Origin of the sequence: Streptomyces flavochromogenes (assembly GCF_000717595.1) — a bacterium.
Classification (GTDB): domain Bacteria; phylum Actinomycetota; class Actinomycetes; order Streptomycetales; family Streptomycetaceae; genus Streptomyces; species Streptomyces flavochromogenes.
This window is the reverse complement of sequence record NZ_JNZO01000012.1, coordinates 112,072-222,960: the sequence shown is the minus strand read 5'-3', so window position 1 is coordinate 222,960 and position 110,889 is coordinate 112,072. Positions and strand designations below refer to the sequence as shown.

Genomic DNA, 110,889 nt, shown 5'->3' with positions numbered 1-110,889 from the left:
CCTCGACGACTTCCTTCAGGGCCGTACGGTTGACCAGGTTGACGGCGCTGCTGATCTTCCCGACGGCCGTCGCCGCCTTCGTGGCCCTGCGCTCGCTCGGCAGCTTGGCGAACGACTCCAGGAAGGTGGGGGCCAGCTTGTCGAAGCGGTCCACCGCCTTGTTCAGCGGGACGAGCTGCTCGCGCAGTCGCCGGGCCCGCTCGGCGTTGGCCGGGTCGCCCACGAGATCTGCGACGCCGGTGCCGCCGTTGGCGACCCGGCGCTCGCGCGCCTCGACGTCGGTGCGGCGCTGCAGTGTGACGTCGCCGTTCGCGTTGTAGGCCCGGATGAGGCCGCTGGGTCTGAGGGCCGCCTGGATGGACCGCTGGATGTTGGTGAGCTTGCCCGCGAGGTAGAGGCCGATGCCGCCGATGACGATGGCCGCGAAGGCGCCTGCGCCGTTCGACAGCCAGTAATTGAGGGCCGTACCGAGGCCCTCGCCCTCGTACAGCTTCTCGATGCCGGCGGCGATTCCGTCGAAACCGGCGGCCTCCCAGTACTCCGTCACCGGGTTCTTGACGATCTCCTTGTGGATCTCCTCGATCTTCTCCTTGAGGTGGTTCAGGGTGCTGGTGATGGACGACAGGTCGCGCATGACGTGGCTGTGCTCGATGATCTGCCGTATGTGCCCCTGGACCACGGTGATCTTGAGGTCGGCGATCAGTGTGGGTATGTCTTCTGCCATGAGTTGCTCCGCTTCCGGCCGGTGACGGCCAAGCGCCGAAAAGCCCCCGCCGTATCCCGGCAGGGGCTCGTTCGTGGGGGCGGTGCGGGCGGCTAGGCGTCCTCGTCCCGGCGGGCGCCGCGTCGCGCCGTCGCGAGGGCGTCGTTCCAGCCCGCCGCGTACGCGAGGGTCTCGCAGCGGGAGACCTCGGCGCACAGGGTGCCGAGCAGCGCTCTCTTGTCGAGGGCGACGGGTCCGTCGAGGAGCTGGCGGAGGCGGTCCTGGAGCGGGATGTGCGGTCGCGATGCCTCGGCCTGCTGAGCCATGGACGCCTGCCTTCCGGTTGCTTGCCCGTGCGTGCGTGGCGGCGCCGCGGAGTGAGGGGCGGGGGCACCACGTTTTCGAACTACTGTGCGAACAGAGTGTGGAACACCTGTTCGGTGTTTGTCGAGCGGGAAACGTCTGACGGTGCGTCTTCTGGCTTGTTTCCCGAACAGGTTGGCGCCTGAAAGGCACTTCTGTTCGACCGGGTAACCTGGGCGGTGCGCTCCCTGGGCCGACCACTCCGGGGGCGAGGGGCGCGAGGGGCGCGCGGGGGACCCCAGGGGGCTGGAAGGCAGTACTGACGCATGGAAACGGAGCCGGGAGCGAACCGGCGGGAGCGAGTCGTCGACTGGCTCGCGTCCCATCCCGATCTGCCCCATCTCTTCGCACGCCTCTCCGAGCTCGTCCTGGTCCACGGGTACGCCACCGAGGACCTCGTCGTGATCCCCCGGGCCGAGGTCGACCGCCGGGAGACGGCCGCTTTCACCGCGGGCTGGGCCGAGGCGGTGTCGGACGAACTCCCGCGCATACGACGGGAGTACGAGAAGCGTGTCGCCGACGCCTACACCCAGGGCCAGGGCGACGCGCGGGGCATCCGCCGGCCCGAACGGCGGATCGACAGCGGACAGGACGGCGCCCGGGTCATCGCACTGCCCTTCGCCCGGCTCCTCGAACCGCCCGCCGCCGTGGTCGAGGCCGAGGAGCGTGTCCGCAGGGAACGCGAACTGTTCGAACAGCGGCCCGAGCCGGAACCCCAGCACGCCTCGGGCCCCGAACCGGGCTCGGACTCCGACGTCCTCCTGACCGCCCAGGAGAGCCGCACGCGCAGGAGCGCCCAGCCGGTACGGAAGGTCGTGCGCGGCAAGGGCGGGCGCCCGATCGTGCCGCCGCTCGCCGGGGTCCCCGTACAGAACGGCCCGAACGCCGACCGGCGCGATCACGACGCCGGCGAGGCCGAGACGCGTCCCGGCAAGGGTCGCCGGGGCTCGTTGTCCGAGCGGGCCAAGGCCCTGGAGAAGGAACTCTCCGCCGAGCGAGCACGGGAAGCGCCCCCGGAGTCCGCTCCCTGACGGGAACGGACTCCGGGGGCCGTGGGGGAGTGCGGTTTCCGCGGCATCAGCCGAAGAACCGGGCGAGCTGTCCGGGGGAGACCTCTTCGACGGTCTCCTCCTCGGAGCCCTCGCCCGGCTTCTCCCCGTCCTCGCCGGAGGCGCCGGGACGGGGTACGGGCTTCGGAGGATCCGGCTGGTCGTCGTCCTCCGAGGTGTTGACGCACTGGAACATCCAGTTGGCGACGGCCAGGTGGTCCACCGTCGCCGCGAGGAGGTGGTCGGTGATCGACCACTCCGCGGCCTCGCCGTGGAGCTCGCACTGGAGGGCGCTGTCCCGCGGCAGGTGCTTGATCAGCGTCAGGACGCGCCTGCTGGAGAGTTCCTCGCGGTGCCAGTCGAGGATGTCGACCCCGTAGTAGCGGAGGAAGTCCGCCTCAAGGGCCTCGGCGTGTTCTTCGACGAACTCGACGAGGCTCAGTCTTCCCCCAGGCCGAGCCCGGTCTCCTTGCCGTAGGCCTCCAGGATGGCGGCGATGTCCTGCATGGTGACGTCGTGCTGCTCGAAGCCGGCGAACTGCTTGTCACCCATCAGGAGTGCGAGCAGCCCGTCCACGTCGTTGTCGTCGAGCTTGCGCAGCGCCTTGGCCGTCGCACGGCTCAGTTCGGTCGGAAGGGTGTAGCTCTCGCCGTCCAGCTCGAAGGACCAGGCACGGCCGTGGGCCTCCTGTCGCTGGGCGCGGGCGGCGTTGACGTCGAAACGGGCCATGGTGATGCGTACTCCTTGTTCCGGGTGAAAGAAGGGGAGATCGGGAGAGGGGCGGGGCGGGACGGATCTCTCCGTCCCGCCCCTGGAGAAGGGATCAGACGGTCGTGGAGTACTGGCTGTCCTTCATGATGAAGCTGGCCAGCGGCTTGCCGTCGCCGTTCGACATGGCGGAGAAGGTGACGCCCAGCTGGGCCGCGGCCTTGCGCGCCAGCTTGATGTCGTCGGACGCGGTGACCTGGCCGCGCGGGATGATGAAGCGGTACTTGACCACGGTCGTGCCACCGGCCTTGACGTCGGTGAACTCCAGGCCGAGGGCGCGCGCGTCGGCGTACGGACGCTCGGCGATGTCGTAGCGGTAGGTGTCCCCGGGGGTCCCCTCCGCCGCGACGTCGCCGCCACCCATGAAGAAGGGCAGCGTCTCCTCGTTGAACTGGAGCATCGAGAACTTCAGCGAGAGGTCACGGCTCGAGTAGATGTAGTGGACCGGGGAGACCGACTGCCACGAGTCGATGGCCTCCAGCTTGTCCTTCTTCGAGAACGTGACGCCGTCGCCGGTGGTGAGGCCCAGGTCGGTCCAGCCGGCCCAGTCGGTGGCGGAGTCGGCACCGAAGGTGGTCGGGGCCGCGGTGCCCACGTCGGCGACGTAGAGCTTGCCGGTGCCGGCGACGCGGATCTCGGCCGAGTTGTTTCCTGCCATGGTGTGTTTCTCCTTGGTGAGAGGGCTGCCGCCCCGGACGCGGGTCCGGGTACGGCAAAGGCCCCGCCGGACGGCGAGGCCTGGTCTGTGGGGCGAGGGCCCGGGGGCTGCTCGGTGAGCGCCCGGGGCCGCTCGGCGAGCGGCTAGAACACGCTCAGGGAGAGGCGGATGACGCACAGGTAGCGGTTGGCGCCCCGGTAGAGGTAGTCGGGCAGCCAGCGCGGCCCGTCCTGCTCCTCGACGTCGTGGACGACGTTGGCGGCGCCGATCTGCTTGCCGATCGTCGCGAGCAGGGCCCGGCGGGCGCCGTTGGCGAGGACGTGGGCGGCGTTCTTGGTCGGCCCGTACACCTCGAATTCGATCAGCGGCATGTCGACGTGCAGGTCGCCGATCCAGGCGCCGCCTCGGCGGTTCACCAGGACGGCGGCCTGGGTGCCGTCGAAGCCGGCCGGCGCGTTGACCGCGATGGTCGCGCCGGCCAGGGCCGGATCGGCCTTGAGGACGTCGACGACCAGCTTCTCGACGTCCGGGAAAGCACTCGGGGGAGTGGTCATGACGGGTTCTCCTCGGGAGAGGGATGCGGGACGGGGTGCCGCCCGGGGCTCTCCGGCGGGAGGGGGCGGGGCGCGGCAGCGCGCCCGGACGGCGAACGGCGAAGCCGGCGCCCGTTGTTCGGGCGCAGCTCCGCCGCTGCACCAACTGTGACAGAGAGCGTGCGCGCACGCAACTAGTTTCACGGGTCCTTCCGTACGCCCCTGCCGCGGGACCCGCCGCGCGTCCACCCACGTGCTTTCCCGTGCGCAGTCCCGCACGGGCCCCGCACGTACGCCCGATAGGTTGGCGGCCACCGATCGAGGAGCCGCCCCGTGCCCGCCGCCCGCCCCCGCCTTCTGTACGTCACCGACCTCGCCTACCCGGCCCGCGGACGGCGCTACTGCGACGAGGACATCCACCTCACCGCCCGGCTGCGCGAGACCTTCGACCTGGCGCTCTGCCACCCGCTCGACGCCGCCGCCCTCATGGACGACTTCGACGCCGTCGTCGTGCGCAACAGCGGCCCGGTCATCGGCTACCAGAAGGAGTACGACGCCTTCCGCGAGCGCGCCCTGGCCGAGGGCACCCGCGTCTACAACCCGCTCCACGGCCGCGGCGACATGGCCGGAAAGCAGTACCTGCTCGACCTGACCGCCGCCGGGTACCCCGTCATCCCCACCGTCGACCGGCCCGAGGACCTCCACCGGCTGCCCGCCGCCGCCGAGTACGCGGTCAAGCCCAAGGCCGGAGCCGACTCGATAGGCCTGCGCTTCCTCGCGCACGAGGAGCTCGCCGGCCTCGCGTACGACGGCCTCCTCGTCCAGCCGCGCATCGACTTCCGGTACGAGGTCTCCTTCTACTTCGTCGACGACCTCTTCCAGTACGCCCTCCACGCCCCCGACCCCGCACGCCGCTGGGTCCTGGAGCCGTACGAGCCCGCCGAGGACGACCTCGCCTTCGCCCGCCGCTTCGTCGACTGGAACACCCTCGACCACGGCATCCAGCGCGTGGACGCCTGCCGCGCCCCCGGCGGCGAGCTGCTTCTCGTCGAACTGGAGGACCTCAACCCCTATCTCTCCCTGGACCGCGTCCCCGAGGAGACCCGCGACCGCTTCACCGCCGCCTTCACGGCCTCGCTCCACCGCTTCCTGGAGGCTTGAGGACCGGCACGAGGCGCGGCACGGAGAAGCGCCCCCCGTCCTTCACGGACGGGGGGCGCTTCTCGTACGACGGGGAGTCAGGCGGTACGGGGACGGCGGCGGGCCACCCGCTCGGCGGCGAACACGTCCTCCAGGCGGAAGAGCTGCGCCCGGCCCGCCTTCCCGGCGGCCCGCAGGTGACCGAGCTGGACCCACTTGCGGATGGTCGCGGGGGCGACGCCGGCCTCCTCGGCGGCGAGCGGTCCGGGGATCAGGGCCGGCAGGGCGGGCGAGCTCAGCACGAGGTCTCCTTCGGGTCGTCCATCGCCGCCTCGATCTCCTCGGTGCGGGAGCCGGAGGCGGCCGCGAGCTCCGCCCACTCCCGCTCCGGCCACAGGTGCCGGTAGGCGGGGTCGTCCTGGCAGCCGCACGCCCCGTCCGTGCACACGCAGGCCGGGTTCACACAGAGCACTGCGCGCCGGTCGGGGAAGGCCCGCAGTGACACCGAGTCGCACCAGGGGCAGCGGCCCGACACCCGTACGACCGTCTCCGCGTCGCCGAGCGTCCGGGCGCAGCGCCGGGCCATCCGGCGGATCTCGTCCCGTACGTGCCGGGCGAGGTCGGGGTCGGCGGCGATCGCGTCCAGGAGTCCCACGACCCGGCGGAGCCGGTCGATCACCCCGGCGCGGGGCGGCCGGGGCAGCGCGAGCCGGGCGCACACGGCCTCCTCCAGCTCCACCACCCCGTCGGTGATGTCGCGGATCGCGTCGGAGACGTGCAGCCGGATCGGGGCGGCGCCGTGGCCGGGGACGGAGAGACCGTGCCGCTGCTGGAGGAGCAGCGCCTCGCGGCGCTCCTCGCGGATCTGCTCGTCACGGCCCGCGGGGGAGGGGGCCGGGGCGCTCCCGGCGGGGCCGCGGCGACCGGGCGCGAGCTCTTCGGCGAGCTCGGGGAACTGGCGGACGAGGGAGGCGGTCCAGAGTGCGATGTCGCGCAGCGCGAGGTCGACGGACGGGGTGGGGGGCGTGCGGTCAGCCACGGCGGCCGCTCCGGGTGAGCGTCGGGGTGAGGGCGACCGCCTTCGCCACGCGGGCCGCGTCCGCCGGACGCCCGTTGCGCCAGAGGCGGCCCGCGCAGACGCCGTCGAAGTAGCTCTCGGCGGGGGCCACCGCCGTCTCGCACTCACGGCGGACGGGGCAGCCGGCGCAGGCGCGCAGCGCCGGGGCCGCCTCCTTGGCGCGGCGGGCGAAGACGACGGACGGGGAGAGGTCGGCGCAGGCGGCGTCGGCCTGCCAAGGGGTGGGGTCGGGCTGGAACAAGAGGTTCTCCACGGTCCGGGGCTCCCCGAACTCCATGGGACCGATGGGGCCGTTGGGGCTCAGGGGGCCGACGAGTGCGGCGGCGAGCCAGAGTTACATGTTGCGTGCGGGCGCGCAACAAGTTTGTGGTGCACCCCTGGAGTGACCTTCATCGATTCGACACGTTGCGTACCCGAAACCAAGTAATTCTGTGCGCGCAAGCACGCTAGAGTTGAGCGCCTGGAGGAGTGGAGTGAGGAGCTGTACATGACCACTCGTGGGCTGGATGAGTTCGCAGGCTGGGTCGAAGGGCTGATGCGACAGCGCGGCTACGACATCGACAGCCCGCGCGGCGGCGGCAAGTCCCGGATCGCGGACGAGGCCGGGGTGCACCGGGCCGCCGTGACGCGCCTGCTGCAGCGGCAGAGCATGCCCGACCTGGAGACCATGCGCAGGATCGCCCCGCTGCTCGGGGTCTCGGTCCGCGACATGCTGATCCGGTCCGGCCGTGTGAGCCCGGAGGAGCTCCCGATGGCGGCGGACCTGCTGCCTCCGAGCGACTGGCAGCCGTCGATGGAGGACTTCGCGCGCTGGCTGGGTGTCCCCGACGACCGCATGGGCGTCTTCGTCAAGGTCGTGAACCAGTTCCTGGAGCCCGACGCGGGGGCGGAGGGGTCCACAGAGACCCCCGAACCCCGCCGCACGGCCCGGGACTGACCCCGGCCCCCGCCCGGGATCGACCCCGGTCCCGCCCGGGACCGGCCCCTGCCCGGTGCGATCTTGCCTGGTCCCGGCCTTCCCCGGCCGGGACCACGTGCGCGTGGGCATTTGTTTTGACCGGAGTCCATGCGGTAGGTACGCTCAAGCCTTGTGCCTGGGGTGTGCCTGGGCTCGCGTGCGTGTCCTCAACCGCAAGGCGAGTCATATATCGGCCACCGTGATCCGCGCCTTTTCCACCTTGGTGGAGGGGTCCGCGAGATTCGACACACCCGACCGCGTGGGTCGGCGAATGTTCCAGGTTAGTTTCACCGACGGCACACAGAAACCGGAGAAGTAGTGCCTACGATCCAGCAGCTGGTCCGGAAGGGCCGGCAGGACAAGGTCGAGAAGAACAAGACGCCCGCACTCGAGGGTTCCCCTCAGCGTCGCGGCGTCTGCACGCGTGTGTTCACGACCACCCCGAAGAAGCCGAACTCGGCCCTCCGTAAGGTCGCGCGTGTGCGTCTGACCAGCGGCATCGAGGTCACGGCCTACATCCCGGGTGAGGGTCACAACCTGCAGGAGCACTCCATCGTGCTCGTGCGCGGTGGCCGTGTGAAGGACCTGCCGGGTGTTCGCTACAAGATCATCCGCGGTTCCCTCGACACGCAGGGCGTCAAGAACCGTAAGCAGGCTCGCAGCCGCTACGGCGCCAAGAAGGAGAAGTAAGAATGCCTCGTAAGGGCCCCGCCCCGAAGCGCCCGGTCATCATCGACCCGGTCTACAGCTCTCCTCTTGTCACCTCGCTGATCAACAAGATCCTGCTGGACGGCAAGCGTTCCACCGCCGAGCGCATCGTGTACGGCGCCATGGAGGGTCTTCGTGAGAAGACCGGCCAGGACCCCGTCATCACGCTGAAGCGCGCTCTCGAGAACGTGAAGCCGGCCCTCGAGGTCAAGTCCCGCCGTGTCGGTGGCGCCACCTACCAGGTGCCGATCGAGGTCAAGCCGGGCCGCGCGTCCACGCTGGCCCTCCGCTGGCTCGTCGGCTACTCCCGCGCCCGTCGCGAGAAGACCATGACCGAGCGCCTCATGAACGAGCTCCTCGACGCCTCGAACGGCCTCGGTGCGGCCGTCAAGAAGCGTGAGGACACGCACAAGATGGCCGAGTCCAACAAGGCCTTCGCGCACTACCGCTGGTAGTCGCAACCCACATCGAGACCGAGAGAAGACTGAGCCGATATGGCTACCACTTCGCTTGACCTTGCCAAGGTGCGCAACATCGGCATCATGGCTCACATCGACGCGGGCAAGACGACCACCACCGAGCGGATCCTGTTCTACACCGGCGTCTCGTACAAGATCGGTGAAGTCCACGACGGCGCTGCCACGATGGACTGGATGGAGCAGGAGCAGGAGCGCGGCATCACGATCACGTCTGCCGCGACGACCTGCCACTGGCCGCTCGAGAATGTCGATCACACGATCAACATCATCGACACGCCGGGTCACGTCGACTTCACCGTCGAGGTGGAGCGTTCGCTGCGCGTGCTCGACGGTGCTGTCACCGTGTTCGACGGTGTGGCCGGCGTCGAGCCCCAGTCCGAGACTGTCTGGCGTCAGGCGGACCGCTACGGCGTGCCGCGTATCTGCTTCGTCAACAAGCTCGACCGTACGGGCGCCGAGTTCCTTCGTTGCGTCGACATGATCGTGGACCGCCTCGGCGCCGTCCCGATCGTCATGCAGCTCCCCATCGGGTCCGAGATGGACTTCCAGGGTGTTGTCGACCTCGTCCGTATGAAGGCTCTCGTCTGGTCCGCCGAGGCCAGCAAGGGCGAGATGTACGACGTCGTCGACATCCCGGCCTCGCACACGGAGCTCGCCGAGGAATGGCGCGCCAAGCTGGTCGAGACCGTCGCGGAGAACGACGAGGAGCTCATGGAGCTCTTCCTCGAGGGCGTCGAGCCCACCGAGGAGCAGCTGTACGCGGCTGTCCGTCGTATCACCATCGCTTCCGGCAAGGGCAACGGCGAGAAGACGGTCACCCCCGTCTTCTGCGGCACCGCGTTCAAGAACAAGGGCGTTCAGCCCCTGCTCGACGCTGTCGTCCGTTACCTGCCGTCGCCCCTGGACGTCGAGGCCATCGAGGGCCACGACGTCAGGGACGCCGAGGTTGTCGTCAAGCGCAAGCCGTCCGACGACGAGCCGCTGTCGGCCCTCGCGTTCAAGATCGCGAGCGACCCGCACCTCGGCAAGCTCACCTTCGTCCGGATCTACTCCGGTCGCCTGGAGGCCGGCACCGCGGTGCTGAACTCCGTCAAGGGCAAGAAGGAGCGCATCGGCAAGATCTACCGCATGCACGCGAACAAGCGTGAGGAGATCGACTCGGTGGGCGCCGGCGACATCGTCGCCGTCATGGGCCTCAAGCAGACCACCACCGGTGAGACGCTGTGCGACGACAAGAACCCGGTTGTCCTGGAGTCCATGGACTTCCCGGCGCCGGTCATCCAGGTCGCCATCGAGCCCAAGTCCAAGGGTGACCAGGAGAAGCTGGGTGTCGCCATCCAGCGTCTCGCGGAGGAGGACCCCTCCTTCCAGGTGCACTCGGACGAGGAGACCGGCCAGACCATCATCGGTGGTATGGGCGAGCTTCACCTCGACATCCTCGTCGACCGTATGCGTCGCGAGTTCAAGGTCGAGGCGAACGTCGGCAAGCCGCAGGTCGCGTACCGCGAGACGATCCGCAAGACCGTCGAGCGCGTGGACTACACCCACAAGAAGCAGACCGGTGGTACCGGTCAGTTCGCCAAGGTGCAGATCGCGATCGAGCCCATCGAGGGTGGCGACGCCTCCTACGAGTTCGTGAACAAGGTCACCGGTGGCCGCATCCCGAAGGAGTACATCCCTTCGGTCGACGCGGGTGCGCAGGAGGCCATGCAGTTCGGCATCCTGGCCGGCTACGAGATGACTGGCGTCCGCGTCATCCTTCTCGACGGTGGCTACCACGAGGTCGACTCCTCCGAGCTCGCGTTCAAGATCGCCGGTTCGCAGGCCTTCAAGGAGGCCGCGCGGAAGGCTTCGCCGGTCATCCTCGAGCCCATGATGTCCGTCGAGGTCACCACGCCCGAGGACTACATGGGTGAGGTCATCGGCGACATCAACTCCCGCCGTGGTCAGATTCAGGCCATGGAGGAGCGCAGCGGCGCTCGCGTCGTGAAGGGCCTCGTGCCCCTTTCGGAGATGTTCGGCTACGTCGGCGACCTCCGCAGCAAGACCTCGGGTCGCGCAAGCTACTCGATGCAGTTCGACTCCTACGCCGAGGTTCCGCGGAACGTCGCCGAGGAGATCATCGCGAAGGCCAAGGGCGAGTAACTCTTCCGAGTTCACGCTTTAGGCTTGACACCAGTCGCCGGGGCTCAGCCCCCGAAACCCGAGGGATCGGGTCCCGGCGGATGGCATCCCAGCAAAGATCACCTGGCGCCGATGAGCAAGGCGTACAGAACCACTCCGCAGGAGGATTCAGTGGCGAAGGCAAAGTTCGAGCGGACTAAGCCGCACGTCAACATCGGCACCATCGGTCACATTGACCACGGTAAGACGACCCTCACGGCCGCCATTACCAAGGTGCTGCACGACGCGTACCCGGACCTGAACGAGGCCTCGGCCTTCGACCAGATCGACAAGGCTCCCGAGGAGCGCCAGCGCGGTATCACGATCTCGATCGCGCACGTCGAGTACCAGACGGAGTCGCGTCACTACGCGCACGTCGACTGCCCGGGTCACGCTGACTACATCAAGAACATGATCACGGGTGCCGCGCAGATGGACGGCGCCATCCTCGTGGTCGCCGCCACCGACGGCCCGATGCCGCAGACCAAGGAGCACGTGCTCCTGGCCCGCCAGGTCGGCGTTCCGTACATCGTCGTCGCCCTGAACAAGGCCGACATGGTGGACGACGAGGAGATCCTGGAGCTCGTCGAGCTCGAGGTCCGTGAGCTCCTCTCCGAGTACGAGTTCCCGGGCGACGACCTTCCGGTCGTCCGTGTCTCGGCGCTCAAGGCGCTTGAGGGCGACAAGGAGTGGGGCGAGAAGCTCCTCGGCCTCATGCACGCGGTGGACGAGTCCATCCCGCAGCCCGAGCGTGACGTCGACAAGCCGTTCCTGATGCCGATCGAGGACGTCTTCACGATCACCGGTCGTGGCACCGTCGTCACCGGTCGTATCGAGCGCGGTATCCTCAAGGTCAACGAGACCGTCGACATCATCGGCATCAAGACCGAGAAGACCACCACCACGGTCACCGGTATCGAGATGTTCCGCAAGCTGCTCGACGAGGGCCAGGCCGGTGAGAACGTCGGTCTGCTCCTCCGTGGCATCAAGCGTGAGGACGTCGAGCGCGGCCAGGTCATCATCAAGCCGGGTTCGGTCACGCCGCACACGAACTTCGAGGCCCAGGCCTACATCCTGTCGAAGGACGAGGGTGGCCGTCACACCCCGTTCTTCAACAACTACCGCCCGCAGTTCTACTTCCGTACCACGGACGTGACCGGCGTCGTGACCCTCCCCGAGGGCACCGAGATGGTCATGCCGGGCGACAACACCTCCATGAGCGTTGAGCTGATCCAGCCCATCGCCATGGAGGAGGGCCTCAAGTTCGCCATCCGTGAGGGTGGCCGGACCGTCGGCGCCGGCCAGGTCGTCAAGATCACTGCCTGATCCTGAAGTGACCTGGTAGCTCCACGAGCTGCAGCAGAAGGCCCCGCACCTTTCGGTGCGGGGCCTTCTCGCATGTCCGGAGGGCGCACGGGGCGCCCTTGTCGGTCAGGCCGGTCCGGCCTGGCCGACACGGCCTCCTACGGCCGCCAGCTCCACGGGTGCCCGTCCGCGCCGAGGCCCACCACGGTCGCCCCGTCCGCGCGCAGGTGCAGCGCCGCCGACAGCGCCTGCGCACCCGTCGTGCGGGTCCGCACCCGGTTCCCGGCCCGCACCCGCAACCGGCCGTCCGTATCCGTGCCCAGGAGCACGGTCCCCAGCGCCGCGGAGCGCGCGGCGACCACACCCCCGTACCCGTCCAGACCGGCGTCGCCGCCGGGCCCGAGGAGTTCCCCGGTCGCCGGGCGCCGGTAGTAGAGCTCGCCGCCTGCCGACGCCACCGTGGATCCGGAGAGCGGCAGCGGCTCCGTCTGCTCGACCCCGTCCACCCAGTGTCGTACGGACTCCCGACCCGCGGCGTGGAGGTGCACCCGGCCCGCCGCGTCGAGCGACACGGCGAGTCCGTCCTGGACCTCTGCCGCCCCGGGGAGCGTCCGCCACGGCCCCCAGGAGCCGTCCGCCGCCCGCACCCGGGTCGAGACGTTCTTGTCCGCGTTCCGTACGAAGAGATGGACCCGGCCATCGGGCGCCGCGACCGCCACCGGCGCACCGACCCGGCGCCCCCGGTCGTCCGAACGCTCCGGATTCCCGAGCCCGCGCCAGGCCAGGAACGAGCCGCCGGGGGAGCGCTGCTCCAGGAGCACCAGCTCGCGCCGGTTCCGCCCGCCGTGTCCGTCGATCGCGGAGAACCGCACCCCGAAGAGCAGCGCCCGGCCGTCGCCGAGCACCGCCGAGCCGAGCGCGGGGGCGAGCGGGCCGCCGCCGAGGTCCGTGGGCTCGCCCCAGACGCCGGGTGCCGTCTCCTGCCAGCGGACCGCGCGGAGGCCGAGCACCCCGTAGGCGGAGAGGCGGCCGTCCGGCTGCTCGGCGAGCGCCGGGCCCGCGGTGGGCCAGCGGTGGTGGGTGGAGCGGACCCAGCCCTTGCGGTTGGTGAGCGGCCGTTCGCCGCCGACGCCGTAGTCGCCGCAGCCCGAGGGGTTGCCGCACTCCCAGGAGGGGTCGCCGCCGTACGGGACGAGGCGGGCGGCCTTCGCCCGGAGCACCTGGGGCGGGAGGTTCTTCGGCCAGTGCCGGTTGTAGTAGCCGCGGAAGGCGGTCGTCGTGAACGCCGGTATGGGTTCGCCGTCCCGGACCGCGTCCGAGACCCAGCGGCTCAGCGCGGCCCAGGTGAAGGACGCGACCGCCGTGTGGTCGCCGTGGTCCGAGTAGCCGGGCTGCTCGGAGTCCCGGTTGCGGGTGGCCTCGTCGCTGAGCTGGATGTCCGGGTCCGGGTCCAGGGTGTGGACGACGGTGGGCCGGTAGCGGCCGAACAGTCCGACGAGGACGCCGACCAGCTGGTCGTAGTCGTAGGTGTCCGAGCGGGTGACGGGCGAACCGGTCGACAGATGGGTCCGCAGCTCCAGGGCGCGGTCGTGCCAGAGGGCCGGCAGGGCCATGTAGCGCCGGTTCGTGTGCATCGGCAGGTTGAGGAAGACCAGCTCGATCCGGTTCCGGCCGTGGACGAGGGTGTCGATCTCCGCCCGCCGGCCGCCCGGGAGCGTGAGCACCTCGCGCTGCCAGGGCGTGAACATCGGCAGGCCGAGCGTCGCCGCGTACGACTGGCGCAGGCCCTGGTGGCGCGCCGAGGAGTAGGCGGCGCGGTCCGGGGGAGTCTCGGGCATCCCCTTGATCCGGTTCCGGCCGGTGTGCTCGCCGGCGGTCACGTACACGGAGACGAGCGGGACCCCGGCGTCGAGCAGGCGCTGGGTGTCGGGGTTCATGAAGTACAGGTCGTCGTCGGGGTGCGCGGCGACCTGCAGGAGCAGCGCCCGCCGGGTCCGCGCGGAGGCGATCGGCTTGCCGGGCGCGGGGTCGACGGTCGGCGCGGTCCTGCGGGGTTCCGGCACGGAACACCCGGCGACGGCCGAGGTGACGGCGAGGGCGGCGGCGAGAACCGCCCGCCGGCGGGGTGCTGTGGTCACGTACGCGGTCCGTCCCCTGGGTAGTGCGGTCCCCGGTAAGACGGATGTTCGATGCTCGTGGTTGTGTGCGGAATCGATCCCCGCCTGGCAGGATGCGGCCACCGAAAAAAGATCTTCGAAGATCTCCGCCGATCATGTCGAGGACCGGCCGCCGACTCCGACCAAGGGGTGACAGCACGCCACAGGGGCGCGCGAAACGGGGAGGACACCCACCATGAAGTACGTCGCGATGATCTACGGCAACCAGGCCAAGTGGGACGCCTTCCCCACCGAGGCCTGGCCCGAGGCGATCGCCCGCCAGGAGGCCTTCAACAAGAAGTACCGCGAGAGCGGCGAGCTGATCGGCGCGTACGGACTCGCCGACGCGGCCGCCGCCCGGCTCGTACGGCGCGAGGGCGGCACCCCCGCGGTCACCGACGGCCCGTACCTGGAGACCAAGGAGTACCTCGCCAGCTTCTACCTGCTCGACTGCGACAGCCAGGAGCGGGCCCAGGAGATCGCCGCGGACATGCCCTTCGCGGACACCGACCCCGTCGAGCTGTGGCCGGTCCTGCACGAGTCCGCGGCGGACGTGTGAGCGGCTCCGCCGAGGTCGAGGGCCTGCTGCGGACGTACGCGCCGCAGGTCCTCGGCGCGCTCGTCCGCCGGTACGGCACCTTCGACCTCTGCGAGGACGCCGTCCAGGAGGCGCTGATCGCCGCCGCCCGGCAGTGGCCCGCGGACGGCGTCCCCGACAACCCGCGCGGCTGGCTTGTCACCGTCGCCACCCGCCGGTTCGTCGACCTGGTGCGCAGCGAGGCCGCCCGCAGGCGCCGCGAGGACGCCGTGGCGCTGGCCACCCCGGACTCCGAGCTCCTCGCCCGGGCCGCGGACGATGCTCCCGGCAGCGACCGCGACGACTCGCTCTCCCTGCTCTTCCTCTGCTGTCACCCGGAGCTGTCCCCGCCCAGCCGGATCGCGCTCACCCTGCGCGCCGTCGGGGGCCTCACCACCGCGCAGATCGCCGCCGCGTTCCTGGTTCCCGAGTCGACGATGGCGCAGCGCATCAGCCGGGCCAAGCAGACGATCAGGGCGGCGGGCGGCTCGCTCGCGCTCCCGCCGGGGGAGGAGCGTACGGCCCGGCTCGCCGAGGTCCGGCACGTGCTCTACCTGATCTTCAACGAGGGGTACACGGCGAGCGCCGGCGAGGAGCTGACCGCGCCCGAGCTGTCCACGGAGGCGATCCGGCTCGCGCGGCTGCTGCACCGGCTGCTGCCCGACGACACCGAGACCTCGGGGCTGCTCGCCCTGATGCTGCTCACGGACGCCCGCAGGCCGGCCCGCACGGGCCCGCACGGCGAGCTGGTGCCGCTCGCGGAGCAGGACCGGGGGAGGTGGGACGGCCGGCTCATCGCGGAGGGCGTCGAGCTGATCAGCCGCACCCTGCCCCGGGGGCAGGTCGGCCCGTACCAACTGCAGGCGGCGATCGCGGCCGTGCACGACGAGGCCAAGGCCGCCGGGGACACCGACTGGCCGCAGATCCTCGCGCTCTACGAGCTCCTGGAGCGGACCGGGCCGAATCCGATGGTCACCCTCAACCGCACGGTGGCCGTCGCCATGGTCGAGGGCCCCGCGGCCGGGCTCGCGCTCCTGGACGAACTCGCGCGGGACAAGCGGCTCGCCCGGCACCACCGGCTGCTCGCCACCCGGGCCCATCTGCTCGAAATCCTCGGTGAGAAGGAGACCGCGGCGGAGGCCTACCGGGAGGCGGCACGGCGTACGACCAGTGCCCCGGAACGCCGTCATCTCACCGAGCGCGCACGACGCTTGGGGTGAGGTGCTCGGGGCGAGGCGGAGGGGGGCGGCCGTCACCCGCGCACGCGCCCCGGCGCATGGCCGTACGTGACGTGGGGTACAGTCTTCGCTCCCGATTGGCGGCCGGATGGCCCCGTATGGCAGACTGTCGGGGTTGCTCGGTTGAGTGCCGATGCTGCGCGCCTCCCGTCGGGAGGACCGGAAGCGAGTCCCACAGTACTCGTCGCTCCTTCTCAGGAGCGGACGTACGGGAATCTTCTGGGAAGCGTCAGCGGGGTGCCGACCAGGCGCCCGGTGGGTGTTTTGCCCCCGGCCTGCGGTCATGGCGACCGTGCCCCCTTGGTTGGGAAATCCTCAGGGATTTCTGCGTAGAGGGAGTGCGACACGCCCGACCGCGTGGGTCGGAGACACGACAACGCTTCTCAGTAAGCGAAGCCGGTCGGGTTCCAGAGCGTTACGAGACAAAGGACTACTAGTAGCCATGGCGGGACAGAAGATCCGCATCCGGCTCAAGGCCTACGACCACGAGGTCATCGACTCCTCGGCGAAGAAGATCGTCGAGACGGTGACCCGCACTGGTGCGTCGGTCGCGGGCCCGGTGCCGCTGCCCACTGAGAAGAACGTGTACTGCGTCATCAAGTCGCCGCACAAGTACAAGGACTCGCGCGAGCACTTCGAGATGCGCACGCACAAGCGCCTCATCGACATCCTCGACCCCACGCCGAAGACGGTTGACTCGCTCATGCGTCTCGACCTCCCGGCGGGCGTTGACATCGAGATCAAGCTCTGAGGGCGCGCGAGATGGCTAAGAACATCAAGGGCATCCTGGGCGAGAAGCTCGGCATGACGCAGGTCTGGGACGAGAACAACCGGGTCGTCCCGGTGACCGTCGTCAAGGCCGGCCCCAATGTCGTGACCCAGGTGCGTACGAACGACGTCGACGGCTACGAGTCGGTCCAGATCGCCTTCGGCGAGATCGACCCTCGCAAGGTGAACAAGCCCCTCAAGGGTCACTTCGCCAAGGCCGATGTCACCCCGCGCCGCCACCTGGTGGAGCTCCGCACCGCTGACGCCTCCGAGTACACGCTCGGCCAGGAGATCACCGCCGAGCTCTTCGAGGCCGGCGTGAAGGTCGACGTCACCGGCAAGAGCAAGGGCAAGGGCTTCGCCGGTGTCATGAAGCGCCACAACTTCCGTGGTGGCAAGGCGTCGCACGGTGCCCACCGCGTGCACCGCAAGCCCGGTTCCATCGGTGGCTGCGCCACCCCGGGCCGTGTCTTCAAGGGCATGCGCATGGCGGGTCGCATGGGCAACGAGCGTGTGACCACCCAGAACCTGACCGTCCACGCCGTTGACGCCGAGAAGGGTCTGCTGCTCATCAAGGGCGCCGTCCCCGGCCCTAACGGTGGCCTCGTCCTGGTCCGCACTGCGGCCAAGGGGGTTTGAGGAACCGATGAGCACCATTGACATCCTTTCGCCGGCAGGCGACAAGACCGGGACCGTCGAGCTCCCCGAGGAGATCTTCGGCGCCAAGGTCAGCGTTCCGCTGATCCACCAGGTCGTCGTCGCGCAGCTGGCCGCGGCCCGTCAGGGCACGCACAAGACCAAGACCCGTGGCGAAGTCCGCGGTGGTGGCAAGAAGCCTTACCGCCAGAAGGGCACCGGCCGCGCCCGTCAGGGTTCGACCCGCGCCCCGCAGTTCGCCGGTGGTGGCGTCGTGCACGGTCCCGTGCCGCGTGACTACTCGCAGCGGACCCCGAAGAAGATGAAGGTCGCCGCTCTCCGTGGTGCCCTCTCGGACCGGGCCACCCACTCCCGCATCCACGTCGTCTCCGGCGTGGTCGAGGGTGAGATCTCCACCAAGGCCGCGAAGACGCTGTTCGGCAAGATCTCGGAGCGCAAGAACCTGCTCCTGGTCGCCGAGCGCTCCGACGAGGCCGCGTGGCTGTCCGCTCGTAACCTGCCCCAGGTGCACATCCTGGAGCCGGGCCAGCTCAACACGTACGACGTGATCGTCTCCGACGACGTGGTCTTCACCCAGGCCGCCCTCGAGTCCTTCGTGTCTGGCCCCCAGACCGCTGAGACCGAAGGGAGCGACGCCTGATGACTGAGGCCGTCGTCACCAGCAAGACCTTCTCGGACCCGCGCGACATTCTCGTCAAGCCGGTTGTCTCGGAGAAGAGCTACGCACTGCTGGACGAGAACAAGTACACGTTCATCGTCGCGCCTGGCTCCAACAAGACCCAGATCAAGCAGGCCGTCGAGGCGGTCTTCTCGGTCAAGGTCACCGGGGTCAACACGATCAACCGCCAGGGTAAGCGCAAGCGCACCAAGGCCGGTTTCGGCAAGCGCAAGGACACCAAGCGCGCCATCGTGACCCTTGCTGAGGGCAACCGTATCGACATCTTCGGCGGTCCGACCGCCTAACGGCGGTCTGGATCGTCCGGAATCGGACGAGGACTGAGAAATGGGAATCCGCAAGTACAAGCCGACTACGCCGGGCCGTCGTGGCTCCTCCGTAGCCGACTTCGTCGAGATCACGCGGTCCACGCCGGAGAAGTCGCTGGTTCGCCCCCTGCACAGCAAGGGCGGCCGTAACAACACCGGTCGGATCACCGTTCGCCACCAGGGTGGCGGACACAAGCGCGCCTACCGCGTGATCGACTTCCGTCGTCACGACAAGGACGGCGTGCCGGCCAAGGTCGCGCACATCGAGTACGACCCCAACCGCACCGCGCGCATCGCGCTGCTCCACTACGTGGACGGCGAGAAGCGCTACATCATCGCCCCCAAGGGTCTGACGCAGGGTGACCGCGTCGAGAACGGCCCCGGCGCGGACATCAAGCCCGGCAACAACCTGGCGCTCCGCAACATCCCGGTCGGTACCACGATCCACGCGATCGAGCTCCGTCCCGGTGGCGGCGCCAAGTTCGCGCGCTCCGCTGGTGCCTCCGTGCAGCTGCTGGCGAAGGAGGGCACGATGGCCCACCTTCGTATGCCGTCCGGTGAGATCCGTCTCGTCGACGCCCGCTGCCGCGCCACGATCGGCGAGGTCGGCAACGCCGAGCAGTCGAACATCAACTGGGGCAAGGCCGGCCGCAAGCGCTGGCTCGGCGTCCGCCCGACCGTCCGCGGTGTGGCGATGAACCCGGTTGACCACCCGCACGGTGGTGGTGAGGGCAAGACCTCCGGTGGTCGCCACCCGGTCTCCCCGTGGGGTCAGAAGGAGGGTCGTACTCGCTCGCCGAAGAAGGCTTCGAGCAAGTACATCGTCCGCCGCCGCAAGACGAACAAGAAGCGCTAGGAGCGGGTTTAGATGCCGCGCAGTCTCAAGAAGGGACCCTTCGTTGACGGCCACCTCGTAAAGAAGGTGGACGCTCAGAACGAAGCCGGTACCAAGAACGTCATCAAGACCTGGTCCCGTCGCTCGATGATCATCCCGGCCATGCTCGGCCACACGATCGCGGTGCACAACGGCAAGACCCACATTCCGGTGTTTGTCACCGAGTCGATGGTCGGCCACAAGCTCGGCGAGTTCTCGCCGACGCGCACCTTCCGGGGTCACGTGAAGGACGACCGGAAGTCGAAGCGCCGCTAGTAGCGGGGTGGAATGACCATGACAGACACTGGAAGGACAACCATGGAAGCCAGGGCCCAGGCGCGGTACATCCGCGTTACGCCCATGAAGGCCCGCCGAGTGGTGGACCTTATCCGTGGCATGGATGCCACGGAGGCTCAGGCGGTCCTGCGTTTCGCCCCGCAGGCCGCGAGCGTGCCGGTCGGCAAGGTGCTGGACAGCGCCATTGCCAACGCCGCGCACAACTACGACCACAGTGACGCCTCTTCGCTGGTCATCAGCGAGGCGTACGTGGATGAGGGCCCGACCCTGAAGCGGTTCCGTCCGCGTGCACAGGGCCGTGCCTACCGGATCCGTAAGCGGACCAGCCACATCACCGTGGTCGTCAGCAGCAAGGAAGGAACCCGGTAATGGGCCAGAAGGTTAACCCGCATGGGTTCCGGCTCGGCATCACCACGGACTTCAAGTCCCGTTGGTACGCCGACAAGCTGTACAAGGACTACGTCAAGGAAGACGTCGCCATCCGTCGGATGATGACGTCCGGCATGGAGCGCGCCGGCATCTCGAAGGTTGAGATCGAGCGCACCCGTGACCGCGTGCGGGTGGACATCCACACCGCGCGTCCCGGCATCGTCATCGGCCGCCGTGGCGCCGAGGCCGACCGCATCCGCGGCGACCTCGAGAAGCTCACGGGCAAGCAGGTCCAGCTGAACATCCTCGAGGTCAAGAACCCCGAGATGGACGCTCAGCTGGTTGCCCAGGCCGTTGCCGAGCAGCTCTCCTCCCGCGTCTCCTTCCGTCGCGCCATGCGTAAGAGCATGCAGGGCACGATGAAGGCCGGCGCCAAGGGCATCAAGATCCAGTGCGGTGGCCGTCTCGGCGGCGCCGAGATGTCCCGCTCGGAGTTCTACCGCGAGGGCCGCGTGCCCCTGCACACGCTCCGCGCGAACGTCGACTACGGCTTCTTCGAGGCCAAGACGACCTTCGGCCGTATCGGCGTGAAGGTCTGGATCTACAAGGGCGACGTCAAGAACATCGCCGAGGTCCGCGCCGAGAACGCTGCGGCCCGTGCGGGTAACCGCCCGGCCCGTGGCGCCGGCGCTGGCGACCGCCCGGCCGGCCGTGGTGGCCGCGGTGGCGAGCGTGGCGGCCGCGGCCGCAAGCCGCAGCAGCAGTCCGCGCCGGCTGCCGAGGCCCCCAAGGCCGACGCTCCCGCCGCCGCTGCCGCTCCGGCTGAGAGCACCGGAACGGAGGCCTGACCGAAATGCTGATCCCCCGTAGGGTCAAGCACCGCAAGCAGCACCACCCCAAGCGCTCGGGTATGAGCAAGGGTGGTACGCAGGTTGCGTTCGGCGAGTACGGCATTCAGGCCCTCACGCCGGCGTACGTGACCAACCGCCAGATCGAGGCGGCTCGTATCGCGATGACCCGCCACATCAAGCGTGGCGGCAAGGTCTGGATCAACATCTACCCGGACCGCCCCCTCACGAAGAAGCCCGCCGAGACCCGCATGGGTTCCGGTAAGGGTTCTCCCGAGTGGTGGATCGCGAACGTCAAGCCGGGTCGGGTGATGTTCGAACTGTCCTACCCGAACGAGAAGATCGCGCGCGAGGCTCTGACCCGTGCGGCCCACAAGCTGCCGATGAAGTGCAAGATCGTTAAGCGCGAAGCAGGTGAGCTGTGATGTCGGCCGGTACCAAGGCGTCCGAGCTGCGCGAGCTGGGCAACGAGGAGCTTCTCAACAAGCTCCGCGAGGCCAAGGAAGAGCTGTTCAACCTCCGCTTCCAGGCGGCGACGGGCCAGCTCGAGAACCACGGGCGGCTCAAGTCCGTCCGCAAGGACATCGCGCGGATCTACACCCTGATGCGTGAGCGCGAGCTGGGCATCGAGACGGTGGAGAGCGCCTGATGAGCGAGAGCAACGTGACTGAGAAGACCGAGCGCAACGCTCGCAAGGTCCGCGAGGGCCTGGTCGTCAGCGACAAGATGGACAAGACCGTCGTCGTCGCTGTCGAGGACCGCGTCAAGCACGCGCTGTACGGCAAGGTCATCCGCCGTACGAACAAGCTCAAGGCTCACGACGAGCAGAACGCTGCCGGCATCGGTGACCGCGTCCTCCTGATGGAGACCCGGAAGCTGTCGTCGACGAAGCACTGGCGCGTCATCGAGATCCTCGAGAAGGCCAAGTAAGGAATTTCCCGCGAGGGAAATCCGAAAGTTCAGCCTGAGGGGTTTCCCTCAGGTCGGTTCCGCCAGGCTCGGTGGGGTTGCGCTGATCACTTCGGCGCAACCCCGCCGGGAACCGGCAGACAAATCAGGAGATAGACGTGATCCAGCAGGAGTCGCGACTGCGTGTCGCCGACAACACTGGTGCCAAGGAGATCCTTTGCATCCGTGTTCTCGGTGGCTCGGGTCGCCGCTACGCGGGCATCGGTGACGTCATCGTCGCCACCGTCAAGGACGCGATCCCCGGTGGCAACGTGAAGAAGGGTGACGTCGTCAAGGCGGTCATCGTTCGCACCGTCAAGGAGCGCCGCCGCCAGGACGGCTCGTACATCCGCTTCGACGAGAACGCCGCTGTCATTCTCAAGAACGACGGCGACCCTCGTGGCACCCGTATCTTCGGCCCGGTGGGCCGTGAGCTGCGCGAGAAGAAGTTCATGAAGATCATCTCGCTCGCGCCGGAGGTGCTGTAAGCATGAAGATCAAGAAGGGCGACCTGGTCCAGGTCATCACCGGTAAGGACAAGGGCAAGCAGGGCAAGGTCATCACGGCCTTCCCCCGCGAGAACCGCGTCCTCGTCGAGGGTGTCAACCGGGTCAAGAAGCACACGAAGGCCGGCCCGTCGCAGGCCGGTGGCATCGTCACGACCGAGGCTCCGGTCCACGTCTCCAACGTCCAGCTGGTCGTGGAGAAGGACGGCAAGAAGGTCGTCACGCGTGTCGGTTTCCGCTTCGACGACGAGGGCAACAAGATCCGCGTTGCCAAGCGGACGGGTGAGGACATCTGATGGCTACCACCACTCCGCGTCTCAAGACGAAGTACCGCGAGGAGATCGCGGGCAAGCTGCGTGAGGAGTTCTCGTACGAGAACGTCATGCAGGTTCCCGGCCTCGTCAAGATCGTGGTCAACATGGGTGTCGGCGACGCCGCCCGTGACTCGAAGCTCATGGACGGTGCCGTCCGTGACCTGACCACGATCACCGGTCAGAAGCCGGCCGTCACCAAGGCTCGTAAGTCCATCGCGCAGTTCAAGCTGCGTGAGGGCCAGCCGATCGGTGCGCACGTCACCCTCCGTGGCGACCGCATGTGGGAGTTCCTGGACCGCACCCTGTCGCTCGCGCTTCCGCGCATCCGCGACTTCCGTGGTCTGTCCCCCAAGCAGTTCGACGGGCGTGGCAACTACACCTTCGGTCTCACGGAGCAGGTCATGTTCCACGAGATCGACCAGGACAAGATCGACCGTGTCCGGGGTATGGACATCACCGTGGTGACCACGGCGACCAACGACGACGAGGGCCGTGCCCTTCTGCGTCACCTCGGCTTCCCGTTCAAGGAGGCGTAAGCGAGATGGCGAAGAAGGCTCTCATCGCGAAGGCTGCTCGCAAGCCCAAGTTCGGCGTGCGTGGCTACACGCGCTGCCAGCGCTGTGGTCGTCCCCACTCCGTGTACCGCAAGTTCGGCCTGTGCCGCGTGTGCCTTCGTGAGATGGCTCACCGTGGCGAGCTGCCGGGCGTGACCAAGAGCTCCTGGTAATCCCTTACTTGGGATGACCGGAGTCTCTCGGTAAGCACTGGGTTGGCGGATGCCCATCCCTCCATGGCTTAGGCTAGGAGGGTTGGGCGTCCGCCGCCCGTACGACTTACTACGCCGTAGGTCCCCGCGCCGCACCCGTCCCGCCCCTGTGTGGGGAGAGGGATGGCGCACTGGAAACCCCGGCGAGAGAGGCCGAAGGCCAATTCATGACCATGACTGATCCGATCGCGGACATGCTGACTCGTCTGCGTAACGCGAACTCGGCATACCACGACTCCGTGACGATGCCGCACAGCAAGATCAAGTCTCACATCGCGGAAATCCTCCAGCAGGAGGGCTTCATCACGGGCTGGAAGGTCGAGGACGCCGAGGTCGGCAAGAACCTCGTCCTCGAGCTCAAGTTCGGTCCGAACCGTGAGCGCTCCATCGCGGGCATCAAGCGGATCTCGAAGCCCGGTCTCCGGGTTTACGCGAAGTCCACCAACCTGCCGAAGGTTCTCGGCGGCCTGGGCGTGGCGATCATCTCCACGTCCCACGGTCTCCTGACCGGCCAGCAGGCAGGCAAGAAGGGCGTAGGTGGGGAAGTCCTCGCCTACGTCTGGTAGTCGGGAACGGAGGAATAGCTAATGTCGCGTATTGGCAAGCTGCCTATCCAGGTTCCCGCCGGCGTGGACGTCACCATCGATGGCCGCACGGTCACGGTCAAGGGTTCCAAGGGCACCCTGAGCCACACCGTCGCCGCGCCGATCGAGATCGTTAAGGGCGAGGATGGCGTGCTCAACGTCAACCGTCCGAACGACGAGCGTCAGAACAAGGCCCTTCACGGCCTGTCCCGCACGCTGGTGGCCAACATGATCACCGGTGTGACCCAGGGTTACGTGAAGGCGCTCGAGATCAGCGGTGTCGGTTACCGCGTCGCCGCGAAGGGCTCCAACCTGGAGTTCCAGCTCGGCTACAGCCACCCGATCCTGGTCGAGGCGCCCGAGGGCATCTCGTTCAAGGTCGAGTCGCCGACCAAGTTCTCGGTCGAGGGCATCGACAAGCAGAAGGTCGGCGAGGTCGCGGCGAACATCCGCAAGCTGCGGAAGCCCGACCCGTACAAGGCCAAGGGCGTCAAGTACGCCGGCGAGGTCATCCGCCGCAAGGTCGGAAAGGCTGGTAAGTAAGCCATGGCATACGGTGTGAAGATCGCCAAGGGCGACGCTTACAAGCGTGCCGCCAAGGCGCGCCGCCACATCCGCATCCGCAAGAACGTGTCGGGTACGGCGGAGCGTCCGCGCCTCGTCGTGACGCGTTCGAACCGCGGTATCACCGCTCAGGTCATCGACGACCTCAAGGGTCACACCCTTGCGTCCGCGTCGAACCTGGACGCGTCGATCCGTGGTGGCGAGGGTGACAAGTCCGCGCAGGCCAAGCAGGTCGGTGCTCTTGTCGCCGAGCGCGCCAAGGCCGCTGGCGTCGAGGCTGTCGTGTTCGACCGTGGTGGCAACAGGTACGCCGGGCGCATTGCCGCTCTGGCTGACGCCGCCCGCGAAGCCGGGCTGAAGTTCTAAGCCCCGGTTCCGGGACTAACGGACGTAACAGAGAGAGGTAAATCCAATGGCTGGACCCCAGCGCCGCGGAAGCGGTGCCGGTGGCGGCGAGCGGCGGGACCGGAAGGGCCGCGACGGTGGCGCTGCCGCCGAGAAGACCGCGTACGTTGAGCGCGTTGTCGCGATCAACCGCGTCGCCAAGGTTGTCAAGGGTGGTCGCCGCTTCAGCTTCACCGCGCTGGTCGTGGTGGGCGACGGTGACGGCACCGTAGGTGTCGGTTACGGCAAGGCCAAGGAAGTTCCCGCGGCCATCGCCAAGGGTGTCGAGGAAGCCAAGAAGAACTTCTTCAAGGTTCCGCGCATCCAGGGCACCATCCCTCACCCGATCCAGGGCGAGAAGGCTGCGGGCGTCGTCCTGCTCAAGCCGGCTTCCCCCGGTACCGGTGTTATCGCCGGTGGCCCGGTGCGCGCCGTGCTCGAGTGCGCCGGCGTTCACGACATCCTGTCGAAGTCGCTCGGCTCCGACAACGCGATCAACATCGTGCACGCGACCGTGGCGGCCCTCAAGGGCCTGCAGCGTCCCGAGGAGATCGCGGCTCGCCGTGGTCTGCCCCTCGAGGACGTCGCCCCCGCGGCTCTGCTCCGTGCACGTGCTGGGGCGGGTGCGTAATGGCTCGCCTCAAGGTCACGCAGACGAAGTCGTACATCGGCAGCAAGCAGAACCACCGCGACACCCTGCGTTCGCTCGGCCTCAAGAAGGTCAACGACGTGGTTGTCAAGGAGGACCGCCCCGAGTTCCGCGGAATGGTTCACACCGTCCGCCACCTCGTGACGGTCGAGGAGGTTGACTGACATGGCGGAGACCAACCCGCTGAAGGCCCACAACCTCCGTCCCGCCCCCGGTGCCAAGACCGCGAAGACCCGTGTGGGCCGTGGTGAGGCGTCGAAGGGTAAGACGGCCGGTCGTGGTACCAAGGGCACCAAGGCCCGTTACCAGGTTCCGCAGCGCTTCGAGGGTGGGCAGATGCCCCTCCACATGCGTCTGCCGAAGCTCAAGGGCTTCAAGAACCCGTTCCGCACCGAGTACCAGGTCGTGAACCTGGACAAGCTCACCGCGCTCTACCCGCAGGGTGGCGAGGTCACGGTGGCCGATCTGGTCGCCAAGGGTGCGGTTCGCAAGAACCAGCTCGTCAAGGTGCTCGGCACCGGCGAGATCACCGTGGCGCTGCAGGTGACGGTCGACGCCGTCTCCGGCTCCGCCAAGGAGAAGATCGCCGCCGCCGGCGGCACCGTCACCGAGCTCGTCTAAGACGACTCGATGGCTTGAACATCCGATCGGGGATGCCTCCCAAAAGGGGCATCCCCGATTGGTCGTTCCTAGGGGGGCATGGTCGCCGGTAAGGTGGCGTGCACTGTCTAGGCTCCGTGCGGTATGCCCGCACGGGATTGATGACCGATACCTAATCGTCGAACCTCAAGACCGTCACCCTTGACGCATAGCGCGGGGGTCGCAGGAGGCACCGTGCTCACCGCGTTCGCCCGGGCGTTCAAGACGCCCGACCTGCGCAAGAAGCTGCTCTTCACGCTCGCCATCATCGTGCTGTACCGCCTCGGGGCCCACATCCCGGTCCCCGGCGTCAGCTACGAGGCCGTCCAGCAGTGTGTGAAGCAGGCCAGCGAAGGCAACAACAGCCTGTTCGGCCTGGTCAACATGTTCAGTGGCGGGGCGCTGCTCCAGATCACCATCTTCGCGCTCGGCATCATGCCGTACATCACGGCGAGCATCATCCTGCAGCTGCTGACCGTCGTGATCCCGCGCCTGGAAGCCCTCAAGAAGGAGGGCCAGTCGGGTACTGCCAAGATCACGCAGTACACCCGGTACCTGACGGTCGCCCTCGCCGTGCTGCAGGGAACCGGTCTCGTCGCCACCGCCAAGAGCGGTGCGCTGTTCAGTGGCTGCCGTGTCGCCGACCAGGTCGTGCCCGACCCGTCGATCTTCACCATCGCCACGATGGTCATCACGATGACCGCCGGCACCTGCATCGTCATGTGGCTCGGTGAGCTCATCACCGACCGCGGCATCGGCAACGGCATGTCGATCCTGATGTTCATCTCGATCGCCGCCGGCTTCCCGGGCGCCCTCTGGGCCATCAAGGAGAGCGGCAAGCTCGCCAAGGGCTGGATCGAGTTCGGTACCGTCATCCTCATCGGCTTCGTGATGGTGGCCCTCGTGGTCTTCGTCGAGCAGGCCCAGCGCCGGATCCCGGTGCAGTACGCGAAGCGCATGATCGGCCGGCGCTCCTACGGCGGTACGTCCACGTACATCCCGCTGAAGGTGAACCAGGCGGGTGTGATTCCTGTCATCTTCGCGTCGTCGCTGCTCTACATCCCGGCCTTGATCGCGCAGTTCTCGAACTCCACCGCAGGGTGGAAGACCTGGATCGAAGCCCACTTCGTCAAGGGTGACCACCCCTACTACATCGCCACGTACTTCCTCCTGATCGTGTTCTTCGCCTTCTTCTATGTGGCGATCTCGTTCAACCCCGAGGAAGTCGCGGACAACATGAAGAAGTATGGTGGCTTCATCCCGGGTATCCGGGCTGGTCGACCTACTGCCGAGTATCTGAGCTACGTGCTCAACCGGATCACTTGGCCGGGCTCGCTGTACTTGGGTCTGATCGCTCTTGTGCCGACGATGGCGTTGGCAGGCTTCGGTGGCGCCAATGCCAACTTCCCCTTCGGTGGGACGAGCATCCTCATCATCGTGGGTGTGGGGCTGGAGACCGTGAAGCAGATCGAGAGCCAGCTCCAGCAGCGCAATTACGAAGGGTTCCTCCGCTGATGCGAATCGTCCTCGTCGGACCGCCCGGTGCCGGCAAGGGAACGCAGGCTGCGTTCCTTGCCAAGAACCTGGACATCCCGCACATCTCCACGGGCGACCTGTTCCGAGCCAACATCTCTCAGGGCACGGAGCTGGGTCTCAAGGCCAAGGCGTTCATGGACGCCGGCGACCTGGTGCCCGACGAGGTGACGATCGGGATGGCCAAGGACCGGATGGAGCAGTCGGACGCCGTCAACGGCTTCCTGCTGGACGGGTTCCCCCGCAACGTGGCTCAGGCCGAGGCTCTGGACGTGGTCCTGAAGGCCGAGGACATGCAGCTCGACGCGGTGCTGGACCTGGAGGTCCCCGAGGACGAGGTCGTGAAGCGGATCGCGGGTCGCCGCATCTGCCGCAACGACAGCGCGCACGTCTTCCACGTGGAGTACAACGCGCCGAAGACCGAGGGTGTCTGCGACGCCTGCGGCGGCGAGCTGTACCAGCGTGCGGACGACTCCGAGGAGACGGTCCGTAAGCGCCTGGAGGTCTACCACACGCAGACCGAGCCGATCATCGACTACTACCGGGCGCAGAACCTGGTCGTGACGATCTCGGCGCTCGGCAAGGTGGACGAGGTCACGGCGAAGGCGATGGCCGCGCTCAAGAAGTAACCCTGGTCCGTCCGATACGGCCGCGGTGCCCCTCAGGGGCGCCGCGGCCGTATCGTTGTTCTGTTCCCCGTACTCGATGGAAAGGCCGCGGCCACGATGGTGCAGATCAAGACCCCCGAGCAGATCGCGAAGATGCGCGAGGCGGGGCTGGTCGTCGCCGCCATTCACGCGGCGACCCGTGAGGCCGCCGTGCCGGGCGCCACGACGAAGGACCTGGACGAGGTCGCGCGGAAGGTCATCGCCGACCACGGGGCGAAGTCGAACTTCCTCGGGTACGGCGGGTTCCCCGCGACGATCTGCACCTCGGTGAACGAGGTCGTCGTCCACGGCATCCCCGACGACAAGACCGTCCTCAAGGACGGCGACATCATCTCCATCGACGCGGGTGCGATCGTGGACGGCTGGCACGGTGACGCGGCCTACACGGCCTTCGTGGGCACCGGGCACGCTCCCGAGCTCGTGGAGCTCTCCCGTGTCACGGAGGAGTCGATGTGGGCCGGCATCGCGGCCATGAGGCTCGGCAACCGCCTGGTCGACATCTCGAAGGCGATCGAGACGTACATCAAGCGCCAGCCGCGTCCGGCCGTCGGCGACCACAGCCTGGGCCGGTACGGGATCATCGAGGACTACGGCGGCCACGGCATCGGCACCGAGATGCACATGGACCCGCACCTGCTGAACTACGTCTCCCGCAAGCGCGGCAAGGGCCCGAAGCTGGTCCCCGGCCTGTGCCTGGCGATCGAGCCGATGGTGTCCCTGGGTACCCCGCAGACGGAGGTCCTGAAGGACGACTGGACCGTCATCACCACCGACGGCACCTGGTCCTCGCACTGGGAGCACTCGATCGCCCTGACCGAGGAGGGCCCCCTGGTCCTGACCGCGGTCGACGGAGGCAAGGCGAAGCTGGCGGAGCTGGGCGTGACGGCGGCGCCGGACCCGCTGGCGTAGCCGTCGGCCGGTCGCGGGTTCGCCGGCCGGAGGGCGGCGCGTTTCCGTTCGCCCAGGAGTAGCTTTGAGTTTCTGCGGCGTGGTGCCTTGCGTAAGGATCAGCTCGGGTGGGCAGACTTCCCGATTCGTCTTTTCCTGGGGCCTGACGTAGACTGATGCGTCGGCTCTCGTGTACCCGTGTGTCCGCACACGGCGGCGAGAGTCGATCAAGGTAGCCGATTCGAAAGGCGAAGCGTGGCCAAGAAGCAAGGTGCCATCGAAATCGAGGGCACCGTGATCGAGTCCCTCCCGAACGCCATGTTCAAGGTGGAGCTCCAGAACGGTCACAAGGTCCTCGCGCACATCTCCGGCAAGATGCGGATGCACTACATCCGAATCCTTCCGGACGACCGGGTCGTGGTGGAGCTCTCTCCGTACGACCTGACGCGTGGCCGGATCGTCTACCGGTACAAGTAGATCTTGCCCGCACCCCGCCTCCGTGCGCGGGTGGTGGCACTGACCCGGAGAACCTCACACCCATGAAGGTCAAGCCGAGCGTCAAGAAGATCTGCGACAAGTGCAAGGTGATCCGCCGTCACGGCCGGGTCATGGTCATCTGCGACAACCTGCGCCACAAGCAGCGCCAGGGCTGACGCACGCCGACCGACCTGCAACTTCGCAGTTCTTCGCGCGACGCATAGCAATACGTACATACGCAGAGCCCGTCGGGCCGTGTTCTCACGGTTGACGGCACCTCCGGCGGGGGCCGGGGACCCGACCTGTACCTCATACGGCAGCCGGGAACGGTTCTGCAGCAGACCCCCGAGAACACAGGAGCCATTGAATGGCACGCGTTTCCGGTGTTGACATCCCGCGCGAAAAGCGTGTGGTGGTCGCACTCACCTACGTCTTCGGCATCGGGCGTACCCGGTCCGAGGAGATTCTCGCCGCGACCGGCGTGAACCCGTCCACCCGTGTCCGCGACCTTGCCGAGGAAGACCTCGTCAAGATCCGCGAGTACGTGGACGCCAACCTCCAGACCGAGGGTGACCTCCGCCGCGAGATCGCCGCCGACATCCGCCGCAAGGTCGAGATCGGCTGCTACCAGGGCCTGCGCCACCGTCGTGGCCTGCCCGTCCGCGGCCAGCGCACCAGCACGAACGCTCGTACCCGCAAGGGCCCGCGTCGCGCCATCGCCGGCAAGAAGAAGCCGGGCAAGAAGTAGTCCTCAGCGGACGCTTGACCAAGCGGTCTTCGCTGTAGGACCGACCACCTCCCGTAGGAGTTATAGATGCCCCCCAAGGGTCGTCAGGGCGCTGCCAAGAAGGTGCGCCGCAAGGAAAAGAAGAACGTCGCTCACGGCCACGCGCACATCAAGAGCACGTTCAACAACACGATCGTCTCGATCACGGACCCCGCGGGCAACGTGATCTCCTGGGCCTCCGCCGGCCACGTCGGCTTCAAGGGCTCGCGCAAGTCGACCCCGTTCGCCGCGCAGATGGCCGCCGAGTCGGCCGCTCGCCGCGCGCAGGAGCACGGCATGCGCAAGGTCGACGTCTTCGTCAAGGGTCCGGGCTCCGGCCGCGAGACCGCGATCCGTTCCCTCCAGGCCACGGGCCTCGAGGTCGGTTCGATCCAGGACGTCACCCCCACGCCGCACAACGGCTGCCGTCCCCCCAAGCGCCGCCGCGTCTGACGCACGGCTGCTTGATTCAGGACTTCGGGCGGTACGGCTCTTCGGACCGTGCCGCCCGTACCCTTGCAGTACGCAGTACTCCGTCGGGCGTCAAATAGTGGGCGTCCACGACTGAAGGATTGAACACATGCTTATCGCTCAGCGTCCTTCGCTGACCGAAGAGGTCGTCGACGAGTTCCGCTCCCGGTTCGTGATCGAGCCGCTGGAGCCGGGCTTCGGCTACACCCTCGGCAACTCCCTCCGCCGTACCCTCCTGTCCTCGATCCCGGGTGCCGCTGTCACCAGCATCCGCATCGACGGTGTCCTGCACGAGTTCACCACCGTGCCGGGCGTCAAGGAGGACGTGACCGACCTCATCCTCAACATCAAGCAGCTGGTCGTCTCCTCGGAGCACGACGAGCCGGTCGTGATGTACCTGCGCAAGCAGGGCCCGGGTCTGGTCACCGCCGCCGACATCGCGCCCCCGGCCGGTGTCGAGGTGCACAACCCCGACCTCGTCCTCGCCACGCTCAACGGCAAGGGCAAGCTGGAGATGGAGCTGACCGTCGAGCGCGGTCGCGGCTACGTCTCCGCCGTGCAGAACAAGCAGGTGGGCCAGGAGATCGGTCGTATCCCGGTCGACTCCATCTACTCCCCGGTGCTCAAGGTCACGTACAAGGTCGAGGCGACCCGTGTCGAGCAGCGCACCGACTTCGACAAGCTGATCGTCGACGTCGAGACCAAGCAGGCCATGCGCCCGCGTGACGCCATGGCGTCCGCCGGCAAGACCCTGGTCGAGCTGTTCGGTCTGGCGCGCGAGCTCAACATCGACGCCGAGGGCATCGACATGGGCCCGTCCCCCACGGACGCCGCCCTCGCCGCCGACCTGGCGCTGCCGATCGAGGAGCTCGAGCTCACCGTTCGTTCGTACAACTGCCTCAAGCGCGAGGGCATCCACTCCGTGGGTGAGCTCGTGGCGCGCTCCGAGGCCGACCTGCTCGACATCCGCAACTTCGGTGCGAAGTCGATCGACGAGGTCAAGGCGAAGCTGGCCGGTATGGGCCTCGCGCTGAAGGACTCGCCGCCCGGATTCGACCCGACCGCCGCCGCCGACGCCTTCGGCGCGGACGACGACGCGGATGCCGGTTTCGTCGAGACCGAGCAGTACTGAGAACTCGGGCCCCAGGGTCCGTACCCGGGTGCGGGAGCGCTGTGCTTGATCGCGCAGTTCCCCGCGCCCCTTCCGGGCGCCCCTTCGGGGGCTGCCCGGATCTCCGACGGGTGACCGCCCGCTCGGACACTGACATCGGTACCTCATACGGCCGGTGCAGATCACAAGGAGAAACACCATGCCGCGTCCCGCGAAGGGTGCCCGCCTCGGCGGTTCCGCCGCGCACGAGAAGCTGCTCCTCGCCAACCTGGCGAAGTCGCTCTTCGAGCACGGCCGCATCACCACCACCGAGGCCAAGGCCCGTCGCCTGCGTCCGGTCGCCGAGCGCCTGATCACCAAGGCGAAGAAGGGCGACATCCACAACCGTCGCCTGGTGCTGCAGACGATCACCGACAAGGGCATCGTCCACACCCTCTTCACCGAGATCGCCCCGCGCTACTCCGAGCGCCCGGGTGGCTACACCCGTATCACCAAGATCGGCAACCGTCGTGGCGACAACGCCCCGATGGCCGTGATCGAGCTGGTCGAGGGCGAGATCGCCAAGAAGGCGACCGTCGCCGAGGCCGAGGCCGCCACCGTGCGCGCCGTCAAGGAGGCCGACGCGGCCGCCGAGGCTCCGGCCGAGGAGTCGAAGGACGCGTAAGCGTTCCGGTCGACTGATCTCGTGTGCGGGCCCGTACCCCTTGGGGTGCGGGCCCGTCGCCGTGTTCGATGGTTTCGAGAGGATGTATCCGCGTGAGCGATGACGTGCAGGACGGGTTCGTACGGGTTCGGCTTGACCTGTCGTACGACGGCAAGGACTTCTCCGGCTGGGCCAAGCAGTCCCAGGGGCAGCGGACCGTGCAGGGGGACATCGAGGCCGCGCTGCGGACCGTGACCCGGTCGACGGAGACGTACGAGCTGACCGTGGCCGGCCGGACCGACTCCGGGGTGCACGCGCGCGGCCAGGTCGCGCACGTCGACCTGCCCGTCGAGCTGTGGACCGAGCACCGCGACAAGCTGCTCAGGCGGCTCGCGGGACGCCTCTCGCACGATGTGCGGGTCTGGTCCCTCACCGAGGCCCCCAGCGGCTTCAACGCGCGTTTCTCCGCCATCTGGCGCCGTTACGCGTACCGCGTCACCGACAACCCCGGCGGGGTCGACCCGCTGCAGCGCGGGCACGTCCTGTGGCACGACTGGGCCCTCGACATGGACGCCATGAACGAGGCCGCCGCCACGCTCGTCGGCGAACACGACTTCGCCGCGTACTGCAAGCGGCGCGAGGGAGCCACCACCATCCGCACGCTCCAGGAGCTGCGCTGGGAGCGCCGCCCCGACGGTGTGATGGAAGCCACCGTGAAGGCGGACGCCTTCTGCCACAACATGGTCCGCTCGCTGGTCGGCGCCCTGCTCTTCGTCGGCGACGGGCACCGGCCCGTGGACTGGCCCGGCAAGGTGCTGGCCGCCGGTGTCCGGGACTCGGCCGTGCACGTCGTACGGCCGCACGGCCTCACCCTCGAAGAGGTCGGCTACCCGGCCGACGAGCTCCTGGCCGCCCGCAATCTGGAGGCCAGGAACAAGCGGTCACTCCCCGGGAGCGCCGGCTGCTGCTGAGGCCTGGGCGCGGCCGCGGGCGTAGATCTGGTTGAAGGCGAAGGTGCCGAGGTCGTCGCTGGCCTGGAAGATCGGCTTGTCGGCCTTGGTGACCTTCTTGCCGTTGGAGAAGCCGGCCTGGGTGAAGTAGGCGTAGCGGCCGACCGAGTTCGAGCGGCGCAGGCAGACCGTGGCGTGGCAGAAGTCACGCACGCCCGCGCCGACCAGCGGGGCGATACCGCCGGTGGCCTGGCCCTTCGCCTTCAGGGCCGCGGCCTCGGAGGGGAAGACGGCGACGCCGACGGTGATCGCCACGCCGTCCTTCACGTAGGTGGCGCGGAGCACCCGCTGGCAGCCGTTCTTCTTCAGGACGGCGCCGAGGCCGCCCTGGGTGACGGCCGCGCAGTCGGTCGTCGACGAGGTCGCGCCCTTGGTGTACGGCCGCTTGTTCATCGTCAGCTTCTTGCCCGGGAAGAGGCCCTCCGCGGAGAGCGGGGCCTTGTCCTTCTTCGGGTCCGAGATGTAGTCCTTCGGGTTCGGCGGGGGCGGCGGCGCCACCGAGGAGAAGGTCGGCTCGGGGGCCGGGGCCGCGGTGGGGGAGACCGATCCGGTGGGCACCCCGCCGTTCTTGGCCTCGTCGTTCTTCTTGCCGGAGGCCACCACGGCGGTGGCGACGATCGCTCCGACGACCAGGGCGGCCACCGCGCCGCCGCCGATGACCAGCCAGCGCTTGCGGCGGTTACGGGAAGCCGAGGCGTCGGCCAGGGCGCCCCAGTCGGGGGTCGTCCCGCCGCCCTGGGCGCCCGGGAAGGGGTCGGGTGCCTGACCCTGGCCGGGCTGCTGCCCGTACCCCTGCTGCCCGTACCCCTGAGGCTGCCCGTAGCCCTGCTGCCCGCCCTGCTGCGGCTGCTGCCCGTGCCCCTGCTGCCCGCCCTGCTGCGGCTCTTGCGGCCACTGCGGTCCCCCAAAGCTCATGCCGCGCATCCTAAACCGGTTGGGCCCCGGCCACGCGGGCGGTGACAATGCACCCCATGGGACATGTCGAGGCCGCGCATCTTGAGTACTACCTGCCCGACGGGAGGATCCTCCTCGGGGACGCCTCCTTCCGGGTCGGGGAGGGCGCCGTCGTCGCCCTCGTCGGGGCCAACGGCGCCGGCAAGACCACACTGCTCCGGCTGATCTCCGGAGAGCTCCAGCCGCACGGCGGCACCGTGAAGGTCAGCGGCGGCCTCGGCGTGATGCCGCAGTTCGTCGGCTCCGTGCGCGACGCCTCCACCGTGCGTGACCTGCTGGTCTCGGTGGCGCAGCCCCGGATCCGGGAGGCCGCGAAGGCCGTCGACGAGGCCGAGCACCTGATCATGACCGTCGACGACGAGGCCGCGCAGATGAAGTACGCGCAGGCCCTCAGCGACTGGGCCGAGGTGCAGGGGTACGAGGCCGAGACCCTCTGGGACATGTGCACGATGGCCGCGCTCGGCGTCCCGTACGAGAAGGCGCAGTTCAGGGAGGTGCGGACGCTCTCCGGCGGTGAGCAGAAGCGGCTCGTGCTGGAGTCGCTGCTGCGCGGCACCGACGAGGTGCTGCTCCTCGACGAGCCGGACAACTATCTCGACGTCCCCGGCAAGAGGTGGCTGGAGGAGCGGCTGCGGGAGACCCGTAAGACCGTGTTGTTCATCTCTCACGACCGGGAGCTGCTGTCCCGGGGCGCGCAGAAGATCGTCGCGGTCGAGCCCGGCCCGGCCGGCTCGGACGTCTGGGTGCACGGCGGCGGGTTCGACACCTTCCACGAGGCGCGCCGGGAGCGGTTCGCGCGCTTCGAGGAGCTGAAGCGGCGCTGGGAGGAGAAGCACGCCCAGCTGAAGAAGCTCGTCGTCAACCTGCGGCAGGCGGCCGCGGTCAGCCACGACATGGCCTCGCGGTACGCGGCGGCGCAGACCCGGCTGCGGAAGTTCGAGGAGGCGGGGCCGCCGCCGGAGCCGCCGCGCGAGCAGGACATTAAGATGCGGCTGCGCGGTGGCCGTACCGGTGTACGCGCTGTGACCTGCGAGAACCTTGAGCTGACCGGGCTGATGAAGCCCTTCTCGCTGGAGATCTTCTACGGTGAACGGGTCGGCGTCCTCGGCTCGAACGGGTCGGGCAAGTCACACTTCCTGCGGCTGCTCGCGGGGGACCCGTCCGTCGCCCACACGGGTATGTGGAAGCTGGGCGCGCGGGTGGTGCCCGGGCACTTCGCCCAGACCCACGCGCACCCGGAGCTGACCGGGCGGCCGCTCGTCGACATCCTGTGGACGGAGCACGCCAAGGACCGGGGCGGCGCGATGTCGATGCTGCGGCGCTACGAGCTGGAGCGGCAGGGCGACCAGCCGTTCGACAAGCTTTCGGGCGGGCAGCAGGCGCGGTTCCAGATCCTGCTGATGGAGCTGGCGGGCACGACGGCGCTGCTCCTCGACGAGCCGACGGACAACCTGGACCTGGAGTCGGCGGAGGCGCTGCAGGACGGGCTCGAGTCGTACGACGGTACGGTGCTTGCCGTGACCCACGACCGGTGGTTCGCGAAGAGCTTCGACCGGTTCCTGGTGTTCGGGTCCGACGGCGTGGTGCGCGAGACGACGGAGCCGGTGTGGGACGAGCGGCGGGTCGAGCGGGCGCGGTGACCTGGGCGGTCGGCCGGCCGGGCGTTGTCCTGGAGACGGCGGACGGAGTCCGGCGCAGCCGGGCGAAGCCGGGGAGGCCCCTTGGGGCCGAGGCGTGCGAGTGCGGCGTCGGGGTGGGGTCGACGGAGCCGGTGTGGGACGAGCGGCGGGTCGAGCGGGCGCGGTGACCTGGGGGCTCGCGGCGTTTTGACCCGTCCGGGGTGGCGCGGGTAGTGTTGCGGTTTGTTATGCGTATTGGCCTCGTCGTTCTCACGCGAGCGGCCCTTGCGCAGGTTCCCTGGAGCAGTTACCAGTGGCTCGCATACGGGCGGTGTCCCGGCAGTGCAGGCCCCAGCTGCATGATCGCTTCAGGTGTGTCTGGACTCCATCCACTGAAGAAGCGAAGGCTACGAAGTGCGTACGTACAGCCCCAAGCCCGGCGATGTCACTCGCCAGTGGCACATCATCGACGCGCAGGACATCGTCCTGGGCCGTCTGGCGACCACGGCTGCGAACCTCCTGCGAGGCAAGCACAAGCCCGTCTACGCCCCCCACATGGACATGGGCGACTTCGTCATCATCATCAACGCTGACAAGGTCCACCTCTCCGGCAACAAGAAGACCCAGAAGCTGGCGTACCGCCACTCCGGCTTCCCGGGTGGTCTGCGCTCCGTCCGTTACGACGAGCTGCTGTCGAAGAACCCCGAGAAGGCCGTCGAGAAGGCCATCAAGGGCATGATCCCCAAGAACACCCTGGGCCGTCAGATGATCTCGAAGCTGAAGGTCTACGCGGGCGAGAACCACCCGCACGCTGCGCAGCAGCCGGTTCCGTTCGAGATCACCCAGGTCGCGCAGTAGTTCCGGCCACACCCCCTAAGAACGAAAGAAATCTGAGGAGCATCGTGGCCGAGACCACCCCCGAGACCCCCGTCGACGAGTTCGAGGGCGTTGAGGAGTACACCACCGAGACCGAGCTCGTCGAGGGTGAGTACACCTCCGAGTCGCTCGCGTCCCGCTTCGGCGACCCGCAGCCGGCCGCCGGCCTGGGCCGTCGCAAGAACGCCATCGCCCGCGTCCGGATCGTTCCGGGCACCGGCAAGTGGAAGATCAACGGTCGCACCCTTGAGGACTACTTCCCCAACAAGGTGCACCAGCAGGAAGTCAACGAGCCCTTCAAGGTGCTCGAGCTCGACAACCGCTACGACGTCATCGCCCGCATCGCGGGTGGCGGTGTCTCCGGTCAGGCCGGCGCCCTGCGCCTCGGTGTGGCCCGTGCGCTGAACGAGGCGGACGTCGAGAACAACCGCCCGGCGCTGAAGAAGGCCGGCTTCCTCTCCCGCGACGACCGTGCGGTCGAGCGCAAGAAGGCCGGTCTCAAGAAGGCCCGTAAGGCTCCGCAGTACAGCAAGCGTTAATCGCCTGCTCGGTCTGCTTTCGTACGCCCCGGCGGCACTGCCCGTGCCGTCGGGGCGTACGTTTTTTCATAACCCCTTTCTCTTTCATGCTTGGGCACGTATTTCTCGGAGGACAGCTGTGGGACGACTCTTCGGCACGGACGGCGTGCGCGGTGTGGCCAACGCGGATCTGACGGCGGAGCTCGCGCTCGGTCTGTCGGTCGCGGCGGCGCACGTGCTCGCCGAGGCGGGCACCTTCGAGGGCCATCGGCCGACCGCGGTGGTCGGACGTGACCCCCGTGCGTCCGGAGAGTTCCTCGAAGCCGCCGTCGTGGCAGGGCTCGCCAGCGCCGGCGTCGACGTGCTGCGCGTCGGCGTGCTGCCCACCCCGGCCGTGGCCCACCTCACCGGCGTCCTGGGCGCCGACCTCGGCGTGATGCTCTCCGCCAGCCACAACGCCATGCCCGACAACGGCATCAAGTTCTTCGCGCGCGGCGGCCACAAGCTCGCCGACGAGCTCGAGGACAAGATCGAGGCCGTGTACGAGGAGCACCGCACGGGCGCCCCCTGGGAGCGTCCGACCGGCTCCGGCGTCGGCCGCGTCCGTGACTACGACGAGGGCTTCGACACCTACGTCGCCCACCTCATCGCCGTCCTCCCCAACCGTCTCGACGGTCTCAAGGTCGTCCTCGACGAGGCCCACGGCGCCGCGGCCCGCGTGTCGCCCGAGGCCTTCGCCCGCGCCGGTGCCGAGGTCGTCACCATCGGCGCCGAGCCGGACGGCCTCAACATCAACGACGGCTGCGGCTCCACCCACCTCGGGCTGCTCAAGGCCGCCGTCGTCGAGTACGGCGCCGACCTGGGCATCGCGCACGACGGCGACGCCGACCGCTGCCTCGCGGTGGACGCCGCGGGCAACGAGGTCGACGGAGACCAGATCCTCGCCGTGCTCGCCCTCGCCATGCGCGAGGCCGGTGCGCTGCGCGGGGACACCGTCGTCGCGACCGTCATGTCCAACCTGGGCTTCAAGCTCGCCATGGAGCGCGAGGGCCTGAACTTCGTCCAGACCGCGGTCGGCGACCGTTACGTCCTGGAGTCCATGAAGGAGCACGGCTTCGCGCTCGGCGGCGAGCAGTCCGGGCACGTCATCGTGCTCGACCACGCCACCACCGGCGACGGCACCCTCACCGGTCTGATGCTGGCCGCCCGGGTGGCCGCCACCGGCAAGTCGCTCGCGGATCTGGCCGGCGTGATGGAGCGGCTTCCGCAGATCCTGATCAACGTCCCCGACGTCGACAAGTCCCGGGTGAAGACCTCCGGCGACCTCGCCGCCGCGGTCACCGCCGCCGAGCAGGAGCTCGGCTCCACCGGCCGCGTCCTCCTGCGCCCCTCCGGCACCGAGCCGCTGGTTCGCGTCATGGTCGAGGCCGCGGACATCGAGCAGGCGCGCGCGGTGGCGCAGCGGCTCGCGGACGTGGTGAAGTCGGCGCTGGGCTAGGCTTTCTGAGGCGCCGTCATGCGTTGAGGGCCCCGTCGCACCCGTCTCGGGTGCGGCGGGGCCCTTTCAGTTTTCCTTCCGGGCGCCGGGCGCGCGGCGCCAGTGGCCGCGCTGGGTGCGCCAGAGGAGTTTCTGCCCGTACAGGGTCAGCACCCCGGCCAGCATGATGCCGAACAGGTTCAGCAGCAGCTGCTCGATCGAGCCCCACATCTGGCCGAACTCGCCGTAGCTGAGCGCGACCGCCGCGTTCGCGCCCGCCGGGACCGTCGTCACCGAGATCGCCACGCCCACCAGGGCGCCCGACTTCGACGAGGTCAGCGAGAGCATGCCCGCGATGCCCGCGAGCAGCGCGACGACGAACGAGAACGGGTCCGGCTGCCAGATGAAACTGGTGTTGGGCCGGGGCGCGTCGAGCCGGTCGCGGCTGAACAGGTCGAGCGCGTCCATGCCAAGGCTGAACACCGTCGTCGCCACGATCGCCGCCGCGAAACCGACGAGCAGCGCGTACAGCGAGCGCGCCGCCAGCTTCGGGGCGCGCTGAACCACCGCCGTACAGACCCCGGCGAGCGGGCCGAACTCGGGGCCGACCGCCATCGCGCCCACGATCAGGATGGCGTTGTCCAGGACGACACCGCATGCCGCGATCATCGTCGCCAGGATCATGAACGCGCTGTACGTGATGGAGAGCGTCGACTCCTCGTGCGTCGCGCCCGTCAGCTGCTCCCAGATCACCGCGTCCGCCGGCTCGCCCGGGGCCTCCTCCTCGGCGTGGTCCGCGCGCGTGGAGAGGGAGAGCTCGATGTTCTCGACCGCGATGGAGCCGTCCTGATCGATCCTCAGACCGCGCAGCCCCTTGAGGAGTTCGTCGCCGGCCTCACGTGCGACATCGCACATGACCACGTCGCCGGAGGGGTCCCGGGCCGCGCCGGGCAGCACCACCAGGTGGGTGGTGCCGACCGTGGACTCGATCACCTCGACGGCGGCCTGGGTGCGGTCGGGCGGCACGATCATCCGGAGATGCAGCATCCTCAGAGCTTACGGAGGCTCAGCCTCTGCACCTTGTGGTCCGGGCCCTTGCGGACGACGAGAGTCGCCCGGCCGCGCGTCGGGGCCACGTTCTCCAGGAGGTTCACCTTGTTGATGGTCCGCCACATGGTGCGCGCGTAGTCGAGGGCCTCGTCCTCGGAGACCCGGGTGTAGCGCTGGAAGTACGAGTCGGGGTCCTGGAAGGCGGTGTCGCGCAGCTTGCGGAAGCGGTTGAGGTACCAGCGCTCGATGTCCTCCGGGCGCGCGTCCACGTACACCGAGAAGTCGAAGTAGTCGGCGAGGCCGACGCGCGTGCGGCCGTCCTTGCCGGGCAGGGCCGGCTGGAGGACGTTCAGGCCCTCGACGATGAGGATGTCCGGGCGGCGGACGACGAGGCGCTCGCCGGGGACGCGGTCGTAGATGAGGTGCGAGTAGACCGGGGCCGTGACCTCGTCCTTGCCCGCCTTGATGTCCGCGACGAACCGGGTCAGGGCCCGGCGGTCGTACGACTCGGGGAAGCCCTTGCGGGACATGAGGCCGCGGGCCTTCAGCTCCTCCATCGGATAGAGGAAGGCGTCCGTGGTGACCAGCTCCACGCGCGGGTGCTCCGGCCAGCGCGCGAGGAGGGCCTGGAGCAGACGGGAGACGGTCGACTTCCCGACGGCGACCGAACCGGCGACCCCTATGACGAAGGGCGTGCCGCGCTGCTCGGCGCTCTCGCCGAGGAAGGTGTTGAGGGCGCCCCGCAGTCCGCTGGTGGCCTGCACGTACAGGTTGAGCAGCCGGGACAGCGGGAGGTAGATGTCCCGTACCTCGTCGAGGTCGATGACGTCCCCGAAACCGCGGAGCCGCTCGACCTCGTCGGCGGTGAGGGGGAGCGGGGTCTTGTCGCGCAGGGCGCTCCACTCGGCGCGGGTGAGGTCGACGTACGGGGTCGCCTCGGAGGGCCGTCGCTGGCCGGTGCCGGTGCGGGGGCTCCCGTGGGATGTGATCACCCCGCCATTGTCGGGGGTCGCGCGGCTTCGTGGGTGGCGGGGGGCCGTGGGGTGGGTCACGCGGAAAAGGCGTTGTCCGACCCCTGGCTTAAGGTGATCCTTCTGATGCCGCGTGGGCTCCTGACTTCACCACTTCACGACTTCACGCGGGGGGGAGCCGTCCTTCGGGCGGCATGTTGTGAAACCACGAAGAGAAGCAGAGAGCCAGTTCAGATGCGTACGTCCATGAGAAGCGCCGCCGTCGCCGCCACCGCCGTCTCCCTCGCCCTGCTCGTCACCGCCTGCGGTGGCGGGGAGAAGAGCGACGGCAAGGGTGACAAGGCCGGTGGTACCGGGGCGCCCAGCGCCTCCGCCACGAGCGCGCCCGCCGCGAAGACGCTGTCGGACGCCGAGCTGGAGAAGGCGATCGTCGAGCGGGCCGACCTCAAGGGCTACCAGGTGCAGAAGGCCGAAGCCGGGGACGTCGTCTCGGCGGCCTCGGTCACCGCCGACAAGCCCGCCTGCGCGCCGATCGCCCACGCCATGTCCTTCATCTCGCCCGGTTCGCCCGCCGCGTCGGCGGAGCGCAAGGTCCTCGAGGAGCCGAAGAAGGACGCGTCGGCCTCGCCCGAGGAGGCGCTTCTCGGCGGGCTGGGCGCCCAGGTCACGGCGGTGACGCTCGGTTCGTACGACGGACAGGGCGCGCAGGAGGCCTTCGCCTCGGTGAAGAAGGCCGGTGCGGAGTGTGCCGGCGGCTTCCACGTCGTCCACCTCAAGGAGAAGACGAAGGTCGCCAAGGTCGCGCCGGAGACCGTCACCGCCGGCGAGGAGGCCGTCGCCTTCACCGTCACCTCCGACATGGAGGGCGAGCCGTTCGTCAGCAAGCTCGTCGTCTTCCGTCAGGGCAACACGCTCGCGTCGTTCTCGACGATCAGCCTCGTTCCCGGCGGGGTCAAGACGCTTCCGCAGGCCGTCATCGACGCGCAGGCCGCCAAGCTGTCCTGACTCCGGCCCTTACGGCGCCTTCCGCCGTAGGCTGCCGTCATGTGCGGAATCGTGGGATACGTCGGCGGGCAGTCGGCGCTTGATGTGGTGGTCGCGGGCCTCAAGAGGCTCGAATACCGGGGCTACGACTCGGCCGGTGTCGCGGTGCTCTCCGACGGAGGGCTCGCCGCGGCCAAGAAGGCGGGGAAGCTCGTCAACCTGGAGAAGGAGCTCGTGGACCGGCCGCTCGCCGGCGGGTCCGTGGGCATCGGACACACCCGCTGGGCCACCCACGGCGGCCCGACCGACGCCAACGCGCACCCGCATCTGGACAACGCGGGGCGCGTCGCGGTCGTCCACAACGGCATCATCGAGAACTTCGCCGCTCTCCGCGACGAGCTGGCCGAGCGCGGCCACGACCTGCTGTCCGAGACGGACACCGAGGTCGTGTCCCACCTCCTCGCCGAGGAGTTCTCCTCCGCCGGGGACCTCGCGGAGGCCATGCGGCTGGTGTGCCGGCGGCTCGACGGGGCCTTCACCCTGGTCGCGGTGCACGCCGACCAGCCGGACGTGGTCGTCGGCGCCCGCCGGAACTCGCCGCTCGTCGTCGGTGTCGGCGAGGGCGAGAACTTCCTCGCCTCCGACGTGTCCGCGTTCATCGCCCACACCCGGTCGGCCATCGAACTCGGCCAGGACCAGGTCGTCGAGCTGACCAGGGACGGCGTCACCGTCACCGACTTCGACGGGGCGCCCGCCGACGTCCGCGCCTTCCACGTGGACTGGGACGCGTCCGCCGCCGAGAAGGGCGGCTACGACTACTTCATGCTGAAGGAGATCGCGGAGCAGCCCAAGGCCGTCGCCGACACCCTCCTCGGCCGGATCGACGGCGCGGGCCGGCTCACCCTCGACGAGGTGCGCATCCCCGACGCCGTGCTGCGCGCGGCCGACAAGATCGTCATCATCGCGTGCGGCACCGCGTTCCACGCCGGTCTCATCGCCAAGTACGCCATCGAGCACTGGACCCGCATCCCCTGCGAGGTCGAGCTCGCCAGCGAGTTCCGCTACCGCGACCCGATCCTCGGCCAGCGCACCCTCGTCATCGCCATCTCCCAGTCGGGCGAGACGATGGACACGCTGATGGCGCTGCGGCACGCGCGGGAGCAGGGCGCGAAGGTGCTCGCCGTGTGCAACACGAACGGCTCGACGATCCCGCGCGAGTCCGACGCCGTGCTGTACACCCACGCCGGGCCCGAGGTCGCCGTCGCCTCCACCAAGGCCTTCCTCACCCAGCTCGTCGCCTGCTACCTCCTCGCGCTCTACCTCGGGCAGGTGCGCGGCACCAAGTGGGGCGACGAGATCCACGCCGTGGTCCGCGAGCTGGCCAGGATCGGCGACGAGGTCGAGCGGGTCCTGGAGACCATGGAGCCCGTCCGGGCCCTCGCCCGCTCCCTCGCCCACAAGGACACCGTTCTCTTCCTCGGCCGTCACGTCGGCTACCCCGTGGCCCTCGAAGGCGCCCTGAAGCTCAAGGAACTGGCGTACATGCACGCCGAGGGCTTCGCCGCCGGGGAGCTCAAGCACGGGCCGATCGCGCTCATCGAGGAGGACCTGCCGGTCGTCGTGGTGGTGCCCTCGCCCCGGGGCCGTTCCGTCCTCCACGACAAGATCGTCTCCAACATCCAGGAGATCCGGGCGCGCGGCGCCCGCACCATCGTGATCGCCGAGGAGGGCGACGAGGCCGTGGTCCCGTACGCCGACCACCTCGTCCGCATCCCGGCCACGCCTACGCTGCTGCAGCCGCTGGTCTCCACGGTGCCGCTCCAGGTCTTCGCCTGCGAGCTCGCCACCGCGCGGGGCAACGAGGTCGACCAGCCGCGCAATCTGGCCAAGTCCGTGACCGTGGAGTGAGTGCGTGCGTGTGAAGGTGAGCAGATGATCATCGGGGTGGGGATCGACGTGGCCGAGATCGACCGGTTCGCCGCGTCGATCGAACGGACACCGGGGCTGCTCCGGCGCCTCTTCGTCGAGAGTGAACTGCTGCTCCCCAGCGGCGAACGGCGCGGGCCCGCCTCCCTCGCGGTGCGGTTCGCCGCGAAGGAGGCCCTCGCGAAGGCGCTCGGCGCGCCGGGCGGGCTGCACTGGACGGACGCCGAGGTGTACGTCGAGGACACCGGGCAGCCACGGCTGAGGGTGAGCGGGACGGTGGCGGCGCGGGCGGCCGAGCTGGGTGTGAAGCACTGGCACGTGTCGCTGAGCCATGACGCGGGGGTGGCGTCCGCGGTGGTGATCGCGGAGGCGTAGGCGCGTGTTGTACGGACCAGGGGTCCGGCCGTCGGAGGACGGTCGGGCCCCTGGTCGTGTGCGCGCGGCTGCCAGGGCCGGCGTCGGGTGTGAGTGCCGCGCATGTTACTTAGGTAAGGCGAACCTAAGTCGAATGATGAGGGGGTGTCAACCCACCCCCGGACCGCGGCTCGAGAGCGGCGGCGCGGCGGCCGGTGCGGCGGGGTCGTGGCGGCGCCGGGCAGGCGCCCGGGGGCTGCGGCAGACTGCGACCATGCGTACCGCTTACCGCGTGGAGACCGTACGGGCCGCCGAAGCCGCCCTCAAGGCCCGACTCCCCGAAGGCGCGCTCATGCAACGCGCCGCCGCCGGACTCGCCGCCGCCTGCTGCTCGCTCCTCGGGAAGGGACGGGTGTACGGGGCGAGAGTCGCCCTCCTCGTCGGCAGCGGCGACAACGGCGGCGACGCCCTCTACGCCGGCGCCCGGCTCGCCCGGCGCGGCGCCGGAGTCACCGCCGTCCTCCTCGGCGACCGCGCGCACGAGGGCGGACTCGCGGCGCTGCGGGCGGCGGGGGGCCGGGTCGTGGACAGCGCCCACGACGACCCGTTCGAACCGCTCGCCGCCGCCGACCTCGTCCTCGACGGCATCACCGGCATCGGCGGACAGGGCGGGCTCCGGCCCGACGCAGTGCCCGTCGCCCGCGCCGCGCGCGGCTCGGACGCCGTCCTCGTCGCCGTCGACCTGCCGAGCGGCGTCGACGCGGACACGGGGGAGGTGGCCGGGGAGGCGCTGCGGGCGGACGTGACGGTGACCTTCGGGACGTACAAGCCGGGCCTGCTCGTCGACCCGGCGCGGTCCTACACGGGCGCGTTGCGACTCGTCGACATCGGGCTCGGCGGCGAACTTCCGGGCGTGGCCGACCTGGAGGCGCTCCAGCACCAGGACGTGGCGCGGCTGCTGCCCGTACCGGGTGCCGAGAGTGACAAGTACCGGCGCGGGGTGCTCGGCGTCGTCGCCGGCTCCGCGCGCTATCCGGGGGCGGCGGTGCTCGCCGTCGAGGGGGCCCTGCGGGGCGGTGCGGGGGCGGTGCGGTACGTCGGGCCGGCGGCGGACGCGGTGATCGCTGCGCACCCGGAGACCCTGGTCCACCCGGGGCCGCCGGACCGCGCCGGGCGGGTGCAGGCCTGGGTCGTCGGGCCGGGGCTCGGCGACGAGCCGGGCGTCGCGGAGGTCCTCGCCTCGGACGTGCCGGTGCTCGTGGACGCGGACGGGCTGCGGGGGCTCGACCCTTCGCTGGTACGGGCCCGCAGCGCGCCGACCGTGCTCACCCCGCACGCGGGGGAGGCGGCGGCGCTGCTCGGCGCGACCCGGGCGGAGGTGGAGGCGGGGCGGCTGGCGGCGGTGCGGGAACTGGCGGCGCGGTTCGGGGCGACGGTGCTGCTCAAGGGCTCGACGACGCTGGTGTGCGGGGCGGGGACGGAAGCGGCGTCGGGGGCGGCGGTCGCGGGTGGCGCGGTCCGGGTGAACCCGACGGGGACGGGATGGCTGGCGACGGCGGGAAGCGGGGACGTCCTGTCGGGCCTCGCGGGGTCGCTGCTCGCGGCGGGGCTGCGCCCGGTGGACGCGGCGTCGTGCGCGGCGTACCTGCACGGGCTGGCGGCGCGGCGGGCGTCGGCGGGCGGGCCGGTGACGGCGGGGGACGTGGCGGGGGCGTTGGGAGGCGCGTGGCGCGATGTGACGGCCGGGCTGTAGGGGGACGCTGAGTCCCCCGACCCACCCCCGGTCGGCTGAACACGCTCCGCCGGCCGCCTCTCCCGGCGCGCTCCCCCGGGTCGTCGGGGATTGGGTGGGTGGGTGATCAGATCGAGAAGTCGTGCCGTGTCGTTGTTCGTTCTTCTCGGGGTCCTGCTCGTGCCCCTGGCCGGGGGCGGGGCCGTTGCCGACGCCCCCGAGCCCGGGGACGTGCTCGTGCCCGGGGTGGCCGGGGGCGGGCGGGCCGAGTACCCGATGGATACGCCCGATCAGGTGCTGCCGCCCCTCCATCCCGAGGGCGACGTGCCCGTGCCCACGCCCGAGGAGGACGCCGACGAGTCGGTCGAGTACATGCCCAGGAGTGTCGTGGGAGCCTCCTGCACCGCCACCACGGGTACCCATCAGCGGCGGGTCGAGCGGCTGCTCGGGCTCAGGGCCGACGGGAGGCAGTCCGCCGCCGACTGCCGGGCCATCCGTGCCTTCCAGGTCAGGGAGAAGATCAAGCCGGCCAACGGCTACGCCGGGCCCGTCACCTGGTCCCGGGCCGAGCTGCTCGCCGCCCGGAAGAACCTGGATCCGGGACGGCGCTGTCCCGTGAAGAAGTACACGGTCGTCTGTGTCGATCTCGACCGGCAGCTCATGTGGGTGCGGAAGGACAAGAAGGTGACCTTCCCCGTCGTCACCATGCGGAGCGGGCGCAAGGGGTATGCCACCCGGACCGGGTGGCACTCCGTCTACTGGCGGCACAAGGACCACTGGTCGACCATCTACAACACCCCCATGCCCTACTCCCAGTTCTTCAGCGGCGGTCAGGCCTTCCACGCCGTCTACGGGCAGCTCGCCACGCCCACCGGCAGCCGCGGCTGCGTCAATCTCAGCTACGGCCACGCCCGGAAACTCTGGGACGTGCTGCGCAAGGGTGACCGGGTCTACATCTGGGGAAAGCGGCCCGGGAGCTGACACCTGAGAGACTGGGCGCGATGACTGAGACACCGCCGCCCCGCAGAGCCCGCGCCGAGATCGACCTCGGTGCGCTGCGTGCGAACGTCCGCACGCTGCGCGCCCGCGTCGCCCCCCACGTCCGGATCATGGCCGTGGTCAAGGCCGACGCGTACGGACACGGCGCGGTGCGCTGTGCCCGCGCCGCCCTGGACGCGGGCGCGGACTGGCTCGGCACGGCCACCCCGCACGAGGCGCTCGCGCTGCGCGCCGCCGGGATCACCGACGTGCCGGTCATGTGCTGGCTCTGGACCCCCGGCGACCCCTGGGACCAGGGCATCGAGGCCGGCCTCGACATGTCCGTGAGCGGGATGTGGGCCCTGGAGGAGGTCGTCGAGGCGGCGAGGAGGACCGGCGGCACCGCGCGTGTCCAGCTCAAGGCCGACACCGGGCTCGGGCGCAACGGCTGTCAGCCCGCCGACTGGCCCGAGCTGGTCGGGGCGGCCCTGAAGGCCGAGGCCGACGGGCTCGTCAAGGTCACCGGGCTCTGGTCGCACTTCGCCTGCGCCGACGAGCCGCACCACCCCTCCATCGCGGCCCAGCTCGATGTCTTCCGCTCGATGCTCGACCACGCCGAGAAGGCCGGCGTCGATCCCGAGGTCCGGCACATCGCCAACTCGCCGGCCACCCTCACCCTCCCCGAGGCCCATTTCGACCTGGTCCGCCCCGGTATCGCCATGTACGGCGTGTCGCCGAGTCCGGAGTTGGGAACCTCGGCCGAGCTGGGGCTGCGGCCGGTGATGTCGCTCAAGGCGAGCGTCGCCCTCGTGAAGCGGGTCCCGGCCGGGCACGGCGTCAGCTACGGCCACCACTACGTCACCGACGCCGAGACGACCCTCGGGCTCGTCCCGCTCGGCTACGCCGACGGCGTCCCCCGGCACGCCTCCGGCCGCGGCCCCGTCCTCGTCGACGGCACCGTCCGTACCGTCGCCGGACGCGTCGCCATGGACCAGTTCGTCGTCGACCTGGGCGGGGACGTCCCCGCGCCGGGTACCGAGGCCGTGCTGTTCGGGCCCGGTGACCGGGGCGAACCGACCGCCGAGGACTGGGCGGCGGCCGCCGACACCATCGCGTACGAGATCGTCACCCGGATCGGCGCGCGCGTCCCGCGCGTGTACCTGGGCGAATAGAGGGGGGCGCATGGGCGAGTCCAGCAGCACCGGCACGTGGCGCCGCGCCGGATTCGCCGGTGCCGCGATAGGCGTCCTCGCCGCGGGAGCCGCCGCCGGGGTGGCCGTCGAGCGCCTCACCGTCGGCCGGTCCGTACGGCAGAAGGCGCGGCTGGCCCTCGACTCCACCGGCCCGTACGGCGGGCTGCGCGGGACCCCGGGCCGGGCCCTCGCCGACGACTCGACCGTCCTGTACTACGAGGTCGACGAGGTGGCGGCGGACACTCCGCCCGCCCGTCGGCGGCGGCTCTTCGGGCGCAAGGAGCCCGCCCCCGTGACCGTCGTCTTCAGTCACGGCTACTGCCTCAACCAGGACTCCTGGCACTTCCAGCGGGCCGCGCTGCGCGGTCTCGTCCGTACCGTCCACTGGGACCAGCGCAGCCACGGCCGCTCGGGCCAGGGCGTCGCCCAGTCCGGTGCCGACGGCGTGCCTGTCACCATCGACCAGCTGGGCCGCGATCTCAAGGCCGTCCTCGACGTCGCCGCGCCCGAGGGCCCGCTCGTCCTCGTCGGGCACTCGATGGGCGGCATGACGATCATGGCGCTCGCGGACCGGTACCCGGAGTTCGTCCGCGACCGGGTCGTCGGCGTCGCCTTCGTCGGTACGTCCGCCGGGAAGCTCGGGGAGGTCTCGTACGGCCTTCCGATCGCCGGCGTCAACGCCGTCCGGCGGGTCCTGCCCGGCGTGCTGCGCGCGCTCGGCTCCCAGGCCGAGCTGGTCGAGCGGGGCCGGCGGGCGACCGCGGACCTGTTCGCCGGGCTCATCAAGAAGTACTCGTTCGCCTCCAGGGACGTGGACCCCGCCGTCGCCCGCTTCGCAGAGCGGATGATCGAGTCCACCCCCATCGACGTCGTCGCCGCCTTCTACCCGGCCTTCGCCGAGCACGACAAGGCCGCCGCGCTGCCCGTCCTCCGCGACCTCCCGGTGCTCGCGCTCGCCGGCGACCACGACCTGGTCACCCCCAGCTCCCACACCGAGGCCATCGCCGATCTCCTTCCGGAGGCGGAACTCGTCATCGTGCCGGACGGCGGCCATCTGGTGATGCTGGAGCACCCGGAGGCGGTCACGGACCGGCTCGCCGACCTGCTGGTCCGGGCGGGAGCCGTCCCGGAGACGGCGGCGGAGACCGTCACGGTGAGACCGGAGACCCGCAACAGTTAAGTTGGCGGGTATGGAAGCAGCGCACCCGCCCGTCTCCGGCGCCACCCTGGCCATCGACTCCCCCCAGCAGATGCAGGAGCTCGGCCGCCGTCTCGCGAAGATCCTCCGTCCCGGCGACCTCGTCATGCTCACCGGTGAACTCGGCGCCGGGAAGACCACCCTCACGCGGGGGCTCGGTGAGGGCCTCGGCGTGCGGGGCGCCGTCACCTCCCCGACCTTCGTCATCGCCCGTGTCCACCCGTCCCTGGTCGGCGGCCCGGCTCTGGTGCACGTGGACGCGTACCGCCTCGGCGGCGGACTCGACGAGATGGAGGACCTCGATCTGGACGTCTCGCTGCCCGAGTCGGTCGTGGTCGTCGAGTGGGGTGACGGGAAGGTCGAGGAGCTGACGGACGACCGTCTGCACCTGCTGATCCACCGGGTGACCGGCGACACCGACGACGACCGGCGCACGGTCGTGCTGCGCGGGATCGGCCCGCGCTGGGCGGACGAGGACCTGGGTGTGCTCTGACCGGCCGTACCGACGGCCCCACGGTCGTACGTAGTTTCCGACAACGTGTCGGGAAGGTGTTGCGTCGTTCCTACGTGCCGTGGTGACATGGATGCACAAGCTGGTTAGGTGAACCTAACCTACGGGAGGCATGCATGGCGACGCCGAAGCGCGCGGAACCCGTCCGGGACCACGTCTCGATGAGTGAGCTGCTGGCATCCTGCGCGGCCGCCCGCGCCGTGTCGACCCCGCCGGGCGGGCGCCCCGACCGGGCGGACGAGGAGCACGGGGCGAGGGCCGGGCAGGTCGAGCGGATCGTGCGGGTCGTACGCGGCAGAGCAGCGTAGAGCCCCGGGGGCGGGGCGGGAACGTCCCGCCCTACGCGACGACGACGACCTTCGCGCCGATCACCGCGAACGTCCACAGCGCGTCCCCGTCGGCCCGCTTCATACGGATGCCGCCGGTCTTCTTCGTCGGGTCCGGCTTCGGCGTCGAGCCGTCGACGGCCGCGCTGAAGCCGATCGCCACGTCCTGGGCCGTCGCGAACCGCACCACGTGCTCGATCTGCACGCCGTCCGAGCCGCGGACCGAGCCCGAGCGGGAGGTCACGCTGTACGCGCCCGGCGCCGGGTGCACCGTGCTCGGCATCACCGTGAACGACCGGCGGGCCTTGCCCTTCGCGTCGACCAGCCACACCCGGCGGTCGGCGAGGGAGTACACGACGCGCTCACCGCTGCCGGAGGCCGCCGGAACGGCGAGGGGGTCCTTCGGCGGCTGCTTCGGCCCGCCGCTCGGCGAGATCGACGGGACGGAGGTGCCGGGGGTCCGGGGCTCGGCCGCCAGATCGGCGGGAGCGTTCGCCGAGGCCTGGTACGCCAGGAAGCAGACCGCGGCGACGGCCGCCGCCGTGAGCCCGGCCACGAATCCCGAGCTGCTCCGTGCCACCGTGCCCACCTCTCGTACGAACGTATCGAAGGGTGACGGTAGCAGCAGGGGGAGCGAGGGGCGGGGCACCGTGCCCGGGAGCCGTAGGCTGTTCGCGTGCTGTTGCTCGCCATGGATACCGCCACCCCCGCCGTCACCGTCGCCCTCCACGACGGCGAGGCCGTCGTCGCCTCGTCGAGTCAGGTCGACGCCCGCCGCCACGGGGAGCTGCTGCTGCCCGCCGTCGACCGGGTCCTCAAGGAGGCCGGTCTGAAGCTCGACGCGGTCACCGGGATCGTCGTCGGCGTCGGCCCCGGCCCGTACACCGGCCTCCGGGTCGGTCTCGTCACGGCCGCGGCCTTCTCCTCCGCGCTCGGCGTGCCGGTGCACGGCCTGTGCACCCTCGACGGCCTCGCGTACGCCTCCGGGATCGACGAGCCGTTCGCCGTCGCCACGGACGCGCGCCGCAAGGAGGTCTACTGGGCGCGGTACGACGACTCCCGTACGCGCGTGACCGACGCGGCCGTCGACCGGCCCGCCGAGATCGCCGAGCGGCTCGCCGGACTCCCCGTCGTCGGCGCGGGCGCCCGTCTCTACCCCGAGGCCTTCCCCGACGCCCGCGACCCCGAGCACCAGTCGGCGGCCGCGCTCGCCGCGCTCGCGGCGGAGCGGCTCGCGGCCGGCGAAGGCGGATTCCTCGACCCGCTGCCGATGTATCTGCGCCGGCCCGACGCGCAGGTGCCGAAGAACTACAAGGTGGTCACCCCCAAGTGACCGGCGCCGTGGAACTGCGCGAGATGCGCTGGTGGGACATCGCACCGGTGCTGGCCCTTGAGGACGAGCTGTTCCCCGAGGACGCCTGGTCGGCGGGGATGTTCTGGTCGGAGCTCGCGCACGCGCGCGGGCCGCGGGCCACCCGCCGCTACATCGTGGCGCAGACCCCCGAGGGCAGGCTCGTCGGGTACGCCGGTCTCGCCGCGGCCGGCGGACTCGGCGACGTGCAGACGATCGCCGTCGCCCGCGACCAGTGGGGTACGGGGCTCGGCGCCCGGCTCCTCACCGACCTGCTCCACCACGCCACCGCCTTCGAGTGCGAAGAGGTGCTTCTCGAAGTGCGCGTGGACAACACCCGGGCCCAGAAGCTCTACGAGCGCTTCGGCTTCGAGCCCATCGGTTTCCGGCGCGGCTACTACCAGCCCGGAAACGTGGACGCGCTCGTGATGCGACTGACCGTTCAAGGAACTGAGACTGATTCTGATGGCTGCTGACGAACCGCTCGTACTCGGCATCGAGACCTCCTGCGACGAGACCGGCGTCGGCATCGTCCACGGGACCACGCTCCTCGCGGACGCCGTCGCGTCCAGCGTCGACACCCACGCCCGCTTCGGCGGCGTCGTGCCCGAGATCGCCTCCCGCGCCCACCTGGAGGCGATGGTCCCGACGATCGAGCGCGCCCTCAAGACGGCCGGGATCTCCGCGAAGGACCTCGACGGCATCGCCGTCACGGCCGGCCCCGGCCTGGCGGGCGCGCTGCTCGTCGGCGTCTCGGCGGCCAAGGCCTACGCCTACGCCCTCGGCAAGCCGCTCTACGGCGTCAACCACCTCGCCTCGCACATCTGCGTCGACCAGCTGGAACACGGCAAGCTGCCCGAACCGACGATGGCGCTGCTCGTCTCCGGCGGCCACTCCTCGCTGCTGCTCTCCTCCGACATCACCTCCGATGTGCGGCCGATGGGCGCCACCATCGACGACGCGGCGGGCGAGGCCTTCGACAAGATCGCCCGCGTGCTCGACCTCGGTTTCCCCGGCGGACCGGTCATCGACCGGCTCGCCAAGGAGGGCGACCCGGCCGCCATCGCGTTCCCGCGCGGTCTGAGCGGCTCCCGGGACCCCGCGTACGACTTCTCCTTCTCCGGCCTCAAGACCGCCGTGGCCCGCTGGATCGAGGCCAAGCGGGCGGCCGGCGAGGACGTGCCGGTCCGGGACGTCGCCGCGTCCTTCCAGGAGGCGGTCGTGGACGTCCTCACCCGCAAGGCCGTCCGGGCCTGCAAGGACGAGGGCGTCGACCACCTGATGATCGGCGGCGGCGTCGCCGCCAACTCGCGGCTCCGGGCCCTCGCCCAGGAGCGCTGCGAGCGGGCCGGCATCCGGCTGCGGGTGCCCCGGCCCGGCCTGTGCACGGACAACGGCGCGATGGTCGCGGCCCTCGGCTCCGAGATGGTGGCCCGCAACCGGCCCGCCTCCGACCTGGAGCTGTCGGCGGACTCGTCGCTGCCGGTGACGGACCCGCACGTGCCGGGCGCGCACGCGCACGGCCACTCCCACGACCACGATCATGTGCACGAGGTCAGCAAGGAGAACCTGTACTCATGAGGCTCGCCCTCATGTGGGAGGCGCGGGCCGCGCAGGGCCGGGGCGCCGAGCTCCTGGAATGGGCGCGGGCGCGGGTCCTCGCCCGTGAGCCGGTCCGCCGGGAGGTCTTCCGGGCCCCGCAGGACCGGGTTCTCGTCCTCACCTGGTGGGACGCGGAGACCTTCGACGCCGAGCTGCCCGAGCTGCCGGAGCCGGACGCGGAGCTGATCACCCGTCCGGTCCACCGCTGGCGCTTCGAGTCGGTCGAATAGCCGAGCGGGCGACACCAGGTCGAAAGTAGAGCAACCTTTCGATCGGATCGCGCATCCCACAGCGCGTGAAGAAGACGATCGCGCTGTGGGCGGCGCTGACCGCCGCCGCTCTCCTGGTGACCGGATGCGCGGCGGAGCAGCCCGGGCCCGCCGGCGCCACGGCGAAGACGAACGCACCCACGGCCGACCCGTCCGCCGGGCACAAGGCGCCCGATGCCCCCGAGGCCGCGGCCGCCGCCGCGTACCGCCGCTGGGGCCTCAAGCCCTTCCCGGCCCCGCCCGCCCCGCCCGCGGTCAAGCCGGTGACGCGCGGGCCGGGCGACCCGGTCCCCGTCATCAGTGACATCCCGACCACCGAGAAGATCGTCTTCATCACGATCGACGACGGGGCGGAGAAGGACCCCGCGTTCGTGCGGATGATGAAGGACCTCGGGATCCCGGTCACGATGTTCCTCACGGACTCGGCCGTCCGCGCCGACTACGGGTACTTCACCCCGCTCGTCGCCCAGGGCCACGGGCTCGCCAACCACACCCTCACCCACCCCGACCTGCGCACCCTCTCCCAGGACGCCCAGCGCCGGGAGATATGCGGCCAGCAGACGAGGCTCGCCCAGCGGTACGGCACGACTCCGCGGCTCTTCCGTCCGCCCTACGGCAACTGGAACGAGGCCACGCGCGCGGCGGCGGGCACGTGCGGCGTCGACGCGATCGTGCTGTGGCGCGAGTCCATGCAGATCAAGAACATGCAGTACCAGCGGGGCGACAAGAAGCTGCACCCCGGCGACATCATCCTGGCCCACTTCCGCGGCCCCTCCGAGCTCAAGGGCCGGACGATGACCGAGATGACGGCGACGATGCTCCGCCGCATACAGGAGCAGGGATTCACGGTGGCGCGCCTGGAGGACTACGTCTGAGCCGGTCGCTTCGGAAGAACTTCTCGCGAGTCGTCGATGCGGGCTCCTCCCGTTCGACGTATGTGTGGACGGCGGGGAACGGCCCCGCCACCGCATCACCGAGGAGTCGTCATGCCCCGCTTCCTGTCCCTCGTCCGCATCGAGGAGAACACCATCGACATGGAGAGCGCCGACCCCGGCTTCGAGCAGCGGATGGGTGCGCTCTTCGAGGAGATCACCAAGGCCGGGGCCATGGTGGACACCGCCGGGCTCAGGCCGACCTCCGAGTCCACCCGGATCACCTGGTCGGACGGGAAGCTGTCGTTCACCGACGGACCGTTCACCGAGACCAAGGAGGTCGTCGGCGGCTACGCGATGCTTCAGTGCAAGGACATGGCCGAGGCCGTCGAGTGGGGGAAGCGGTTCCTCGCCGTGCACCCGCCGCACTGGAAGGTCGGGCTGGAGGTCCGCGAGGTCGAGGAGATGCCGGAGGGCTGACCGGTTCCGGAGCCGTTCCTGTGCTGTCATGTGAGACGTGACGGCACAGACGGTCGAGGAGACGCTGGAGACGGTCTTCCGGATGGAGTCGGCGCGGATCATCGCCACGGTGGCGCGGATCGTCCGCGACGTCGGCATCGCCGAGGAGATCGCCCAGGACGCGCTCGTCTCCGCCCTTGAGCAGTGGCCGCGGGCAGGGGTCCCGGAGCGCCCGGGAGCCTGGCTGACGGCCGCCGCCAAGCACCGGGCCGTCGACCTGGTGCGGCGCCGCGAGACGTACGCGCGGAAGCTCGCGGAGGTGGGCCGCACGCTCTCCGAGGAGTCGTACGATCCCGAGCCCTCGGGCCCCGGGGACATCGACGACGACGTTCTGCGGCTGATCTTCACCGCCTGCCATCCGGTGCTCTCGGCCGAGGCCCGGGCCGCCCTCACCCTGCGGCTCGTCGGCGGGCTGCGGACGGACGAGATCGCCCGCGCCTTCCTCGTGCCGGAGGCGACCGTCGCGGCCCGGATCACCCGCGCCAAGCGGGCGCTCGCGAAGGCGGGCGTGGAGTTCGAGGTGCCGTACGGGGAGGACCGGGCGGCCCGGCTCGGCTCCGTCCTGGAGGTCGTCTACCTGATCTTCAACGAGGGGTACGCGGCGACCGCGGGCGACGACCTGCTGCGGCCGGCCCTCTGCGAGGACGCGCTGCGGCTCGCCCGCGTCCTCGCCGCGCTCGTCCCGCAGGAGGGCGAAGCGCAGGGGCTCGTCGCCCTCCTGGAGCTCCAGGCCTCCCGGACGGCGGCCAGGACCGGGCCCGACGGGCGGCCGGTGCTGCTCGCCGCGCAGGACCGGCGGCGCTGGAACCGGCTGCTCATCCGGCGCGGATACGCCGCGCTCGAACGCGCGGGGGACGGGCGCTCGTACGGGCCGTACGCCCTCCAGGCCGCGATCGCCGCCCTCCACGCGCGGGCGGCCTCGTACGAGGAGACGGACTGGGCCACGATCGCCGCGCTGTACGGGAAGCTGGGCGCCCTCGCCCCCTCGCCGGTCGTCGAACTGAACCGCGCGGTCGCCGTGTCGATGGCCGAGGGCCCCGCGGCGGCCCTGCCGATCGTCGACGCCCTCGCCGCCGAACCGGACCTGGCCCGCTACCACTTGCTGCCGAGCGTCCGCGGCGACCTGCTGGCCCGCCTCGGACGGGCGGAGGAGGCGCGGGCGGAGTTCGAGAGGGCGGCGGAACTCACCCGCAACGAGAGCGAACGGGCGCTGCTGCGGGGGAAGGCGCGGGAGTTGGACGTGTCGTGACGCGCCCTTAGGGTGCTTGGCATGTCCCCGCGTAACCCGTTGCCCCCGCCGCCCCCGCCCGCCGAGATCCGGAGCTGGCCCGACCGGGACGCGCGGCTCGCCGACCGGGCGCGGGCCCTGGACGAGCTCGGCAGGCGGCTGCTCGGGGGCGTGCGGCTCGCGATGTTCCTGACCTGGTTCCTCCTGCTCCAGCTGGGCTGGGGGCTGATCGGCGTCCTGCTCACCTCGATGGGACAGTCCGTCCCCGACCCGCTGATGCTGATGACCGGGCTCGTCACGTCGGTCCTCGGCATCGGAGTCCTCGTCCCGGCCGTATGGCTGACGATCCGCAGCCTGCGGCACGACCGGACGGTCCGCGAGCGGCTCGCCCAGTGGGCGGTCCTGGACCGGCACGGCCCGACGGACGCCCGGCTGCGCGCCCCCGTCCTCAGCGCCTGCTGGCTGCTGCTGTCCTTCGCGATGTGCGGCCTCGGACTCTGGATGGGCTTCGCGGTCCCGGCGGGGGTCAGCCGCCACGACGGGTACGGCCTGGTCGCCTACGGCATGGGCGTCGCCATGATCCTCTGGGTCACCGGCCTGACGGGCCTGGTGAAGGCCGTAGGGCACTACCGCTTCGCGGTGCGGCTGACGGGCCGTGGGTCGTCGGCGGCGTCCTGAGAGGGGCCACGACCGGCCCGCCGTCCTCGTCCCGGGCAGGGGCGGGCGGCGGGGTCAGCGCCCGCCGCCGGCCGGGCGGCCGATCAGCATCGTCGGGGCTCCCGCGACGCGGGTGAGCAGGACCGTCGCCGCGTTCGGGCCCTTCGGCTTCACCTTGCGGCGGATCTCCTCCGGTTCGACCGCGGAGCCGCGCTTCTTCACTGTCAGGGTCCCGACCTCGCGTTCCCTCAGCAGGGCCTTCAACTTCTTGAGGTTGAAGGGGAGTTCGTCGGTGATCTCGTACGCGGCGGCGTACGGCGTCGGGACCGGCTCGTCCGCCGTGATGTACGCGATCGTCTCGTCGATCAGACCGCCGGCCAGGTCCTCCGCCACCTCGGCGACGAGGTGCGCGCGGATGACCGCGCCGTCCGGCTCGTAGAGGTAGCGGCCGACCGGGCGGACCGCCGGGTCGGGGAGGCCGCGGCCGGTGAGGCCGGCCCCCGAGGGGAGCAGGGTGGCGCGGCGGGCACCCGGTTCCGTGCCGAACCAGAGGACGGCCTCCTTGACGTCCCCGCCGTCCGAGATCCACTCGGCCTCGGCCTCCGCGGGGACCGCCTCGTGCGGGATGCCCGGGGCCACCTTGAGCGCCGCGTGCGGGGCCCTGCGGGCGGCCTCGACCGCCCAGGAGAGCGGCGGGGAGTACGCCTCGGGGTCGAAGATCCTGCCCCGGCCGCCGCGCCGCGCCGGGTCGACGAAGACCGCGTCGTACGGGGCGGTGTCGATCTCGGTGACGTCCGCGCACCGCACCTCGATGAGCTCCGCGAGGCCGAGCGCCTCGGCGTTGGCGCGGGCGACCTCCGCCGTCAGCGGGTCGCGGTCCACGGCGAGGACCGAGATCCCGGCGCGCGCCAGCGCGATCGCGTCGCCGCCGATGCCGGAGCAGAGGTCCGCGACGCTCCGGACTCCGAGCGCCTTCATCCGGCCGGCCCGGTACGTGCCGACCGAGGCGCGCGTCGACTGCTCGACGCCGTTCGGCGTGAAGTACATCCGGTACGCGTCCTCCGCGCCGAACTTCGCCACCGCCCGCTGTCGCAGCCGCGCCTGCGCGATGGCCGCGGTGACCAGCTCGGCGGGGTGGTCGCGGCGCAGCCGGGAGGCGACCGCCAGCTCCTGGGCGGGGTCGTAGTCGCGGAGGGCCGTGAGGAGTGTCTGCCCCTCGGGGGTGAGCAGCGGGGCGAAGGAGGCGAGGTCGGTCACCCGTCCCATTGTGGGCCCTGCGACGCTGTGGGCCGGCCGGGGGACCGAGAGCACGTACGGCGGTGTCGTACCCCGGAAGGGGCTTCCGCGCTGACAGGATGCGGCGCCATACGACTCGTACGACAAAAGGAATAAACGATGGCAAAAGGTGTGCACGGTTCCTCCCGGGCGCTCGGGGCGGTGCTCGTCGCCGCCGCCCTCGCCTCCGCCGCCACCGGCTGCTCCGAGAGCGCCGAGCCGGACCGCGGCGCGCCCGCCCCCGCCGCCGGGCAGCAGGCACGTGCCCGGGAGCAGGGTGCGGCCGGCGCGCTCAACGCGTACGTCGAGAAGGTCCGCAAGCAGCGCGCCGCCCGCGTGCTCGCCGCCAAGAAGTGGGGCCTGGCCAAGCCCCCGCTCGAAGCCCCGGCCCCGCCCGCCGTCAAGCCGAAGATCACCACCCGCAAGGGCTTCGAGACCGACGGCGAAGGCCTGCCGCCCGTCTTCACCACCGTCCCGACCAAGCAGAAGATCGTCTTCCTGACGATCGACGACGGCTCGGAGAAGGACCCCGAGCTGCTGCGGATGATGAAGGAGCTGCGGATCCCCTACAGCGCCTTCCTCAGCGACTACGTCGTCAAGGACGACTACGGCTACTTCGCCCGGATGCAGAAGTCGCAGGACGGGGGGGTGTCCCTGCACAACCACACCCTCAACCACCGCTACCTGCCCGGACTCTCGTACAAGCAGCAGAAGCGCGAGATCTGCGGCATGCAGGACATCATCGAGAAACGATTCGGCAAGCGGCCCCCGCTGTTCCGCCCGCCGTACGGCAACTACAACGAGGACACCCTGCGCGCCGCCAAGACCTGCGGCGTCGAGGCCGTCCCGCTCTGGGCGGCGGAGGCCTTCCCCGACCACATGGAATGGCGCGAGTGGGACCGGGACCTGCACCCCGGCGACATCGTCCTCACCCACTTCCGGGGCAAGGAGGACTGGAAGGGCAGCATGGCCGACATGGTCCGCCGGGTGATGAACGTGATCACGGCCAAGGGGTACGCCGTCGCCAAGCTCGAGGACTACGTGTGAGCGGACGGCGGGCGCTGCCTCTCCTGGCCGCCGTACTCGTGCTGGGGCTGACCGGCTGCGCCTCGACCGTGGACTCGATCGAGCGGCTCGGCCGGAAGGCGGTGGAACGCGTCGGCACCGGCGAGGCGAAGCCGCCCGCCGCCGCCGGCGGGGCCCTCCCGGGGCCGGAAGCACACCGCCACGAGTGAGGAATTGGCACTCCGCTTGACCGAGTGCTAATCGCGGTCATAGTCTCGGCTCTGGCACTCACCACTGGAGAGTGCCAACAGAGCGACGGGCAGGTCCGGCACCCGCGACGACGGATCCACCTGGTCGCCACCTCAGACAGTTGACCCCGAGATCTCCGAAGGGGGAGGTCGGATCGTGACGACCACCAGCTCCAAGGTTGCCATCAAGCCGCTCGAGGACCGCATTGTGGTCCAGCCGCTCGACGCCGAGCAGACCACCGCCTCTGGCCTGGTCATCCCGGACACTGCCAAGGAGAAGCCCCAGGAGGGCGTCGTCCTGGCCGTGGGCCCGGGCCGCTTCGAGAACGGCGAGCGTCTGCCGCTCGACGTCAAGACCGGCGACATCGTGCTGTACAGCAAGTACGGCGGCACCGAGGTGAAGTACAACGGCGAGGAGTACCTCGTCCTCTCGGCTCGCGACGTGCTCGCGATCGTCGAGAAGTAATTCACCGAAGTATCTGAAGCAGATGCTTTGAGCTGCGCCCCTTGACCCCGCACCGGGCGTCCGGGGGCGCGGTTCGTTCCACCCCATTCCGAGAGGGCTGAACCGCTCCCATGGCGAAGATCCTGAAGTTCGACGAGGACGCCCGTCGCGCCCTTGAGCGCGGCGTCAACAAGCTTGCCGACACGGTGAAGGTGACGATCGGCCCCAAGGGCCGCAACGTCGTCATCGACAAGAAGTTCGGCGCCCCCACCATCACCAACGACGGTGTCACGATCGCCCGCGAGGTCGAGATCGAGGACCCGTACGAGAACCTCGGCGCCCAGCTGGTGAAGGAGGTGGCGACCAAGACCAACGACATCGCGGGTGACGGCACCACCACCGCCACCGTGCTCGCCCAGGCCCTGGTCCGCGAGGGTCTGCGCAACGTCGCCGCGGGTGCCTCCCCGGCCGCCCTGAAGAAGGGCATCGACGCCGCCGTCAAGGCCGTCTCCGACGAGCTGCTCGCCACCGCGCGCCCGATCGAGGACAAGTCCGACATCGCCGCCGTGGCCGCGCTCTCCGCGCAGGACCAGCAGGTCGGCGAGCTCATCGCCGAGGCGATGGACAAGGTCGGCAAGGACGGTGTCATCACCGTCGAGGAGTCCAACACCTTCGGCCTGGAGCTCGACTTCACCGAGGGCATGGCCTTCGACAAGGGCTACCTGTCCCCGTACATGGTGACCGACCAGGAGCGTATGGAGGCCGTCCTCGACGACCCGTACATCCTGATCAACCAGGGCAAGATCTCCTCGATCCAGGACCTGCTCCCCATCCTGGAGAAGGTCATCCAGGCCGGCGCCGGCAAGCCGCTCCTGATCATCGCCGAGGACGTCGAGGGCGAGGCCCTGTCGACCCTGGTCGTGAACAAGATCCGTGGCACCTTCAACGCCGTGGCCGTCAAGGCCCCCGGCTTCGGTGACCGCCGCAAGGCCATGCTCGGCGACATCGCCACCCTCACCGGTGCGACCGTCATCGCCGAAGAGGTCGGCCTCAAGCTCGACCAGGCCGGTCTCGACGTGCTCGGCACCGCCCGCCGCGTCACCATCACCAAGGACGACACCACGATCGTCGACGGTGGCGGCGACTCGTCCGAGGTGGCCGGCCGCGTCAACCAGATCAAGGCCGAGATCGAGTCCACGGACTCCGACTGGGACCGCGAGAAGCTCCAGGAGCGCCTCGCGAAGCTGGCCGGCGGCGTGTGCGTGATCAAGGTCGGCGCCGCCACCGAGGTGGAGCTGAAGGAGAAGAAGCACCGTCTCGAGGACGCCATCTCGGCGACCCGCGCCGCGGTCGAGGAGGGCATCGTCTCCGGCGGTGGCTCCGCGCTCGTCCACGCCGTCAAGGTCCTCGAGGGCAACCTCGACAAGACCGGCGACGAGGCCACGGGTGTCGCGGTCGTCCGCCGCGCCGCCGTCGAGCCGCTGCGCTGGATCGCCGAGAACGCCGGCCTCGAGGGCTACGTCATCACCTCGAAGGTGGCGGAGCTCGACAAGGGCCAGGGCTTCAACGCCGCGACCGGCGAGTACGGCGACCTGGTCAAGGCCGGCGTCATCGACCCGGTGAAGGTGACGCGCTCCGCGCTGGAGAACGCCGCCTCGATCGCCTCCCTCCTCCTCACCACCGAGACCCTCGTGGTGGAGAAGAAGGAAGAGGAGCCGGCGGACCACGGTCACGGCCACGGTCACGGCCACTCGCACTGACGCGTGCCGTAACTGATCACCGAGGCCCGGTGCCCCCGTCGCGGGGGCACCGGGCCTCGGTGCTTCTCCCCGCTACCCCTCCACGGCGCCGAGCTGTGCCATCAGTCCGAGGAGGTCGTACTGCCACCACCCCTCGACGATCTTCCCGTCGTCCCGGAAGCGGTGGATGACCGTCCCGGTCATCGTCACCTCCATGCCGGACGGCTGGAGCCCCATGAAGTCCCCGGTATGGGTGCCGTTCCAGGTCCAGCGGGTGCAGACCCGGTCGCCCTCGGCGATCTGGTCGTCGACGGTGAAGGCGAAGTCGAAGCCGCCCCGCCACATCTCCACCTCGCGCCGGACGGCGTCCATGCCGATGACGTCCTGCTCATTGGTCGGATCATGGTCGTGGTACCCCTCGGCCAGCACCTCGTCGAGCAGGGCGAGCTCCTGCTCGGCGGCGAGCATCTCCATCAGCCGCCGGGCGTTGGCCTTGTACATCGCCTCGTCCCGGACCACGTCCAGATCGGTGAACGTCGGCATCTCGTCACAGAGCGCCACCATCTCCCGGAAGATCCGGTCGGTCTCGGGAAGCTGCGAGTTCCGCATGGCCACGTCGTAGGACGGGAACTCCACGATCTCCACGAGGTGCGAGGAATCGGCCCGGTCCTTGCCGAGAATGCTGTGCGTGGCGGTCCGCTTGCCCTTGGTCTGCTCGATCCACCGGTCCATGAGCCGGCTCATGTCGTCGATCCGGCTGGTCTTGAAGTCGATGATCTGCGTGAACGTCATGACGCCTCCCGACCCAGGTGCGATCTCTCCAGTCTAGGTTGGGCGCATGGAGCAGGCAGGGGGAGAGCGGTCGGTCACGGTCGACAACGAGACGGGCGTCGTCGTGATCGGCGACGGCAACCGGGTCGGCCTGAATGCGGGGGCGACGGTCCGCTCGGCGTACCGGGAACAGGTCCGGCGCATCGCCCCGCCGGAACTCGTCGGCCGAGAGGCCGAGTTGGCCGAACTCGCCGCCTTCTGCCTCACGGGGGACGGGTACCGGTGGTGGCGGGCGGACGCCTGGGCCGGGAAGACGGCGCTCATGGCCTGGTTCGCGCTCGACCCGCCGGCCGGCGTGCGGATCGTCCCCTTCTTCATCACCGCCCGCCTCGGCTCGCAGAACGATGTCGCCGCCTATGTCGACGTGGTCCTGGAACAGCTCGCGGAGCTGGCCGGCGAAGGGATCCCGGCCCACCTGACCGCCGCCACCAAGGAGGCCCATCTGTTCCGCCTGTACGGCGCGGCCGCCCGGGTCTGCGCCGCGCGCGGCGAACGGATGGTCCTGCTGGTCGACGGCCTGGACGAGGACCGGGGCGTGACGACGGGCCCGGAAGCCCGCTCGATCGCGAGCCTGCTGCCCGTCTCCGGGCCGGTCGTCGTCTCCGGCCGGCTGAACCCGCCGCTCCCCGCGGACGTGCGGCCGGACCATCCGCTCAGGAACCCGGAGGTCGTACGCGTCCTCCCGCCGTCCCCACGGGCCCGCGCGATCAGGGCGGAGGCGGAGCGCGAGCTCAAGCACCTCCTGGCGGCGGGCGGACTCCCGTACGAGCTCCTCGGGCTGGTCACCGCCTCGGGCGGCGGCCTGACGGCGGACGACCTCGCGGAGCTGACCGGAGACGTGCCCTACCGGGTGCGGGACCTGCTCCGTACCGGCCCCGGACGCACGTTCGCGCTCCGCGGCGGGGGATACCTCCTCGCCCACGAGGAACTGGTCGTCCAGGCACGGGAGATGCTGGGCCCGCGCGAGCAGGAGCGGTGGCGAGGGGTCCTGCGCGGATGGGCGGAGGACCGGCGGGCCCGGGGCTGGCCGGCGGACACACCGGCGTACCTGCTGCACGGCTGGTTCACCATGCTGCGAGCGGCCGGAGACCAGGACGGGATGGTGGAGTGCGCACTCGACGCGGTACGGCACGACCGGCTGCTCGCCGCCACGGGCGGCGACGGGGCGGCGCTTGCCGAGATCGAGGCGGCAGGGGAGGCGGCGCTCGCGCGGGGTGACCGTCCTGCCCTCCTCACCGCGCTGCTGCGGCTGGCCCTGCGGCGGGCCGCGCTGCGGGACCGCAACGGCCAGGTCCCCGCCGACCTGCCCGTGGCCTGGGCCGAGCTCGGCGAGCGGGACCGCGCGCTGGCGCTCGCGCGCGGACTCGCACCGCCGAACCGGATCCGGGCCCTGTGCGCCCTCGCCGAACTGCTGTACGCCGACGGCCGGCAGGAACGGGCCCATGCCCTCCTGGACGAGGCGGACTCCCTGGCCCGCGCCGAACACCAGAGCCAGGAACGCCCCTTCGCGCTCTGGGCCGTCGGCGACTCCTGGCTCGCCGTCGGCGCGGCGGACCGGGCGGAGGGGGTCATGAACGCGCTGTCGGGGGCGATCCTGCGCCGTCGTCCGCTGCTGGCCCTGGTGGCTTTCCGGTGCGGCGCGGGCGAGTTCCGGCGTGCCCTGGAGGCGGTGCGCGAGGTGAGGGAGCCCCGGACCCGTGCCCTCGGCCACGCGATCGTCTGCGGCGCCCTCGCGGCATCGTCCCGTGAACCCGAGGCCCTGGCCCTCGCCCGGTCGGAGCAGGGATTCGGGAGGGTGCTGGGGCTGCTGCGCATCGCGGCGGCCCCGGGTACCGCCGACCCTTCCACGGCCCCCGGCGCCCCGGGTCCCCAGGCGTCGCCCCGGCCCGGCCGCCTCGTTCACGAAGCGCTCGCACTCGTCGAGGAAGAGGCTCCCGCCGGCGGGAGCGAGCTCGCCGCCGAGTTGATCACCGCTCTCGTGGCCGCCGGAGCCGCCGCGCGGGCCGAGACGCTCGCCGTCGAGCCCGGGACCTCGCGTCACGGTGAGGCGATGCGCCTCGCCCTGGTCAAGGCGCTGGCACAGCAGGGGGACCCGGAACGGGCCGAGGAGCTCCTCGCCCTGCTCACCTCGGAGAGCAGCCGGAGCCACGCCCGCGCCGTACTCGTCGAGGCATGGGCCGAGCAGGACGCCGTCGACAGGATCCGACCCGTTCTCGCCGAGCTGACCGACCGGTTCAGCCGTCCCCGCGCCGTACGGGCGGCCCTCGGAGCCCTCGTCCGGACGGGGTACGTCGAGGAGGCCGAGGCTCTCGCGGCGAACGAACCCGATGTGGCCGATCCGCAGGGATCGGGCCTGAAGGTGTGCCTCGTCCGTGCCCTCACCGCGGCGGGTCACCGCGAGCGGGCCGCCGCGCTCCTGAGCCGGGTGGAGGAGGTGAGCCGGGCGCCCCGGCACGAGGACGTCGCCCCTGTCCTGGCCGCCGTGGCGGAGTCACTGGCCCTGGCCGGACACCTCGCGCCCGCACGGATCCTGACGGACGGCCTGGAGGCGGGTACGGACCGGGAACCGCACCTGCTCCGGGTCGTCCGGGCCCTCCTCGCGACGGGCCGCTTCGAGGAGGCCGAGCGGCAGTCCCGGGGAGCCCGCGTCGATCAGCGGGAGTACCTGGCCGGGCTGATCGCCCGCGCCCGGGAGGCCGAGGGTCCCGACGAGCTGCTCCGGGAGTTCGGCCGGCCGACCGAGCGACGCGGCTGTGTGCGGCTGAGCGGCGACGGCGTACCGCGCCCCCGGCTGCCCGCGCCCGAGACCGGGGTCCCGGCCGCGGAGGTGGAGGCCCGGGCGGCGCGCGCCCGGGCCCTGCACGGGGAGGGCCGGGACGACGAGGCGGCCCTGGAGCTGGACCGCGCGGTGGCCGCCGCGCGCGGGACCCTGCGGTACACGGCGGTGCCGCTGGCCGCCGTGGTGCGGGCGCAGACGGTCCTGGGCCGGCCGGAGGAGGCCGCAGACCTGCTGGCCGAGGCGTCGTCGTACCTGCGTCCCGCCGACGGGCGCCGCGAGGTGTCGTTCGTGGCGCAGGCGTGCGTCGCGGCCGGTCGGCACGACGACGCGGAGTCGCTGGTGACGGAGGCGACCGCGGAGCTGACCGAGGAGACCGCCGCGCTCCGGCTCGACCTCGCGGAGGTGTGGGCCCGCGCCGGTGAGCACGGGCGGGCCGAGGCCCTTCTCGACGGGCTCGCGCGCGTCGGCCTGGCCAGGGCCCGGGCCTACGCGGTCCTGGCCCTGGCGCACCCCGACCCCGTCCGCGCCCGCGAGATCGCCGCGCTCGCCCTGCACGTGGGGCCCTGGTACGAGGCGCTGCCGGCCGTCCTGCGCCACGAGCCCGAGGCCGTTCCCCTGGTCCTCGCCGAGGCCGACCGGCTACGCCGAACGCTGGAGGTCTGACGCCCTGACCTCCTCCGCGAACGGTTCGCCCCGGACGTACCGTCCCACCTCGTCGAGGGCCTGGTCCGTCATCCGGTGGAGTTCGTTGCCCAGGGAGCCCGCCACGTGCGGGGTGAGCAGGACGTTCGGGAGGGTGTAGAGGGGGGAGTCGGGGGGTGGGAGTTCCGGGTCCGTGACGTCCAGGGTCGCGTGGAGGCGGCCCGAGGTCAGGTGGGGGAGGAGGGCCCGCTCGTCGATCAGGGAGCCCCGGGAGGTGTTGATCAGGGTCGTTCCGTCGCGCATCGCCGCCAGTTGGGGGGCGCCGATCATGTGGGTCGTGGACGGGAGCTGGGGGGCGTGGACCGAGACGACCGTGCTGCGGGCGCACAGGTCGTCGAGGTCGGTCACCAGTTCCACGCCGGGCGGCGGGACGTCGACGTACGGGTCGTACAGGAGGATCTCGATGTCGAAGGGGCGCAGCAGGTCGATCACCCTGCGGCCGATCCGGGACGCGCCGACGATGCCGACCGTGCGGCGGTAGTTGCCCCAGGTGGCGGACTCGGTGAGCCAGGCGTGGTCGGCGCGGAGTTCGGCGTACCGCTGGGCCGAGCCGAGGACCCGTTTTCCCGCGAAGAGGATCGCGGCGAGCGTGTACTCCGCCACCGGCAGCGCGTTGGCCGCGGCGGCCGAGGTGACGCGCAGGCCGCGGTCCCAGCAGTCCTCGGTGATGTGGTGCTTGACCGAGCCGGCCGCGTGGACCACTGCCCGCAGGCGCGGTGCGCGGTCCAGGATGTCGGCGGTCAGCGGGGTCGCTCCCCAGCAGGTGAGGAGGATCTCGGCCTCGGCGAGCGCGGTGGTGATCCGCGGGTCCCGGGACGTCAGGTCGTGGGCGACCAGGTGCGGGTCCGTGCGGGTGAGCGTGCCGAGGCGGGTGCGGTGGGTGTCCGTGAGGAGGCGTTCGGCTACGCCCTCGCCCATCGCGAGCAGCAGCGCGGGGCGGTTGTCGGTGGTCGGGTGCATCGTTGTACCTGAGCTCCTCACTTGACGCTGCCGGCCGTCAGACCGGCCTTCCAGTGGCGCTGGAGGGAGACGAAGGCGACGACGAGGGGGACGACGGCGAGCAGGGATCCGGTGACGACGAGGGGGTAGAAGTCGGGTTCGGCGTGGGCGTTGCTGTTCCAGGCGTACAGGCCGAGGCTCAGCGGGTAGAGCTTCTGGTCCGACAGCATCACCAGGGGGAGGAAGAAGTTGTTCCAGACGGCGGTGAACTGGAAGAGGAAGACGGTCACGAAGCCGGGCATCACCATGCGCAGACCGATGGACCAGAAGACGCGCAGCTCGCCCGCCCCGTCGATACGGGCTGCCTCCAGGGCCTCGTCGGGGATGTAGCCGGCGCAGAAGACCCGGGACAGGTAGACGCCGAAGGGGTTGACGAGGACGGGGATGAGGACGGCCCAGTAGGTGTTGACGACCCCGACCTCGCTGGCCAGGAGGTACATCGGCAGGGCGAGCGCGGTGGTGGGCACGAGCACGCCCAGGAGGACGAGGCCGAAGAGCTTCTCCTTGCCCCGGAAGTCGTAGACGTGGAAGGCGTAGCCGGCGGCGACGCTGACGAACGAGCAGGCGAGGGCGCCGAGTCCGGCGTACAGCAGGCTGTTGGCGTACCAGTGGAAGTAGATGCCGTCGTTGTACTCGGCGAGCCGGGTGAGGTTGCCGCCCAGGTCGAAGCCCTCGAAGGAGAAGGCGTTTCCGGCGAGGAGGCCGCCGGCGTCCTTGGTGGCGGCGGTCAGCAGCCAGACCAGCGGGAAGAGCATGTAGACGACGGCGAGGACGAGGGCGCCGTTGACGGCGGCCTTGGAGAGCCAGACGGAGCCGGTGCGGGGTCGGCCGCTCATGCCGTGCGCTCCTTCCGTGCGGGCGCGGGCTTCCGGGCCGGCGCGGGCGTACGGGCCGTTCCCGCCTTGCGACGGCCCGTCATCCGCGTCACCGCGAACGACAGCAGCGCCGCCGTCAGGGCGAGGAGTACGGACGCGGCCGCGGCGAGTCCGTAGTCGTTGCGGTCGAAGGCCGCGGTGTAGGCGTACATGTTCGGCGTCCAGGTGGAGGTGACGGCGGAGCCCGTGCCCTTGTTGAGGATCAGCGGCTCGGTGAAGAGCTGGAGGGAGCCGATGATCGTGAAGAGGGCGACCATGGCGAGCGAGGCCTTGACGAGCGGGACCTTGACGGAGAAGGCGATGCGCCAGGCGCCGGCCCCGTCGACGGTGGCCGCTTCGAGGACGGAGCGGTCGATGGCCTGGAGGGCCGCGTAGAAGATCACCATGTTGTAGCCGAGCCACTCCCACAGCGCGATGTTGACGACGGAGGGCAGCGCGCCCTCGGGGGAGAAGAAGTCGAAGCCGATGCCTCCGGCCTCCATGGCCTGGACGACCGGGCTGAGCTGGGGTGTGTAGAGGTAGACCCAGATCAGCGCGGCGATGATGCCCGGGACGGCGTGCGGCAGGAAGAGCGCGAGCTGGAAGAAGCGGCGGGCGCGGGCGAGTGCCGAGTCGAGCAGGAGGGCGAGGCCGAGGGCCCCGGCGAGCAGCAGCGGGATGTAGAGCAGGCAGTATCCGAGCAGGACGCCGAAGCCCTCGCGGAAGGCCCGGTCACCCAGCGCCGCGGTGTAGTTGTCGAGGCCGGTGAAGACGGTCTCGGTGCCCCCGAAGCCCAGTCCGGACTGCTTCTCGGTGAAGAGGCTGAGCCAGACCGCGTATCCGATCGGCACCACCATCACCGCGGTGAACAGCAGGAAGAAGGGGGTCAGCAGGATCGTGGCGGCGCGGGTGCGGGCCTTCATCCGGTCAGCCCTCGACCTTCAGGCCGCGCTTGGTGAGTTCGGCGACGGTGGCGTCGTGACCGGCCTTGACGGCGTCGGCGATGCCGGGGCCGCCCTGGGTGATCTTGCCGAAGTGGTCCTTGATGGTGGTGTTGGTGGTGCCGGTGGTCGGGCCCCAGGCCCAGTTCGGGCTGATGGAGGCACCCGCGGCCTCGAAGAGGGCGTAGATGTCCTGGCCTCCGTAGTAGCTCGCGTCGAAGGCCTTCTTGGCGACGGGGCGCAGCGCGGTGGCGGCGGGGAAGGCGGAGGAGGTGCCGGAGGCGATCCGGGCCTTCACGCCGGCCTCGGTGGTGGACATCCACTCGGCGAAGGTGACGGCCGCGGCCTGCTGCTTGCTGTCCTTGGTCACGGCGAAGGAGGTGCCGCCGAGCATGCCGCTGGCGGGCTTGCCGTCCCAGGTGGGCATGGGGGCGACGCCCCACTTGCCGTCCTGCTCGGGCAGGGTGCCCTTGAGGACGCCGGCGCCCCAGGAGGCGCCGAGGTAGCCGATGGTGGTGCCGTTCTTGAGGGAGCCGGTCCACTCGGGGCTGAAGGAGGCGTTCTTGTGGACGAGCCCGGCGTCGAGGAGACCCTGCCAGTAGCCGGCGACCTTGGTGGTGGCCGCGTCGGTGGTGTCGATCTTCCAGGTGTCGTTCTCGGCCTTGAACCACTGGGCGCCGGCCTGCCAGGCCATCGCCTCGAAGGTGGTCGGGTCGTCGGGGAAGAAGGTGGCGATACGGGCCTTGGCGTCGGCCTTCTTGACCTGCTCGGCGGCCTGCTTGAACGCGTCCCAGGTGGTGGGGACCTGGACCTTGTACTTCGCGAAGAGGTCCTTGCGGTAGAAGAAGGCCTGCGGGGCGGCGTCGAAGGGGACGGCCCAGGACTTGCCGCCGAGGGTGGTGAGTTCGACGGTCTGCGGGAGGAGCTTGGCGCGGTCGGCCTCGGTGAACTGGCCGCCGATGTCCTGGAGGGCGCCGGAGCTCACGAACTCGGGGAGCGAGGAGTACTCGATGGAGACGAGGTCGGGGGCGTTGCCGGCCTTCACGGCGTTGGAGATCTTGGCGTAGCCGCCGGCGGTGCCGGAGGGGATCTCCTCGAACTTCACCTGGATGTCGGTGTGGGAGGCGTTGAAGGCGTCGACGACGTCCTTGGAGCCCTTGGCCCAGCCCCAGAAGGTAATGGTCACGGGCCCGTTCGGCTTGTTCGCCGTGCTGTTCGCTGTGTCGTCACCGCTGCCGCCGCAGGCCGTGAGAACGGCGAGGGCGGTGGCGGTGCCGGCTATGACACGGGACGTTCTGCTCCAACTACGGGTCACGGCACGACTCCTGAAGGGCGGCGGCGGGGAGGTTGTGGCCGTGATCCTGTGACCGTTCATGACCGAAGTCAAGAGCGAAAGATTGATTGATCGAAAAAAGATCAGACGCAAGTCGGCCGGAACTCAGGCGGACGACGTCGTGCGCGCCCCGCACGAGTCCCGGACCCGCAGCCTCGGCAACAGCCCCAGATGGCGCCGCGCCGCGTCCTCGTCCGCCCCCTCCGTCAGCCGCTCCACCAGGAGTTCCGTGGCGTGCCGCCCCACCTGCCGCTTCGGCGGCGCGACCGCCGTCAGCGGGGTGTCGGCCAGCGCGGCGACCTCGTCGTCGTACGCGATCAGGGCCAGGTCCTGCGGCACCCGCACGCCCAGCTCGGCGAGGCGCTGCACGATCTCGATCGCGTCCACGTCGTTGTGCACCAGGGCCGCGCTCGCGAGGCCGGACCCGACCGCCTCGTGGAGCGCCCGTACCGCCCGCTCGAAGCCCTCCGGATCCGCCTCCGCCGGTACGGAGTCGATGACCGGCCGGGGCTCCGCGAGGCCCAGGGTGCCCAGCGCCTCGGCGTACCCGGCGCGCACCGCGAGCGCGGTCGGCGAGTCCCGGCGCGCCACGAGCAGCGGGGTCGCGTGGCCGAGGGCGAGCAGGTGGCGCAGGGCGAGCAGGACGCCGTGGGCGTGGTCGGAGGCGACCCGGTCGAGGCCGTCCAGGGGGCTGCCGGGCTCGGCCCGGCGCTCCAGGAGCACGGCCGGTACGGGGAGTTCGGCCAGCCAGTCCCCGTACGCGCGCTGATCCTCGGGCCCCCGCCAGCCCGGTGCGACGAGGACGCCCTCGGCGCCGGCCGCGAGCAGCCCCTCGGTGCGGGCCCGGTCCTCCTCCGGCCGGTAGTCCGAGACGCGCAGGACGAGCCGGGCGCCGGCGCGGGCGGCCGCCTCGTGCGCACCGCGGATGACCTCGGCGAAGTAGTACGTGGCGGAGGGGGCGAGCAGGCCGAGGACCAGGCCCTCGCCGGTCCGTCCGCCGCCCGGGGCGCCCCGCCGCTCGGGCCAGGACACCTGGCCGTGCACCCGGTCGAGCAGGCCCCGGCCCGCCAGGAGTTCGACGTCCCGGCGGGCGGTCACGGGGGAGACCCCGAGCCGCTCGGCCAGTTCGGCGACGCGGGCGGTGCCGCGCTCGCGCACCAGGGCCAGCAGTCGGTCGTGTCGTTCGGCAGCACTCTCGCGCACGGCGCAGTTCCCCCTCGCGGTGGTGGTGGTTCCCCGACCTTAGATCACACGTGGCCCCTGAATGATCGAACGGAAGAAATTTCGATCATTCGCTCCGAATCTCTTGACGTTCGATCGGAGCCTGTTCAGGATTCCCGGCGACGGAGTCGTCACCGCGGGGAGCCCGGGGAAGTTCCCGGGGAAGCCCCAGGGAGCCACAGGGAGCATCATGCCCACGCCGCCCGAGAACCGTGAGCTCAGCCCGTACACCGGCTGGACCCGCGGTCACTGGGAGACCGCGGCCGACCGACTCCTCCTGGCGGTACGCCCGTTCGCCTCCCCCCGGCAGGGACTGATCGACCTGCCGGGCCCCCGGCCCAGCTGGTCCGGAGCCCGCTCCGACGGCCTGGAGGGCTGGGCCCGCACCTTCCTCCTCGCGGCGCTCCGGGTCGCGGGCGCGCGGGGCGAGGACCCGCACGGGCATCTCGACCGGTACGCGGAAGGGCTCGCCGCCGGGACCGCGAAGCCGGGACGCGCGGACGAGGACTCCTGGCCCCTCACCACCGACACCCGCCAGGCGATCGTCGAAGCGGCCTCCGTCGCCCTCGGCCTCCGCCTCACCCGTCCCTGGCTCTGGGACCGGCTCGACGACCGCACCCGCGAACAGGTCGCCGACTGGCTCCGCCCCGCCCTCGGCCCGTCGCCCGTCGACAACAACTGGTGGCTCTTCGGCCTCACCGTCGCCGGCTTCCTCCAGGACGCCGGAGTCGACACCGACCGGGCCGCCGTCACCGTCGACCGCTCCCTCGCCCGGATCGAGGACTGGTACCTCGGCGACGGCTGGTACAGCGACGGCGACAACCGCGCCTTCGACCACTACAACGCCTGGGCCCTGCACTTCTACCCGGTCCTCCACGCCCACCTCGCGGGAGACCGGGAGCTCCTCGACCGGTACGGTCCGCGCCTGCGCGCCCATCTCGACGACTACGTGCACCTCTTCGACGCGAACGGCGCCCCCCTCCCGTACGGGCGCTCCCTGATCTACCGCTTCGCCGCGGCCGCCGCCCCCTGGCTCGGCACCCTCACCGGGCACACCCCGCTCACCCCCGGCGCCACCCGCCGCCTGGCCTCCGGCAACCTGCGGTACTTCCTCGACCGCGGCGCCACCGACCGGGACGGGCTCCTCACGCTCGGCTGGCACGGCCCGTACGCGCCCCTGGTCCAGGAGTACTCCGGCCCCGGCTCCCCGTACTGGGCGTCCAAGGGCTTCCTCGGCCTCCTCCTGCCCGCCGACCACTCCGCCTGGACCGACCGCGAGGAACCCCTGCCGGCCGAACGCGCCGACACCGTCCGGCCCTTCGCCCCGGCCGGGCTGCTCGTCCAGAGCACCGCAGCCGACGGACTCGTACGCCTCCACAACCACGGCAGCAACCATGTGCACAGCGCCGAGGCCGCCGAGGACGACCCCGGCTACGCCCGCCAGGCGTACGCGACCCGTACGGGACCCACCACCGGGCCGGCCCCCGCCGACAACCACTTCGCGCTGCTCGTCGAGGGGAAGCCGACCACCCGGGGCCCCGCCGCACCCGCCGGCACCGGCCCCGGCTGGGCCGCCTCCCGGCACATCCCGTACCCCGGCGTCCGGGTCGTCTCGGCGACCCTCGCCCACGGCCGCGCGGAGGTCCGCGCCCACCTCGTCCTCGACGCCCCGGAGGGGACGCCGGTCCGGCAGACCGGCTGGGCCACCACCCCCGAAGGGCCGCACGCGCAGCTGCACCCGGTCCACGGCTACCCCGCGGACCACGGAGCCGCCGGCCCCACCGAACTCCCCACCGGGGAGACGCTCCAGGGGCCCGGCAGCCGCACCCTCGCCCTGCACGGCGCCACGAGCGGCCCGGCCGCCCTCTTCGTCGCGCTCGCCTCGCTCACCGCCGAGCCCGCCCCGGCCCCCGTCGAGGACCTCGCGGCCGTCCGGGTCACCGGTCACACCCTCCACGTGACCTGGCAGGACGGCACCGTCACGAGACTGGACCTCGACGCACGGGCCGGGTGACGGGGTCTACTTCGGCCCCAGGGTCGGGTGACGGGGTCTACTTCGGCCCCAGGGTCGGGTGACGGGGTCTACTTCGGCCCCAGGGCCGGGTGACGGGGTCTACTTCGGCCCGTACTTCCTGCCCGCCTTCGAGGAGACCCCGCCGAGGAGCCCGCGCGGCGCCAGCTTCACCACACCCATGAGGGCCTTGTAGCGGGGGTCGGGGATCGACAGCGACTTCCCCCGGTCCAGGTCCGCGAGCGCCGCCGTCACCAGCTTGTCCGCGTCGAGCCACATCCAGCCCGGGATGTTGTCCGTCCCCATCCCGGCCCGCTCGTGGAACTCGGTCCGTACGAAGCCGGGGCAGAGCGCCATCAGCCGTACGCCGGTGCCCGCCAGGTCCCGCGCCGCGCCCTGGGTGAACTGCACGACCCAGGCCTTCGACGCCCCGTAGGTGCCCCGGGGCACGAAGGCCGCCACCGAGGCGACATTGACCACGGAGCCCCGCCGGCGCTCCTTCATCGAGGCGGCGGCCGCCGAGGTCAGCCGCAGCACCGCCTCGCAGTGCACCGTGAGCATCTTCAGCTCGTCGGCCATGGACACCTCGAGGAAGCGCCCCTTGTTGCCGAAGCCGGCGTTGTTCACGAGCATGTCCACCGGCTGCTTCGGGTCCGAGAGCCGGGCCTCGACGGCGGCGATGCCCTTCTCCTCGGCGAGGTCCGCCGCGAGCACCTCGGCCTCGATGCCGTGGCGGTCGTGCAGCTCCGTCGCCTGCTCCCGGAGCCGCTTCATGTCCCGGGCCACGAGCACGACGTCGTGGCCGTCCGCGGCGAGCCTCCGTGCGAAAGCGGCCCCGATGCCCGCGGTGGCGCCCGTAATCAGTGCTGTCGTCATACGGGCACGGTAGTGCCACGGCGGAGACGTTCTTGTCCGCGTACCGCCGACCAGACGCGGGCTACGCGCGCGCGTACTTCTCCGCGTACTGGCGTGCGAGCGCGAGGAGTCCGGACTCCATCCACTCGGCGGCGACCAACGTGCTGGGGAGCAGGGCGCGTTCGGTGGTCGCGGCGCGGTGGAGCAGCGCGACGGTGATGCCGTGGTCGGGCCGGTGGACGACCGTGATCGGGTCGCCGGCGCGGATCTCGCCCGGCACGATCACGCGCAGCAGCGCGCCCGGACCGGCGTCGGACTGCGTGAACCGCTTGACCCAGCCCTTCTCCTCCAGGAAGCCCGCGAACGTACGGCAGGGGATGCGGCCGCCGGTGACCTCCAGGACGACCTCCTCGCCGATCCGCCAGCGCTCGCCGATCAGGGCGCCGTTCACGTCGAGGCCCTGGGTCGTGAGGTTCTCGCCGAAGGAGCCGTTGGCGAGCGGGCGGCCGAGCTCGCGCTCCCACCGGTCCAGGTCCTCGCGCGCGAAGGCGTACGCGGCCCGGTCGTCGCCCCCGTGGAAGCGCAGGTCGCACACCGTGTCCCCGGCGAGCCCGCTCCTGCCGACGCCGGGCGCTCCGGGTGCCTCGATCCGGACCGGCCCCTCGACGGGGCGCTTGTCGATGGCGGTCAGGCCGGCCGCGGCCTCGGTGTAGTCCACGGCCTTGGCGCGGCCCACATTCACACTCAGCAAGGTCATGTGGGCACTTTACGGGCACCCGTCTCAAAGCTGAAGGCGGAAAAGTGGGACTTCATCCAAGATTCGCTTATGCTGGAGTCCATGATCGAGGCTCGTCATCTCCGCGTCCTGCGTGCCGTCGCCGCCACCGGCTCCTTCTCGGCCGCCGCGCGCGAACTGGGCTGCACCCAGCCCGCCGTCAGCCAGCAGATGAAGGCCCTCGAAGGCTCCGCCGGTACGCCGCTGCTGATCCGGACGGGACGCGAGATGCGCCTCACCGAGGCCGGTGAGGTCCTGGTCCGCCATGCTTCCGGCATCCTCGCCGGGCTCACCGCCGCGGAGGAGGAGGTCGCCGCGATCGCCGGGCTCCGCGCGGGCCGGGTCCGGCTGGTCTCCTTCCCCAGTGGCAGCTCCACGCTCGTCCCCACCGCGCTCGCCGCGCTGCGGGCCGCGCACCCCGGCACCCGCGTCTCGCTCGTCGAGGCCGAGCCGCCGCGCTCGATCGAGATGCTCCGCGAGGGCGACTGCGACGTGGCCCTCGCCTTCCGGTACGGCGGCGGGCCGGAAGGCCGGCAGGCCGACGGGCAGGCCGAGTGGGACGACCTGGTCGTCCGCCCGATCCTGGCCGACCGCCTGGTGGGCCTGGTCCCCGAGGGGCACCGGCTCGCCGGGGCCGGGTCCGTGGGCATGGCCGAACTGGCCGACGAGTCCTGGATCGCGGGCTGCCCGCGCTGCCGCCGTCAGCTCGTCGACGTGTGCGAGGAGGCGGGCTTCACCCCCCGTATCGACTTCGCCACCGACGACTACCCGGCCGTGGTGGGCCTGGTCGGCGCCGGTCTCGGCGTGGCCGTCCTGCCGGAGCTGGCCATCGAGTCCGTTCGGCCCAGGGGGGCGCGGACCGTGACCGTGGAGCCCGCCGTGGAGCGGGAGATCGTGGCTCTGACGCTGCCCGACCTGGCGCAGGTGCCGGCCGTCGCCGCCACGCTCGACGAACTGACCCGGGCCGCCACGCGCGCGTAGGACGCCGCCTCGCGCGCGTGGGCGCGGCTCCGGTTGTCGGTGCTCCGGTCGTTCGTGCTCCGGTGTGGGTGCTCAGGTTCGGTGCTTAGTTGAGGAAACGTTCCTTCACATGCGCTCCGCAATCGGCCGGCCTGCTGCCGACGCCGATGTCGTCATGGATGTCACGGAAGCCGTGGACGCGACCGACGCGGTCGTCGGCGCCGCCGTGATCAGGCGATTGCGCGCGCGTCCCATGAGCTCTTCGCGTTCGTCCTCGGTGAGGCCGCCCCATACGCCGTAGGGCTCCCGCACGGCGAGTGCGTGTGCCGCGCACTCCGCGCGTACCGGGCACCGCATGCAGACCTCTTTCGCCGAGTTCTCACGCGCACTCCGTGCCGCGCCGCGCTCTCCCTCGGGGTGGAAGAACAGGGAGCTGTCGACGCCGCGGCAGGCCGCGAGCAGTTGCCAGTCCCACAGATCGGCGTTGGGTCCGGGAAGGCGGGAGAAATCTGCCATTGCGCTTGTCCCCTTGAAACCGTGTCGAACGGATAGGTGGGCGGGTGGATGGCTGATGGCCGGGGCTCCTCGTGTCCCCGTCGGTCCGGGTCGGTACACCTACTGTCTAAGTAGATGTAAATATGACTCATTGCGAATCTAGCCACAGACACCGCGAAAAGGGAAGAAATCCCGCTAAATGGGGCATAGCTTTCGATGAAGGGCGAACGGCCCGCGTCGCTCCCCTCCGCGCGCAAGCCCTCACGTAGAGTGCCGAAGGCTGCCGTCCGACCCGTAACTCTTTCGAGTGACCGTCGTTGAGAGTGCGGAGGCGGTTGAAGGAACAAGCGATCGGGCAGGTGTCCGAGAGCGTCAATCGCACAGGTGACGATTACGTACAGCCCTGGAGGCTCAAGGTGACGCGCTACAGCTGCGAGAGCCGCGGAGGTCAGGCATGACATCCGTCCTCGTCTGCGACGACTCCCCGCTTGCCCGAGAGGCGCTCCGCCGCGCGGTCGCGACCGTGCCCGGTGTCGAGCGCGTGACCACCGCGGCCAACGGCGAGGAAGTCCTCCGCCGCTGGGGCGCGGACCGCTCGGACCTGATTCTGATGGACGTACGCATGCCCGGTCTGGGCGGCGTGGAGACCGTCCGCCGGCTGCTCTCCGCGGACCCCGGCGCCCGCATCATCATGCTCACGGTCGCCGAGGACCTCGACGGCGTCGCCCTCGCGGTCGCCGCGGGTGCCCGCGGCTATCTGCACAAGGACGCCTCGCGCGCCGAACTGCGGGCCACCGTCACGCAGGCGCTGGCCGACCCGACCTGGCGGCTCGCCCCGCGCCGGCTCCGTTCGGCCGAGATGGGCGCCGCGCCCACCCTCACCGCGCGCGAGATCCAGGTCCTCGAAGGCATGAGCCACGGCCGGTCCAACGCCGAGATCGGGCGCGAGCTCTTCCTCTCCGAGGACACGGTCAAGACCCACGCCCGGCGTCTCTTCAAGAAGCTGGGCGCCTCGGACCGGGCGCACGCGGTCGCCCTCGGATTCCGCTGGGGTCTGGTCCGCTGAATCGCAGGTCACCGGCTACCTCCCCGTCCCCGCCCGCGTCCGTCGTGGGGTGGACGGGGCAGGCTTGTGTCACTTCCCCGCGCGATGACGCATCCTTGAGATGTGGAGTTCCTCGGGGACGAGTCGATCGAGCGGGAGGGGAGGGCGCGGGAGATGAGTTCCGGCGCACCTACTCATAACGCTTCGGTGCACAACTACGGACGCGGTGCCACGAACGCCGAGGCGTCGGGGCACCATGGAGCGATGCGCGACGACGAGACCGTGGGGTCCCCCATGCCTGCCGGGCAGGGGGAGATCGGCGCGCTCGTACACCGCGCGGTCGAGGGCGACGCCCAGGCGACGCACGACCTGCTCGCGCGAGTCCATCCGCTCGCGCTGCGGTACTGCCGCACCCGTCTCAACCGGCTGCCGGGCGACGCCCGGCACTTCGTCGAGGACCTGGCCCAGGAGGTCTGCGTCGCCGTCCTGATGGCGCTGCCGCGCTACAAGGACACGGGCAGGCCCTTCGAGGCCTTCGTCTTCGCCATCGCCGGACACAAGGTCGCCGACCTCCAGCGGGCCGCCATGCGGCACCCGGGGTCCACGGCCGTCCCCTCCGACGAGATGCCCGAGCGGCCCGACGACTCCCTCGGCCCGGAGGAGCGCGCGCTCCTCAGCGACGACGCCGAGTGGGCCAAGAAGCTGCTCGCCAACCTCCCGGAGAACCAGCGCGAACTGCTCGTGCTCCGCGTCGCGGTCGGACTGACCGCCGAGGAGACCGGGCAGATGCTCGGCATGTCCCCGGGGGCCGTCCGGGTCGCGCAGCATCGCGCGCTCAGCCGGCTCAGGGCGCTGGCCGAGCAGTAGCCGGGTGGCGGCAGTGGCCAGCCAGTAAGACTCACTGAGGCCAGTCGTCCCTTTCGTACACGTGTGAATGTCCAAAGCTTGCGGCTGATCTTGATCGTGGAATGAGACACCGCTTCAGCCCGTTAGCATGGACATCCGCACCGATCAAGGCCATTTGGGGAAGGTGTCATGACTGCAAACGTCGACGGAGTGCCCGAGAAATTCGCGACACTCGGGCTGACCTACGACGACGTGCTGCTGCTGCCGGGCGCGTCCGAGGTCCTCCCGAACGCGGTCGACACCTCGTCCCGCATCTCCCGCAACGTGCGCGTGAACATCCCGCTGCTCTCCGCGGCGATGGACAAGGTCACCGAGTCCCGCATGGCCATCGCCATGGCGCGGCAGGGTGGCGTGGGTGTGCTGCACCGCAACCTGTCCATCGAGGACCAGGTCAACCAGGTCGACCTCGTGAAGCGCTCCGAGTCCGGCATGGTGACCGACCCGATCACCGTGCACCCGGACGCGACGCTGGCCGAGGCCGACGCGCTCTGCGCCAAGTTCCGCATCAGCGGCGTCCCGGTCACCGACCCGGCCGGCAAGCTCCTCGGCATCGTCACCAACCGTGACATGGCGTTCGAGTCGGACCGCAGCCGCCAGGTGCGCGAGGTCATGACCCCGATGCCGCTGGTCACCGGCAAGGTCGGCATCTCCGGCGTGGACGCCATGGAGCTGCTCCGCCGCCACAAGATCGAGAAGCTGCCGCTGGTCGACGAGGCGGGCATCCTCAAGGGCCTCATCACGGTCAAGGACTTCGTCAAGGCGGAGAAGTACCCGCACGCCGCGAAGGACAAGGAAGGCCGCCTGCTCGTCGGCGCGGCCGTCGGCGCCAGCCCCGAGGCGCTGGAGCGCGCCCAGGGCCTCGCCGAGGCCGGTGTCGACTTCCTGATCGTCGACACCTCCCACGGTCACAACAGCAACGCCCTCAACTGGATGGCGAAGATCAAGTCCAGCGTCGGCGTCGACGTCATCGGCGGCAACGTCGCGACGCGTGACGGCGCGCAGGCCCTGATCGACGCCGGTGTCGACGGTGTCAAGGTCGGCGTCGGCCCCGGCTCCATCTGCACCACGCGTGTGGTCGCCGGCATCGGTGTCCCGCAGGTCACCGCCATCTACGAGGCGGCGCTCGCCGCCCGCGCCGCCGGCGTCCCGGTCATCGGCGACGGCGGTCTGCAGTACTCCGGAGACATCGGCAAGGCGCTCGCCGCCGGTGCCGACACGGTCATGCTGGGCAGCCTGCTCGCCGGGTGCGAGGAGTCCCCGGGCGAGCTGCAGTTCATCAACGGCAAGCAGTTCAAGTCGTACCGCGGCATGGGCTCGCTCGGCGCGATGCAGTCCCGCGGCCAGGGCCGGTCCTACTCCAAGGACCGCTACTTCCAGGCCGAGGTCGCCTCGGACGACAAGCTCGTACCCGAGGGCATCGAGGGCCAGGTGCCCTACCGCGGCCCCCTGGCCAACGTTCTGCACCAGCTCGTCGGCGGTCTGCGCCAGACCATGGGCTACGTGGGCGCGGCCACCATCGAGGAGATGGAGTCGAAGGGCCGCTTCGTCCGGATCACCTCCGCGGGCCTCAAGGAGAGCCACCCGCACGACATCCAGATGACGGTCGAGGCACCGAACTACAGCAGGAAGTAACACAGCGCGACGCGTGGGGGCGGTTCCGGCATGTGGCCGGAGCCGCCCCTCACGCTTGTGTCGGGGATACTGGTAGGCGCAGACGTAGAGGGAAAGGCCACACATCGTGACTGAGATCGAGATCGGGCGCGGCAAGCGCGGCCGCAGGGCGTACGCGTTCGACGACATCGCCGTCGTTCCGAGCCGGCGCACCCGGGACCCGAAGGAGGTCTCGATCGCCTGGCAGATCGACGCCTACCGCTTCGAGCTCCCCTTCCTGGCCGCCCCCATGGACTCGGTCGTGTCGCCGCAGACCGCGATCCGCATCGGAGAGCTGGGCGGCCTCGGCGTCCTGAACCTGGAGGGTCTCTGGACCCGGTACGAGGACCCGCAGCCGCTGCTCGACGAGATCGCCGAGCTGGACGAGGCGACCGCGACCCGCCGTCTGCAGGAGATCTACGCGGCCCCGATCAAGGAAGAGCTGATCGGGCAGCGCATCAAGGAGGTGCGCGACTCCGGTGTCGTCACCGCCGCCGCGCTCTCCCCGCAGCGGACCGCGCAGTTCTCCAAGGCCGTCGTCGACGCCGGCGTGGACATCTTCGTCATCCGCGGCACCACGGTCTCCGCCGAGCACGTGTCGGGCGCGTCCGAGCCGCTGAACCTGAAGCAGTTCATCTACGAGCTCGACGTCCCGGTCATCGTCGGCGGCTGCGCCACGTACACCGCGGCCCTGCACCTGATGCGCACCGGCGCCGCGGGTGTCCTCGTCGGCTTCGGCGGCGGCGCGGCGCACACCACGCGCAACGTGTTCGGCATCCAGGTCCCGATGGCGACCGCGGTCGCCGACGTGGCCGCGGCCCGCCGCGACTACATGGACGAGTCCGGCGGCCGGTACGTGCACGTCATCGCCGACGGCGGGGTCGGCTGGTCCGGCGACCTGCCGAAGGCGATCGCCTGCGGTGCCGACGCGGTCATGATGGGCTCCCCGCTGGCCCGCGCCACGGACGCGCCCGGCAAGGGCCACCACTGGGGCATGGAGGCCGTCCACGAGGACGTGCCGCGCGGCAAGCTGGTCGACCTGGGCGTCGTCGGCACCACCGAGGAGATCCTCGCGGGCCCGTCGCACATCCCGGACGGCTCGATGAACTTCTTCGGCGCCCTGCGCCGCGCGATGGCCACCACGGGCTACAGCGAGCTCAAGGAGTTCCAGCGCGTCGAGGTCACGGTCGCGGACTCGCAGCACAAGCGCTGACGTCGGCTCCCGTACGTACGAGGAGGGGCCCCGCACCGGGTGGTGCGGGGCCCCTCCTCGTACGCGTGACGGCTACGCGGCCTTCTTGGCGCCGGAGAACGCGGCGAAGGCGGCGATGCCGAAGAACAGGAACGTCAGCGGGTCCTTGGTCGCGTTCCAGCCCTCGGTGAGCAGGCCGAACTCCTGGAGGAAGAGCTCCGTCGCGGAGACGTTCAGCTCCTTGGAGAGGAGGATCGCGATGCCCAGGAGCTGGCCGAGGTAGACCGCGCCGAGGGCGAGGACCGCGCTCGCGACCGGCAGGACGGGGTTGCGGCCGCCGACCTTGCCGGCGGCGAGACCGGTGAGGAACCCGATGCCGACGGCGGCCCAGCCGATCTCGCGCTCGGTGCCGCCGATGACGGCGCCGTACACGCCGGCCGAGACGAGGGCGGCGACGACCGCGGCGACCAGGCCGAGGGCGACGTTGTCACGGGCGGGCGCCGGCGGCGGCGCGACGGGGTACGGCTCGGGCGCGGCGCCCCCGGCGAACGGGTTGCCGGGCGGCGGAACGGGCTGGCTCATGGTGCGGATCCCCCCAGGGACGAAGCAGCACGCGCGTGCGTGCGTACGAGAGGCCCGGAGATTAGCACTCCCCTATGACAGGGGCACAACAGTTTTGCCCGGTGGCCGCGCAGGTCAGAGACGGTGGGCCGTGCCCGTGGGAGTGGCGCCGCGGGTGTCGAGGAGAAGCTGGGCCTTCACCGCGAGCCCCTGCAGGTCGTACGTGCGGTGGTGCTGGAGCAGGACCGTCAGGTCGGCGTGGGCGGCGGCCTCGTAGAGGGAGTCCGCGCGGGGGACGGGGAGCTCGCGGACGCGCCAGTCGGGAACGTGCGGGTCGTGATAGCTGACGGCCGCGCCCAGGTCCATCAGACGGCGGGCGATCTCGTCGGCGGGGGAGCCCTGGCGGTCCGGCAGGTCGGGCTTGTACGTGATGCCGAGCAGCAGGACCCGGGCGCCGCGGGCCGACTTGCCGTGCTCGTTGAGAAGGGTGGCGGCGCGCTGGACGACGTACTGCGGCATGCGCTCGTTGACCTGGCCGGCGAGCTCGACGAGACGGAGCGGGCGGTGGGCGCCGACGGTGTCGACGGGGACGCCGTGGCCGCCGACCCCGGGGCCCGGGCGGAAGGCCTGGAAGCCGAACGGCTTGGTCTCGGCGCAGCGGATCACGTCCCACAGGTCGACGCCGAGTTCGTGGCAGAGCACCGCCATCTCGTTGACGAGGGCGATGTTGACGTGCCGGAAGTTGGTCTCCAGGAGCTTGACCGTCTCCGCCTCGCGGGGGCCACGCGCACGTACCACCTTGTCGGTGAGCCGGCCGTAGAAGGCCGCCGCCGCCTCGGTGCAGGCCGGGGTGAGGCCGCCGATGACCTTGGGGGTGCCGGCGAAGCCGTGCGTACGGCTGCCGGGGTCGAGGCGGCCGGGGGAGTACGCGAGGTGGAAGTCGCGTCCGGCGCGCAGGCCGGAGCCCTCTTCGAGGAGGTCCCGGAGGAGGCCCTCGGTCGTGCCCGGGGGAACCGGGGATTCGAGCAGGACGGTGGTGTGCGGGCGCAGCCGCGCGGCGAGCGCGCGGGCCGCGTCGGTGACGGCGCCGAGGTCGAGGGCGTGGTCGGGGCCCAGGGGGGTCGGGGCGCAGAGGACGGCGGTCCGGACCCGGCCGAGTTCGGCGGGGTTGGCGGTCGGCCGGAAGCCCCCCGAGAGCATCCGGCGGATCTCCGGGACGGTGAGGGAGCCGTCGACCGGGGAGCGGCCGGCGGCGAGTTCGGCGACGGCGTGGGGATCGGTGTCGTAGCCGATGGTGTCGATGCCTGCGGCGGTGGCGGCCTGGGCCAGGGGGAGTCCGTGGTGGCCGAGGCCGATGACGGCGAGATCAGCGGGCATGGGGGGTGGGCCGTCCTTCCCGATAGCCGGTGGGAACGCGACGCGCAAGCCCGGTGGACAGAACGGGTCGAGCGCAATGTCAGACTAGGCGTAAATATGACCGATATGCCGCATTGTGGGGTCGAAGGTCGCCGAGTGTTATCCACAGGTCGGTGGCGAGGCGGTGGCTGAAGTCGCCGGGGAGGGACAGAATCGAGCTGTGAGCCGGACCACATGGCCCGGTTCGCGTGCTGGAACGACGGGGAACCACGGGGACGACGGGAGGCAAGCCGTGAGGACAGCGACACTGGGACCCGCCGAGCGCGCCGAGGCGCTCGCGGCCATGGCCGAGGGCGAGCTGGACGTGCTGGTGGTCGGCGCCGGAGTCGTCGGTGCCGGGACGGCCCTCGACGCCGTCACGAGAGGGCTCTCCACCGGCATCGTCGAGGCCCGCGACTGGGCCTCCGGCACCTCCAGCCGTTCCAGCAAGCTCATCCACGGCGGCCTGCGCTACCTGGAGATGCTGGACTTCGCCCTGGTCAGGGAGGCCCTCAAGGAGCGCGGACTGCTCCTGGAGCGGCTCGCACCCCACCTGGTGAAGCCGGTCCCCTTCCTCTACCCGCTCCAGCACAAGGGCTGGGAGCGGTTCTACGCGGGCTCCGGCGTCGCGCTGTACGACGCGATGTCCCTCTCCTCCGGACACGGCCGCGGCCTGCCCGTCCACCGCCATCTCTCCCGGCGGGGCGCGCTGCGCGTCGCGCCCTGCCTCAGGAAGGACGCGCTCGTCGGCGCCCTCCAGTACTACGACGCCCAGATGGACGACGCCCGCTTCGTCGCCACCCTCGTGCGCACCGCCGCGTCCTACGGCGCCCTGGCCGCGAGCCGGGCCCGCGTCATCGGCTTCCTGCGCGAGGGCGCGCGGGTCGTCGGCGCCCGCGTCCAGGACGTCGAGGCCGGTGTGGAGTACGAGATCCGGGCCAAGCAGATCGTCAACGCCACCGGGGTGTGGACCGACGACACCCAGGCCCTCATCGGCGAGCGCGGGCAGTTCCACGTCCGCGCCTCCAAGGGCATCCACCTCGTCGTCCCCAAGGACCGCATCCACTCGTCCACCGGACTGATCCTGCGCACCGAGAAGTCCGTGCTCTTCGTCATCCCCTGGGGCAGGCACTGGATCGTCGGCACCACCGACACCGAATGGGACCTCGACAAGGCCCACCCCGCCGCGTCCAGCGCCGACATCGACTACCTCCTGGAGCATGTGAACACCGTGCTCGCCACCCCGCTCACCCGGGACGACGTCGAAGGGGTCTACGCGGGCCTGCGCCCCCTGCTCGCCGGCGAGTCGGACGCCACGAGCAAGCTCTCCCGCGAGCACACCGTCGCCCACCCGGTGCCCGGCCTGGTCGTGGTGGCCGGCGGCAAGTACACGACGTACCGCGTCATGGCCAAGGACGCCGTCGACGAGGCCGTGCACGCCCTCGATCAGCGGGTCGCCCCCTGTGTCACCGAGGACGTTCCACTGCTCGGCGCCGAGGGCTACCTCGCCCTGTGGAACGCGCGGGCCAGGATCGCCGCGCGCACCGGCCTCCACGTCGTCCGGGTCGAGCATCTCCTCAACCGGTACGGCTCCCTGACGGAGCAGATCCTCGACCTCATCGCCGCGGACCCCACCCTCGCCCGACCGCTCCCGGCCGCCGACGACTACCTGCGCGCCGAGATCGTCTACGCCGCCTCCCACGAGGGCGCCCGGCATCTCGACGACGTCCTCACCCGGCGCACCAGAATCTCCATCGAGACCTTCGACCGGGGCACGCTCAGCGCCCGCGAGTGCGCGGAACTGATGGCGCCGGTCCTCGGCTGGGACGCGCACCAGATCGAGAAGGAGATCGAGCACTACGAGAAGCGGGTCGAGGCAGAGCGGGAGTCGCAGCGGCAGCCCGACGACCTGACGGCGGACGCCGCCCGGCTCGGGGCGCCGGACATCGTGCCGATCTGACGGGACGTCCGGGACGCGCGGGCGCCCCGCGTGCCCGGGGAGGAACGACCGGCTCGCCCGCGGCGGGTGGGAACCTGGAGGGTGTGCGGGGGCGTCGTCATCCCGGAGTACGGACCCGGGGGCGCCACCCGTCCTGAGGTGAGGGACAATGGCCTCTCTTCCAGGGCGGGTTACCGCATCGCGCGGGAAGCGGCAGACGCGGCGAAGATCAGGGATCGCAGAGGGGACGCATGTCGGAGGCGGAGCAGTCGCGGGACACGGCGAAGGACCCCGGGCGGGACGCCGCCGCGGGGGCCGCGACCGACGGCGACCGAGGAGTGGTCCCGGCCGCGCGTGAGCCGGAGCGGGACGACGCGAAGGACACACAGCACGCGAAGAACGCGCAGGTCGAGCGGGGTGCGGAGGAAGCCGGGGCACCGGCGACGTCCTCCGTGGCGCCCGCGGACTCCGCGGTTCCGGCGGACCTGGTGAAGCCCGGGAGGTCCACGGAACCGGCGGGTCCGGTGGAGTCGACGGGCGCGAAGGACTCGGGTGCCGGAGACGTGAAGGGCTCGGCCGACGGGGACGTGAAGGACGTTCAGGACGCCCCGGGCGGTCCGGACGTGAAGGACGTTCAGGGCGCGTCCGGCGGGCGGCTGCGGGGGACCGAGCCGTCGACCGGGCGGGCCGGGTTCGGCGCGGGCGACGGCGACGGCGAGAGCGACCGTCCCCCGGCGCGTGCTTCGGCGCGCGGCACCGGTGGCGACAGGGGGCGCAAGGCCCCGGTCAACGAGGGCCGGCTCCTCGCCGGCCGCTACCGACTCGGCGGGGTCCTCGGCCGCGGCGGCATGGGCACCGTGTGGCGTGCCGTCGACGAGACCCTCGGCCGTACCGTCGCCGTCAAGGAACTCCGCTTCCCCACCAGCATCGACGACGACGAGAAGCGCCGGCTCATCACCCGGACGCTGCGCGAGGCGAAGGCCATCGCCCGGATCCGCAACAACGGCGCCGTGACCGTCTACGACGTCGTCGACGAGGACGACCGTCCGTGGATCGTCATGGAGCTCATCGAGGGCAAGTCCCTCGCGGACGCCGTCCGCGAGGACGGCACGCTCACCCCCCGGCGCGCCGCCGAGGTCGGCCTCGCCATCCTCGACGTGCTGCGCTCGGCGCACCGCGAGGGCATCCTGCACCGCGACGTGAAGCCGTCCAACGTGCTGATCGCCGAGGACGGCCGGGTCGTCCTCACCGACTTCGGCATCGCCCAGGTCGAGGGCGACCCCTCGATCACCTCCACCGGCATGCTCGTCGGCGCCCCCTCGTACATCTCGCCCGAGCGCGCCCGCGGCCACAAGCCCGGCCCCGCCGCCGACATGTGGTCGCTCGGCGGACTCATCTACGCGGCGGTCGAGGGCAGCCCGCCGTACGACAAGGGTTCCGCCATCGCCACCCTCACGGCGGTGATGACCGAGCCCGTCGATCCGCCGAAGAACGCGGGACCCGAGCTGGAGAAGGTCATCTACGGCCTCCTCGCCAAGGACCCGGCCCAGCGGCTCGACGACGCCCGCGCGCGGGTCCTGCTCCGCGCCGTGCTCGACGCGCCCGAACCGGCGCCCCCGGTCTCCCCCGAGGTCACCAGGGTCGTACCGCTGCCGCCGCGCCCCGACCAGCCTCCGGTCGCCCCGACGGCCGACCGGGGCAAGGCGCCCGACACCTCCGCCGACCGGATGCGGGGTGCGCTGAAGTCCGTACGGAACGCGGCTGCCTCCGTGAAGGCCGAGCCGACGGCGCCGACCGCAAGGACGGCGACGGGGGCCGCCTCCGCGACGCGGCAGGCCGGTGGCAGACCGACTCCCGCCCGTGCGTCGCTGACCGACGTCGTACCCCGCCGCACGCTGGTGATCATCGCCGCGGTCGCCGTGCTCGCCCTGCTCGGGACGATCCTCGCGGTCTCCCTCAAGGGCGGCGACGAGGGCAACCAGGGCAAGGACAGCGGGGGCACCACGGCCTCCGCCGGCGCCTCCGCCGGCGGTGACGGCTCCAGCGCCTCCGGTGGATCGGACAGCGGCAAGGGCCAGTCGCCCGGCGGCGCCGGCCAGCAGGGCGGCGCGCAGCCCGGCGACACCGGCTCGAACGGGTCGACGGGCGGCAACGGCACGACGGGCTCCACGGGTGCCACGGACGGGTCCGGCGGGTCGAACGGCACCGGCACCACGCCGACCGGCAAGCCCGGCGGCGGCACGGGCGCGCAGCTGCCCGCGGGCTACACCCTCGTCACCAACGACCGTTTCCACTTCTCCATGGCGATGCCCGCCACGTTCAAGCTCCGTTCGATACCGGGCTACAGCGGTGGCGGGATATTCAGCGAGAGCGGCGGCTTCCCGCGCATCCAGGTCGACTTCAACTCCAGCCCGAAGGACGACGCGGCGGCCGCCTGGGAGCTCGGCAAGATCGGTGTGGCCGCCACCAGCAAGAACTACAAGCACTTCGGTATCCGGACGGTCTCCTACAAGGGCTACCCGACCGTCGCGGACTGGGAGTTCGAGCGCACCCAGCAGGGCATGCGCGTCCATGTGCTCAACCGCGGCTTCAAGGTCGACGCCAAGCACGGCTACTCCATCATGGTCAGCTGCAAGGCGGAGGAGTGGAACGGCGCGGAGTGCAAGACGCTGCGCGAGACGGCGTTCGCCACGTTCAGCCCCAAGGACTGACCAGCGGCACGTATCGTGAGAGTTCGAGGACCGTACGCAGTCGAACAGAGCCGATAACTGCACGGTGCCGGACCGGAATTGTCGGACTCGCGTGATCCCGCCCGATCCCGAGGGGTCCGCGGGTCCACGAGGGACAGCGTGCGCGCGTGGGGAGGCGTCGTGGACGACTACGCGGGAAGGGTGCTCGCGGACCGCTACCGCCTGCCGCTGCCGCCGGCGGACGCGGACACGGACGCGTACGACCCGGCCGAGACGCGCGCCTTCGACACGTTCAGCGGGCAGGAGGTCCTGGTCCGCCAGGTGCCGCTGCCGGAGTTCGTCGACGCCGAGGTGCTCGACGGCGAGGGCGGCCCGACCGGTCCCCACGGCGCCGTCGGCCGGGCGACCCGCCGCCCGGCCGAGCCCGTCGTCCGCCGGGCGATCGAGGCGGCCCAGGCCGCCGCCCAGATCCCCGACCATCCCCTGCTCGACCAGGTCTTCGACGTCTTCGCGGAGGCCGGTTCGCTCTGGATAGTGAGCGAACGCATCGCGGCCCGGCCGCTGGCCGCGCTCCTCGCCGAGCGGCCGCTCAACCCCTACCGCGCGGCCGAGATCGGCGCCGACGTCCTCACCGCGCTGCGCGCGCTCCACGCCCACGGGTGGGTGCACCGGAACATCACGGCCCGGACCGTGCTCGTCTGCGACGACGGACGGGTGGTCCTCACGGGCCTCGCGGTGGGCGCCGCGGAGGAGGCGCTCTGCGGGTACGCGCCGGTACCGGAGCCGGATCCGGACACGACGGCGTGGCAGGCGCCGGTGGAGGAGTACGGGGACGGGGGGGCCGGCACCGAGGAATACGGCGCGGAGGAGTACGCCGCGGAGGAGTACGGCTCCGAGCTGTACGAGGCGGAGGTCTACGAGGAGAACGACGGGCACGTTCCGTACGGGACCACGGACGAGTTCGAGAAGCCGGCCGAGGATCCCGCCGAGGAACCGGTCGACGAGCTGCTCGACGAGACGGCCGAGGACACGGAAGAGCAGCGTGGTCTGGACCGCGGATACGGGCACGGGTACGGGTACGGCCACGGCGTCGAGGCGTACGACCCCGCACCCGTGCCGTACGTCCAGGAATCCGACCCGTACGACCCCGCACCCGTGCCGTACGTCCAGGAATCCGACCCGTACGACCCCGAACCGGGTCCGTACGTCCAGGAATCCGACCCGTACGACCCCGAACCGGGTCCGTACGTCCAGGAACCCGACCCGTACGACCCGTACGCGCCTCAAGCCGGCCAGGACGAAGGCGAATCCGCATCCGCCTCCCCCTACGGCACCGCCCCCGGCGGCTACGGCACCGACCCCTACGGCCGGGCGCTGCCCCCGGCGCCCGCCGCCGAGACGCAGCCCGCGCCCGTCCCGCCCACGGCCGACGTACGGGCCGCCCGCGCCGGGGCCATCGCCGCCTACCGGGCCGGTGCCCGCGCCGCCGCCAAGCTCGGCGAGACCGGGGCCCTGCCCGCGCAGCGCCCCGCGCCGGCGGACCCGCCCGAACCGCCCCCGGCGCCGACCGCGCAGGCGGCGGGTGCGCCGGAGCCGCAGTGGTGGGCGCGGGTGGCGGACGACGAGGACGACGAGGACGACGGCGACGACGGCGACGAGCCGTACGGCGCGGGTCCGCAGGCGGGTCCGCCGCCGCGCGTGATGCTGGCCGGCAACTGGAGCGACGGCCCGCACGCCTCGCGGGACGGCTCCCCGCCGATCCCGGCCGGTGGCGGTTCGGGTCCCGGCCGCGGCCCCGTGCTGCCCGGTTCGGGCCGTCCGGCCCTGCCCGCCGGCTACACGGCCGCGACCCCGGACCCCGCACGCCTCCCGGTCCCCGCCGGTGCGCGGGAGGAGGCCCTGGAGCCGGCCGGCATCCCGGCCCAGGCCAGGGCGGACCGCGGCCCCACCACCCGGCTCGCCGCCGAGCGGGCCCGGCAGACCCGGATCGCGGTCGTCGGCGCCGTCACCGAGCGCTGGGCACCCGAACAGGCCGGTCCCGTCCACGAGAACTGGCGCCTCGCCCCGCCGATCGGCCCCGCCACCGACCTGTGGGCGCTCGGCGCGCTCCTCTACCGGGCCGTCCAGGGGCACGCCCCCTACCCCGAGGACAGCGCCGCCGAACTCGTCCAGCTGGTCTGCGCCGAGCCGCCCGCATTCGCCGAAGAGTGCGGCCCGTTGCGCCCGGTCGTGGAGTCCCTGCTGCGCCAGGACCCCACCGAGCGGCCCGACTTCGAGGAGCTGCGCGGCTGGCTGCGCTCCCTGGTGCGCTCGGCTCCGGAGCCGGAGGCAGGTGTCGGAGTCGTACCCCTGCCGTCCTTCGACGAGAAGCGGCTGCCGATCGTGCGCCGGCGCGGCGAGCTCGTACGCCGTCGGCGCGGGGGAGCCGGAGCGGGCCGCCACCGCCACAAGCGGGGCAAGGACCCGCGCCCTCCGGCCCAGGCGCACGCCCGTCACGACGACCTCCACACGCGCGCGTACGGGTCCGCCCCCGCGCGGGGGGATGTCCGGGAGGAGTTCCGCGAGGAGTACCGGGAGGACTTCCAGGAGTCGTTCCACGAGGAGATCCCCCAGCGCGCGTCCAGAGCGCCCCGCGCCCCCCGAACGGCCAAGGCGCCCCGCGGCGGCCGCCCGTCGTCCTCGCGGCCCCCGGGTTCCCCGCAGTCTCTCGGGCGTACCCTCCTGGTCCTTGTCTTCCTGCTGCTCGGCGGAGCCGTCGCGTACGCCGTCCTCTTCCTGCCCGGCGACGGGGAGGAGCCCACCGCGCCGACCACTCCCACGGCCGGCCAGGCCCCGCGCACGACCGCACCCGCGAGCCCTCCGCCCGCGACGAAGGCGCCGACCACGGCCCAGCCGACCGGCGAACCGACGGCCACCCCGCGCACCACCCCGCCCGCCGCGGACCCCTCGGCTCCGGCACTCGCCGCCGGGTACACGCTGCGGCAGGACCCCGAGGGGTTCCGGATCGGAGTGCCGAACGGGTGGCGGCGCAGCCCGATCAACGACGCCGGGCAAGTGCGCTACACCAGCGGTGACTTCACGATGATCGTCGTCCCCGGCCGCGACAGCGTCGCCGACAACGGCTCCGACCCGCTGGAGTACCAGAACTCCAGGGAACGCGAACTGGAGCCGTTCCGCGGATCGAGCTGGTCGCGGTCGGACGACACACGTCGGGTCGACATCGGTACGACCGCGACGGCCACGGGAAGTTACTGGTGGCTGGACAGCACGGGCCGTCAGGTGTTCGTCCGCAACCTCGCCCTGATCGACGGAGGCCGGTACCACATCGTGCAGGTCATCGGCCCGGAAGAGCAGGGCAAGAAGGTCTCCGAGATCTTCGACGAGGCCACGAAGGCGTTCCGTCCGCGCCGCTGAGCGGGACCGGGTCGGGAGGGGGTGCCCGGAATGCCCATCGGCCCCCGGTCACAGTGCTGTTCCTATGACAGCCCCGAGGTTCCGCCACCCGTACCCCCCTCCGTAACCTGGCATCCGAAGGAACGGGCGGGGGCAAGTGGAACATTCTCAGAGCACAGGCACGGGGCTGCTGCTCGCCGGTCGCTACCGGCTGGGCGAGTCCATCGGACGCGGCGGCATGGGCAAGGTCTGGCGCGCACACGACGAGGTGCTGCACCGCGTCGTGGCGGTGAAGGAGTTGACGGCCGGCCGGTTCGTGGCGGAGGCCGACCGCCTCGTGCTGCACGCCCGTACGCAGAAGGAGGCGCGGGCCGCCGCACGGATCACGCACCCGGGTGTGGTGACCGTCCACGACGTCCTGGAGCACGACGACCGGCCGTGGATCGTGATGCAGTACGTCGACGGGCCCTCGCTCGCCGACGCCGCCAAGGAGAAGGGCACGATCGACCCGCACGAGGCGGCCAGGATCGGTCTGCACGTCCTCGGCGCGCTGCGCGCCGCGCACGCGGCCGGAGTGCTGCACCGGGACGTCAAGCCGGGCAACGTCCTGCTCGCCCGTGACGGGAGCGTCCTGATCACCGACTTCGGGATCGCGGCGATCGAGGGCGACGCGACGATCACCCGGACGGGTGAACTCGTCGGCTCCATCGACTATCTGGCCCCCGAGCGGGTGCGGGGCGGCGACCCCGGTCCCGCCTCCGACCTCTGGTCGCTCGGCGCCACCCTGTACACGGCGGTGGAGGGCGCCTCGCCGTTCCGCCGCACCTCACCGATCAGCACCATGCAGGCCGTGGTGGCCGAGGAGCCGCCGTACCCGGAGAAGGCGGGGCCGCTGGCCCCCGTCATCGTGGCGCTGCTGCGCAAGGACCCGGCGCAGCGTCCGCTGGCGGACGAGGCCGGGCGGATGCTGCTCGACGCGATGGAGGGGCGTACGCCGGCTGCGGCGCAGGCGTACGTACCGACCCAGCGGGTGGCGCGGGAGGACCTGGACCCGACCGGGGACGGTTCCGTGTCGGGCCACGACCTCGTGACGCTGGGGGAGGAGTCCGACGGCCCGGGGCCGACGGGCACGGCTCGGGCCACGACCCCGTCCGGTATGGCTCCATGGCCCCACCCGGCCCAGTCACCCCACCAGCAGGCCCGCTCAGTCCAGCCCTCTCAGCAGTCCCAGTCGCCCCAGGGATCTCACGGATCCCAGGGGCAGTCCTCCCCGCCCACCGTCGTGCCGCCGTCCGCCGGTCCCGCCGCCTCCGGCTCGGGCTCCGGCTCGGGCCGCGGCCGGAGCTGGCATACCGCCGTCCTGGCCGCGCTGCTCGCCGGCCTCGTCGCGGGCGGCGCCGTCTTCGCCGCCATGAACTACGCGGGCGGCGGCCGCGGCGACGGCGGGCAGACCACGGCCACGGGCCCCGCCCCCACCACCCCCATCGCCACCGCCACCCAGGGCACCGGGAGCGACATCCCGGACGGCTGGCACCGGGTCGTGGACCGTGAGGGCTTCAGCCTCGTCGTGCCGAAGGGCTGGAAGCGGCAGACGGAGGGCGACAACATCGACTACACCCCGGACAACGGCAACCACCGCATCCGGATCAACATCGACTCCAGCCCGGACTTCGAGAACCCGTACATGCACGCGCTCGACCTGGAGCGCATCGTCGCGAAGCGGATGGACTACACCCGGGTCAAGCTCGGCCAGACCACCTACCGCGACCAGGTCCGCTCCAGCCTGTGGGAGTTCACCTGGATGGAGAAGCGGGACTTCCCCGGTCCGCGGCACGCGATCGACCTCATGTACTACGCCGACGACGGCACGGAGTACGCGATCTACATGTCGTCTCCGGAGGAGAGCTGGGAGACCACCCGCGAGCAGTTCGACATCGTCCTTCAGCACTGGCGCGCCCCGGGCGACTGAACCCGGTGGGAATCTCCGGCACGGGCCTCCTCGCGGCCGTAAGCCCCTGATCAGGGCTTATGTGCCAGTGATCGCTGGCGCGATGTGAGCAGCCGGTGAAAACGCGTTACCGACGGGTACCCAAAGGGCGGAACGGCGCCTACGCTCGGGCCCATGACGGACTCGCAGGCCCCCGCCGCCCCCTCGGTTCCCGACGCTCCCGCCGCGCAGGCCGGAGCAGCCGCGCCCGCCGGGGCGACCAATCCGGTCGCGCCCGCGCCGGCCGGCGCGCGTACGGCCGCCGACGTCGTGACGCCCGAGGTGGTCGCCAGGCTCACGCGCGGTGTCGTCGGCTCCGGCCGGACCGCCAACCACACGCCGTTCACCGGAGCGAAGCTGGCGGACCTGCCCGAGTCCACCCCCGAGGACGTCGCCGAGGCCTTCACGCGCGCGCGTGCGGCCCAGGCCGCCTGGGCCGCCACCCCGGTCAGGGCCCGTGCCGCCGTCCTCCTGCGCTTCCACGACCTCGTCCTCCAGCGCCAGTCCGAGGTCCTCGACCTCATCCAGCTGGAGACGGGCAAGGCGCGCCTGCACGCCCACGAGGAGGTGCAGGCGGTCGCCGTCGCCGCCCGCCACTACGGCCGCAAGGCCTCCTCCTATCTGAAGCCCCGCCGTCACACCGGCGTCGTGCCGACCCTCACCAAGGTCACCGAGCTGCGCCAGCCGCGCGGCGTCGTCGGCCAGATCGCCCCCTGGAACTACCCGCTCGAACTCTCCGTCGGCGACGCGCTCCCCGCCTTCGTCTCGGGCAACGCCGTCGTCATGAAGCCCGACACGGAGACCGCGCTCACCGCTCTGTGGGCCCGTGACCTGCTCATTGAGGCCGGGCTGCCCGCCGAGGTCTTCCAGGTCGTCCTCGGCGACGGCCCGGTCGTCGGCCCCGAGGTCGTCAAGCACGCCGACTACGTCTCCTTCACCGGCTCCACCCGCACCGGCCGCGAGGTCGCCCAGGGCGCCGCCGCCCGGCTCGTCGGCGTCTCCCTCGAACTCGGCGGCAAGAACGCGATGCTCGTCCTGAAGGACGCCGACATCGAGAAGGCCGCCGCCGGAGCCGTCCGCGCCTGCTTCTCCTCCGCCGGCCAGCTCTGCATCTCCATCGAGCGCCTCTACGTGCACGAGTCGATCGCCGATGTCTTCCTGGACCGCTTCGCCGCCCGCACCAAGGCCATGCGGCTCGGCAACTCCCTCGCGTACGGCGCCGACATGGGCTCGCTCGTCGGCGACCGCCAGCTGGAGACCGTCACGAAGCACGTCGAGGAGGCCGTCGCCAAGGGCGCCACGCTCGTCGCCGGCGGCGTCGCCCGCCCCGACATCGGCCCCCTCTTCTTCGAGCCGACCATCCTCGACGGCGTGGAGGCCCCGATGGCCGTCTGCGGCGAGGAGACCTTCGGCCCGGTCGTCTCGGTCTACCGCTTCCGCGACGAGGACGAGGTCGTCGACCTCGCCAACGCCACCCCGTACGGTCTGAACTCCTCCGTCTGGACGAAGGACTCGCGCCGCGGTCACGCGGTCGCGGCCCGGCTGCGCACCGGCACCGTCAACATCAACGAGGGGTACGCCCCCGCCTACGGCAGCGTGCAGTCCCCGATGGGCGGCATGAAGGACTCCGGGCTCGGCCGGCGCCACGGCTCCGAGGGCATCCTCAAGTACACCGAGGCCCAGACCGTCGCCCAGCAGCGGCTGATCCCGCTCGCGCCCTCCTTCGGGATGGACGACGAGAAGTACGCCGCGTTCATGAGCGTGTCCCTGAAGGCGATGAAGGCCCTGCGCCTGCGCTGAGCCGGCGCTCCGCCTCCCCATCCCGACTGTCCCCTTTTCGTACGAGGAGAGCCATGACCGCGGTACCCCCTACCCAAAATCAGGAGCAGGCGGAGGACGGGGCGTACGACTACGACGTCCTCGTCGTCGGCTCCGGCTTCGGCGGCTCGGTCACCGCGCTCCGCCTCACCGAGAAGGGCTACCGGGTCGGTGTCCTGGAGGCCGGGCGCCGCTTCACCCGCGAGACCCTGCCGAAGAACTCCTGGGACGTGAAGAACTTCCTGTGGGCCCCTGCCCTGGGCCTCTACGGCATCCAGCGGATCCACCTGCTCGGCAACGTGATGGTGCTCGCGGGCGCCGGTGTCGGCGGCGGCTCCCTGAACTACGCCAATACCCTCTACGAGCCGCTCGCGCCGTTCTTCGACGACCCGCAGTGGAAGGACATCACGGACTGGCGCGAGGAGCTGAGCCCCTACTACGACCAGGCCAAGAGGATGCTCGGCGTCCGGATCAACCCGACCATGACCCCGTCGGACGTCCACCTCAAGGCGACCGCGCAGAGCATGGGCATCGGCGACACCTTCCACATGGCGCCCGTCGGGGTGTTCTTCGGGGACGGGCAGGACGGCGACGGGACGGCGAAGGCGAAGCCGGGCGGCGAGGTGGCCGACCCGTTCTTCGGCGGCGCCGGACCCTCCCGCAAGGCCTGCACCGAGTGCGGCGAGTGCATGACCGGCTGCCGGCACGGCGCCAAGAACACCCTCAACGAGAACTACCTCCACCTCGCCGAGAAGGCGGGCGCTGTCGTCCACCCCATGACCTCGGTCGTCGCGGTCACCGAGGACTCGCGGGGCGGCTACGCCGTCAAGACCCTCCCCTCCGACAACCGGCGGAAGGGCAAGGGCCGTACCTTCACGGCCCGCAAGGTCGTCATCGCCGCCGGCACGTACGGCACCCAGACCCTGCTGCACCGGATGAAGGACACCGGCCTGCTGCCCCGGATCTCGGCCCGGCTCGGCGAGCTGACCCGTACCAACTCCGAGGGCCTCGTCGGCTCGCAGACCACCGACCGGCGGTACCGGAAGAAGCACGGCAAGGAGAGGGCCGACTTCACCCGCGGCGTCGCCATCACCTCCTCGATCCACCCCGACGAGAACACCCACATCGAGCCCGTCCGGTACGGCAAGGGCTCCAACTCGATGGGCGCGCTGACGATCCTCCAGGTGCCCTACGGCGCGCACCGGGTCCGCAGGTGGCTGCTAGAGATCGTCAAGCACCCCGCGCTCACGGCCCGCTCGCTGTCCAACCGGCGCTGGTCGGAGCGGACCATCATCGGCCTCGTCATGCAGTCCCTGGACAACTCGCTGACCACCTACCGCAAGCCGGGCGGCATCGGAAAGGGCCTGCTCACCGCCCGCCAGGGGCACGGGGCCCCCAACCCGACGCAGATCGAGGCGGCGACCAAGGCCGCATCCCTCCTCGCCGAGGAGATCAACGGCTTCGCCGGCTCCAACGTCGGCGAGCTGATGGGCACCCCGCTGACCGCCCACTTCCTGGGCGGCTGCCCGATCGGCGCGGACGCCGAGTCCGGTGTCATCGACCCGTACCACCGGCTCTTCGGGCATCCGGGGATCTCCGTCGTCGACGGCGCGGCCGTCTCCGCGAACCTCGGCGTGAACCCGTCGCTGACGATCACCGCGCAGGCGGAGCGGGCGATGTCGTTCTGGCCCAACAAGGGCGAGGAGGACCCGCGGCCGCGGCAGGGCGAGTCGTACGTACGGATCGCGGCGATCGAGCCCAAGGCCCCCGCGGTGCCGGCCGACGCCTTCGGCGCGCTGCGACTGCCGTTCCTGGGGATGCCGGTGGTCCCGCCGAAGACGTCCTGAACCGACGGCCGGCACCCGCGACCGACACAGGTAAGGGGCGCTGCACCCCCCTCCGAGTGCAGCGCCCCTACCAGCTTTGGTGTTGCTGCATAGATGACCCGCGACCCGTGGGGAAGGTTGTAGCGGTTGCACAGGATCTTCGTGTGACGCGCGTCACGTCGGAGAGGTGTACGCGGACAAGGGCCCCGTGGCGCGATTCCGGTCGCGGCACGGGGCCCTTGGGGTCGGCACCGGTGTCAGGGCAGCGGCGGTGCCGAGCGGGGCGGCGCCGGGGGGTTGCGCCGCGTGGGAGAGGGTTCCGAGGGGTTCGCACTGTGCTGGCGGTCGCGGGGGCCGCGACCGGAAGAGCCGGTTGCGGCCGGCCCCGAGCGTCCCCGGGGCCGACCGCTCCTTCTGGGTGACCGGGCTGCTGTCCCCTGCTGTCCGGTCACAAGCGCTGGTGCGAGGTCCCACGACGTACCGGAGGTACGCCACACGCCCCAGCGAAGCCACGCGTGGTTTCTTACGGCCCGCCCCTGGCTGGCACGGACACCCGGACCAACGAAGCCGGGCCGGAGCCGGTCACGCGCCGTACGGGTGAGAGCGGGTCCGAACTCAGATCCGGGGACGCACCCGGATACGCGAGCGCACGCTCAGCTGTGGGGGATGCGCCCGGCGACGCGGGCGCACGCTCGGCCGCGGAGATGCCCGCGTACACGTGGGCGCCCGCTCAGACGCGGCCGCGGCACAGCTCCAGCATCGTCATCGCCAGCGCCGTGCCCGGCTTGCCGAGGGCGTCCCGGTAGTGACCGAGGACCTCCATCTCGCGGGTCAGGTTCACCCGGCGGCCGCCGGAGGAGATCCGTGCCTCCTGGATGACGGCCGAGACGGCCATCCGTTCCTGGATGAGACCGATGATCCGGTCGTCGAGCGCGTCGATGCGCTCACGGGCGTCGCCGATCAGCGTCGCCGCCTCGTCGGTGCGGGCGCCGGTCTTCTCGGGGGTGGCGGTGGTCGTCGTCATGGCGGGGCTCCTGGGGTGTCGGATGCCCCGGGGCGGACCGGCCCGGGAACGACAGACGCCCCGGGCTGTCAGCCCGGGGCGCCTGGGAAGTCGCTTGTCAGTTGCTCAAGCAGCACGACCATGGCAGCCGGTGGGCCGGTTGCCATAGGTAAAGACGAAGGTCGTGAGCTCGCGCATGGCAGCAGTATGGACCCCGGCGACGGACCGGAGCCAACCCGGGTTCGGATGGTGAGACGAAAAGCGCCACCGGCGCGCCGGTAGAATCGACAAATAGCACCCCCCTTCGGGGGACCCTCCTCCTACCGCCGGAAGGCCGCCGTAGTGTCATCAGCGACCCCCGCTGCCGCGCCCGACGTCACCAACCCGGACGTAGTCCTCGTTGTCGACTTCGGCGCCCAGTACGCCCAGCTCATCGCCCGCCGTGTCCGTGAGGCCCGGGTCTACAGCGAGATCGTCCCGTCCACCATGCCGGTGGCCGAGATGCTGGCCAAGAACCCGAAGGCGATCATCCTCTCCGGCGGCCCGTCCTCCGTGTACGCCGAGAGCGCCCCGCGCCTCGACCGTGCGATCTTCGAGGCGGGCGTCCCCGTCTTCGGTATGTGCTACGGCTTCCAGCTGATGGCGACGACCCTCGGTGGCACCGTCGACAACACCGGTGCCCGCGAGTACGGCCGGACCCCGCTGCACGTCTCCAAGGCCGGCTCCACCCTCTTCGAGGGCACCCCGGTCGAGCAGTCCGTGTGGATGTCGCACGGCGACGCCTGCTCCGCCGCCCCCGAGGGCTTCGCCGTCACCGCGTCCACGGACGTCGTGCCGGTCGCCGCCTTCGAGAACGACGAGAAGAAGCTCTACGGCGTCCAGTACCACCCCGAGGTGCTGCACTCCACGCACGGCCAGCAGATCCTGGAGCACTTCCTCTACCGCGGCGCCGGCATCGAGCCCAGCTGGACCACGGGCAACGTCATCGAGGAGCAGGTCGCGGCCATCCGCGCCCAGGTCGGCACCAAGCGCGCCGTCTGCGGCCTCTCCGGCGGCGTCGACTCCGCCGTGGCCGCCGCGCTCGTGCAGAAGGCCATCGGCTCGCAGCTCACCTGCGTGTACGTCGACCACGGCCTCATGCGCAAGGGCGAGACCGAGCAGGTCGAGAAGGACTTCGTCGCCTCCACCGGCGTCAACCTCAAGGTCGTCGACGCGCAGGAGCGGTTCCTCACCGCCCTCGCCGGCGTCTCCGACCCCGAGACCAAGCGGAAGATCATCGGCCGCGAGTTCATCCGGGTCTTCGAGCAGGCGCAGGCCGAGATCGTCGCCGAGTCGGCGGGCACCGGCGAGGACGTCGCGTTCCTCGTCCAGGGCACGCTCTACCCGGACATCGTCGAGTCCGGCGGCGGCACCGGCACCGCCAACATCAAGTCCCACCACAACGTGGGCGGCCTCCCCGAGGACCTGGAGTTCGAGCTCGTCGAGCCGCTGCGCCAGCTCTTCAAGGACGAGGTCCGCATGGTCGGCCAGGAGCTCGGCCTGCCCGAGGAGATCGTCCAGCGCCAGCCGTTCCCCGGCCCCGGCCTCGGCATCCGCATCGTCGGCGAGGTCACCAAGGAGCGCCTGGACCTGCTGCGCGAGGCGGACGCCATCGCCCGCGAGGAGCTCACCGCGGCCGGTCTCGACCGCGAGATCTGGCAGTGCCCGGTCGTCCTGCTCGCCGACGTCCGCTCCGTGGGCGTTCAGGGCGACGGCCGCACCTACGGTCACCCGATCGTGCTGCGTCCCGTCTCCTCCGAAGACGCCATGACGGCCGACTGGTCGCGCCTGCCGTACGACGTGCTCGCCAAGATCTCCACCCGCATCACCAACGAGGTCGCGGACGTCAACCGGGTCGTCCTCGACGTCACCAGCAAGCCCCCGGGCACCATCGAGTGGGAGTAGTCGCTCCCGCCCGCTGAGCAGACCGAAGCCGCCGTCCCCGCGTCCGTCACGCGGGGCGGCGGCTTCGTCGTGCCCGACCCCTCACGCGTGCGTCTTTCCGTGGCGTCCGGACTCTGGTGACTTGACCGGCCGGGCATTACCTTCCGGCGCATGAGCGTGATACCCGACCCCGTTCCCGTCGACCGGCTCCACTTCGCCATGCCGCCCGTCCACGCGACGGCCGAGGAGGAACGCATCCACCGCAAACAGCGGCTCGCCGGCGCGCTCCGGGTCTTCGGGCGGCTCGGTTACGAGGAGGGCGTCTCGGGCCACATCAGCGCCCGCGACCCCGAACTCCGCGACTGCTACTGGGTGAACCCCTTCGGGGCGCCGTTCGATGAGATCGCCGCGAGCGACCTCATCCTGGTCAACGGCGACGGGCAGGTCGTACGGGGCGGGCAGCACGTCAACCAGGCCGCGTTCACCGTCCATGCCCAGGTCCACCGGGCCCGGCCCGACGCCGTGGCCGTCGCCCACACCCACTCCCTCCACGGCCGGGCCCTCGCCTCGCTCGGCGAACTCCTCGACCCGATCACCCAGGAGGCCTGCGCCTTCTACCAGGACCACGCCCTCTACGACGCCTACACCGGCGTCACGGTGGACCCCGAGGAGGGGCGCCGGATCGCCCTCGCGCTCGGCACGTTCAAGGCGATCGTGCTCCGCAACCACGGGCTGCTCACCGTCGGCACCTCCGTCGACGCGGCCGCCTGGTGGTTCATCGCCCTGGAGCGCTGCGCCCAGGTGCAGCTGACCGCTCGGGCGGCCGGGAAACCGGTCCTGATCGACCACCGCGAGGCCGTCGCCACCCGGGAGCAGCTCGGCAGCGACCTCGTCGCCTGGATCAACTACCAGCCCCTCTGGCGCAGGATCAGCCGCACGGAGCCCGAACTCCTGTCGTAACACCATCGCTTCACCCTTCTGTACGTCAATGCGATGGCGCGGCAATCACCCTCCGGCGGGGCGCACGCGGCAGGTGCGAGAGCCGCCGGTGCGACACAATTCCCTGGAACCAACGGCTGGTTGACCCTTCGGGACGCACCGGTACGTGTCGTGAAGTGAGCTCGGGAAGTGAGCACCGTGGCCGTTCAAGAGGCGAGACAGTACGGCGAGCACGCGACGGCCTGCGCGGGCTGCGCCCACTGCGGACAGACCGGCCACCGGCGAGCCGTCGCCGCCTTCCTCGCACGGCGCGACGAACTCGCCGCCGGGCACGGCGTCCCCGCGGCCGTCGCCCACTCCCCGGTCGCCGCCCGCCAGTGGGTCTCCGACGAGCTCGCCCAGTCCGCCCGCGCGGTGGCCGTGCGCGGCCGGGAGGCCGGCGTGGCCTGGTTCGACCGGGTACGCCGCGGAGGTCTCGCCGCGGTCTGGGGCGCCGTCGTCGTCCTGCTCCTCGGCCAGGCCCTCACCGCCGTGGACGGCGGCTGGACCGGCGCCCGGACGGCCGGCCTCTGCACCGCCCTGGTCCTCGCCGTCCTGCTCAGCGCCGCCGCCCACACCCACCGCTCCCGCGGCGGACTGATCGCCCCGCTGATCGGGGAGGACAACCGGCTCTCCACCACCCGCGCCGTCGCCGCGGCCTGGCTCCTCCTCCTCGGTTACGCCCTGGTCTTCCTGGCCTTCCTGTCACCGGGCACGCGTGCCTTCGGTCTTGCCCGGGGCGCCGGTCTGCTGACCGTCCTCGCCCTGGTGTCGGCCGTCACCGTGACCGCCCGGCTCGTCGTCGCGGCGGGGATCGCGTCCCGCCGCCTCCAGAAGGTCCGCGCCGACCGTCCGCGCGCCGCCGATCTGCTCTGCGACGACAGCGGCCGGGCCGCGCTCGCCGACGTCCAGTACGTCCTCGTCTCCGGTTCCGTCCTGGTCCTGACGGCCGTCGCCCTGGCCCACGACCCGGCCGGGCTTCCCCGGGTGCCCTGGGCCCTCGTGCTCCTCGTCGGAGTCTCGGCCGTCTGGCACCTCGCCGCGAAGGGCACCGAGGGCGTCCGCCCCACGATCCACTCCGTGGTCAGGTCCCGGGAGGCCGGCGACCTCGACGCCCCGATCCGCACGGGTGACGACATCGAGATCCGCGGCTGTGGTTTCGTCCCGCCCGGAGCCGGCGCTCCCGACCCGATGACCCGTCTGGTCGTCCGTATCGGCCCGGTCCACGCCCATGTGCCGCTGGTCCCGGTCCCGGGAGGCTTCGCCAACCCCACCGACGCCGCCCTGACCGTCCCGCTGCCGGCGGACGTGGAACCGGGCCGGGTGGAGGTCTCGGTCGTGACGGCGGCGGGCGTCGAGACCAACCGGGTCACGATCGACGTCGTGGATTGACCCCTCCGGCCCTCCTTCCCGTATCCCTTCACAGGCCGGGCGAGGAGAATCGTTCCGCGAACAGTCGAGCGGGGCGAGGAGAGGTGACCGACGATGACGGGACACGCGGACCGGGCGGACGGCGCGGCCGGCGGCACCGGTGACGCGGGCGGTACGAGCGGCCCGGACGGCACCCGGGGCACGGGCGACACGGGCGACACGGGCGGTGCGGGCCGCGCCGGTTTCGCCGCCGGGCTCGACCGCTGGAAGGCGCTCGGCTCCCGCTACGCCCTCGTCCCGCTCCGGATCTTCCTCGGCGTCACCTTCGTCTACGCCGCGTTCGACAAGCTCACCGACTCCGCCTTCTTCGCCGACTCCGGCACGGGGTCCATCGGCGAGATGATGACCGGCGTCCGCGACAGCTCGGCCATCCCCGCCCTGGTCGACCTCGCCCTCAAGAACCCCGCCGGCTTCGGCTACGCCATCGCCCTCGGGGAGCTCGCCGTCGGGATCGGGACCCTGGTGGGACTCTTCGCCCGCGTGGCGGCGCTCGGCGGCGCCCTGATCTCCCTGAGCCTCTGGCTGACCGTGAGCTGGCAGGTGAACCCGTACTACCTCGGCAACGACCTCGCCTATCTCATGGCCTGGCTGCCGCTGGTGCTGGCCGGGGCGTCGGTGCTGTCGCTCGACCGGCTCCTCGCCGAGCGGCGACGGACGCGGTAGACGATCCAGGTCACGAGACCGGCCGTGCCCAGGCCGCCGAAGAGGACCGGGAACACGACGTACCACGGGGTCGTCCAGGCCCCGGTGGCGTCGCCCGCGTAGAGCCCGGCCAGGGCGAGGGCGGTGAGGCCGGCGATCATCCTGCCGGGACGGAACTCATGAAGCAGCACGGGTGACCTCCACCTGTCCGATGCCGACCTCGAGAGAGAGGTCGAGGGTGCCCGCGGGGGTGGTCCCGGCCGGCGGGTTCAGGGTTCGCGTCACGTCGCGGTCCGGCGCGATGTCGATGTCGTTCGCCGGCTCGCCCGGCAGCTGCAGATCGCCGAGTCCCACCTGGGCGTGGAGCTTCACGACCGCGTTCTTCGGGACGATCACCGCGAGCCGGCCGGCGCCCACCTCGATCTCCGACGACACGGTGCTGCCCGCCGGGACCGCGAGCGTCGACAGATCGAGTGTGCCCACCCCGGTCCCCAGCTCGTAGCGCGGCTGCACGGCGGCGACCGACGCCGGTCTCCACGTCTCGCGGATCCACTCCGTGGTGATCTGTCCGGGCACCGCCGTGGTCAGGGAGAGCAGGCCCGCCGTGACCACGGTGAGGAAGATCGTGCCGAACCCGGTCCTGCCCAGGAAGCTGCTGACGACCAGACCGAGGCCGAACACCGCCAGGGCGGCGACCAGACCGGTCTGCAGGCTCGTGCCCAGCGGCTCGCTCTCCCAGGTCAGCGAGGTGCCGACGACCGCCGCGACCATGGCGAGGAGATAGACGAGACCGCCGATGGAGAACGGACTCCGCCGGATCGAGGGCTTCGGCCGGCCGGGCGCGGCGGGCCCGGCGTTCCACTGACCGCCCGGCTTCGGCACCTCGCCGTCCACCAGACCGTCCTGGTCGACGATGCCATGCGGTCCCCACAGGTAGCCGATGGCGATCTTGCCCGTCGAGCCGTCCTTGACGATCGGGTCCCGCCACCACGAGGGGAACTCGACGAGCGGCGGGGCCTTGGTCTCGGGCGGTGCCTCGGCGACCGGCCGGGAGGCGGTCGCCGCGTCCGCCCGTCCCTCCGCCTCCCCGGCACCGGCCTGCCGGTGGCGCGACCAGATCGCCGCCGACGACAGCGCGAACGCCACCAGGAGGGCGGAGCCCAGCATCGACCCGCTGTGCAGCATGGACAGGAAGACCCCGCAGCCCACCAGCGCCATCAATATGGCGGCCAGCGTGCTCCCGGAGACACGGCCGGTCAGCAGTCTGCGGCCCTCGTTCTCCTCCTCGCCGTCGAGCGGGACGAGCAGCCACGCGAAGCCGTAGAAGATCAGCCCGAGGCCCCCCGGCACCGAGAGGACACCGATGACGACCCGGAAGATCACCGGGTCCAGGTCGAAGTACCGGCCGAGGCCGCCGCAGACACCGCCCACGACCTTGCTGCCGCGCGAGCGCCGCAGAGGAGGGGCGGAGACGGCCTCCGCCGGCGGCGGGGCCTCGTGCTGCGAAGGCGTCGAACTCGTCATGCGTCCATGGTGACGGCCCGTGACGCCGAGCGGCACCGGGGCCGACCCTGGCCCGACCCTGATATTCGGCGCCCCGCAGCCCCCGAGTCGGTACCAGGGGCGATCTCAGGGCCGACCCTGATGTCCGGGGCGGGCCGAACGTGTGACGATCGGTGCATGTCCGCAGCCGCTCGTGTCACCGAGACCGACGAACCGCCCGTGCGCAGGCTCTACCGGAGCGCCGACGGGCGATGGCTCGGCGGTGTCACGCGCGGCCTCGCCGGCCACCTCGGGCTGCCGGTCGTCTGGGTCCGCATGGCGTTCGTGGTCATGTGCTTCCTCGACGGCCTCGGTCTCCTGATCTACGCGGCCTTCTGGATCGTCGTCCCGCTCGGCGTCGGCGGCAGGACCGCCCCGCGCCCCGTCTTCGAGACCACCCCCGACGGGCGCCGAAGACTCCGCAAGCCCGACCGGGGACAGCTCTTCGCCCTCCTCGTGCTCGCGATCGGCGCCGCGCTCCTCATCACGAACATCAGCGTCGACGGCGAGTCCGGCCGGTACGTCTGGCCCCTGCTCCTCGTCGGCGTCGGCGTCGCCCTGGTCTGGCGCCAGGCGGACAACGCCCGCCGGGCCAGCTGGACCGACCCCGGCCGCCGCACGCGCGCCCTCCAGCTCGCCCGCGGCCTCGTCGGCGTCGCCCTGGTCGGCACCGGCCTCGCCGTCTTCGTGGTGGTCCGCGGTTCGGTCGCCCAGCTCGGCACGGCCCTCACCGCCGCCGTCGCCGTCCTCACCGGCATAGCCCTGCTCTCCGGCCCCTGGCTGGTCCGGATGTCGCAGGACCTCACCGAGGAGCGGACCATGCGCATCCGCGCCCAGGAGCGCGCCGAGGTCGCGGCCCACGTCCACGACTCCGTGCTGCACACCCTCACGCTGATCCAGCGCAACGCCGAGGACGCGGGCGAGGTCCGGCGGCTGGCCCGCGCCCAGGAGCGGGAGCTGCGGAACTGGCTCTACAAGCCCGAGGGCACGGGCAGGGACGAGGAGCCCGAGACCCTCGCGGAGGCGGTGAAGAAGGCGGCGGCCGAGGTGGAGGACAAGCACGGGGTCCCGATCGAGGTGGTCGTCGTCGGCGACTGCCCGCTCGACGAAGGACTGGTCGCGCAGATGCAGGCCGCGCGCGAGGCGATGGTCAACGCCGCGAAGTACGGTGGCGAGGGAGGGGCCGTGCAGGTGTACGCGGAGGTCGAGGGGCGCACGGTGTTCGTCTCGGTCAGGGACCGGGGGCCGGGATTCGACCTGGACGCGGTTCCCGAGGACAGGATGGGCGTACGAGAATCGATCATCGGCCGGATGCAGCGCAACGGCGGTACGGCCCGGCTGCGGTCCGTGCCGGGCGGGGGCACCGAAGTGGAGCTTGAGATGGAGAGGGCGGACGGATGAGCGACGAGACCGGGGAAGCGACCGGAACCGAGGCGGGGGCGGGCACGGAGCGCCGGGTGCGGGTGGTACTCGTCGACGACCACCGGATGTTCCGTACGGGAGTCCAGGCCGAGATCGGGCGCACCGACGTCACCGGCGTCGAGGTGGTCGGCGAGGCCGCCGACGTCGACCAGGCCGTCACCGTCATCACGGCGACCCGCCCCGAGGTCGTCCTGCTGGACGTGCACCTTCCGGGCGGCGGCGGGGTCGAGGTGCTGCGGCGCTGCGCGAACCTGATGAGCGCGGCGGAGGACCCGGTGCGCTTCCTCGCCCTGTCCGTCTCGGACGCGGCCGAGGACGTCATCGGGGTGATCCGGGGCGGTGCCCGGGGCTATGTCACCAAGACCATCACCGGTACCGACCTGGTCGACTCGATCTTCCGGGTCCAGGAGGGCGACGCCGTCTTCTCGCCCCGGCTCGCCGGATTCGTCCTGGACGCCTTCGCGTCGACGGACGCGCCGCCGGTCGACGAGGACATGGACCGGCTGACCCAGCGGGAGCGGGAGGTGCTGCGGCTGATCGCCCGCGGATACGCGTACAAGGAGATCGCCAAGCAGCTCTACATCTCGGTGAAGACGGTCGAGTCGCACGTCTCGGCGGTGCTGCGCAAGCTCCAGCTGTCCAACCGGCATGAACTGACCCGCTGGGCCACCGCTCGCCGCCTGGTCTGATCAGCCCACCCGGGTCGCTCCCGCGAAGGGCATCTCGTCGATGGGGGCGACCCTGACGGGTGCGCCGGGGCGGGGGGCGTGGATCATCTGGCCGCCGCCGATGTAGAGCCCGACGTGGCTGATCCCCGAGTAGAAGAAGATCAGGTCGCCCGGCGCGAGCTGGGAGCGGGAGACGCGCCGGCCCGCGTTGATCTGGGTGTACGTGGTGCGCGGCAGCGAGACGCCGGCCGCGCGCCAGGCCGCCTGGGTGAGGCCCGAGCAGTCGTACGCCGAGGGGCCCGTCGCCCCCCACACGTACGGCTTGCCGAGCTGGGCGCGGGCGAAGGAGACGGCCTCGGCGGCCCGGCCGTTCGGCGCGGTCACCGGCCCGCGGTCGCCGCCCGAGGAGCGGTCGGCGCGCACGGGGGCGGCGGCCGACGTGTCCGTACCTCCGGTGCCGCCGTTCCCGGCCGAGGTGCCGGAGCCGTCGCGGCCCGCCTCGGCGGCCTCGTACCGGGCGCGTTCCTCCGCGGTCAGCCGGGCGAGCAGGGTCCGTGCCGCCTGGAGCCTGCCGAGGACGGCCGCCTTCTGCCGCCGCAGCTCCGTCTCGTGCTCGCGCAGCGCGTCCAGGTGTCCGGTCGACTCGGCGCGCAGCTGCCGGACGGCGGCGAGCTCGCGGCGGACGGCGCTGACGGCGGCCGCCTGCCGGTCCCCGGCCCGCTCGGCGAGCTCGGCCCGCTCCAGGTACTGGTCGGGGTTCGAGGTGAGGGCGAGCTGGACGGCGGGGTCGAGGCCACCGGACCGGTACTGGGCGGCGGCCATGGCCCCGAGTCCGTCGCGCGCGGTGTTGAGCCGCTGGGTCCTGCGGGCGGCCTCGTCGCGCAGCCGCTCGAACGCGGCGCGGGCCTCCTCCGCCTTCTCCTTCGCCCCGTTGTACCGCTCGGTCGCGACCTCGGCCTCCTCGTACAGCCGGTCGACCTTCGCCTTGACCTGGGCGGTGGTCGGACGGGGTTCGGCGTGCCCGGACCCCTCGAAGAGCGTCGCGGTCGCGGCGGAGGCGAGGGCGAGTGTGGCGGCGGTGCGGCCCGCCTGACCACCGAGGGGCGACTGCTTGGGTTTTCGGTGTGCTGCCACGAGGGCGGGTCACATCCTCTGCCTGGGGGAACCGGGCCCACCGGGCCGACGGCGGGCCGCACAGGGGAGACGGACCGCCGCCGGGTTTTCTCGGCGGGGGTGACCGACGACCGCCGGATCGCCGGCGGTGGTGGGGAGCCGGCCACCTGGTGAAGGACGCTAAACCTGGGGTCACGCCCGGGCGGCGGGATGACCGCTATTGGCGGCACTTGGCGGGTGGCGACCGATGTCTTTCGCCCGGGGCGCCGGGCCGAGGGCCATTCCGGCGGCCGCCCGACCGAAGCGACGGAGTGGGTGGACCCGGCTGGAAGGCGGTGCTATGCCCCCGGTTAGGCTCCGGCCCATGGACGTACTCATCAATGTCTTCGTCGCTCTGCACATCATCGGTATCGCCGCCCTGCTGGGCGGATTCCTCACCCAGATGAAGGCGATGGGGGCCGGTGCGGCCCGCTTCAGCCCCGCGATGCTGCACGGCGCGCTGACGATGCTCGTCACCGGCGTCGCGCTGGTCGGCCTGAACCAGGCGGACGACCAGAGCGTCAACAACCTCAAGATCGGCATCAAGCTCGGGATCCTCGTCGTGATCCTCGCCCTCGTCTACGTCAAGCGCGACGAGGAGCGGGTCGACAAGGGTATCTTCGCCGCCGTCGGCGGTCTGACCATGGCGAACATCTTCATCGCGACCCTCTGGACGTGACCCTCCGGACGTGACCCGGGGCCCCTCCGGGCAGCGGCCGACCGCACGGGTGTGACCGGTACCGCAGGCCGACGAGGAAGGCGGGTCCCGAAGGCGGGCACGGATGTCGGTGGGGCGTCCTAGACTCGTGAGGCGATGAGCAGCCTCTTTGACGACAGCTTCCTGGCCGGCCTCCAGAACCACTCCTCGGAGGAGCCCCCGCCCCACCCCGAGGAGCACGAGCACGGCTCCCCGGCCGGGGAGGACGTCCCGCACGACCTCTTCGGGGAGCACTTCGACGTGCCCCCGCCCGCCCGGGACACCCACTACCGCGACGGCGCCCCCCGCCCCGTCGTGGACACCGCCGCGCTCCTGGACGGGCTGAACGAGCAGCAGCGCGCCGCCGTCGTCCACACCGACACCCCGCTGCTCATCGTCGCCGGAGCAGGCTCGGGCAAGACCCGGGTGCTCACCCACCGCATCGCCCACCTGCTGGGCACGCGGCACGTGCACCCCGGCCAGATACTGGCGATCACCTTCACGAACAAGGCCGCCGGCGAGATGAAGGAGCGCGTCGAGCAGCTCGTCGGACCGCGCGCCAACGCGATGTGGGTCATGACCTTCCACAGCGCCTGCGTCCGCATCCTGCGCCGCGAGTCGAAGAAGCTCGGTTTCACGTCCTCCTTCTCGATCTACGACGCCGCCGACTCCAAGCGTCTGATGTCCCTGGTCTGCCGGGATCTGGACCTCGACCCGAAGAAGTTCCCGCCGAAGTCGTTCAGCGCCAAGATCTCGAACCTCAAGAACGAGCTGATCGACGAGGAGACCTTCGCCGACCAGGCCGTCGACGGCTTCGAGAAGACGCTGGCCGAGGCGTACCGGATGTACCAGGCGCGGCTGCGCGAGGCCAACGCCCTGGACTTCGACGACATCATCATGACGACGGTCCACCTGCTCCAGGCGTTCCCGGACGTCGCCGAGCACTACCGCCGCCGCTTCCGGCACGTCCTCGTCGACGAGTACCAGGACACCAACCACGCCCAGTACACCCTCGTGCGGGAGCTCGTCGGCGCCGGCTACGAGGACCTCGGCCCCGCCGAGCTGTGCGTCGTCGGTGACGCCGACCAGTCGATCTACGCCTTCCGCGGCGCCACCATCCGGAACATCCTCCAGTTCGAGGAGGACTACCCGGACGCGACCACGATCCTCCTGGAGCAGAACTACCGCTCCACGCAGACGATCCTCTCCGCCGCGAACGCCGTCATCGAGCGCAACGAGTCCCGCCGCCCCAAGAACCTCTGGACGAACGCCGGCGCGGGCGCGCAGATCACCGGCTATGTCGCCGACACCGAGCACGACGAGGCGCAGTTCGTCGCCGACGAGATCGACCGGCTCACGGACACCGGCGAGGCCAAGGCAGGGGACGTCGCCGTCTTCTACCGGACCAACGCCCAGTCCCGTGTCTTCGAAGAGATCTTCATCCGCGTCGGACTGCCCTACAAGGTCGTCGGCGGCGTGCGCTTCTACGAGCGCAAGGAGGTCCGGGACGTCCTCGCGTACCTCCGCGTCCTCGCCAACCCCGAGGACAACGTCCCGCTGCGCCGCATCCTCAACGTCCCCAAGCGGGGCATCGGCGAGCGCGCCGAGGCGATGATCGACGCCCTCTCGCTGCGCGAGAAGATCACCTTCCCGCAGGCCCTCAAGCGGGTCGACGAGGCGTACGGCATGGCCGCGCGCTCCGCGAACGCCGTGAAGCGCTTCAACGCGCTGATGGACGAGCTGCGCACCGTCGTCGAGTCCGGCGCCGGCCCCGCCGTCGTCCTGGAGGCCGTCCTGGAGCGCACGGGCTACCTCGCCGAGCTCCAGGCCTCGACCGACCCGCAGGACGAGACCCGGATCGAGAACCTCCAGGAACTCGCCGCCGTGGCCCTGGAGTTCGAGCAGGAGCGCGGCGAGGAGCCCGCCACTCTCGCCGAGTTCCTGGAGAAGGTCGCGCTCGTCGCCGACTCCGACCAGATCCCGGACGAGGACGAGGAGGGCCGGGGCGTCATCACCCTGATGACGCTGCACACCGCCAAGGGCCTGGAATTCCCCGTGGTGTTCCTGACGGGCATGGAGGACGGCGTCTTCCCGCACATGCGCGCCCTCGGCCAGGCGAAGGAACTGGAGGAGGAGCGGCGCCTCGCGTATGTGGGCATCACGCGCGCGCGGGAGCGGCTCTACCTGACGCGCTCGTCGATGCGCAGCGCCTGGGGCCAGCCTTCGTACAACCCCGCCTCGCGCTTCCTGGAGGAGATCCCGCCCGCGTACCTGGAGTGGAAGCGGACCGGCCCGATGGTGAAGCCGGCCGGGCCGACCTCGGGGATCACCTCCTCGCTCTCCTCCTCCCGCTCGCGGTCCGGCCCCTCGGGCTTCGCGACCCGGCGTGCGGGGGAGAAGCCGGTGATCTCGCTCCAGGTCGGCGACCGGGTCACGCACGACCAGTTCGGCCTCGGCACGGTCATGACGGTGACCGGCGCGGGCGCGGACGCCCAGGCGACGATCGACTTCGGCGACGAGAAGCCGAAGCGGCTGCTGCTGCGGTACGCGCCGGTCGAGAAGCTGTAGCGGCGGAGACGGCGTACGAGAGCGGGCCCCGGCCGGGAAGCCGGGGCCCGCTCTCGTACGTGAGGCGTGCGGGGTGGGTCAGCTGGTCGGGTCGAGACCGTGGCTGCGCAGCCAGGCCAGCGGGTCGATCGCGTAGCCGCCGCCCGGCCGGACCTCGAAGTGCAGGTGCGGGCCGGTGGAGTTGCCGGTGTCACCGGAGTACGCGATGACGTCGCCGGCCTTCACCTGGCCGTA

General features: G+C 71.1%; 116 protein-coding genes (2 of these 116 cut by a window edge). 86 read left to right on the top strand and 30 right to left on the bottom strand.

Annotated elements, in window-relative coordinates; all coding sequences use genetic code 11:
* Positions 1 to 724, bottom strand: partial view of a hypothetical protein gene (locus tag IF00_RS0116365; RefSeq protein WP_030318685.1) — the 5' portion only. Its footprint begins 191 nt before the window's first position; only the first 724 of its 915 coding nucleotides appear in the window; the start codon lies at positions 722 to 724; the stop codon falls past the left edge of the window.
* A gap of 92 nt (positions 725 to 816) precedes the next feature.
* Positions 817 to 1,029: a hypothetical protein gene (locus IF00_RS0116360; protein ID WP_030318683.1), complete on the bottom strand. Its 213-nt coding sequence runs from the start codon at positions 1,027 to 1,029 to the stop codon at positions 817 to 819.
* A 303-nt stretch (positions 1,030 to 1,332) separates the two neighbouring features.
* Between IF00_RS0116360 and IF00_RS0116355 the strand changes: the two genes are divergently transcribed.
* A complete protein-coding gene (locus tag IF00_RS0116355; protein ID WP_030318681.1) occupies positions 1,333 to 2,097 on the top strand; it encodes a hypothetical protein in 765 nt (254 codons plus the stop codon).
* Between the two features lie 46 nt (positions 2,098 to 2,143).
* Here the strand turns inward: IF00_RS0116355 and IF00_RS48025 are convergent, their stop codons facing one another.
* From IF00_RS48025 to IF00_RS0116330, 4 genes are all read right to left on the bottom strand, one after another.
* Positions 2,144 to 2,338, bottom strand: a complete 195-nt coding sequence (locus IF00_RS48025; protein ID WP_388305540.1) for a hypothetical protein — start codon at positions 2,336 to 2,338, stop codon at positions 2,144 to 2,146.
* Between the two features lie 215 nt (positions 2,339 to 2,553).
* Positions 2,554 to 2,844, bottom strand: coding sequence for a hypothetical protein (locus IF00_RS0116340; RefSeq protein ID WP_030318678.1), 291 nt, complete (start codon positions 2,842 to 2,844; stop codon positions 2,554 to 2,556).
* Between the two features lie 94 nt (positions 2,845 to 2,938).
* Complete coding sequence (locus tag IF00_RS0116335; RefSeq protein WP_030318677.1) at positions 2,939 to 3,541, bottom strand: phage tail tube protein; 603 nt, start codon at positions 3,539 to 3,541, stop codon at positions 2,939 to 2,941.
* A gap of 143 nt (positions 3,542 to 3,684) precedes the next feature.
* Positions 3,685 to 4,095, bottom strand: a complete 411-nt coding sequence (locus IF00_RS0116330) for a hypothetical protein (RefSeq protein WP_030318675.1) — start codon at positions 4,093 to 4,095, stop codon at positions 3,685 to 3,687.
* A 312-nt stretch (positions 4,096 to 4,407) separates the two neighbouring features.
* Here IF00_RS0116330 and IF00_RS0116325 point away from each other — a divergent pair, with 312 nt between their 5' ends.
* Positions 4,408 to 5,235: an ATP-grasp domain-containing protein gene (locus IF00_RS0116325; RefSeq protein WP_030318672.1), complete on the top strand. Its 828-nt coding sequence runs from the start codon at positions 4,408 to 4,410 to the stop codon at positions 5,233 to 5,235.
* A gap of 77 nt (positions 5,236 to 5,312) precedes the next feature.
* Here the strand turns inward: IF00_RS0116325 and IF00_RS0116320 are convergent, their stop codons facing one another.
* Genes IF00_RS0116320 through IF00_RS41285 form a run of 3 tightly spaced genes read right to left on the bottom strand, consistent with a single transcriptional unit; the run spans position 5,313 to position 6,545 of the window.
* Entirely contained in the window at positions 5,313 to 5,516 is a 204-nt protein-coding gene (locus IF00_RS0116320; protein WP_030318670.1) for a MerR family transcriptional regulator, read from the bottom strand.
* Positions 5,510 to 6,253, bottom strand: coding sequence for a hypothetical protein (locus tag IF00_RS0116315; protein WP_030318669.1), 744 nt, complete (start codon positions 6,251 to 6,253; stop codon positions 5,510 to 5,512). The genes IF00_RS0116320 and IF00_RS0116315 overlap by 7 nt, the downstream gene beginning before the upstream one ends.
* Positions 6,246 to 6,545: a WhiB family transcriptional regulator gene (locus IF00_RS41285; protein WP_229312706.1), complete on the bottom strand. Its 300-nt coding sequence runs from the start codon at positions 6,543 to 6,545 to the stop codon at positions 6,246 to 6,248. Before IF00_RS41285 ends, IF00_RS0116315 begins: the two co-directional genes overlap by 8 nt.
* A 234-nt stretch (positions 6,546 to 6,779) precedes the next feature.
* On the opposite strand from IF00_RS41285, the gene IF00_RS0116305 reads away from it, so the two are divergent.
* The 5 genes from IF00_RS0116305 (at position 6,780) to tuf (ending at position 11,926) form a co-directional block, all read left to right on the top strand.
* The gene (locus IF00_RS0116305) at positions 6,780 to 7,229 is read left to right on the top strand and encodes a helix-turn-helix domain-containing protein (protein ID WP_030318665.1); all 450 of its coding nucleotides are present in this window, start codon (positions 6,780 to 6,782) and stop codon (positions 7,227 to 7,229) included.
* Positions 7,230 to 7,568: 339 nt separating this feature from the next.
* Entirely contained in the window at positions 7,569 to 7,940 is a 372-nt protein-coding gene (gene rpsL, locus IF00_RS0116300; RefSeq protein WP_003948652.1) for a 30S ribosomal protein S12, read from the top strand.
* 2 nt (positions 7,941 to 7,942) lie between these two features.
* Complete coding sequence (gene rpsG, locus IF00_RS0116295) at positions 7,943 to 8,413, top strand: 30S ribosomal protein S7 (protein WP_015035567.1); 471 nt, start codon at positions 7,943 to 7,945, stop codon at positions 8,411 to 8,413.
* A gap of 39 nt (positions 8,414 to 8,452) precedes the next feature.
* Positions 8,453 to 10,582: an elongation factor G gene (gene fusA, locus IF00_RS0116290; RefSeq protein WP_030318663.1), complete on the top strand. Its 2,130-nt coding sequence runs from the start codon at positions 8,453 to 8,455 to the stop codon at positions 10,580 to 10,582.
* Between the two features lie 150 nt (positions 10,583 to 10,732).
* Complete coding sequence (tuf, locus tag IF00_RS0116285; RefSeq protein ID WP_030318661.1) at positions 10,733 to 11,926, top strand: elongation factor Tu; 1,194 nt, start codon at positions 10,733 to 10,735, stop codon at positions 11,924 to 11,926.
* Between the two features lie 137 nt (positions 11,927 to 12,063).
* On the opposite strand, the gene IF00_RS0116280 is transcribed toward tuf, so the two are convergent.
* Positions 12,064 to 14,043 carry a PIG-L family deacetylase gene (locus IF00_RS0116280; RefSeq protein WP_030318660.1) on the bottom strand — a complete coding sequence of 660 codons (1,980 nt, stop codon included), beginning with the start codon at positions 14,041 to 14,043 and terminating at the stop codon, positions 12,064 to 12,066.
* 214 nt (positions 14,044 to 14,257) lie between these two features.
* On the opposite strand from IF00_RS0116280, the gene IF00_RS0116275 reads away from it, so the two are divergent.
* From IF00_RS0116275 to truA, 33 genes are all read left to right on the top strand, one after another.
* Entirely contained in the window at positions 14,258 to 14,620 is a 363-nt protein-coding gene (locus IF00_RS0116275) for a YciI family protein (RefSeq protein ID WP_030318658.1), read from the top strand.
* Positions 14,617 to 15,858, top strand: coding sequence for an RNA polymerase sigma factor (locus IF00_RS0116270; RefSeq protein WP_030318657.1), 1,242 nt, complete (start codon positions 14,617 to 14,619; stop codon positions 15,856 to 15,858). The genes IF00_RS0116275 and IF00_RS0116270 overlap by 4 nt, the downstream gene beginning before the upstream one ends.
* 460 nt (positions 15,859 to 16,318) lie before the next feature.
* A complete protein-coding gene (gene rpsJ, locus IF00_RS0116265) occupies positions 16,319 to 16,627 on the top strand; it encodes a 30S ribosomal protein S10 (RefSeq protein ID WP_003948644.1) in 309 nt (102 codons plus the stop codon).
* 11 nt (positions 16,628 to 16,638) lie between these two features.
* Entirely contained in the window at positions 16,639 to 17,283 is a 645-nt protein-coding gene (gene rplC, locus IF00_RS0116260) for a 50S ribosomal protein L3 (protein ID WP_017239574.1), read from the top strand.
* Positions 17,284 to 17,290: 7 nt separating this feature from the next.
* The gene (gene rplD / locus IF00_RS0116255; protein ID WP_030318655.1) at positions 17,291 to 17,941 is read left to right on the top strand and encodes a 50S ribosomal protein L4; all 651 of its coding nucleotides are present in this window, start codon (positions 17,291 to 17,293) and stop codon (positions 17,939 to 17,941) included.
* Complete coding sequence (gene rplW / locus IF00_RS0116250) at positions 17,941 to 18,264, top strand: 50S ribosomal protein L23 (protein ID WP_024755407.1); 324 nt, start codon at positions 17,941 to 17,943, stop codon at positions 18,262 to 18,264. The genes rplD and rplW overlap by 1 nt, the downstream gene beginning before the upstream one ends.
* A 40-nt stretch (positions 18,265 to 18,304) precedes the next feature.
* On the top strand, positions 18,305 to 19,141 hold the full coding sequence (rplB, locus tag IF00_RS0116245) for a 50S ribosomal protein L2 (RefSeq protein WP_030318653.1): 837 nt from the start codon (positions 18,305 to 18,307) through the stop codon (positions 19,139 to 19,141).
* Positions 19,142 to 19,153: 12 nt separating this feature from the next.
* Complete coding sequence (gene rpsS / locus IF00_RS0116240) at positions 19,154 to 19,435, top strand: 30S ribosomal protein S19 (protein ID WP_015035577.1); 282 nt, start codon at positions 19,154 to 19,156, stop codon at positions 19,433 to 19,435.
* A 42-nt stretch (positions 19,436 to 19,477) separates the two neighbouring features.
* Positions 19,478 to 19,825, top strand: coding sequence for a 50S ribosomal protein L22 (gene rplV / locus IF00_RS0116235; protein WP_016645177.1), 348 nt, complete (start codon positions 19,478 to 19,480; stop codon positions 19,823 to 19,825).
* Positions 19,825 to 20,673: a 30S ribosomal protein S3 gene (gene rpsC, locus IF00_RS0116230; RefSeq protein WP_017239578.1), complete on the top strand. Its 849-nt coding sequence runs from the start codon at positions 19,825 to 19,827 to the stop codon at positions 20,671 to 20,673. Before rplV ends, rpsC begins: the two co-directional genes overlap by 1 nt.
* A gap of 5 nt (positions 20,674 to 20,678) precedes the next feature.
* Positions 20,679 to 21,098: a 50S ribosomal protein L16 gene (gene rplP / locus IF00_RS0116225; protein ID WP_015035580.1), complete on the top strand. Its 420-nt coding sequence runs from the start codon at positions 20,679 to 20,681 to the stop codon at positions 21,096 to 21,098.
* Complete coding sequence (rpmC, locus tag IF00_RS0116220; protein ID WP_015035581.1) at positions 21,098 to 21,322, top strand: 50S ribosomal protein L29; 225 nt, start codon at positions 21,098 to 21,100, stop codon at positions 21,320 to 21,322. The genes rplP and rpmC overlap by 1 nt, the downstream gene beginning before the upstream one ends.
* Positions 21,322 to 21,603 (top strand): 30S ribosomal protein S17, encoded by a 282-nt coding sequence (gene rpsQ / locus IF00_RS0116215; protein ID WP_030318650.1) that lies wholly within the window; start codon positions 21,322 to 21,324, stop codon positions 21,601 to 21,603. The genes rpmC and rpsQ overlap by 1 nt, the downstream gene beginning before the upstream one ends.
* A 137-nt stretch (positions 21,604 to 21,740) precedes the next feature.
* Entirely contained in the window at positions 21,741 to 22,109 is a 369-nt protein-coding gene (rplN, locus tag IF00_RS0116210) for a 50S ribosomal protein L14 (protein ID WP_003956455.1), read from the top strand.
* A 2-nt stretch (positions 22,110 to 22,111) separates the two neighbouring features.
* The gene (gene rplX, locus IF00_RS0116205) at positions 22,112 to 22,423 is read left to right on the top strand and encodes a 50S ribosomal protein L24 (protein ID WP_024755412.1); all 312 of its coding nucleotides are present in this window, start codon (positions 22,112 to 22,114) and stop codon (positions 22,421 to 22,423) included.
* On the top strand, positions 22,420 to 22,977 hold the full coding sequence (gene rplE, locus IF00_RS0116200) for a 50S ribosomal protein L5 (protein WP_106975815.1): 558 nt from the start codon (positions 22,420 to 22,422) through the stop codon (positions 22,975 to 22,977). Before rplX ends, rplE begins: the two co-directional genes overlap by 4 nt.
* 5 nt (positions 22,978 to 22,982) lie before the next feature.
* Positions 22,983 to 23,168, top strand: a complete 186-nt coding sequence (locus tag IF00_RS0116195; protein WP_003948630.1) for a type Z 30S ribosomal protein S14 — start codon at positions 22,983 to 22,985, stop codon at positions 23,166 to 23,168.
* A gap of 206 nt (positions 23,169 to 23,374) precedes the next feature.
* Complete coding sequence (rpsH, locus tag IF00_RS0116190; RefSeq protein ID WP_015035585.1) at positions 23,375 to 23,773, top strand: 30S ribosomal protein S8; 399 nt, start codon at positions 23,375 to 23,377, stop codon at positions 23,771 to 23,773.
* Between the two features lie 21 nt (positions 23,774 to 23,794).
* On the top strand, positions 23,795 to 24,334 hold the full coding sequence (gene rplF, locus IF00_RS0116185) for a 50S ribosomal protein L6 (protein ID WP_024755414.1): 540 nt from the start codon (positions 23,795 to 23,797) through the stop codon (positions 24,332 to 24,334).
* Positions 24,335 to 24,337: 3 nt separating this feature from the next.
* Positions 24,338 to 24,721, top strand: a complete 384-nt coding sequence (rplR, locus tag IF00_RS0116180) for a 50S ribosomal protein L18 (RefSeq protein WP_015035587.1) — start codon at positions 24,338 to 24,340, stop codon at positions 24,719 to 24,721.
* 46 nt (positions 24,722 to 24,767) lie between these two features.
* Positions 24,768 to 25,370, top strand: a complete 603-nt coding sequence (rpsE, locus tag IF00_RS0116175; protein ID WP_017239585.1) for a 30S ribosomal protein S5 — start codon at positions 24,768 to 24,770, stop codon at positions 25,368 to 25,370.
* Positions 25,370 to 25,552 carry a 50S ribosomal protein L30 gene (rpmD, locus tag IF00_RS0116170; protein WP_015035589.1) on the top strand — a complete coding sequence of 61 codons (183 nt, stop codon included), beginning with the start codon at positions 25,370 to 25,372 and terminating at the stop codon, positions 25,550 to 25,552. Before rpsE ends, rpmD begins: the two co-directional genes overlap by 1 nt.
* Before the next feature lies 1 nt (position 25,553).
* Positions 25,554 to 26,009 (top strand): 50S ribosomal protein L15, encoded by a 456-nt coding sequence (gene rplO / locus IF00_RS0116165; protein ID WP_030318646.1) that lies wholly within the window; start codon positions 25,554 to 25,556, stop codon positions 26,007 to 26,009.
* Between the two features lie 213 nt (positions 26,010 to 26,222).
* Positions 26,223 to 27,542, top strand: a complete 1,320-nt coding sequence (gene secY / locus IF00_RS0116160) for a preprotein translocase subunit SecY (protein ID WP_030318644.1) — start codon at positions 26,223 to 26,225, stop codon at positions 27,540 to 27,542.
* Complete coding sequence (locus tag IF00_RS0116155; protein WP_030318642.1) at positions 27,542 to 28,189, top strand: adenylate kinase; 648 nt, start codon at positions 27,542 to 27,544, stop codon at positions 28,187 to 28,189. The genes secY and IF00_RS0116155 overlap by 1 nt, the downstream gene beginning before the upstream one ends.
* A gap of 96 nt (positions 28,190 to 28,285) precedes the next feature.
* A complete protein-coding gene (map, locus tag IF00_RS0116150) occupies positions 28,286 to 29,137 on the top strand; it encodes a type I methionyl aminopeptidase (protein ID WP_030318640.1) in 852 nt (283 codons plus the stop codon).
* Between the two features lie 234 nt (positions 29,138 to 29,371).
* Positions 29,372 to 29,593: a translation initiation factor IF-1 gene (infA, locus tag IF00_RS0116145; protein ID WP_003956442.1), complete on the top strand. Its 222-nt coding sequence runs from the start codon at positions 29,372 to 29,374 to the stop codon at positions 29,591 to 29,593.
* Positions 29,594 to 29,655: 62 nt separating this feature from the next.
* Positions 29,656 to 29,769 (top strand): 50S ribosomal protein L36, encoded by a 114-nt coding sequence (gene rpmJ, locus IF00_RS0116140; RefSeq protein ID WP_003956441.1) that lies wholly within the window; start codon positions 29,656 to 29,658, stop codon positions 29,767 to 29,769.
* A gap of 191 nt (positions 29,770 to 29,960) precedes the next feature.
* Positions 29,961 to 30,341: a 30S ribosomal protein S13 gene (gene rpsM / locus IF00_RS0116135; RefSeq protein ID WP_015035595.1), complete on the top strand. Its 381-nt coding sequence runs from the start codon at positions 29,961 to 29,963 to the stop codon at positions 30,339 to 30,341.
* 66 nt (positions 30,342 to 30,407) lie between these two features.
* Positions 30,408 to 30,812, top strand: a complete 405-nt coding sequence (gene rpsK, locus IF00_RS0116130; protein WP_006376016.1) for a 30S ribosomal protein S11 — start codon at positions 30,408 to 30,410, stop codon at positions 30,810 to 30,812.
* Positions 30,813 to 30,939: 127 nt separating this feature from the next.
* Complete coding sequence (locus IF00_RS0116125; RefSeq protein ID WP_003966937.1) at positions 30,940 to 31,962, top strand: DNA-directed RNA polymerase subunit alpha; 1,023 nt, start codon at positions 30,940 to 30,942, stop codon at positions 31,960 to 31,962.
* A 178-nt stretch (positions 31,963 to 32,140) separates the two neighbouring features.
* Positions 32,141 to 32,605: a 50S ribosomal protein L17 gene (rplQ, locus tag IF00_RS0116120; protein ID WP_015035596.1), complete on the top strand. Its 465-nt coding sequence runs from the start codon at positions 32,141 to 32,143 to the stop codon at positions 32,603 to 32,605.
* Between the two features lie 92 nt (positions 32,606 to 32,697).
* Positions 32,698 to 33,555, top strand: a complete 858-nt coding sequence (gene truA / locus IF00_RS0116115; RefSeq protein WP_030318637.1) for a tRNA pseudouridine(38-40) synthase TruA — start codon at positions 32,698 to 32,700, stop codon at positions 33,553 to 33,555.
* Here the strand turns inward: truA and IF00_RS0116110 are convergent.
* Positions 33,526 to 34,509 carry a hypothetical protein gene (locus IF00_RS0116110; RefSeq protein WP_030318635.1) on the bottom strand — a complete coding sequence of 328 codons (984 nt, stop codon included), beginning with the start codon at positions 34,507 to 34,509 and terminating at the stop codon, positions 33,526 to 33,528. The two genes, truA and IF00_RS0116110, sit on opposite strands and share 30 nt — an antisense overlap.
* 56 nt (positions 34,510 to 34,565) lie before the next feature.
* On the opposite strand from IF00_RS0116110, the gene IF00_RS0116105 reads away from it, so the two are divergent.
* The 4 genes from IF00_RS0116105 to glmM all read left to right on the top strand — a co-directional run bounded on the left by IF00_RS0116105 (position 34,566) and on the right by glmM (position 39,059).
* Positions 34,566 to 36,188, top strand: a complete 1,623-nt coding sequence (locus IF00_RS0116105; protein ID WP_030318632.1) for an ABC-F family ATP-binding cassette domain-containing protein — start codon at positions 34,566 to 34,568, stop codon at positions 36,186 to 36,188.
* A 393-nt stretch (positions 36,189 to 36,581) separates the two neighbouring features.
* Positions 36,582 to 37,025 carry a 50S ribosomal protein L13 gene (gene rplM / locus IF00_RS0116095; protein WP_030318630.1) on the top strand — a complete coding sequence of 148 codons (444 nt, stop codon included), beginning with the start codon at positions 36,582 to 36,584 and terminating at the stop codon, positions 37,023 to 37,025.
* 44 nt (positions 37,026 to 37,069) lie between these two features.
* A complete protein-coding gene (rpsI, locus tag IF00_RS41280) occupies positions 37,070 to 37,582 on the top strand; it encodes a 30S ribosomal protein S9 (protein ID WP_015035601.1) in 513 nt (170 codons plus the stop codon).
* A 118-nt stretch (positions 37,583 to 37,700) separates the two neighbouring features.
* Entirely contained in the window at positions 37,701 to 39,059 is a 1,359-nt protein-coding gene (glmM, locus tag IF00_RS0116085; RefSeq protein WP_030318628.1) for a phosphoglucosamine mutase, read from the top strand.
* A gap of 66 nt (positions 39,060 to 39,125) precedes the next feature.
* On the opposite strand, the gene IF00_RS0116080 is transcribed toward glmM, so the two are convergent.
* Positions 39,126 to 40,085, bottom strand: a complete 960-nt coding sequence (locus tag IF00_RS0116080) for a DUF389 domain-containing protein (protein WP_030318626.1) — start codon at positions 40,083 to 40,085, stop codon at positions 39,126 to 39,128.
* A 2-nt stretch (positions 40,086 to 40,087) separates the two neighbouring features.
* Complete coding sequence (gene coaA / locus IF00_RS0116075; protein WP_030318624.1) at positions 40,088 to 41,080, bottom strand: type I pantothenate kinase; 993 nt, start codon at positions 41,078 to 41,080, stop codon at positions 40,088 to 40,090.
* Positions 41,081 to 41,305: 225 nt separating this feature from the next.
* Between coaA and IF00_RS0116070 the strand changes: the two genes are divergently transcribed.
* The 9 genes from IF00_RS0116070 to IF00_RS41275 all read left to right on the top strand — a co-directional run bounded on the left by IF00_RS0116070 (position 41,306) and on the right by IF00_RS41275 (position 50,243).
* A complete protein-coding gene (locus tag IF00_RS0116070; protein WP_245234543.1) occupies positions 41,306 to 42,064 on the top strand; it encodes a hypothetical protein in 759 nt (252 codons plus the stop codon).
* A 39-nt stretch (positions 42,065 to 42,103) separates the two neighbouring features.
* Positions 42,104 to 43,951: a glutamine--fructose-6-phosphate transaminase (isomerizing) gene (gene glmS / locus IF00_RS0116065; RefSeq protein ID WP_030318621.1), complete on the top strand. Its 1,848-nt coding sequence runs from the start codon at positions 42,104 to 42,106 to the stop codon at positions 43,949 to 43,951.
* Positions 43,952 to 43,975: 24 nt separating this feature from the next.
* Entirely contained in the window at positions 43,976 to 44,344 is a 369-nt protein-coding gene (locus IF00_RS0116060; protein ID WP_030318619.1) for a holo-ACP synthase, read from the top strand.
* A 253-nt stretch (positions 44,345 to 44,597) separates the two neighbouring features.
* Complete coding sequence (locus tag IF00_RS0116055) at positions 44,598 to 46,076, top strand: bifunctional ADP-dependent NAD(P)H-hydrate dehydratase/NAD(P)H-hydrate epimerase (RefSeq protein WP_030318618.1); 1,479 nt, start codon at positions 44,598 to 44,600, stop codon at positions 46,074 to 46,076.
* A gap of 132 nt (positions 46,077 to 46,208) precedes the next feature.
* Positions 46,209 to 47,036, top strand: coding sequence for a L,D-transpeptidase (locus IF00_RS0116050; RefSeq protein ID WP_388306586.1), 828 nt, complete (start codon positions 46,209 to 46,211; stop codon positions 47,034 to 47,036).
* A gap of 20 nt (positions 47,037 to 47,056) precedes the next feature.
* Positions 47,057 to 48,205: an alanine racemase gene (alr, locus tag IF00_RS0116045; protein ID WP_030318614.1), complete on the top strand. Its 1,149-nt coding sequence runs from the start codon at positions 47,057 to 47,059 to the stop codon at positions 48,203 to 48,205.
* 10 nt (positions 48,206 to 48,215) lie between these two features.
* Positions 48,216 to 49,406 carry an alpha/beta fold hydrolase gene (locus tag IF00_RS0116040; RefSeq protein ID WP_030318612.1) on the top strand — a complete coding sequence of 397 codons (1,191 nt, stop codon included), beginning with the start codon at positions 48,216 to 48,218 and terminating at the stop codon, positions 49,404 to 49,406.
* A gap of 10 nt (positions 49,407 to 49,416) precedes the next feature.
* Positions 49,417 to 49,917: a tRNA (adenosine(37)-N6)-threonylcarbamoyltransferase complex ATPase subunit type 1 TsaE gene (gene tsaE / locus IF00_RS0116035; RefSeq protein WP_030318610.1), complete on the top strand. Its 501-nt coding sequence runs from the start codon at positions 49,417 to 49,419 to the stop codon at positions 49,915 to 49,917.
* A 134-nt stretch (positions 49,918 to 50,051) separates the two neighbouring features.
* A complete protein-coding gene (locus tag IF00_RS41275; RefSeq protein WP_037638328.1) occupies positions 50,052 to 50,243 on the top strand; it encodes a hypothetical protein in 192 nt (63 codons plus the stop codon).
* 31 nt (positions 50,244 to 50,274) lie between these two features.
* Here the strand turns inward: IF00_RS41275 and IF00_RS0116025 are convergent, their stop codons facing one another.
* Positions 50,275 to 50,817: a L,D-transpeptidase gene (locus IF00_RS0116025; RefSeq protein ID WP_030318609.1), complete on the bottom strand. Its 543-nt coding sequence runs from the start codon at positions 50,815 to 50,817 to the stop codon at positions 50,275 to 50,277.
* Positions 50,818 to 50,937: 120 nt separating this feature from the next.
* Here IF00_RS0116025 and tsaB point away from each other — a divergent pair, with 120 nt between their 5' ends.
* The 8 genes from tsaB (at position 50,938) to IF00_RS0115985 (ending at position 56,780) form a co-directional block, all read left to right on the top strand.
* A complete protein-coding gene (gene tsaB, locus IF00_RS0116020) occupies positions 50,938 to 51,594 on the top strand; it encodes a tRNA (adenosine(37)-N6)-threonylcarbamoyltransferase complex dimerization subunit type 1 TsaB (protein ID WP_030318607.1) in 657 nt (218 codons plus the stop codon).
* Between the two features lie 23 nt (positions 51,595 to 51,617).
* Positions 51,618 to 52,088 carry a ribosomal protein S18-alanine N-acetyltransferase gene (gene rimI, locus IF00_RS0116015; RefSeq protein ID WP_030318605.1) on the top strand — a complete coding sequence of 157 codons (471 nt, stop codon included), beginning with the start codon at positions 51,618 to 51,620 and terminating at the stop codon, positions 52,086 to 52,088.
* Positions 52,078 to 53,193 (top strand): tRNA (adenosine(37)-N6)-threonylcarbamoyltransferase complex transferase subunit TsaD, encoded by a 1,116-nt coding sequence (gene tsaD, locus IF00_RS0116010; RefSeq protein WP_030318603.1) that lies wholly within the window; start codon positions 52,078 to 52,080, stop codon positions 53,191 to 53,193. Before rimI ends, tsaD begins: the two co-directional genes overlap by 11 nt.
* Positions 53,190 to 53,444, top strand: coding sequence for a hypothetical protein (locus tag IF00_RS0116005; RefSeq protein ID WP_030318601.1), 255 nt, complete (start codon positions 53,190 to 53,192; stop codon positions 53,442 to 53,444). The genes tsaD and IF00_RS0116005 overlap by 4 nt, the downstream gene beginning before the upstream one ends.
* A gap of 65 nt (positions 53,445 to 53,509) precedes the next feature.
* A complete protein-coding gene (locus tag IF00_RS0116000; protein WP_030318599.1) occupies positions 53,510 to 54,358 on the top strand; it encodes a polysaccharide deacetylase family protein in 849 nt (282 codons plus the stop codon).
* Positions 54,359 to 54,469: 111 nt separating this feature from the next.
* Positions 54,470 to 54,835 carry a YciI family protein gene (locus IF00_RS0115995; RefSeq protein WP_030318596.1) on the top strand — a complete coding sequence of 122 codons (366 nt, stop codon included), beginning with the start codon at positions 54,470 to 54,472 and terminating at the stop codon, positions 54,833 to 54,835.
* 82 nt (positions 54,836 to 54,917) lie between these two features.
* Positions 54,918 to 56,123: an RNA polymerase sigma factor gene (locus IF00_RS0115990; protein WP_051820310.1), complete on the top strand. Its 1,206-nt coding sequence runs from the start codon at positions 54,918 to 54,920 to the stop codon at positions 56,121 to 56,123.
* A gap of 21 nt (positions 56,124 to 56,144) precedes the next feature.
* A complete protein-coding gene (locus IF00_RS0115985) occupies positions 56,145 to 56,780 on the top strand; it encodes a hypothetical protein (RefSeq protein ID WP_030318592.1) in 636 nt (211 codons plus the stop codon).
* Between the two features lie 54 nt (positions 56,781 to 56,834).
* Here IF00_RS0115985 and IF00_RS0115980 read toward each other — a convergent pair whose 3' ends face one another.
* Entirely contained in the window at positions 56,835 to 58,025 is a 1,191-nt protein-coding gene (locus IF00_RS0115980; RefSeq protein ID WP_051820287.1) for a class I SAM-dependent methyltransferase, read from the bottom strand.
* Positions 58,026 to 58,154: 129 nt separating this feature from the next.
* On the opposite strand from IF00_RS0115980, the gene IF00_RS0115975 reads away from it, so the two are divergent.
* The 4 genes from IF00_RS0115975 to groL all read left to right on the top strand — a co-directional run bounded on the left by IF00_RS0115975 (position 58,155) and on the right by groL (position 61,492).
* Positions 58,155 to 59,081 carry a polysaccharide deacetylase family protein gene (locus tag IF00_RS0115975; protein WP_030318588.1) on the top strand — a complete coding sequence of 309 codons (927 nt, stop codon included), beginning with the start codon at positions 58,155 to 58,157 and terminating at the stop codon, positions 59,079 to 59,081.
* A complete protein-coding gene (locus IF00_RS0115970; protein WP_030318586.1) occupies positions 59,078 to 59,269 on the top strand; it encodes a hypothetical protein in 192 nt (63 codons plus the stop codon). Before IF00_RS0115975 ends, IF00_RS0115970 begins: the two co-directional genes overlap by 4 nt.
* A gap of 175 nt (positions 59,270 to 59,444) precedes the next feature.
* Entirely contained in the window at positions 59,445 to 59,753 is a 309-nt protein-coding gene (groES, locus tag IF00_RS0115965) for a co-chaperone GroES (RefSeq protein WP_017239619.1), read from the top strand.
* Positions 59,754 to 59,863: 110 nt separating this feature from the next.
* Positions 59,864 to 61,492 (top strand): chaperonin GroEL, encoded by a 1,629-nt coding sequence (groL, locus tag IF00_RS0115960; protein WP_030318584.1) that lies wholly within the window; start codon positions 59,864 to 59,866, stop codon positions 61,490 to 61,492.
* A 72-nt stretch (positions 61,493 to 61,564) separates the two neighbouring features.
* On the opposite strand, the gene IF00_RS0115955 is transcribed toward groL, so the two are convergent.
* Positions 61,565 to 62,263 (bottom strand): ester cyclase, encoded by a 699-nt coding sequence (locus IF00_RS0115955; protein WP_030318582.1) that lies wholly within the window; start codon positions 62,261 to 62,263, stop codon positions 61,565 to 61,567.
* Between the two features lie 46 nt (positions 62,264 to 62,309).
* Here IF00_RS0115955 and IF00_RS0115950 point away from each other — a divergent pair, with 46 nt between their 5' ends.
* On the top strand, positions 62,310 to 65,744 hold the full coding sequence (locus tag IF00_RS0115950; RefSeq protein ID WP_030318581.1) for a hypothetical protein: 3,435 nt from the start codon (positions 62,310 to 62,312) through the stop codon (positions 65,742 to 65,744).
* On the opposite strand, the gene IF00_RS0115945 is transcribed toward IF00_RS0115950, so the two are convergent.
* The 5 genes from IF00_RS0115945 to IF00_RS0115925 all read right to left on the bottom strand — a co-directional run bounded on the left by IF00_RS0115945 (position 65,721) and on the right by IF00_RS0115925 (position 71,113).
* Positions 65,721 to 66,743 (bottom strand): hydroxyacid dehydrogenase, encoded by a 1,023-nt coding sequence (locus IF00_RS0115945; RefSeq protein ID WP_030318579.1) that lies wholly within the window; start codon positions 66,741 to 66,743, stop codon positions 65,721 to 65,723. The two genes, IF00_RS0115950 and IF00_RS0115945, sit on opposite strands and share 24 nt — an antisense overlap.
* 17 nt (positions 66,744 to 66,760) lie before the next feature.
* A complete protein-coding gene (locus tag IF00_RS0115940; RefSeq protein WP_030318578.1) occupies positions 66,761 to 67,618 on the bottom strand; it encodes a carbohydrate ABC transporter permease in 858 nt (285 codons plus the stop codon).
* Positions 67,615 to 68,559: a carbohydrate ABC transporter permease gene (locus tag IF00_RS0115935; protein ID WP_051820284.1), complete on the bottom strand. Its 945-nt coding sequence runs from the start codon at positions 68,557 to 68,559 to the stop codon at positions 67,615 to 67,617. Before IF00_RS0115935 ends, IF00_RS0115940 begins: the two co-directional genes overlap by 4 nt.
* 4 nt (positions 68,560 to 68,563) lie before the next feature.
* Entirely contained in the window at positions 68,564 to 69,892 is a 1,329-nt protein-coding gene (locus IF00_RS0115930; RefSeq protein WP_030318572.1) for an ABC transporter substrate-binding protein, read from the bottom strand.
* A 123-nt stretch (positions 69,893 to 70,015) separates the two neighbouring features.
* Positions 70,016 to 71,113 carry a LacI family DNA-binding transcriptional regulator gene (locus IF00_RS0115925; RefSeq protein WP_030318570.1) on the bottom strand — a complete coding sequence of 366 codons (1,098 nt, stop codon included), beginning with the start codon at positions 71,111 to 71,113 and terminating at the stop codon, positions 70,016 to 70,018.
* Between the two features lie 208 nt (positions 71,114 to 71,321).
* Here IF00_RS0115925 and IF00_RS0115920 point away from each other — a divergent pair, with 208 nt between their 5' ends.
* Positions 71,322 to 73,145 (top strand): DUF2264 domain-containing protein, encoded by a 1,824-nt coding sequence (locus IF00_RS0115920; RefSeq protein ID WP_037638323.1) that lies wholly within the window; start codon positions 71,322 to 71,324, stop codon positions 73,143 to 73,145.
* Positions 73,146 to 73,244: 99 nt separating this feature from the next.
* On the opposite strand, the gene IF00_RS0115915 is transcribed toward IF00_RS0115920, so the two are convergent.
* The gene (locus tag IF00_RS0115915; RefSeq protein ID WP_030318565.1) at positions 73,245 to 74,018 is read right to left on the bottom strand and encodes an SDR family NAD(P)-dependent oxidoreductase; all 774 of its coding nucleotides are present in this window, start codon (positions 74,016 to 74,018) and stop codon (positions 73,245 to 73,247) included.
* Positions 74,019 to 74,079: 61 nt separating this feature from the next.
* Positions 74,080 to 74,754 (bottom strand): MOSC domain-containing protein, encoded by a 675-nt coding sequence (locus IF00_RS0115910; RefSeq protein ID WP_030318563.1) that lies wholly within the window; start codon positions 74,752 to 74,754, stop codon positions 74,080 to 74,082.
* Positions 74,755 to 74,835: 81 nt separating this feature from the next.
* Here IF00_RS0115910 and IF00_RS0115905 point away from each other — a divergent pair, with 81 nt between their 5' ends.
* Positions 74,836 to 75,753 (top strand): LysR family transcriptional regulator, encoded by a 918-nt coding sequence (locus IF00_RS0115905; protein ID WP_030318561.1) that lies wholly within the window; start codon positions 74,836 to 74,838, stop codon positions 75,751 to 75,753.
* Between the two features lie 105 nt (positions 75,754 to 75,858).
* Here IF00_RS0115905 and IF00_RS0115900 read toward each other — a convergent pair whose 3' ends face one another.
* Entirely contained in the window at positions 75,859 to 76,248 is a 390-nt protein-coding gene (locus IF00_RS0115900) for a WhiB family transcriptional regulator (protein WP_030318559.1), read from the bottom strand.
* A 433-nt stretch (positions 76,249 to 76,681) separates the two neighbouring features.
* Between IF00_RS0115900 and IF00_RS0115895 the strand changes: the two genes are divergently transcribed.
* The 4 genes from IF00_RS0115895 (at position 76,682) to IF00_RS0115880 (ending at position 81,041) form a co-directional block, all read left to right on the top strand.
* On the top strand, positions 76,682 to 77,293 hold the full coding sequence (locus IF00_RS0115895; RefSeq protein ID WP_003948568.1) for a response regulator transcription factor: 612 nt from the start codon (positions 76,682 to 76,684) through the stop codon (positions 77,291 to 77,293).
* Positions 77,294 to 77,536: 243 nt separating this feature from the next.
* A complete protein-coding gene (locus tag IF00_RS0115890) occupies positions 77,537 to 78,139 on the top strand; it encodes a sigma-70 family RNA polymerase sigma factor (protein ID WP_030318557.1) in 603 nt (200 codons plus the stop codon).
* Positions 78,140 to 78,307: 168 nt separating this feature from the next.
* Positions 78,308 to 79,810 (top strand): IMP dehydrogenase, encoded by a 1,503-nt coding sequence (gene guaB, locus IF00_RS0115885; protein ID WP_030318555.1) that lies wholly within the window; start codon positions 78,308 to 78,310, stop codon positions 79,808 to 79,810.
* A gap of 106 nt (positions 79,811 to 79,916) precedes the next feature.
* On the top strand, positions 79,917 to 81,041 hold the full coding sequence (locus IF00_RS0115880) for a GuaB3 family IMP dehydrogenase-related protein (RefSeq protein ID WP_030318553.1): 1,125 nt from the start codon (positions 79,917 to 79,919) through the stop codon (positions 81,039 to 81,041).
* 72 nt (positions 81,042 to 81,113) lie between these two features.
* Here IF00_RS0115880 and IF00_RS0115875 read toward each other — a convergent pair whose 3' ends face one another.
* Together IF00_RS0115875 and IF00_RS0115870 are read right to left on the bottom strand one after the other, a co-directional pair.
* The gene (locus tag IF00_RS0115875) at positions 81,114 to 81,602 is read right to left on the bottom strand and encodes a hypothetical protein (RefSeq protein ID WP_030318552.1); all 489 of its coding nucleotides are present in this window, start codon (positions 81,600 to 81,602) and stop codon (positions 81,114 to 81,116) included.
* 114 nt (positions 81,603 to 81,716) lie between these two features.
* Positions 81,717 to 82,958: a nucleotide sugar dehydrogenase gene (locus IF00_RS0115870; protein ID WP_030318551.1), complete on the bottom strand. Its 1,242-nt coding sequence runs from the start codon at positions 82,956 to 82,958 to the stop codon at positions 81,717 to 81,719.
* A gap of 271 nt (positions 82,959 to 83,229) precedes the next feature.
* Here IF00_RS0115870 and IF00_RS0115865 point away from each other — a divergent pair, with 271 nt between their 5' ends.
* The 6 genes from IF00_RS0115865 (at position 83,230) to IF00_RS0115840 (ending at position 96,650) form a co-directional block, all read left to right on the top strand.
* Complete coding sequence (locus IF00_RS0115865; protein ID WP_030318550.1) at positions 83,230 to 84,936, top strand: glycerol-3-phosphate dehydrogenase/oxidase; 1,707 nt, start codon at positions 83,230 to 83,232, stop codon at positions 84,934 to 84,936.
* A gap of 230 nt (positions 84,937 to 85,166) precedes the next feature.
* Entirely contained in the window at positions 85,167 to 87,626 is a 2,460-nt protein-coding gene (locus IF00_RS0115860; RefSeq protein ID WP_030318548.1) for a serine/threonine-protein kinase, read from the top strand.
* 159 nt (positions 87,627 to 87,785) lie between these two features.
* Complete coding sequence (locus tag IF00_RS0115855; RefSeq protein WP_030318546.1) at positions 87,786 to 91,019, top strand: protein kinase; 3,234 nt, start codon at positions 87,786 to 87,788, stop codon at positions 91,017 to 91,019.
* 136 nt (positions 91,020 to 91,155) lie between these two features.
* Entirely contained in the window at positions 91,156 to 92,967 is a 1,812-nt protein-coding gene (locus IF00_RS0115850) for a serine/threonine-protein kinase (protein WP_030318544.1), read from the top strand.
* 153 nt (positions 92,968 to 93,120) lie between these two features.
* Complete coding sequence (locus IF00_RS0115845) at positions 93,121 to 94,785, top strand: succinic semialdehyde dehydrogenase (protein ID WP_030318542.1); 1,665 nt, start codon at positions 93,121 to 93,123, stop codon at positions 94,783 to 94,785.
* A 53-nt stretch (positions 94,786 to 94,838) separates the two neighbouring features.
* The gene (locus tag IF00_RS0115840; protein ID WP_030318539.1) at positions 94,839 to 96,650 is read left to right on the top strand and encodes a GMC family oxidoreductase; all 1,812 of its coding nucleotides are present in this window, start codon (positions 94,839 to 94,841) and stop codon (positions 96,648 to 96,650) included.
* A gap of 709 nt (positions 96,651 to 97,359) precedes the next feature.
* Here IF00_RS0115840 and IF00_RS0115835 read toward each other — a convergent pair.
* Positions 97,360 to 97,653: a chorismate mutase gene (locus IF00_RS0115835; protein ID WP_030318537.1), complete on the bottom strand. Its 294-nt coding sequence runs from the start codon at positions 97,651 to 97,653 to the stop codon at positions 97,360 to 97,362.
* Positions 97,654 to 97,974: 321 nt separating this feature from the next.
* Here IF00_RS0115835 and guaA point away from each other — a divergent pair, with 321 nt between their 5' ends.
* The 4 genes from guaA to IF00_RS41270 all read left to right on the top strand — a co-directional run bounded on the left by guaA (position 97,975) and on the right by IF00_RS41270 (position 102,627).
* Entirely contained in the window at positions 97,975 to 99,576 is a 1,602-nt protein-coding gene (gene guaA, locus IF00_RS0115830) for a glutamine-hydrolyzing GMP synthase (RefSeq protein WP_030318534.1), read from the top strand.
* Between the two features lie 150 nt (positions 99,577 to 99,726).
* Complete coding sequence (locus IF00_RS0115825; RefSeq protein WP_030318533.1) at positions 99,727 to 100,515, top strand: class II aldolase/adducin family protein; 789 nt, start codon at positions 99,727 to 99,729, stop codon at positions 100,513 to 100,515.
* A 177-nt stretch (positions 100,516 to 100,692) separates the two neighbouring features.
* Complete coding sequence (locus IF00_RS0115820; RefSeq protein WP_030318531.1) at positions 100,693 to 101,925, top strand: hypothetical protein; 1,233 nt, start codon at positions 100,693 to 100,695, stop codon at positions 101,923 to 101,925.
* 93 nt (positions 101,926 to 102,018) lie between these two features.
* Complete coding sequence (locus tag IF00_RS41270) at positions 102,019 to 102,627, top strand: DoxX family protein (RefSeq protein ID WP_078944704.1); 609 nt, start codon at positions 102,019 to 102,021, stop codon at positions 102,625 to 102,627.
* A gap of 156 nt (positions 102,628 to 102,783) precedes the next feature.
* Here IF00_RS41270 and IF00_RS0115805 read toward each other — a convergent pair whose 3' ends face one another.
* Positions 102,784 to 104,130: a PspC domain-containing protein gene (locus IF00_RS0115805; protein ID WP_030318525.1), complete on the bottom strand. Its 1,347-nt coding sequence runs from the start codon at positions 104,128 to 104,130 to the stop codon at positions 102,784 to 102,786.
* A gap of 156 nt (positions 104,131 to 104,286) precedes the next feature.
* Here IF00_RS0115805 and IF00_RS0115800 point away from each other — a divergent pair, with 156 nt between their 5' ends.
* Positions 104,287 to 105,549 (top strand): ATP-binding protein, encoded by a 1,263-nt coding sequence (locus IF00_RS0115800; protein ID WP_030318523.1) that lies wholly within the window; start codon positions 104,287 to 104,289, stop codon positions 105,547 to 105,549.
* A complete protein-coding gene (locus IF00_RS0115795; RefSeq protein ID WP_030318521.1) occupies positions 105,546 to 106,259 on the top strand; it encodes a LuxR C-terminal-related transcriptional regulator in 714 nt (237 codons plus the stop codon). The genes IF00_RS0115800 and IF00_RS0115795 overlap by 4 nt, the downstream gene beginning before the upstream one ends.
* On the opposite strand, the gene IF00_RS0115790 is transcribed toward IF00_RS0115795, so the two are convergent.
* On the bottom strand, positions 106,260 to 107,372 hold the full coding sequence (locus IF00_RS0115790) for a C40 family peptidase (protein WP_030318519.1): 1,113 nt from the start codon (positions 107,370 to 107,372) through the stop codon (positions 106,260 to 106,262).
* A gap of 343 nt (positions 107,373 to 107,715) precedes the next feature.
* Between IF00_RS0115790 and IF00_RS0115785 the strand changes: the two genes are divergently transcribed.
* Together IF00_RS0115785 and pcrA are read left to right on the top strand one after the other, a co-directional pair.
* Positions 107,716 to 108,069: a hypothetical protein gene (locus IF00_RS0115785; RefSeq protein ID WP_030318517.1), complete on the top strand. Its 354-nt coding sequence runs from the start codon at positions 107,716 to 107,718 to the stop codon at positions 108,067 to 108,069.
* Positions 108,070 to 108,204: 135 nt separating this feature from the next.
* Positions 108,205 to 110,655, top strand: coding sequence for a DNA helicase PcrA (pcrA, locus tag IF00_RS0115780; protein ID WP_030318516.1), 2,451 nt, complete (start codon positions 108,205 to 108,207; stop codon positions 110,653 to 110,655).
* Between the two features lie 78 nt (positions 110,656 to 110,733).
* Here the strand turns inward: pcrA and IF00_RS0115775 are convergent, their stop codons facing one another.
* Positions 110,734 to 110,889: the end of a M23 family metallopeptidase gene (locus IF00_RS0115775; RefSeq protein ID WP_030318513.1), read on the bottom strand. The gene runs 1,536 nt beyond the window's last position; the window shows 156 of its 1,692 coding nt (coding positions 1,537-1,692); its start codon lies beyond the right edge, outside the window; it ends in the stop codon at positions 110,734 to 110,736.

What these genes read in the sequence shown, in the direction of transcription:
- IF00_RS0115990 (WP_051820310.1), top strand. Translation starts at nt 54,918, where the DNA reads ATGGAGTCGGCGCGGATCATCGCCACGGTGGCGCGGATCGTCCGCGAC.
- IF00_RS0116080 (WP_030318626.1), bottom strand. Translation starts at nt 40,085, where the DNA reads ATGCTGCATCTCCGGATGATCGTGCCGCCCGACCGCACCCAGGCCGCC.
- IF00_RS0115875 (WP_030318552.1), bottom strand. Translation starts at nt 81,602, where the DNA reads ATGAGCCAGCCCGTTCCGCCGCCCGGCAACCCGTTCGCCGGGGGCGCC.
- IF00_RS0115785 (WP_030318517.1), top strand. Translation starts at nt 107,716, where the DNA reads ATGGACGTACTCATCAATGTCTTCGTCGCTCTGCACATCATCGGTATC.
- rplB (WP_030318653.1), top strand. Translation starts at nt 18,305, where the DNA reads ATGGGAATCCGCAAGTACAAGCCGACTACGCCGGGCCGTCGTGGCTCC.
- IF00_RS0115985 (WP_030318592.1), top strand. Translation starts at nt 56,145, where the DNA reads ATGTCCCCGCGTAACCCGTTGCCCCCGCCGCCCCCGCCCGCCGAGATC.
- IF00_RS0115935 (WP_051820284.1), bottom strand. Translation starts at nt 68,559, where the DNA reads ATGAAGGCCCGCACCCGCGCCGCCACGATCCTGCTGACCCCCTTCTTC.
- IF00_RS0116005 (WP_030318601.1), top strand. Translation starts at nt 53,190, where the DNA reads ATGAGGCTCGCCCTCATGTGGGAGGCGCGGGCCGCGCAGGGCCGGGGC.
- IF00_RS0116055 (WP_030318618.1), top strand. Translation starts at nt 44,598, where the DNA reads ATGCGTACCGCTTACCGCGTGGAGACCGTACGGGCCGCCGAAGCCGCC.
- IF00_RS0115950 (WP_030318581.1), top strand. Translation starts at nt 62,310, where the DNA reads ATGGAGCAGGCAGGGGGAGAGCGGTCGGTCACGGTCGACAACGAGACG.
- IF00_RS0116060 (WP_030318619.1), top strand. Translation starts at nt 43,976, where the DNA reads ATGATCATCGGGGTGGGGATCGACGTGGCCGAGATCGACCGGTTCGCC.
- rpmJ (WP_003956441.1), top strand. Translation starts at nt 29,656, where the DNA reads ATGAAGGTCAAGCCGAGCGTCAAGAAGATCTGCGACAAGTGCAAGGTG.
- IF00_RS0115955 (WP_030318582.1), bottom strand. Translation starts at nt 62,263, where the DNA reads ATGACGTTCACGCAGATCATCGACTTCAAGACCAGCCGGATCGACGAC.
- IF00_RS0116305 (WP_030318665.1), top strand. Translation starts at nt 6,780, where the DNA reads ATGACCACTCGTGGGCTGGATGAGTTCGCAGGCTGGGTCGAAGGGCTG.
- rplP (WP_015035580.1), top strand. Translation starts at nt 20,679, where the DNA reads ATGCTGATCCCCCGTAGGGTCAAGCACCGCAAGCAGCACCACCCCAAG.
- IF00_RS0116155 (WP_030318642.1), top strand. Translation starts at nt 27,542, where the DNA reads ATGCGAATCGTCCTCGTCGGACCGCCCGGTGCCGGCAAGGGAACGCAG.
- rpmD (WP_015035589.1), top strand. Translation starts at nt 25,370, where the DNA reads ATGGCTCGCCTCAAGGTCACGCAGACGAAGTCGTACATCGGCAGCAAG.
- IF00_RS0116070 (WP_245234543.1), top strand. Translation starts at nt 41,306, where the DNA reads ATGAGAAGCGCCGCCGTCGCCGCCACCGCCGTCTCCCTCGCCCTGCTC.
- rplV (WP_016645177.1), top strand. Translation starts at nt 19,478, where the DNA reads ATGGAAGCCAGGGCCCAGGCGCGGTACATCCGCGTTACGCCCATGAAG.
- rplC (WP_017239574.1), top strand. Translation starts at nt 16,639, where the DNA reads ATGGCTAAGAACATCAAGGGCATCCTGGGCGAGAAGCTCGGCATGACG.
- IF00_RS0115795 (WP_030318521.1), top strand. Translation starts at nt 105,546, where the DNA reads ATGAGCGACGAGACCGGGGAAGCGACCGGAACCGAGGCGGGGGCGGGC.
- rimI (WP_030318605.1), top strand. Translation starts at nt 51,618, where the DNA reads ATGCGCTGGTGGGACATCGCACCGGTGCTGGCCCTTGAGGACGAGCTG.
- rpsE (WP_017239585.1), top strand. Translation starts at nt 24,768, where the DNA reads ATGGCTGGACCCCAGCGCCGCGGAAGCGGTGCCGGTGGCGGCGAGCGG.
- guaB (WP_030318555.1), top strand. Translation starts at nt 78,308, where the DNA reads ATGACTGCAAACGTCGACGGAGTGCCCGAGAAATTCGCGACACTCGGG.
- IF00_RS0115920 (WP_037638323.1), top strand. Translation starts at nt 71,322, where the DNA reads ATGCCCACGCCGCCCGAGAACCGTGAGCTCAGCCCGTACACCGGCTGG.
- IF00_RS0116125 (WP_003966937.1), top strand. Translation starts at nt 30,940, where the DNA reads ATGCTTATCGCTCAGCGTCCTTCGCTGACCGAAGAGGTCGTCGACGAG.
- IF00_RS0115870 (WP_030318551.1), bottom strand. Translation starts at nt 82,958, where the DNA reads ATGCCCGCTGATCTCGCCGTCATCGGCCTCGGCCACCACGGACTCCCC.
- map (WP_030318640.1), top strand. Translation starts at nt 28,286, where the DNA reads ATGGTGCAGATCAAGACCCCCGAGCAGATCGCGAAGATGCGCGAGGCG.
- rpsH (WP_015035585.1), top strand. Translation starts at nt 23,375, where the DNA reads ATGACCATGACTGATCCGATCGCGGACATGCTGACTCGTCTGCGTAAC.
- IF00_RS0116340 (WP_030318678.1), bottom strand. Translation starts at nt 2,844, where the DNA reads ATGGCCCGTTTCGACGTCAACGCCGCCCGCGCCCAGCGACAGGAGGCC.
- rpsJ (WP_003948644.1), top strand. Translation starts at nt 16,319, where the DNA reads ATGGCGGGACAGAAGATCCGCATCCGGCTCAAGGCCTACGACCACGAG.
- rpsM (WP_015035595.1), top strand. Translation starts at nt 29,961, where the DNA reads ATGGCACGCGTTTCCGGTGTTGACATCCCGCGCGAAAAGCGTGTGGTG.
- rpsC (WP_017239578.1), top strand. Translation starts at nt 19,825, where the DNA reads ATGGGCCAGAAGGTTAACCCGCATGGGTTCCGGCTCGGCATCACCACG.
- IF00_RS0116040 (WP_030318612.1), top strand. Translation starts at nt 48,216, where the DNA reads ATGGGCGAGTCCAGCAGCACCGGCACGTGGCGCCGCGCCGGATTCGCC.
- IF00_RS0115825 (WP_030318533.1), top strand. Translation starts at nt 99,727, where the DNA reads ATGAGCGTGATACCCGACCCCGTTCCCGTCGACCGGCTCCACTTCGCC.
- rplR (WP_015035587.1), top strand. Translation starts at nt 24,338, where the DNA reads ATGGCATACGGTGTGAAGATCGCCAAGGGCGACGCTTACAAGCGTGCC.
- IF00_RS0115980 (WP_051820287.1), bottom strand. Translation starts at nt 58,025, where the DNA reads ATGGGACGGGTGACCGACCTCGCCTCCTTCGCCCCGCTGCTCACCCCC.
- IF00_RS0116105 (WP_030318632.1), top strand. Translation starts at nt 34,566, where the DNA reads ATGGGACATGTCGAGGCCGCGCATCTTGAGTACTACCTGCCCGACGGG.
- IF00_RS0116330 (WP_030318675.1), bottom strand. Translation starts at nt 4,095, where the DNA reads ATGACCACTCCCCCGAGTGCTTTCCCGGACGTCGAGAAGCTGGTCGTC.
- rplD (WP_030318655.1), top strand. Translation starts at nt 17,291, where the DNA reads ATGAGCACCATTGACATCCTTTCGCCGGCAGGCGACAAGACCGGGACC.
- IF00_RS0115995 (WP_030318596.1), top strand. Translation starts at nt 54,470, where the DNA reads ATGCCCCGCTTCCTGTCCCTCGTCCGCATCGAGGAGAACACCATCGAC.
- IF00_RS41275 (WP_037638328.1), top strand. Translation starts at nt 50,052, where the DNA reads ATGGCGACGCCGAAGCGCGCGGAACCCGTCCGGGACCACGTCTCGATG.
- rplX (WP_024755412.1), top strand. Translation starts at nt 22,112, where the DNA reads ATGAAGATCAAGAAGGGCGACCTGGTCCAGGTCATCACCGGTAAGGAC.
- rplO (WP_030318646.1), top strand. Translation starts at nt 25,554, where the DNA reads ATGGCGGAGACCAACCCGCTGAAGGCCCACAACCTCCGTCCCGCCCCC.
- IF00_RS0115900 (WP_030318559.1), bottom strand. Translation starts at nt 76,248, where the DNA reads ATGGCAGATTTCTCCCGCCTTCCCGGACCCAACGCCGATCTGTGGGAC.
- IF00_RS0115860 (WP_030318548.1), top strand. Translation starts at nt 85,167, where the DNA reads ATGTCGGAGGCGGAGCAGTCGCGGGACACGGCGAAGGACCCCGGGCGG.
- IF00_RS0115835 (WP_030318537.1), bottom strand. Translation starts at nt 97,653, where the DNA reads ATGACGACGACCACCGCCACCCCCGAGAAGACCGGCGCCCGCACCGAC.
- IF00_RS0116275 (WP_030318658.1), top strand. Translation starts at nt 14,258, where the DNA reads ATGAAGTACGTCGCGATGATCTACGGCAACCAGGCCAAGTGGGACGCC.
- IF00_RS0116355 (WP_030318681.1), top strand. Translation starts at nt 1,333, where the DNA reads ATGGAAACGGAGCCGGGAGCGAACCGGCGGGAGCGAGTCGTCGACTGG.
- rpsG (WP_015035567.1), top strand. Translation starts at nt 7,943, where the DNA reads ATGCCTCGTAAGGGCCCCGCCCCGAAGCGCCCGGTCATCATCGACCCG.
- IF00_RS0115910 (WP_030318563.1), bottom strand. Translation starts at nt 74,754, where the DNA reads ATGACCTTGCTGAGTGTGAATGTGGGCCGCGCCAAGGCCGTGGACTAC.
- tsaD (WP_030318603.1), top strand. Translation starts at nt 52,078, where the DNA reads ATGGCTGCTGACGAACCGCTCGTACTCGGCATCGAGACCTCCTGCGAC.
- IF00_RS0115845 (WP_030318542.1), top strand. Translation starts at nt 93,121, where the DNA reads ATGACGGACTCGCAGGCCCCCGCCGCCCCCTCGGTTCCCGACGCTCCC.
- IF00_RS0115945 (WP_030318579.1), bottom strand. Translation starts at nt 66,743, where the DNA reads ATGCACCCGACCACCGACAACCGCCCCGCGCTGCTGCTCGCGATGGGC.
- IF00_RS0115905 (WP_030318561.1), top strand. Translation starts at nt 74,836, where the DNA reads ATGATCGAGGCTCGTCATCTCCGCGTCCTGCGTGCCGTCGCCGCCACC.
- groL (WP_030318584.1), top strand. Translation starts at nt 59,864, where the DNA reads ATGGCGAAGATCCTGAAGTTCGACGAGGACGCCCGTCGCGCCCTTGAG.
- IF00_RS0115940 (WP_030318578.1), bottom strand. Translation starts at nt 67,618, where the DNA reads ATGAGCGGCCGACCCCGCACCGGCTCCGTCTGGCTCTCCAAGGCCGCC.
- IF00_RS0116195 (WP_003948630.1), top strand. Translation starts at nt 22,983, where the DNA reads ATGGCGAAGAAGGCTCTCATCGCGAAGGCTGCTCGCAAGCCCAAGTTC.
- IF00_RS0115975 (WP_030318588.1), top strand. Translation starts at nt 58,155, where the DNA reads ATGGCAAAAGGTGTGCACGGTTCCTCCCGGGCGCTCGGGGCGGTGCTC.
- tsaE (WP_030318610.1), top strand. Translation starts at nt 49,417, where the DNA reads ATGGAAGCAGCGCACCCGCCCGTCTCCGGCGCCACCCTGGCCATCGAC.
- IF00_RS0116335 (WP_030318677.1), bottom strand. Translation starts at nt 3,541, where the DNA reads ATGGCAGGAAACAACTCGGCCGAGATCCGCGTCGCCGGCACCGGCAAG.
- IF00_RS0115800 (WP_030318523.1), top strand. Translation starts at nt 104,287, where the DNA reads ATGTCCGCAGCCGCTCGTGTCACCGAGACCGACGAACCGCCCGTGCGC.
- IF00_RS0115895 (WP_003948568.1), top strand. Translation starts at nt 76,682, where the DNA reads ATGACATCCGTCCTCGTCTGCGACGACTCCCCGCTTGCCCGAGAGGCG.
- pcrA (WP_030318516.1), top strand. Translation starts at nt 108,205, where the DNA reads ATGAGCAGCCTCTTTGACGACAGCTTCCTGGCCGGCCTCCAGAACCAC.
- rpsQ (WP_030318650.1), top strand. Translation starts at nt 21,322, where the DNA reads ATGAGCGAGAGCAACGTGACTGAGAAGACCGAGCGCAACGCTCGCAAG.
- rpsS (WP_015035577.1), top strand. Translation starts at nt 19,154, where the DNA reads ATGCCGCGCAGTCTCAAGAAGGGACCCTTCGTTGACGGCCACCTCGTA.
- IF00_RS0115890 (WP_030318557.1), top strand. Translation starts at nt 77,537, where the DNA reads ATGCGCGACGACGAGACCGTGGGGTCCCCCATGCCTGCCGGGCAGGGG.
- alr (WP_030318614.1), top strand. Translation starts at nt 47,057, where the DNA reads ATGACTGAGACACCGCCGCCCCGCAGAGCCCGCGCCGAGATCGACCTC.
- IF00_RS0115915 (WP_030318565.1), bottom strand. Translation starts at nt 74,018, where the DNA reads ATGACGACAGCACTGATTACGGGCGCCACCGCGGGCATCGGGGCCGCT.
- glmS (WP_030318621.1), top strand. Translation starts at nt 42,104, where the DNA reads ATGTGCGGAATCGTGGGATACGTCGGCGGGCAGTCGGCGCTTGATGTG.
- IF00_RS41270 (WP_078944704.1), top strand. Translation starts at nt 102,019, where the DNA reads ATGACGGGACACGCGGACCGGGCGGACGGCGCGGCCGGCGGCACCGGT.
- rplW (WP_024755407.1), top strand. Translation starts at nt 17,941, where the DNA reads ATGACTGAGGCCGTCGTCACCAGCAAGACCTTCTCGGACCCGCGCGAC.
- rplF (WP_024755414.1), top strand. Translation starts at nt 23,795, where the DNA reads ATGTCGCGTATTGGCAAGCTGCCTATCCAGGTTCCCGCCGGCGTGGAC.
- rpmC (WP_015035581.1), top strand. Translation starts at nt 21,098, where the DNA reads ATGTCGGCCGGTACCAAGGCGTCCGAGCTGCGCGAGCTGGGCAACGAG.
- fusA (WP_030318663.1), top strand. Translation starts at nt 8,453, where the DNA reads ATGGCTACCACTTCGCTTGACCTTGCCAAGGTGCGCAACATCGGCATC.
- IF00_RS0116360 (WP_030318683.1), bottom strand. Translation starts at nt 1,029, where the DNA reads ATGGCTCAGCAGGCCGAGGCATCGCGACCGCACATCCCGCTCCAGGAC.
- rplQ (WP_015035596.1), top strand. Translation starts at nt 32,141, where the DNA reads ATGCCGCGTCCCGCGAAGGGTGCCCGCCTCGGCGGTTCCGCCGCGCAC.
- IF00_RS0115840 (WP_030318539.1), top strand. Translation starts at nt 94,839, where the DNA reads ATGACCGCGGTACCCCCTACCCAAAATCAGGAGCAGGCGGAGGACGGG.
- IF00_RS0116110 (WP_030318635.1), bottom strand. Translation starts at nt 34,509, where the DNA reads ATGAGCTTTGGGGGACCGCAGTGGCCGCAAGAGCCGCAGCAGGGCGGG.
- rpsK (WP_006376016.1), top strand. Translation starts at nt 30,408, where the DNA reads ATGCCCCCCAAGGGTCGTCAGGGCGCTGCCAAGAAGGTGCGCCGCAAG.
- IF00_RS0115805 (WP_030318525.1), bottom strand. Translation starts at nt 104,130, where the DNA reads ATGACGAGTTCGACGCCTTCGCAGCACGAGGCCCCGCCGCCGGCGGAG.